At 60.9% G+C, this 113,641-nt stretch carries 106 protein-coding genes, 2 tRNA genes, 2 rRNA genes, 4 pseudogenes, 1 riboswitch and 1 other annotated feature (2 of these 116 running past the window's edge); of the genes and pseudogenes, 52 read left to right on the top strand and 62 right to left on the bottom strand.

Annotated features, from left to right (window positions below):
- Positions 1 to 667 carry the beginning of a CoA-acylating methylmalonate-semialdehyde dehydrogenase gene (locus VLL26_RS01385; RefSeq protein WP_342319355.1) on the bottom strand. The gene continues 851 nt to the left of window position 1, outside the view, so only the first 667 of its 1,518 coding nucleotides appear in the window; it begins with the start codon at positions 665 to 667; its stop codon lies beyond the left edge, outside the window.
- Between the two features lie 242 nt (positions 668 to 909).
- On the opposite strand from VLL26_RS01385, the gene VLL26_RS01380 reads away from it, so the two are divergent.
- Complete coding sequence (locus VLL26_RS01380; protein ID WP_342319354.1) at positions 910 to 3,471, top strand: GNAT family N-acetyltransferase; 2,562 nt, start codon at positions 910 to 912, stop codon at positions 3,469 to 3,471.
- A complete protein-coding gene (locus VLL26_RS01375) occupies positions 3,468 to 4,592 on the top strand; it encodes an acetoin utilization protein AcuC (RefSeq protein ID WP_342319353.1) in 1,125 nt (374 codons plus the stop codon). Before VLL26_RS01380 ends, VLL26_RS01375 begins: the two co-directional genes overlap by 4 nt.
- A 13-nt stretch (positions 4,593 to 4,605) precedes the next feature.
- On the opposite strand, the gene VLL26_RS01370 is transcribed toward VLL26_RS01375, so the two are convergent.
- Complete coding sequence (locus VLL26_RS01370) at positions 4,606 to 5,799, bottom strand: acyl-CoA dehydrogenase family protein (protein ID WP_342319352.1); 1,194 nt, start codon at positions 5,797 to 5,799, stop codon at positions 4,606 to 4,608.
- 128 nt (positions 5,800 to 5,927) lie between these two features.
- On the opposite strand from VLL26_RS01370, the gene VLL26_RS01365 reads away from it, so the two are divergent.
- From VLL26_RS01365 to VLL26_RS01355, 3 genes are all read left to right on the top strand, one after another.
- Positions 5,928 to 6,497 (top strand): TetR/AcrR family transcriptional regulator, encoded by a 570-nt coding sequence (locus VLL26_RS01365; protein ID WP_342319351.1) that lies wholly within the window; start codon positions 5,928 to 5,930, stop codon positions 6,495 to 6,497.
- Positions 6,498 to 6,642: 145 nt separating this feature from the next.
- The gene (locus VLL26_RS01360; protein WP_342319350.1) at positions 6,643 to 8,382 is read left to right on the top strand and encodes an AMP-binding protein; all 1,740 of its coding nucleotides are present in this window, start codon (positions 6,643 to 6,645) and stop codon (positions 8,380 to 8,382) included.
- A gap of 10 nt (positions 8,383 to 8,392) precedes the next feature.
- Positions 8,393 to 8,905, top strand: coding sequence for a MarR family winged helix-turn-helix transcriptional regulator (locus tag VLL26_RS01355; protein WP_342319349.1), 513 nt, complete (start codon positions 8,393 to 8,395; stop codon positions 8,903 to 8,905).
- Here the strand turns inward: VLL26_RS01355 and VLL26_RS01350 are convergent.
- The 7 genes and pseudogenes from VLL26_RS01350 to VLL26_RS01320 form a co-directional block, all read right to left on the bottom strand.
- A complete protein-coding gene (locus tag VLL26_RS01350; protein ID WP_342319348.1) occupies positions 8,902 to 9,675 on the bottom strand; it encodes an enoyl-CoA hydratase in 774 nt (257 codons plus the stop codon). The genes VLL26_RS01355 and VLL26_RS01350 overlap by 4 nt on opposite strands.
- Before the next feature lie 11 nt (positions 9,676 to 9,686).
- Positions 9,687 to 10,733 carry an enoyl-CoA hydratase/isomerase family protein gene (locus VLL26_RS01345; protein ID WP_342319347.1) on the bottom strand — a complete coding sequence of 349 codons (1,047 nt, stop codon included), beginning with the start codon at positions 10,731 to 10,733 and terminating at the stop codon, positions 9,687 to 9,689.
- Positions 10,734 to 10,739: 6 nt separating this feature from the next.
- Positions 10,740 to 11,930 carry an acetyl-CoA C-acyltransferase gene (locus tag VLL26_RS01340; protein ID WP_342319346.1) on the bottom strand — a complete coding sequence of 397 codons (1,191 nt, stop codon included), beginning with the start codon at positions 11,928 to 11,930 and terminating at the stop codon, positions 10,740 to 10,742.
- 78 nt (positions 11,931 to 12,008) lie between these two features.
- Positions 12,009 to 12,878, bottom strand: coding sequence for a patatin-like phospholipase family protein (locus VLL26_RS01335; protein WP_342319345.1), 870 nt, complete (start codon positions 12,876 to 12,878; stop codon positions 12,009 to 12,011).
- 37 nt (positions 12,879 to 12,915) lie between these two features.
- Entirely contained in the window at positions 12,916 to 13,578 is a 663-nt protein-coding gene (gene bioD, locus VLL26_RS01330) for a dethiobiotin synthase (protein ID WP_342319344.1), read from the bottom strand.
- Positions 13,575 to 14,834: pseudogene (locus VLL26_RS01325) on the bottom strand (adenosylmethionine--8-amino-7-oxononanoate transaminase). Before VLL26_RS01325 ends, bioD begins: the two are co-directional and overlap by 4 nt.
- A gap of 80 nt (positions 14,835 to 14,914) precedes the next feature.
- Positions 14,915 to 16,045 (bottom strand): YihY/virulence factor BrkB family protein, encoded by a 1,131-nt coding sequence (locus VLL26_RS01320; RefSeq protein ID WP_342319343.1) that lies wholly within the window; start codon positions 16,043 to 16,045, stop codon positions 14,915 to 14,917.
- A gap of 47 nt (positions 16,046 to 16,092) precedes the next feature.
- Between VLL26_RS01320 and VLL26_RS01315 the strand changes: the two genes are divergently transcribed.
- Genes VLL26_RS01315 through VLL26_RS01300 form a run of 4 tightly spaced genes read left to right on the top strand, consistent with a single transcriptional unit; the run spans position 16,093 to position 20,060 of the window.
- On the top strand, positions 16,093 to 16,485 hold the full coding sequence (locus VLL26_RS01315; protein ID WP_342319342.1) for a hypothetical protein: 393 nt from the start codon (positions 16,093 to 16,095) through the stop codon (positions 16,483 to 16,485).
- Between the two features lie 2 nt (positions 16,486 to 16,487).
- On the top strand, positions 16,488 to 17,615 hold the full coding sequence (locus tag VLL26_RS01310) for a D-serine ammonia-lyase (RefSeq protein WP_342319341.1): 1,128 nt from the start codon (positions 16,488 to 16,490) through the stop codon (positions 17,613 to 17,615).
- A gap of 39 nt (positions 17,616 to 17,654) precedes the next feature.
- Entirely contained in the window at positions 17,655 to 18,440 is a 786-nt protein-coding gene (locus VLL26_RS01305) for a PTS sugar transporter subunit IIA (RefSeq protein WP_342319340.1), read from the top strand.
- Positions 18,441 to 18,476: 36 nt separating this feature from the next.
- A complete protein-coding gene (locus tag VLL26_RS01300; RefSeq protein ID WP_342319339.1) occupies positions 18,477 to 20,060 on the top strand; it encodes a PTS ascorbate transporter subunit IIC in 1,584 nt (527 codons plus the stop codon).
- Here VLL26_RS01300 and VLL26_RS01295 read toward each other — a convergent pair.
- Positions 20,057 to 21,727, bottom strand: coding sequence for an FAD-binding dehydrogenase (locus VLL26_RS01295; RefSeq protein WP_342319338.1), 1,671 nt, complete (start codon positions 21,725 to 21,727; stop codon positions 20,057 to 20,059). The two genes, VLL26_RS01300 and VLL26_RS01295, sit on opposite strands and share 4 nt — an antisense overlap.
- Before the next feature lie 164 nt (positions 21,728 to 21,891).
- Between VLL26_RS01295 and VLL26_RS01290 the strand changes: the two genes are divergently transcribed.
- Positions 21,892 to 23,088, top strand: coding sequence for an NAD-dependent epimerase/dehydratase family protein (locus tag VLL26_RS01290; protein WP_342320120.1), 1,197 nt, complete (start codon positions 21,892 to 21,894; stop codon positions 23,086 to 23,088).
- On the top strand, positions 23,089 to 24,225 hold the full coding sequence (locus tag VLL26_RS01285) for a glycosyltransferase family 4 protein (protein ID WP_342319337.1): 1,137 nt from the start codon (positions 23,089 to 23,091) through the stop codon (positions 24,223 to 24,225). It abuts the gene before it with no gap.
- Positions 24,226 to 24,231: 6 nt separating this feature from the next.
- On the opposite strand, the gene VLL26_RS01280 is transcribed toward VLL26_RS01285, so the two are convergent.
- Both VLL26_RS01280 and VLL26_RS01275 read right to left on the bottom strand, forming a co-directional pair.
- Positions 24,232 to 25,692 carry a glyceraldehyde-3-phosphate dehydrogenase gene (locus VLL26_RS01280; RefSeq protein ID WP_342319336.1) on the bottom strand — a complete coding sequence of 487 codons (1,461 nt, stop codon included), beginning with the start codon at positions 25,690 to 25,692 and terminating at the stop codon, positions 24,232 to 24,234.
- Between the two features lie 77 nt (positions 25,693 to 25,769).
- A complete protein-coding gene (locus VLL26_RS01275) occupies positions 25,770 to 26,777 on the bottom strand; it encodes a 3-hydroxyisobutyryl-CoA hydrolase (protein WP_342319335.1) in 1,008 nt (335 codons plus the stop codon).
- 73 nt (positions 26,778 to 26,850) lie between these two features.
- On the opposite strand from VLL26_RS01275, the gene VLL26_RS01270 reads away from it, so the two are divergent.
- Complete coding sequence (locus VLL26_RS01270) at positions 26,851 to 27,429, top strand: DNA-3-methyladenine glycosylase (protein ID WP_342319334.1); 579 nt, start codon at positions 26,851 to 26,853, stop codon at positions 27,427 to 27,429.
- Here VLL26_RS01270 and ppk2 read toward each other — a convergent pair.
- Both ppk2 and VLL26_RS01260 read right to left on the bottom strand, forming a co-directional pair.
- Positions 27,426 to 28,271 carry a polyphosphate kinase 2 gene (ppk2, locus tag VLL26_RS01265; protein WP_342319333.1) on the bottom strand — a complete coding sequence of 282 codons (846 nt, stop codon included), beginning with the start codon at positions 28,269 to 28,271 and terminating at the stop codon, positions 27,426 to 27,428. The genes VLL26_RS01270 and ppk2 overlap by 4 nt on opposite strands.
- A 6-nt stretch (positions 28,272 to 28,277) precedes the next feature.
- Positions 28,278 to 28,601: a putative quinol monooxygenase gene (locus tag VLL26_RS01260; protein ID WP_342319332.1), complete on the bottom strand. Its 324-nt coding sequence runs from the start codon at positions 28,599 to 28,601 to the stop codon at positions 28,278 to 28,280.
- Between the two features lie 121 nt (positions 28,602 to 28,722).
- Between VLL26_RS01260 and VLL26_RS01255 the strand changes: the two genes are divergently transcribed.
- From VLL26_RS01255 to VLL26_RS01240, 4 genes are read left to right on the top strand one after another with little or no spacing between them, the layout of a single operon-like run.
- Entirely contained in the window at positions 28,723 to 29,478 is a 756-nt protein-coding gene (locus VLL26_RS01255) for a LamB/YcsF family protein (protein ID WP_342320119.1), read from the top strand.
- Positions 29,475 to 31,025, top strand: a complete 1,551-nt coding sequence (locus VLL26_RS01250; RefSeq protein WP_342319331.1) for a carboxyltransferase domain-containing protein — start codon at positions 29,475 to 29,477, stop codon at positions 31,023 to 31,025. Before VLL26_RS01255 ends, VLL26_RS01250 begins: the two co-directional genes overlap by 4 nt.
- Before the next feature lie 11 nt (positions 31,026 to 31,036).
- Complete coding sequence (locus VLL26_RS01245; protein WP_342319330.1) at positions 31,037 to 32,758, top strand: acetyl/propionyl/methylcrotonyl-CoA carboxylase subunit alpha; 1,722 nt, start codon at positions 31,037 to 31,039, stop codon at positions 32,756 to 32,758.
- Positions 32,759 to 32,765: 7 nt separating this feature from the next.
- Positions 32,766 to 33,008 (top strand): hypothetical protein, encoded by a 243-nt coding sequence (locus VLL26_RS01240; RefSeq protein WP_342319329.1) that lies wholly within the window; start codon positions 32,766 to 32,768, stop codon positions 33,006 to 33,008.
- 113 nt (positions 33,009 to 33,121) lie between these two features.
- Here the strand turns inward: VLL26_RS01240 and VLL26_RS11120 are convergent.
- The 8 genes and pseudogenes from VLL26_RS11120 to VLL26_RS01190 form a co-directional block, all read right to left on the bottom strand.
- Positions 33,122 to 33,809: pseudogene (locus VLL26_RS11120) on the bottom strand (D-glutamate cyclase family protein); the annotation flags it as partial.
- A gap of 22 nt (positions 33,810 to 33,831) precedes the next feature.
- Positions 33,832 to 35,091, bottom strand: a complete 1,260-nt coding sequence (locus VLL26_RS01220) for an NRAMP family divalent metal transporter (RefSeq protein WP_425292277.1) — start codon at positions 35,089 to 35,091, stop codon at positions 33,832 to 33,834.
- A gap of 178 nt (positions 35,092 to 35,269) precedes the next feature.
- Positions 35,270 to 37,081, bottom strand: a complete 1,812-nt coding sequence (locus VLL26_RS01215; RefSeq protein WP_342319326.1) for an ABC-F family ATP-binding cassette domain-containing protein — start codon at positions 37,079 to 37,081, stop codon at positions 35,270 to 35,272.
- A 28-nt stretch (positions 37,082 to 37,109) separates the two neighbouring features.
- Positions 37,110 to 37,772, bottom strand: coding sequence for a 3'-5' exonuclease (locus VLL26_RS01210; protein ID WP_342319325.1), 663 nt, complete (start codon positions 37,770 to 37,772; stop codon positions 37,110 to 37,112).
- A 46-nt stretch (positions 37,773 to 37,818) separates the two neighbouring features.
- Complete coding sequence (locus VLL26_RS01205) at positions 37,819 to 38,721, bottom strand: 4-(cytidine 5'-diphospho)-2-C-methyl-D-erythritol kinase (protein ID WP_342319324.1); 903 nt, start codon at positions 38,719 to 38,721, stop codon at positions 37,819 to 37,821.
- Positions 38,722 to 38,746: 25 nt separating this feature from the next.
- Positions 38,747 to 39,598: a 16S rRNA (adenine(1518)-N(6)/adenine(1519)-N(6))-dimethyltransferase RsmA gene (rsmA, locus tag VLL26_RS01200; RefSeq protein WP_342319323.1), complete on the bottom strand. Its 852-nt coding sequence runs from the start codon at positions 39,596 to 39,598 to the stop codon at positions 38,747 to 38,749.
- Positions 39,599 to 39,621: 23 nt separating this feature from the next.
- Positions 39,622 to 40,740: a transglycosylase family protein gene (locus VLL26_RS01195; RefSeq protein WP_342319322.1), complete on the bottom strand. Its 1,119-nt coding sequence runs from the start codon at positions 40,738 to 40,740 to the stop codon at positions 39,622 to 39,624.
- A gap of 174 nt (positions 40,741 to 40,914) precedes the next feature.
- Entirely contained in the window at positions 40,915 to 41,745 is an 831-nt protein-coding gene (locus tag VLL26_RS01190) for a TatD family hydrolase (RefSeq protein ID WP_342319321.1), read from the bottom strand.
- Between the two features lie 226 nt (positions 41,746 to 41,971).
- On the opposite strand from VLL26_RS01190, the gene VLL26_RS01185 reads away from it, so the two are divergent.
- Positions 41,972 to 42,442 (top strand): GyrI-like domain-containing protein, encoded by a 471-nt coding sequence (locus tag VLL26_RS01185; protein ID WP_342319320.1) that lies wholly within the window; start codon positions 41,972 to 41,974, stop codon positions 42,440 to 42,442.
- Here VLL26_RS01185 and VLL26_RS01180 read toward each other — a convergent pair.
- The 4 genes and pseudogenes from VLL26_RS01180 to rsmI form a co-directional block, all read right to left on the bottom strand.
- Entirely contained in the window at positions 42,406 to 43,578 is a 1,173-nt protein-coding gene (locus VLL26_RS01180) for an MFS transporter (protein WP_342319319.1), read from the bottom strand. The genes VLL26_RS01185 and VLL26_RS01180 overlap by 37 nt on opposite strands.
- A gap of 3 nt (positions 43,579 to 43,581) precedes the next feature.
- Positions 43,582 to 45,435, bottom strand: a complete 1,854-nt coding sequence (gene metG, locus VLL26_RS01175; RefSeq protein WP_342319318.1) for a methionine--tRNA ligase — start codon at positions 45,433 to 45,435, stop codon at positions 43,582 to 43,584.
- A 27-nt stretch (positions 45,436 to 45,462) separates the two neighbouring features.
- A pseudogene (locus VLL26_RS01170) lies at positions 45,463 to 47,181 on the bottom strand (BCCT family transporter).
- Between the two features lie 64 nt (positions 47,182 to 47,245).
- Positions 47,246 to 48,082: a 16S rRNA (cytidine(1402)-2'-O)-methyltransferase gene (gene rsmI / locus VLL26_RS01165; RefSeq protein WP_342319317.1), complete on the bottom strand. Its 837-nt coding sequence runs from the start codon at positions 48,080 to 48,082 to the stop codon at positions 47,246 to 47,248.
- A 51-nt stretch (positions 48,083 to 48,133) separates the two neighbouring features.
- On the opposite strand from rsmI, the gene VLL26_RS01160 reads away from it, so the two are divergent.
- Positions 48,134 to 49,708 (top strand): dolichyl-phosphate-mannose--protein mannosyltransferase, encoded by a 1,575-nt coding sequence (locus VLL26_RS01160; RefSeq protein WP_425292276.1) that lies wholly within the window; start codon positions 48,134 to 48,136, stop codon positions 49,706 to 49,708.
- Here VLL26_RS01160 and VLL26_RS01155 read toward each other — a convergent pair.
- Both VLL26_RS01155 and VLL26_RS01150 read right to left on the bottom strand, forming a co-directional pair.
- On the bottom strand, positions 49,695 to 50,324 hold the full coding sequence (locus VLL26_RS01155) for a zf-HC2 domain-containing protein (protein ID WP_342319316.1): 630 nt from the start codon (positions 50,322 to 50,324) through the stop codon (positions 49,695 to 49,697). The two genes, VLL26_RS01160 and VLL26_RS01155, sit on opposite strands and share 14 nt — an antisense overlap.
- Positions 50,317 to 50,724 (bottom strand): DoxX family protein, encoded by a 408-nt coding sequence (locus tag VLL26_RS01150; RefSeq protein ID WP_342319315.1) that lies wholly within the window; start codon positions 50,722 to 50,724, stop codon positions 50,317 to 50,319. Before VLL26_RS01150 ends, VLL26_RS01155 begins: the two co-directional genes overlap by 8 nt.
- 65 nt (positions 50,725 to 50,789) lie before the next feature.
- Between VLL26_RS01150 and VLL26_RS01145 the strand changes: the two genes are divergently transcribed.
- Positions 50,790 to 51,389, top strand: a complete 600-nt coding sequence (locus VLL26_RS01145; protein WP_342319314.1) for a DNA-3-methyladenine glycosylase I — start codon at positions 50,790 to 50,792, stop codon at positions 51,387 to 51,389.
- Positions 51,390 to 51,408: 19 nt separating this feature from the next.
- Here VLL26_RS01145 and VLL26_RS01140 read toward each other — a convergent pair whose 3' ends face one another.
- The gene (locus VLL26_RS01140; protein ID WP_342319313.1) at positions 51,409 to 52,464 is read right to left on the bottom strand and encodes a zinc-dependent alcohol dehydrogenase family protein; all 1,056 of its coding nucleotides are present in this window, start codon (positions 52,462 to 52,464) and stop codon (positions 51,409 to 51,411) included.
- A 1,001-nt stretch (positions 52,465 to 53,465) separates the two neighbouring features.
- Between VLL26_RS01140 and VLL26_RS01135 the strand changes: the two genes are divergently transcribed.
- Both VLL26_RS01135 and VLL26_RS01130 read left to right on the top strand, forming a co-directional pair.
- Positions 53,466 to 55,322: a phosphoenolpyruvate carboxykinase (GTP) gene (locus VLL26_RS01135; RefSeq protein ID WP_342319312.1), complete on the top strand. Its 1,857-nt coding sequence runs from the start codon at positions 53,466 to 53,468 to the stop codon at positions 55,320 to 55,322.
- A 449-nt stretch (positions 55,323 to 55,771) separates the two neighbouring features.
- Complete coding sequence (locus VLL26_RS01130) at positions 55,772 to 56,059, top strand: META domain-containing protein (RefSeq protein WP_342319311.1); 288 nt, start codon at positions 55,772 to 55,774, stop codon at positions 56,057 to 56,059.
- Positions 56,060 to 56,146: 87 nt separating this feature from the next.
- Here the strand turns inward: VLL26_RS01130 and VLL26_RS01125 are convergent.
- Both VLL26_RS01125 and VLL26_RS01120 read right to left on the bottom strand, forming a co-directional pair.
- Positions 56,147 to 57,411: pseudogene (locus VLL26_RS01125) on the bottom strand (IS3 family transposase).
- Positions 56,990 to 57,121, bottom strand: a sequence feature (AL1L pseudoknot). Its footprint overlaps the pseudogene before it by 132 nt.
- Positions 57,412 to 57,521: 110 nt before the next feature.
- Positions 57,522 to 57,761 (bottom strand): hypothetical protein, encoded by a 240-nt coding sequence (locus VLL26_RS01120; protein WP_342319310.1) that lies wholly within the window; start codon positions 57,759 to 57,761, stop codon positions 57,522 to 57,524.
- Positions 57,762 to 57,779: 18 nt separating this feature from the next.
- Between VLL26_RS01120 and VLL26_RS01115 the strand changes: the two genes are divergently transcribed.
- Positions 57,780 to 57,920, top strand: a complete 141-nt coding sequence (locus tag VLL26_RS01115) for a hypothetical protein (RefSeq protein ID WP_342319309.1) — start codon at positions 57,780 to 57,782, stop codon at positions 57,918 to 57,920.
- A 100-nt stretch (positions 57,921 to 58,020) separates the two neighbouring features.
- Here the strand turns inward: VLL26_RS01115 and VLL26_RS01110 are convergent.
- From VLL26_RS01110 to VLL26_RS01090, 5 genes are all read right to left on the bottom strand, one after another.
- Positions 58,021 to 58,096: transfer RNA gene (locus VLL26_RS01110), tRNA-Ala, on the bottom strand.
- Positions 58,097 to 58,172: 76 nt separating this feature from the next.
- On the bottom strand, positions 58,173 to 59,234 hold the full coding sequence (gene glpR / locus VLL26_RS01105; protein ID WP_342319308.1) for a gephyrin-like molybdotransferase receptor GlpR: 1,062 nt from the start codon (positions 59,232 to 59,234) through the stop codon (positions 58,173 to 58,175).
- A gap of 68 nt (positions 59,235 to 59,302) precedes the next feature.
- The gene (locus VLL26_RS01100; RefSeq protein WP_342319307.1) at positions 59,303 to 59,965 is read right to left on the bottom strand and encodes a GNAT family N-acetyltransferase; all 663 of its coding nucleotides are present in this window, start codon (positions 59,963 to 59,965) and stop codon (positions 59,303 to 59,305) included.
- A 2-nt stretch (positions 59,966 to 59,967) separates the two neighbouring features.
- Entirely contained in the window at positions 59,968 to 61,221 is a 1,254-nt protein-coding gene (gene glp / locus VLL26_RS01095; RefSeq protein WP_342319306.1) for a gephyrin-like molybdotransferase Glp, read from the bottom strand.
- A gap of 2 nt (positions 61,222 to 61,223) precedes the next feature.
- Complete coding sequence (locus VLL26_RS01090; RefSeq protein WP_342319305.1) at positions 61,224 to 62,150, bottom strand: UTP--glucose-1-phosphate uridylyltransferase; 927 nt, start codon at positions 62,148 to 62,150, stop codon at positions 61,224 to 61,226.
- 67 nt (positions 62,151 to 62,217) lie between these two features.
- Between VLL26_RS01090 and VLL26_RS01085 the strand changes: the two genes are divergently transcribed.
- Genes VLL26_RS01085 through mscL form a run of 3 tightly spaced genes read left to right on the top strand, consistent with a single transcriptional unit; the run spans position 62,218 to position 63,899 of the window.
- Positions 62,218 to 62,793 carry a 5-formyltetrahydrofolate cyclo-ligase gene (locus tag VLL26_RS01085; RefSeq protein ID WP_342319304.1) on the top strand — a complete coding sequence of 192 codons (576 nt, stop codon included), beginning with the start codon at positions 62,218 to 62,220 and terminating at the stop codon, positions 62,791 to 62,793.
- A gap of 7 nt (positions 62,794 to 62,800) precedes the next feature.
- Positions 62,801 to 63,418: an SAF domain-containing protein gene (locus tag VLL26_RS01080; protein WP_342319303.1), complete on the top strand. Its 618-nt coding sequence runs from the start codon at positions 62,801 to 62,803 to the stop codon at positions 63,416 to 63,418.
- 49 nt (positions 63,419 to 63,467) lie between these two features.
- Entirely contained in the window at positions 63,468 to 63,899 is a 432-nt protein-coding gene (gene mscL / locus VLL26_RS01075; protein ID WP_342319302.1) for a large-conductance mechanosensitive channel protein MscL, read from the top strand.
- 13 nt (positions 63,900 to 63,912) lie between these two features.
- On the opposite strand, the gene VLL26_RS01070 is transcribed toward mscL, so the two are convergent.
- From VLL26_RS01070 to VLL26_RS01045, 6 genes are all read right to left on the bottom strand, one after another.
- On the bottom strand, positions 63,913 to 64,071 hold the full coding sequence (locus VLL26_RS01070; protein WP_342319301.1) for a hypothetical protein: 159 nt from the start codon (positions 64,069 to 64,071) through the stop codon (positions 63,913 to 63,915).
- Between the two features lie 41 nt (positions 64,072 to 64,112).
- Entirely contained in the window at positions 64,113 to 64,673 is a 561-nt protein-coding gene (locus VLL26_RS01065; RefSeq protein WP_342319300.1) for a MogA/MoaB family molybdenum cofactor biosynthesis protein, read from the bottom strand.
- 42 nt (positions 64,674 to 64,715) lie between these two features.
- Entirely contained in the window at positions 64,716 to 65,828 is a 1,113-nt protein-coding gene (locus VLL26_RS01060; protein WP_342319299.1) for a S1C family serine protease, read from the bottom strand.
- A gap of 181 nt (positions 65,829 to 66,009) precedes the next feature.
- Positions 66,010 to 66,183, bottom strand: coding sequence for a 50S ribosomal protein L32 (gene rpmF / locus VLL26_RS01055; RefSeq protein ID WP_342319298.1), 174 nt, complete (start codon positions 66,181 to 66,183; stop codon positions 66,010 to 66,012).
- 28 nt (positions 66,184 to 66,211) lie between these two features.
- Complete coding sequence (locus VLL26_RS01050) at positions 66,212 to 66,484, bottom strand: type B 50S ribosomal protein L31 (RefSeq protein WP_342319297.1); 273 nt, start codon at positions 66,482 to 66,484, stop codon at positions 66,212 to 66,214.
- A 278-nt stretch (positions 66,485 to 66,762) separates the two neighbouring features.
- Positions 66,763 to 67,932, bottom strand: a complete 1,170-nt coding sequence (locus VLL26_RS01045; protein WP_342319296.1) for a DUF418 domain-containing protein — start codon at positions 67,930 to 67,932, stop codon at positions 66,763 to 66,765.
- A 199-nt stretch (positions 67,933 to 68,131) separates the two neighbouring features.
- On the opposite strand from VLL26_RS01045, the gene rpmB reads away from it, so the two are divergent.
- The 5 genes from rpmB (at position 68,132) to VLL26_RS01020 (ending at position 69,862) form a co-directional block, all read left to right on the top strand.
- Positions 68,132 to 68,368, top strand: coding sequence for a 50S ribosomal protein L28 (gene rpmB / locus VLL26_RS01040; RefSeq protein WP_342319295.1), 237 nt, complete (start codon positions 68,132 to 68,134; stop codon positions 68,366 to 68,368).
- Positions 68,368 to 68,532, top strand: coding sequence for a 50S ribosomal protein L33 (gene rpmG / locus VLL26_RS01035; RefSeq protein ID WP_342319294.1), 165 nt, complete (start codon positions 68,368 to 68,370; stop codon positions 68,530 to 68,532). Before rpmB ends, rpmG begins: the two co-directional genes overlap by 1 nt.
- A 3-nt stretch (positions 68,533 to 68,535) precedes the next feature.
- Positions 68,536 to 68,841: a 30S ribosomal protein S14 gene (gene rpsN, locus VLL26_RS01030; protein ID WP_342319293.1), complete on the top strand. Its 306-nt coding sequence runs from the start codon at positions 68,536 to 68,538 to the stop codon at positions 68,839 to 68,841.
- A 16-nt stretch (positions 68,842 to 68,857) separates the two neighbouring features.
- Positions 68,858 to 69,106, top strand: coding sequence for a 30S ribosomal protein S18 (gene rpsR, locus VLL26_RS01025; RefSeq protein ID WP_342319292.1), 249 nt, complete (start codon positions 68,858 to 68,860; stop codon positions 69,104 to 69,106).
- 99 nt (positions 69,107 to 69,205) lie between these two features.
- On the top strand, positions 69,206 to 69,862 hold the full coding sequence (locus VLL26_RS01020) for a TetR/AcrR family transcriptional regulator (RefSeq protein ID WP_342319291.1): 657 nt from the start codon (positions 69,206 to 69,208) through the stop codon (positions 69,860 to 69,862).
- Between the two features lie 69 nt (positions 69,863 to 69,931).
- Here VLL26_RS01020 and VLL26_RS01015 read toward each other — a convergent pair whose 3' ends face one another.
- From VLL26_RS01015 to VLL26_RS01000, 4 genes are read right to left on the bottom strand one after another with little or no spacing between them, the layout of a single operon-like run.
- A complete protein-coding gene (locus VLL26_RS01015; RefSeq protein WP_342319290.1) occupies positions 69,932 to 70,735 on the bottom strand; it encodes a hypothetical protein in 804 nt (267 codons plus the stop codon).
- Between the two features lie 4 nt (positions 70,736 to 70,739).
- Complete coding sequence (gene purH, locus VLL26_RS01010) at positions 70,740 to 72,266, bottom strand: bifunctional phosphoribosylaminoimidazolecarboxamide formyltransferase/IMP cyclohydrolase (protein ID WP_342319289.1); 1,527 nt, start codon at positions 72,264 to 72,266, stop codon at positions 70,740 to 70,742.
- The gene (gene purN / locus VLL26_RS01005; protein ID WP_342319288.1) at positions 72,263 to 72,853 is read right to left on the bottom strand and encodes a phosphoribosylglycinamide formyltransferase; all 591 of its coding nucleotides are present in this window, start codon (positions 72,851 to 72,853) and stop codon (positions 72,263 to 72,265) included. The genes purH and purN overlap by 4 nt, the downstream gene beginning before the upstream one ends.
- Before the next feature lie 11 nt (positions 72,854 to 72,864).
- A complete protein-coding gene (locus VLL26_RS01000) occupies positions 72,865 to 74,073 on the bottom strand; it encodes a DUF6350 family protein (protein ID WP_342319287.1) in 1,209 nt (402 codons plus the stop codon).
- A gap of 183 nt (positions 74,074 to 74,256) precedes the next feature.
- Between VLL26_RS01000 and VLL26_RS00995 the strand changes: the two genes are divergently transcribed.
- Both VLL26_RS00995 and VLL26_RS00990 read left to right on the top strand, forming a co-directional pair.
- On the top strand, positions 74,257 to 74,910 hold the full coding sequence (locus tag VLL26_RS00995) for a M23 family metallopeptidase (protein ID WP_342320116.1): 654 nt from the start codon (positions 74,257 to 74,259) through the stop codon (positions 74,908 to 74,910).
- A gap of 172 nt (positions 74,911 to 75,082) precedes the next feature.
- Positions 75,083 to 75,763 (top strand): M23 family metallopeptidase, encoded by a 681-nt coding sequence (locus tag VLL26_RS00990; protein ID WP_342319286.1) that lies wholly within the window; start codon positions 75,083 to 75,085, stop codon positions 75,761 to 75,763.
- On the opposite strand, the gene pcrA is transcribed toward VLL26_RS00990, so the two are convergent.
- Complete coding sequence (gene pcrA, locus VLL26_RS00985; protein ID WP_342319285.1) at positions 75,760 to 77,961, bottom strand: DNA helicase PcrA; 2,202 nt, start codon at positions 77,959 to 77,961, stop codon at positions 75,760 to 75,762. The genes VLL26_RS00990 and pcrA overlap by 4 nt on opposite strands.
- A gap of 31 nt (positions 77,962 to 77,992) precedes the next feature.
- On the opposite strand from pcrA, the gene VLL26_RS00980 reads away from it, so the two are divergent.
- The 4 genes from VLL26_RS00980 to VLL26_RS00965 are packed head-to-tail and all read left to right on the top strand — an operon-like array spanning position 77,993 to position 82,083.
- Positions 77,993 to 78,286 carry a chorismate mutase gene (locus tag VLL26_RS00980; RefSeq protein WP_342319284.1) on the top strand — a complete coding sequence of 98 codons (294 nt, stop codon included), beginning with the start codon at positions 77,993 to 77,995 and terminating at the stop codon, positions 78,284 to 78,286.
- Between the two features lie 17 nt (positions 78,287 to 78,303).
- Positions 78,304 to 79,917, top strand: a complete 1,614-nt coding sequence (gene pgi, locus VLL26_RS00975) for a glucose-6-phosphate isomerase (RefSeq protein WP_342319283.1) — start codon at positions 78,304 to 78,306, stop codon at positions 79,915 to 79,917.
- Complete coding sequence (locus tag VLL26_RS00970) at positions 79,918 to 81,405, top strand: glutamate-cysteine ligase family protein (RefSeq protein WP_342319282.1); 1,488 nt, start codon at positions 79,918 to 79,920, stop codon at positions 81,403 to 81,405.
- A 42-nt stretch (positions 81,406 to 81,447) separates the two neighbouring features.
- Positions 81,448 to 82,083 carry a DedA family protein gene (locus VLL26_RS00965; protein WP_342319281.1) on the top strand — a complete coding sequence of 212 codons (636 nt, stop codon included), beginning with the start codon at positions 81,448 to 81,450 and terminating at the stop codon, positions 82,081 to 82,083.
- Here VLL26_RS00965 and VLL26_RS00960 read toward each other — a convergent pair.
- Entirely contained in the window at positions 82,031 to 82,837 is an 807-nt protein-coding gene (locus VLL26_RS00960) for a DNA-formamidopyrimidine glycosylase family protein (protein ID WP_342319280.1), read from the bottom strand. The genes VLL26_RS00965 and VLL26_RS00960 overlap by 53 nt on opposite strands.
- Positions 82,838 to 83,049: 212 nt before the next feature.
- Positions 83,050 to 87,639, bottom strand: a complete 4,590-nt coding sequence (locus tag VLL26_RS00955; RefSeq protein ID WP_342319279.1) for an ATP-dependent helicase — start codon at positions 87,637 to 87,639, stop codon at positions 83,050 to 83,052.
- A gap of 29 nt (positions 87,640 to 87,668) precedes the next feature.
- Here VLL26_RS00955 and VLL26_RS00950 point away from each other — a divergent pair, with 29 nt between their 5' ends.
- From VLL26_RS00950 to VLL26_RS00930, 5 genes are all read left to right on the top strand, one after another.
- Complete coding sequence (locus tag VLL26_RS00950; protein WP_342319278.1) at positions 87,669 to 88,433, top strand: 3'(2'),5'-bisphosphate nucleotidase CysQ; 765 nt, start codon at positions 87,669 to 87,671, stop codon at positions 88,431 to 88,433.
- A 10-nt stretch (positions 88,434 to 88,443) separates the two neighbouring features.
- Positions 88,444 to 89,244, top strand: a complete 801-nt coding sequence (locus VLL26_RS00945; RefSeq protein ID WP_342319277.1) for a thymidylate synthase — start codon at positions 88,444 to 88,446, stop codon at positions 89,242 to 89,244.
- Entirely contained in the window at positions 89,241 to 89,711 is a 471-nt protein-coding gene (locus VLL26_RS00940) for a dihydrofolate reductase (protein ID WP_342319276.1), read from the top strand. Before VLL26_RS00945 ends, VLL26_RS00940 begins: the two co-directional genes overlap by 4 nt.
- Before the next feature lies 1 nt (position 89,712).
- On the top strand, positions 89,713 to 89,979 hold the full coding sequence (locus VLL26_RS00935; protein ID WP_342319275.1) for a mycoredoxin: 267 nt from the start codon (positions 89,713 to 89,715) through the stop codon (positions 89,977 to 89,979).
- A 24-nt stretch (positions 89,980 to 90,003) separates the two neighbouring features.
- Positions 90,004 to 90,076 (top strand) — tRNA-Arg (locus VLL26_RS00930).
- Between the two features lie 62 nt (positions 90,077 to 90,138).
- Here VLL26_RS00930 and trhA read toward each other — a convergent pair.
- Entirely contained in the window at positions 90,139 to 90,909 is a 771-nt protein-coding gene (trhA, locus tag VLL26_RS00925) for a PAQR family membrane homeostasis protein TrhA (protein WP_342319274.1), read from the bottom strand.
- Between the two features lie 327 nt (positions 90,910 to 91,236).
- Here trhA and VLL26_RS00920 point away from each other — a divergent pair, with 327 nt between their 5' ends.
- Positions 91,237 to 92,004, top strand: a complete 768-nt coding sequence (locus VLL26_RS00920; RefSeq protein WP_342319273.1) for a DUF1906 domain-containing protein — start codon at positions 91,237 to 91,239, stop codon at positions 92,002 to 92,004.
- Between the two features lie 44 nt (positions 92,005 to 92,048).
- Here VLL26_RS00920 and VLL26_RS00915 read toward each other — a convergent pair whose 3' ends face one another.
- The 5 genes from VLL26_RS00915 to VLL26_RS00895 form a co-directional block, all read right to left on the bottom strand.
- Complete coding sequence (locus VLL26_RS00915; protein ID WP_342319272.1) at positions 92,049 to 93,701, bottom strand: solute symporter family protein; 1,653 nt, start codon at positions 93,699 to 93,701, stop codon at positions 92,049 to 92,051.
- Between the two features lie 4 nt (positions 93,702 to 93,705).
- Positions 93,706 to 93,984 (bottom strand): DUF485 domain-containing protein, encoded by a 279-nt coding sequence (locus VLL26_RS00910; RefSeq protein ID WP_342320115.1) that lies wholly within the window; start codon positions 93,982 to 93,984, stop codon positions 93,706 to 93,708.
- A 187-nt stretch (positions 93,985 to 94,171) separates the two neighbouring features.
- Positions 94,172 to 95,026, bottom strand: a complete 855-nt coding sequence (locus VLL26_RS00905; protein WP_342319271.1) for an aldo/keto reductase — start codon at positions 95,024 to 95,026, stop codon at positions 94,172 to 94,174.
- Positions 95,027 to 95,042: 16 nt separating this feature from the next.
- Positions 95,043 to 95,402, bottom strand: a complete 360-nt coding sequence (locus VLL26_RS00900; protein WP_342319270.1) for an FKBP-type peptidyl-prolyl cis-trans isomerase — start codon at positions 95,400 to 95,402, stop codon at positions 95,043 to 95,045.
- A gap of 76 nt (positions 95,403 to 95,478) precedes the next feature.
- Positions 95,479 to 96,774: a citrate synthase gene (locus VLL26_RS00895; RefSeq protein WP_342319269.1), complete on the bottom strand. Its 1,296-nt coding sequence runs from the start codon at positions 96,772 to 96,774 to the stop codon at positions 95,479 to 95,481.
- Between the two features lie 110 nt (positions 96,775 to 96,884).
- On the opposite strand from VLL26_RS00895, the gene serC reads away from it, so the two are divergent.
- The 3 genes from serC to VLL26_RS00880 are packed head-to-tail and all read left to right on the top strand — an operon-like array spanning position 96,885 to position 99,727.
- Complete coding sequence (gene serC / locus VLL26_RS00890; protein ID WP_342319268.1) at positions 96,885 to 98,003, top strand: phosphoserine transaminase; 1,119 nt, start codon at positions 96,885 to 96,887, stop codon at positions 98,001 to 98,003.
- Between the two features lie 41 nt (positions 98,004 to 98,044).
- Positions 98,045 to 98,857, top strand: coding sequence for a septation protein SepH (gene sepH / locus VLL26_RS00885; protein ID WP_342319267.1), 813 nt, complete (start codon positions 98,045 to 98,047; stop codon positions 98,855 to 98,857).
- A gap of 24 nt (positions 98,858 to 98,881) precedes the next feature.
- Positions 98,882 to 99,727, top strand: a complete 846-nt coding sequence (locus tag VLL26_RS00880) for a DUF6928 family protein (RefSeq protein ID WP_342319266.1) — start codon at positions 98,882 to 98,884, stop codon at positions 99,725 to 99,727.
- Here the strand turns inward: VLL26_RS00880 and VLL26_RS00875 are convergent.
- The 3 genes from VLL26_RS00875 to VLL26_RS00865 are packed head-to-tail and all read right to left on the bottom strand — an operon-like array spanning position 99,724 to position 102,719.
- Positions 99,724 to 100,518 (bottom strand): TrmH family RNA methyltransferase, encoded by a 795-nt coding sequence (locus tag VLL26_RS00875; protein ID WP_342319265.1) that lies wholly within the window; start codon positions 100,516 to 100,518, stop codon positions 99,724 to 99,726. The genes VLL26_RS00880 and VLL26_RS00875 overlap by 4 nt on opposite strands.
- Positions 100,519 to 101,949 (bottom strand): NCS2 family permease, encoded by a 1,431-nt coding sequence (locus tag VLL26_RS00870; RefSeq protein WP_425292275.1) that lies wholly within the window; start codon positions 101,947 to 101,949, stop codon positions 100,519 to 100,521.
- A 47-nt stretch (positions 101,950 to 101,996) separates the two neighbouring features.
- The gene (locus VLL26_RS00865; protein WP_342319264.1) at positions 101,997 to 102,719 is read right to left on the bottom strand and encodes a DUF3027 domain-containing protein; all 723 of its coding nucleotides are present in this window, start codon (positions 102,717 to 102,719) and stop codon (positions 101,997 to 101,999) included.
- A 29-nt stretch (positions 102,720 to 102,748) separates the two neighbouring features.
- On the opposite strand from VLL26_RS00865, the gene VLL26_RS00860 reads away from it, so the two are divergent.
- Complete coding sequence (locus VLL26_RS00860; RefSeq protein WP_342319263.1) at positions 102,749 to 103,525, top strand: glutaminyl-peptide cyclotransferase; 777 nt, start codon at positions 102,749 to 102,751, stop codon at positions 103,523 to 103,525.
- A gap of 10 nt (positions 103,526 to 103,535) precedes the next feature.
- Positions 103,536 to 104,033 (top strand): DUF2771 family protein, encoded by a 498-nt coding sequence (locus VLL26_RS00855; protein WP_342319262.1) that lies wholly within the window; start codon positions 103,536 to 103,538, stop codon positions 104,031 to 104,033.
- Between the two features lie 2 nt (positions 104,034 to 104,035).
- On the opposite strand, the gene VLL26_RS00850 is transcribed toward VLL26_RS00855, so the two are convergent.
- On the bottom strand, positions 104,036 to 104,419 hold the full coding sequence (locus tag VLL26_RS00850) for a cold-shock protein (RefSeq protein WP_342319261.1): 384 nt from the start codon (positions 104,417 to 104,419) through the stop codon (positions 104,036 to 104,038).
- Between the two features lie 221 nt (positions 104,420 to 104,640).
- Positions 104,641 to 104,796: riboswitch (cyclic di-AMP (ydaO/yuaA leader) on the top strand.
- A gap of 13 nt (positions 104,797 to 104,809) precedes the next feature.
- On the opposite strand from VLL26_RS00850, the gene VLL26_RS00845 reads away from it, so the two are divergent.
- Entirely contained in the window at positions 104,810 to 105,463 is a 654-nt protein-coding gene (locus VLL26_RS00845; protein ID WP_342319260.1) for a resuscitation-promoting factor Rpf1 domain-containing protein, read from the top strand.
- Between the two features lie 729 nt (positions 105,464 to 106,192).
- Here the strand turns inward: VLL26_RS00845 and VLL26_RS00840 are convergent.
- Positions 106,193 to 106,387, bottom strand: a complete 195-nt coding sequence (locus VLL26_RS00840) for a hypothetical protein (RefSeq protein ID WP_342319259.1) — start codon at positions 106,385 to 106,387, stop codon at positions 106,193 to 106,195.
- Between the two features lie 51 nt (positions 106,388 to 106,438).
- Between VLL26_RS00840 and VLL26_RS00835 the strand changes: the two genes are divergently transcribed.
- Genes VLL26_RS00835 through VLL26_RS00820 form a run of 4 tightly spaced genes read left to right on the top strand, consistent with a single transcriptional unit; the run spans position 106,439 to position 112,974 of the window.
- Complete coding sequence (locus VLL26_RS00835) at positions 106,439 to 108,499, top strand: helicase-associated domain-containing protein (RefSeq protein ID WP_342319258.1); 2,061 nt, start codon at positions 106,439 to 106,441, stop codon at positions 108,497 to 108,499.
- A 28-nt stretch (positions 108,500 to 108,527) separates the two neighbouring features.
- Positions 108,528 to 110,168, top strand: coding sequence for a DNA repair helicase XPB (locus VLL26_RS00830; protein WP_342319257.1), 1,641 nt, complete (start codon positions 108,528 to 108,530; stop codon positions 110,166 to 110,168).
- Between the two features lie 11 nt (positions 110,169 to 110,179).
- Positions 110,180 to 110,848, top strand: coding sequence for a DUF3239 domain-containing protein (locus VLL26_RS00825; RefSeq protein WP_342319256.1), 669 nt, complete (start codon positions 110,180 to 110,182; stop codon positions 110,846 to 110,848).
- A gap of 53 nt (positions 110,849 to 110,901) precedes the next feature.
- On the top strand, positions 110,902 to 112,974 hold the full coding sequence (locus tag VLL26_RS00820; protein ID WP_342319255.1) for a YhgE/Pip domain-containing protein: 2,073 nt from the start codon (positions 110,902 to 110,904) through the stop codon (positions 112,972 to 112,974).
- A 372-nt stretch (positions 112,975 to 113,346) separates the two neighbouring features.
- Here the strand turns inward: VLL26_RS00820 and rrf are convergent.
- Positions 113,347 to 113,465: ribosomal RNA gene (rrf, locus tag VLL26_RS00815) — 5S ribosomal RNA — on the bottom strand.
- A 143-nt stretch (positions 113,466 to 113,608) separates the two neighbouring features.
- Positions 113,609 to 113,641 (bottom strand): 23S ribosomal RNA (locus tag VLL26_RS00810); it runs 3,062 nt beyond the window's last position.

Here is a 113,641-nt window from a genome sequence, read left to right as displayed (position 1 = left end):
AGCCGATGGCTTTGATCGTGTCAGAATCGAGCAACGCGTCGACCGCGTCCTTGCCGCCGTGCACGACGTTGAATACTCCGGCCGGGCCACCAGCTTCAATAAACAGCTCCGCTAGGCGAACCGGGACGGAGGGGTCACGCTCCGAAGGCTTGAGCACGAAGGCGTTGCCGCAGGCCAGGGCCGGGCCTGCCTTCCACAGCGGAATCATTGCGGGAAAATTAAAAGGGGTGATGCCAGCGACCACGCCGAGCGGCTGGCGCAGGGAGAAAGTGTCAATGCCGGTGCCAACGCCGGTGGAAAATTCTCCCTTGAGCTGGTGCGGGGCACCAAGAGAGAACTCCAGGACATCAACTCCGCGCAAGATGTCGCCTTTGGCGTCGTCGAAAGTCTTGCCGTGCTCGAGCGAGAGGGTGCGCGCGAGCTCATCCATGTTGGCGTGGATGAGCTGGATCCACTCCATGATCACGCGGATGCGCTTCTGGGGGTTAAATGCGGCCCAGGCAGGTTGCGCCGCAGCAGCGGCCGCGATGACCGTGTCGACGTCCAACTTGTCGGCGAGGACCACCTCAGCTTGGGCTTGGCCGGTCGAGGGGTTGAGTACCGGCTGGGTGGATCCGGAATTACCCGCGAAACTGCTTCCGTCAACGAAGTGCTCGATGGTGCGCATGTCTTTCTCCTTGTCAGGTATGAGAAGTGAGTGTGGCAGCGTTATCGCTTGTGTACTCAGACTAGGAAGAAGCCACGATAAACAACAGGAATTCAGTAATGCAGATCACTATTTACCCCTATAGATCAGCGCTTACCTGCACGGATGAATTGACGGCTTGGGGTAAATGTTGTTCACCGCACTACAGTGTAGGCAACGTGACCCGCGTAACTTGAGGATCAGGAATCAGGAAGGGGTGGGCCGTGTCCACCGAGGCGACTGGGGTATCCGCGGCGAGCTGGGAAGCTGACGTCATCCTCAACGATGGTTCGATCGCGACGCTACGCGCGATTGAAGAAAGGGACCGTGAGGACGTCGAAAAGTTCTTCAGCCGCGTCTCCGAACACTCGAAGTACCTACGATTCTTCGGCAGTCACCCCCGGCTCACCGACGAGGATTGGGCCCGCTGGTCAAACACCGGCAGCTACGACAAAGTCACCCTCGCGATGCTGCAGCGCGGCGAGATCATTGCGGTGGCAGGTTATTATCTCGTGCCACAGCTTCTGCCCGCCCGCGTCGGCGACGTGTCCTTTTTGGTTCAAGATGACCACCACGGCAAGGGCGCCGCCAACATTTTGCTTGAACACCTCGCGGAGATAGGTCGAGAGGGAGGCGTCGAAAGGTTCGTCGCGGAAATGCTCACCCAAAACCGCACCATGGTGCAGGTTTTTCTCCGCGCTGGCTACACCGTTTCACCCGAACTTGCCGACGGCTACATCACCGTCGACTTCCTCATCGCCCCCAATGCAACCTCGCGCGAGGTCATGCACCGCCGCGAGCTGCGCGCCGAAGCCAACTCGATTCGAGGCCTTGTGACACCTCGTTCGGTGGCGCTCATCGGCGCCCCGCATGTGCCCGCGCTTATCGACGCCCACCGGGCCACCTCCCCCGCCGAGATCACCGAACCTGTCGACCTCGTCGTCGCCGAGTACGACCACGCGGAAGTACAGGCCGTGCTGCGGGCAGCGGCTCTGGCGCGCGCACGGGCCGTGGTGATCATGTCGCGCGGCACCAACCCCGGTATCGAGGCCGATGAGGCCACCGCCATCATCGCCGCCGCCCGTGATCTCGGGCTGCGGGTGCTAGGGCCAGCTTCGCTGGGCGTGCTCAACACCGCCCACGGGCTCAACACCACCCCGGCGGCAGCGGTGCGGCCCGGCACCACCGGGCTTTTCACCCAGTCCGCGGGTGTGGCGGCGCTGACGTTGTCGCACGCCATCGACCGCGGCTGCGGGCTGAGCACCTTCGTCGCCTCCGGCGCCTTCGCTGACGTGACTGCGAACGACGTCATGCAGTTTTGGTCCGACGACGACTCCACCAAGATCTGTCTGCTGTCGCTGGACAAGGCTGGCAACCCACGCAAGTTCTTCCGGATTCTGCGCCGCCTTGCCCTGCAAAAGCACGTGGTGGTCTTTTTCCCTTCGCGCGCACTTGCCGGCGGCGACCCCGTCGCCCTCGACATGGTGATTGGCAACAGCGGCGCCATGGTGGTGAACAAACGCGACACAATGTTCGACATCGCCCAAGTTTTAGCCCGCCAACCAGTTCCTCGCGGGCCCCGGGTGCGGGTGGTGTCTAACTCTGCGGGTTTGACCGACCAGATGGAGGCTGCGGCGCGCCGCTTCGGCCTTGACCCGACCTCAACGACGGTCTTCGGCCCACCCGAAGTGGAGCTGGCCCGCGAGGTCAACGCCGCACTCGAAGATGAAAACGTGGAGGCGGTGCTGTGCGCTGTCGTAGACATCGGTGCGGACTTCGCTGATTTGGTGTACAACCAGCTAGCTGCGCTCGCTGCGGAGGAGGCCGTGAGTTATTCCACACCGCTGGTCGCTTCCTTTGTTGGTTTCAACCTGCCTGATTATAGGCGTCGCGAAGGCGCAGAAACCCTCGGCCAGCTTCCTGTGGTGGAGACTTATGCCGATGCGCTCGAAGCGTTGGGGGCCATTGTGTCCAATGAGCGCCGCCGCGCACATGCCCGCCCGACCCCCGAGGATGTCATCGGGGTGGGCGACGAGGCGCGCGCCCGCAAGGTCATCTCCGATATCCTCACCGACTGCCCCGAGGGACGCTGGGCAAACGACGAAGAAACTGCGGCGATTCTTTCCGCCTACGGCATCGATAGTGTGCCGTGGGTGCCCGTAGCCTCCCTCGACGAGGCCCTCGCTGCCGGAGCCGACCTCGGTTGGGACGTCGTGCTCAAATGCCTTAATCCTCAGGTGCGCGGGCGCGCGGAGCTTCCCACCATTATCCGCAACGTCGGCAGCGAAGCCGCGATGCAACGCGCCTGGCAGACCATCTCCACGCTCGCCGGGGAACTTGGCTTAGGAGACGACCCCGCTGTGCTGAGCCCAGTAGTCCAACGCACCGTCGCCCCCGGCGCCTCATTGTCCGCCCGCGCTGTGGAAGATCCCGTGCTCGGCCCTCTGATTTCCGTTGGCATGTCCGGTTTGCCTTCCGAGCTGCTTGGCGATGTCACCTGGGGCGCTCCTCCCCTTCGCCGCCGTGACGCCGCTGCGATGCTGGCCGAGCTTCGCGCCGCCGAACTGCTCACCGGCTACCGCGGCACCACAGCTACAGACACCGAAGAATTGGAACGTATCTTGGTGCAGCTTGCGCGACTCAACGACGACTTCGCCGCCGTTGCCGAGGTAGAACTCGGCCCGCTGATCGCTACGGCCTCGCTAACCTCGGTTGTGGGTGCGCGGCTGCGGGTTGCACCGGCCGGGGATGAGCGCGACCCGCTGGCCCGGAGGTTAGCGCTGTGAGGCCTTTGCTCTACAACACCGAGGAGATGCGCCGCTACAGTCTTGGCCCCGACCACCCCATGGGCCCGGACCGGGTGCGCCTGGCTTTCGACCTCGCTGAACATTTCGGCGTGACTGACTTGTTCGACACCGTCGTGCCTTCCTCCGCCAGCACTTCTACCCTTGAGCTGGTTCACACCCCGGACTATATTGCGGCCACCCGCGCCGAGGTGCCCGCGCGCCGCTTCGGCATCGGCACCGAGGACAACCCCATCTCCCACGGTTTGTCTACCGTTGCCGCTCGCATTGCGGGCGCGACCTGCGATGCCGTCGCAAAGGTGTGGAACGGCGAGGCACCCCGCGCCGTGAACCTCGCTGGCGGGCTCCACCACGCTTTTGCCGACAGCATGTCCGGGTTTTGTATGTATAACGACGCGGCGATCGCTATCCAGTGGCTGCTGCAAAACGGCGCTTCCCGCGTTGTCTATCTTGATCTCGATGCCCACCACGGCGACGGCGTGGAGAAAATCTTCTGGTCCGACCCCCGCGTGTTGACCATCTCGGTCCACGAATCTGGACTGTATCTTTTCCCCGGCACGGGCTACGCCCACGACATCGGCGGGCCTGGGGCGCAGGGCACCGCCGTCAACATCGCTTTGCCGAAAGAAACGTCCGACGACGACTGGCTGCAGGTCCTGCACGCCCTTGTTCCCCCGCTTCTGCGTGTCTTCCGCCCGGAGTTTCTCATCTCCCAGCACGGTGCGGACCCGCACCGCAGCGACCCACTGGCGGATTTAAACATTTCGGTCAATGCAATGGCCCGCGCCTACCGTTCGGTGGCTACGTGGGCCCAGCAGTACGCCGGCGGTAAGTGGGTGGCGCTCGGTGGCGGCGGCTACCACCTCGATTCGGTCGCCCGGGCGTGGACTCAGGTGCTCGCCGCGGTCGCCGGGGTGGAATTGGAGTCTTGCGCGACGATGCCCAAGGGCTGGGCGGGTTCCCCCACGCTCGGCGACGACGACGCTTCGCCCTGCGTGGAGGAATTCGACCCCAACCGGATCATCGCCACCCGCCCTCATACGGCACTGGTGGCGACCTCACGGGCAATTTTCCCCTACTGGGGTTTGCCGGCTTACGGTTGATCTGTGATGAGGTTTAGACGAAGGCGGACACGCCCGTGACAGCGCGACCGACAATGAGCGAGTTGATGTCATAGGTGCCTTCGTAAGTAAACAGCACCTCGGCGTCAGCCATCATCTTCGACAGACCGTATTCGGTGAGAATACCGTTGCCGCCGCCGATGGCCCGCCCGGCGGCGGCGGATTCACGCGCCAACCTAGTCGTCGTCGCCTTCGCCAGCGCGGCATAGGGCATCTCCAGTTTTCCTTCCTCCTGTAATTGCGCCACCTGCGCCATCATGGACAGCGATGCGTTGGCGTTGCCGAGGATGCGCACTAGCTGCTCCTGGATCAGTTGGAATTTCGCAATTGGGCGGCCGAACTGCTGGCGGGTGACTGCGTACTCGCGCGCCTTGTCAAAAATGCCAAGCTGCAAGCCCGCACCCTGCCAGCCGACCCACGCCCGAGAGGAACAGAGGAAGTCGTTGACGTTGGCGAAGGACTGCGCGCCCGGAATCGCGTTGCTGTGGGGTATGAGGACATTGTCGAAGCGAATGTCTGCATTTTGCATGATACGCAGACCCATTTTGCGCGAGATTTTTGCTGTGGTTACGCCCTCGCGGTCGAGCTCCACGATGAAGGCGCGGATCTGCTTGTCGGAGGTGTCACGGGCGAAGGTGATAGCGAAATCAGCGAAGGTGCCCGCGCCGATCCAGCGTTTCTCGCCGTTGATGACCCAGCCTTTGTCGGTGCGCTCGGCCGTGGTGGCCAAACCACCAGCGATGTCGGAGCCATGTTCGGGTTCGGTCAACGCGAAGCACCCGACTTTGTGGAACTGCCGCAACCCCGGCAGCCACTTTTGCTTCTGTTCCTCAGAGCCCAACTTGTCAATCACGCCGACGATGAGCTCGTTGTGAATACCCACAAGGGCCGAGAGGGAGACATCAGCCCGGGTCACTTCGGCGTAGACCAAACCGCGAAACAGCCGGGAGGAATCGCTCAGCTCGATTTCGCCGAGTCCCTTTTCCGCCATCTTGGGCAAAAGGTCGAAAGGCAGCTCCTCTCTATCCCAGTATTCGCCGACAGCAGGGGCGATCTCGGTTTGGAGGAATTCATGGATCTCTTGGAGTTTTTTCTGCTCGTTGTCGTTGAGGCGGTCCGCGACTGCGAGTAGGTCGGTGTGCGGGTAGGCGATGTCGGACAGGTGGGGGGAGTCAAGGATGGGGGGCATTGCCTCTCCTTCGAAAAAGACTGTACGGTTTTAGGAAATACTGTACTCAGAAATGTTAGGTGTGTCTCGTTTTTTCGTCGCCCTGCATTGAAAGTGCCTCCCTTGACCGCCTATAGCCGGAGCCGACCGTGACCCAGCCGCTCACTCCCCGCCAGCGTGAATTGTTCAATTCTTTGCTTCGCGATTTCCTCGCCGAAGGCTTTAAATCCTTCACCATCGACGCCGCCGCGAAGCGATATCGGTGCTCCAAATCGACCATCTACGCCCTCGGGGAAACGCGCGACGCAATTCTCCGGCGCGTTCTCGTGAGCTTCTTTCGCGAAATTGCGCGGCGCACCACCCCTCCGGCACACACAAAAACGGGATCAGCCACCCACGCCCTGGAGTCTTACTTCGAGGCCATCACGGCAGCTTTGCGGCCCGCCAGCCCTGATTTTATGCGCGATTTGACCGCGGAGACTGTCGCCCAAGAGGTCTTTAGTATCAACACCAAAGCCGCCACAGAGATAATTCACACGATCTTGGTTCGCGGCGTGGACTCGGGCGAGTTTCGCGTCAGCGACGCGCAGTTTCTCTCCCTTTTTATCTACCGCGCCATGAATGACATCCAGCGGGGAACATATAGTGAGACGATCTCTACCGCCGACGCCTACCGGGAGCTTGGAAGGCTGATCCTGCGGGGGGTGACACGCAACTAAGGCGCTTCAAACCTTCCTCCCCAAAAATTTTTTCCTTTAACCGTAGTTATTGCTTCGAATTCGAACTACAGTCGAGTGGAACGCGCGCCTGATCACATGGCTCGTGTAGACCGCCCCAATGCCAGAAGGAGCGTTTTTCCGCACTATGACTTCGCCAACACAACAATTCAAAGCGGCCCGCGACAAGCTCGTCTCGTTCCAAACCGATTACGACGCCGCCCGCGAAAACTTTGAGTGGCCCATCTTCGAGCACTTCAACTTCGCCCTCGACTGGTTCGATTACCTCGGCTCCGATCCCACTTCCCGGGACCGCGAAGCTCTAGTAATCAGCGAGACCGACGGTACAACCACGCGACGCACCTTCGCAGAGCTCTCTGCGCGTTCTTCCCAATTGGCCACCTGGTTGGTTGACCAAGGCCTCAAGCGCGGCGACCGCGTCATGCTCATGCTCAACAACCAGGTCGAACTGTGGGAGTCGATGCTCGCCTGCATCAAAGGCGGATTTGTGCTCAACCCGGCAACCACGATGCTGGGAGCGGTGGACCTAGAAGACCGCACCACCCGAGCAAATATTTCTTGGGTGATTGTTAATGACGAGGATGCCGAGAAGCTGCGCGAGGTACCCGGTGATTTCACTGTGATCCAGGTGGGCAGCGACATTGCCGCCCAAGATGCACACCCCACCTTGTTCTACGCGGACTCCTTCAAAGGTCCCGCCGCCTTCGAGCCGACGCAAAAGACCCGCGCTGATGAGCCGCTGCTGCTTTATTTCACCTCGGGCACCACTTCGAAGGCCAAGCTCGTAGAGCACACCCACACGTCCTACCCGGTAGGGCATCTGACCACTATGTACTGGATTGGATTAGAGCCAGGCGACGTGCATCTCAACGTCGCCGCACCAGGCTGGGCCAAGCACGCATGGTCGAACTTTTTCGCGCCGTGGATCGCGGGGGCGACGGTCTTTCTTTATAACTACTCACGCTTCGACGCCCCAGCGCTGATGGACACCATGGAAGCGGAGGGCGTAACCAGCTTCTGCGCACCGCCGACCGTGTGGCGCATGCTGATCCAAGCTGACCTCACCCGGATGAAAAATCCCCCGAAGAAGCTTGTTGCTGCTGGCGAACCGCTCAACCCCGAGCTCATCTCCACCATTGAAAGGGCTTGGCAGACCTCCGTGCGCGACGGATTCGGCCAGACCGAGACTACTTTGCAGATCGCCAACACCCCCGGGCAGCGGGTCAAACCCGGCTCGATGGGCCGGCCGCTGCCGGGCTGGGAAGTCGCGTTGATTGACCCGGCCACCGACGAAATCGGTGACTCGGGTGAGATCTGCCTCAAGCTGGATCCACGCCCCGTTGGCTTGACCCCAGGCTATTTCGGCGACGAGGAGAAAAACGCCGAGGTGTTTCGCAACGGTTACTACCACACGGGGGATACCGCCGAGCGAGACGAGGACGGCTACATCTTCTACATCGGCCGCGCCGACGATGTGTTTAAGGCTTCCGACTACCGTTTGTCTCCCTTCGAGTTGGAATCCGTGGTCATCGAGCACCCGGCCGTGACTGAGGTAGCGGTTGTGCCCTCCCCCGACCCAATTCGCCTGGCAGTGCCGAAGGCCTACGTCGCGCTTGCTCCTGGCTATGAGCCGACCGCCGAGGTCGCAGAGTCGATTCTGAAGCATTGCCGCGAGAACCTGGCCCCCTACAAGCGCATCCGGCGCCTCGAGTTTTATGAGCTGCCGAAGACGATCTCGGGCAAAATCCGCCGCGTCGAGCTGCGCAAGCGCGAAAATGAAATCCACTCGGCCGACGGTGGGCAAACCACGGCCTCCACCGAGTTTGCCGACACCGATTTCCCCAGCCTGAAGGGGTCGGGCGAATAAGATTTAGTTCATGCCTAAAACTCCCCCTCGGATCGACAGCCTGGCAGAGGCCCACCGCCAGTGGGCCACTCACTACTCCGAAAAGGCAGCCCGAGGGCTGAGCACCGTGTCGTCCCTCGCCCGTGCAGCACACCTCCTGCGCGCTGGCGCCGAGGATGCGCTTTCGCCCTTCCGCATCACCTTCAACCAGTTCGAGCTGTTGACCTTATTGGCGTGGACTCGTTCGGGTGGTCTGCCCATGTCAAAGATCAGCTCGCGTCTGCATGTGCCGCCCGCCTCGCTTACCCACACCGTTCACCGTCTGGAAAAGGAAGGGCTTGTCGCGCGGACGCCTTCGAAACACGACCGCCGCTCCACGTTGGTTTCCATCACCGATCAGGGCATCGCCTTAGCTGCTTCGGCCGGGCCAGTGCTGAGCCGGTACTTCGAAGAAATCGACCTGACGGAGCAGCAGCACCGTCAGGTCGTGGATACGACGGCCGCGCTGCGGCGCGCCGCCGGGGAGTTCGTGGAAGAGCCTTAGGAGTGGGTGAAGTTGGCGTCACGTTTGTCCACAAACGCCGCCATCCCCTCCTTTTGATCGTGGGAGGCGAAGATCGAGTGGAAGGTGCGGCGCTCGAACAGCAGACCCTGCGAGAGTGTGGACTCACCAACCGCGTTGATCTGCTCTTTGATCATGGTTGTGGCCACCGCAGATTTTGCGGCGATAGTCTCGGCTGTGTCGAGGGCCGTGTCCAAAAGCTCTGCTGCTGGCACAACGCGGGCGACAAGACCTGAGCGTTCGGCTTCTGCGGCGTCCATCATCCGGCCCGTAAGGCACATTTCCATGGCCTTTGCCTTGCCGACGGCGCGGGTTAGCCGCTGCGAGCCACCCATCCCCGGGGTGACGCCAAGATTAACCTCGGGCTGGCCGAACTTCGCACCGTCGCCAGCAATAATAAAGTCGCACATCATGGCGAGCTCACAGCCGCCTCCCAAGGCGTAGCCGTTGACGGCGGCGATGATCGGAGTGCGGGCGTAAGTCAGCTCATCCCATCCTGCGAACCAGTCGGAGGTGTACATCTCCGTGGCTCCCTTCGAGGACATTTCTTTGATGTCGGCGCCGGCCGCGAAGGCCTTCTCAGAGCCCGTGATGACGATTGCGCCGATGCCCTCGTCGCGGTCAAATTCGCTCACAGCGGAGGTGACTTGTTCCATGGTTTCTTTGTTCAGCGCGTTGAGCGCTTTCGGACGGTTCAAGGTGATCAGGCCGACGCGGCCACGGGTTTCGATGACAATGTTGTCAGTGCTCATGGTGGTTGCTCCTAAGAGGTTGTAAATGACGGCGGGGTTTGGCCTTCGATCGGTTCAAACATCGCAGAAACGGTGTCGGCGGGAACGTTTTCGAGACAGTCATGTTCCCACGCCGGCGAGCGGTCCTTGTCAATGATTTGCGCGCGCACACCTTCGACGAAATCCGGGAAGCGCTGCAGGTTCAGCGAAACCCAAAACTCCTGGTTCAGCGCTTCAGCCAGGTCGCGGCCCTCGTTGCGATTGAGTGCTTCTTCCGTAACTTTGATGCTGTGTGGGGAGTTGCGGCGCATGGCTTTTGCGGCTTTTTCGGCCCATTCGCCGTTCGCTTCATCGAGTCGGCGCAGGGTTTCTTCCGCGGTATCGGCGGCGTAGACCTCGACCATTTCGGCGCGGTCGGCTCCGAAACCTTGGCCTGGGTCCCCGGCAAAAGTGTGGATCTGCTCTGGGTCGCCGCTGTGGGCAAGCTTGTCGACGAGTCCTTCTAGTTGGTCTTGCGGCACATAGAAGTCAGCGAAGCCGGTGTCTATTGCTTCGGCTGCCCCGACGTGCAGGGATGTGTAGGCAAGGTGGCGTCCAAGGCGGTCAGGGGATGCCGCCAAAAGGTGGGATCCCCCGGCGTCCGGGGCGAAACCGATGCCGGTTTCTGGCATTCCGATGCGCGAATCGTCGGTGACGACGCGGTGCGAGGCGTGCGCTGAGACTCCGATGCCGCCGCCGAGGACGATGCCGGTCATCAAGGCTACGTAGGGCTTTGGGTAGGTGGAGATGAGGTGATTGAGCTCGTATTCTTCGCGCCAGAACACCGCGCCTTCGTTTCCGCCTTCGCGGGCGTCGCGGTAGAGGGAAGCGATGTCGCCTCCGGCGCACAGGGCCCTTTCCCCCGCTCCTCGCAGGATGACGAGCTGCACTGCATCATCAAAAGCCCACTTTTCCAGCACTCGGCGCATCTCACGCACCATCTCGAGGTCGAGCGCGTTGAGGGCTTGCGGGCGGTTGAGAGTGATGATCCCGGCTTTGTCGCGGATCTCGCTTAAAACAGTGGAAGTGGTGTTGGTCATGGTGCTTTATGTCTCCATCAGTAGTGCTTCGCCCTGGCCGCCGCCGCCGCAGAGGGCGACTCCGGCGGTGGTCGCATGGCCCGCGGCGATCTGGTGTGCGGCGTGGACAACGAGCCGTGCCCCCGAAGCCCCAATCGGATGCCCCATGGCGATGGCCCCGCCGTGCGGGTTGACCACATCCTCGGACACCCCCAGTTGGCGCATCGAGTGGGCGACGACTGCACCGAAAGCTTCGTTGATCTCGATGAGGTCTAGCTTGTGGGCGTCCCAACCCTGGCGCTTGAGCGCTGCCTCCAAGGCGTTGGCGGGCTGGGCCTGCAAGGAGGCGTCCGGGCCTGCCACCTGTCCGACGGCGCGCAGGGTCGCTAGCACTGTCCAGCCCTGTTGTGCGGCGTGCTGGCGGGTAGTGACAACGACGGCGGCTGCGCCGTCCGTAATTGGCGAGGAGTTACCTGCGGTGATGGTTCCGTCGCTGCTAAACGCCGGTCGCAGGTTTGCCAGGGATTCTTCCGTGACACCTTCGCGGATGCCCTCATCGGTCTCGACGGTGACCTCGCCGCGGCGGCTGCGTACCGTGACCGGGGAGATCTCGCGGGCGAGCGTGCCGTCGTGGGTGGCGGCGAGAGCGCGTTGGTGCGACAAGGCAGCAACGTGGTCTTGTTCCTCGCGGGTGGTCGGGTAGTCACTGTCGTGCTGTTCAGTCAGCACGCCCATCGAAATGCCCTGCTGCGCTTCGCGCAGCCCGTCGTACTCCATGTGGTCGAGGGCTTCAAAGCCGCCGAATTTCACTCCGGAACGGGTTTTGGGTAACAGGTGCGGAGCGTTGGTCATGGACTCCATGCCTCCCGCCACAACTACTGTGGCTTCCCCGGAGCGGACAAGGCGCGCGGCGTCAATGACGGCGGTGAGCCCTGAGAGGCACACTTTGTTGACCGTCGAAGTATGTGCGCTCCGCGCAATCCCCGCCCCCAGGGCGGCTTGCTTGGCGGGGTTTTGTCCGACCCCGGCCTGCAGGACCTGCCCCATAATGACCGCTTCCACCTCATCGGCTGGCACCCCGCCTTGGGTTAGAGCTGCCCGTATTGCGTGGCTGCCCAGTTCCGTGGCCTGCAGAGTGGCAAAGGCCCCAAGGAGCTTGCCAAATGGGGTGCGGGCCGCACCCACAATCACGACATCGTCGTTTGTGTTGCTCGTCATCGAGTTTCCACCCTTCAAAACGGTACGTATTTCCCTGCAATCGTACCGTCGTGGCGTGACGCGCGCCACTTCCTTTACCTAAGTGCTGAGGAACTCCTCCCACCGCGGCCATTCTGCCTCCACTTGGCGCGCGCCCGCCGCCCAATTCTCCTGCAGCTTGGACACATTGCGCTCCGTCGAGGAAACCTGCATATCCGTCGGGAAGAACAACTGCGCCCGACCTTGCCGCTCCAACTCCAACAGCCGCTGCTTCGAGGCGTTGTACCGGGCCGGCCGAGCAATCAAAGCGTCCGCCACCGCTGGGGTCTTCCGCAATATCCTTTTCACCACCCCGGGACGAGCAACCTCAGGGCGAACATAGTCGCGAGGTTTGGTGCCCACGAACAAAAACTTCTCCCAGCCCGCTGCCTCCGCCTGCTCAATAGCAATACCCCCGCTGGTTCCTAAGGCACCATCGACATAAGGGATGTCGTCGATAAGCCTCATCGGCATGATGAGCGGCAACGTCGACGATGCCCGAACGAAAGAGTAGATGTCTTCAGGCTGACGGATATCGCTTCGGGTGAAGTACACGGACTCTCCGGTATCAGCGCGCGTGGCGGCAATGTTCATCGCAGCCGGGTTAGCACTAAAGGCCTCGTAATCGAAGGGAAGGTCCTTTTCGGCGGCACGCTCGTAGATGAACTCAGCATTGAAGTAACCGTTGCCCCGCAGCAGAGAGGACACCCCGCCGAAACTGGGATTGTTCGCGAATTCAACGAAGCTCTCGCGGGCGCGCCACGCATCACCCGACAAAAAATTCACCGTGTGGCTAGCACCAGCCGAGACACCTCCAACCCACCCGAAACGAACGTCCTTTTCGATGAGCTTGACCACGGCGGGGGCGGTGTAAGAGTTGCGCATTCCCCCGCCTTCGAAGATCAGCGCTGTGTTCTCGGCATCGATCATGACCACAGGGTACCGCCGCGAGGCAGGAAAGGTCAGCTCAAAAGGGAAGCTCGGGCACAGCCTTTTGCGCAACCACCGCGAAGTCTTCGGGGTCAAGCACCCCGGCACCTGCCGGTAACACACCAATCAAAGGCACGCCGGTAACCACCGGCAACTCCTCGAGGTTAAGCGTGGTGGCCAGGTCCGACTCGGCCTCGAGCGCCCCACCGATGAGACCCGCAACAACTACTCCACTCCGGCGCGCAGCTTCCACCGTCAGCGTGGCGAGGTTGAGAGAGCCTAAACCGAGCGAAGTCACCACGAGCGCTGGTGCGCCGAGGAAGTGGGCAACCTCAGCGAAGGTGTAATCATCACCGATGCGCACGGCAAGACCGCCAGCTCCCTCGACAAGGACCACTCGATCGGGCCGCTCGTAGCCTTGGATCCAGTCCCGTAGCTGCGCCAGGCAAGGCGTCGGTTGCCCGGCGCGCCGCGCCGCCAGGTTGGGCGCCAGCGGCTCCGGGTAACTCCACCCAGTTACCGCCTCCACCCCGGTGAGGCGGTGCACCGTTTCAGCGTCACCACCGCCTTGAGCAGCCCCCGTCTGCACGGGTTTGAGCAACACCACATCGCGACCCGTGCGGGCCAAACGCGAAGCCACGGCTGCGGTCGCTATCGTTTTTCCCACATCCGTTCCGGTTCCGGTTACCGCCACAATCATCGCGCCGCAACCTCCGCGGCCGCCCCCAGGGCGCGACAAATTCTGGCGACTTCCTCCTCGCCGCAGATATAGGGCGGCATGGTGTAGAGCAGCCGCCCGAAGGGCCGGATCCACACCCCGTGGCCCATTGCGGCCTCAGTCGCCTCACGCAGCGGCGCGTCTTCGCGCATCTCGACGACCCCGATCGCCCCCTTAACGCGAACGTCTGCAACGCCAGGCTGATTAATCAGCGGCGCTAAACCCTCCTTGAGCCCTCGTTCAATGGTGCGAACTTGACCGCGCCATGAACCCGCCGCGATCATCGCCGTGGACTCGGCGGCTACCGCGCAGGCCAGCGGGTTAGCCATAAACGTCGGCCCGTGCAGCAAAGCGCTTGGTTGCATCGTGTGCGCCACCTTCCTCGTCGCCAACGTCGCAGCTAGAGTCATAAACCCGCCGGTGAGAGCCTTGCCGACGCACATGATGTCAGGAACCACCCCGTTGTCGAGAGTGGCAAAAAGGTGCCCAGTGCGCCCGAAACCGGTAGCAATCTCATCGGCGATCAAGACGATGCCGTGACTGTCGCAAATCTTTCGCAGCCCCCGCAGCAGTGACGGGTCGTGGAAACGCATACCGCCCGCGCCCTGCACGAGGGGCTCCACGATGATCGCAGCGACGTCCTTTCCGACGAGGCTGTCGATGAGCTCCAGGTAGTCCTCGGCTGGCGCACCGGGCAGCGGGGAGCCGGAGCAAAGACCTGCTGTGCAAGCACTGCCGACCACAGCGCGTGCATGCCGCCTTGCGGGTCGCACACGCTCATCGCCGCAAAGGTGTCGCCGTGGTAGCCGCCGCGCCAAGTCAAAAACTTGGTTCGCTCGGGGGGCGTTGATTCCGCGGGCGTACTGCAGGGCCATCTTCATAGCCACTTCCACCGACACCGAACCCGAGTCGGAATAAAACACGTGCGTAAATTCTCCGCCGGTCAGGTCGAGGAGGTTGCGGGTGAGCTCAGCGGCAGGTCGGTGTGTGAGCCCGCCGAACATCACGTGGCTAAACCTTTCGATTTGGTTTTTGGCCGCGCGCACGAGGCGGGGGTGGCCGTGGCCGTGGACGGCGGACCACCACGACGACATGGCGTCGATAAGCGTGCGGCCATCCTCAAGCTCGATGAAAGCACCGTTGGTGGCGCGCACGGGGTAGTTGAACTGTCCGGGCTCGGCGTAGGGGTGCCAGATATGCTGCGCGTCAATCTCGGCTATTTCTTGAACACCGTTCAATGCTGTCACGGACACGACGCTAGCACGCACTCAACGCAACCCAACACACAGCCTTGAAACAACCACGCGCTCCCCACACCCTAACCGCCAGGCTGCCCCTTCACCCGCGCCGCCGTCTTATCCAGCCAACGCTGGACCTGAATACGAAACTTCACCGCCTCCATCGACTTCGGCGGCGCCTGGATCAAAACATCAGAACCATATCCCAACTGCAGCTCCTTGGCGCGCAAAACCTCAGCATCGACCTTCACGCCAACAAGGAGCACCACGTTCATCAACCAAACAAGCAAAAGCACAGTCAGCACGGTGCCAAAGGCCCCGTAGGCGGAGCGCACCCCCACCAGAGAGGTATACAAACCAAAACCCAGCCAAATCACCGCACTGAGCAAAAAGGACAACAAAGCCCCAACAGTAAAAACACGGAAGCGTCCACGGCGCACATTCGGGGCGACATAAAAAAGCATCGAGACTAACCCAAGAGAAACCACAGCGATAAAGGGCATCTGCAACCAGCTCCACACTGGAAGAAAAATGGAGGTCATATACTCCAGCTCCTCCACCACACCGAGTGGTTCTGCGACCGGCCCAAGCACCTTGACTATCAACGACTCCCTCATCAAGCTCGCCACAATGATCACCAACGCGCCGGCTTCCAACACGACCGTAGCCAGACCCATAGTCAGCCACGTCAGCAAGAAATTGCGGCCCTCCACGCGCCCGTAAATCACGTTGGCGTTGCGCGAAAAGGAGCGCATATACGCGGAGGCAGACAAAAGCGACAGCAACCCGGAGACAATCAAAGCCACCTTATTTTCCGAGGGAGTGCCCACGATGGTGTCGGCAACAGCGAGCGCCTGCATCTGGAACTGGCTGGGAATGTAGCGCTCGACCAATTCAGCAAAAAGCAGCGGGATCTCACGATCATCAGCGGGCAACAACAAAAGCAAGAAAGAGTACGTGGCCACCATCGCCGGAGCAAGCGAGAGCAGCGTGTAGTAGGTAAGGCTTGCGGCACGGTCGACCATTGCATCAACCGAAAAGTCAGCAACGAGCCGCTTGAGCACCAACACCCACCCGGCGCGCGTCAACCGATTACCGGGCGTGGTCAAAGGATGCGGCCGCACCCCAGGTGGTGCGACAACCTCAACGCGGCCCACACCGTACGGCAAAACCATCTCCGCGCGATGCGCGACAACCTCGGGGTTTTCCATGCCATTTACCGTAGTCGGGGGCTTGCACACCGCGTTAAGCTACCAACATGGGATTTCTAGATCGGATGCGCGCTTTCCTCACCGGGAATGCCTCCGCCCCTCTCATCGACTATCCACAGTCGTGGCGAGAAGTCGGCGTCGACAAGCTCAACGTGCACACCGCCAACCTCTCCCCCGATAGCAATGAAATGCTCGTGATTATCACGACCTCAACTATCGATCCACTGCGCCTAATCGAATCCCCTGTGCGCCTGACCAGCCCAGGCGAACGCGATGTCACCTTCGTGCCCGTCGAAACACCTGCCGCTCCCGCCCTCGATCCGAACCTTGGGTGGATCATCCCCGTCACCGCGGACACGGCAGCGGAGCTGGCTGCGCTTCCGCCAGGACCCGGCGCACACGAACTGCTCTCGCTCCACCTCGGGATCGTGGTGGAATAACCTTGCGCATTGTCGACTCCTTGGTCGCGGCCAAACCGGTGAGCTGGCGCCGCGGGGAAACCAGTAACTACCTCAACCCGGACATCGTCGCGAAGGTACACGAGGCCGCCGCACGCTTTTCCCGCTTCGAGCCTTGGGTGGCAAAGACCTACGGCGGACATGGCGTCATCGAATCAGCCCTCCAGCGCGCGCTTGTCAACGACCGCGACGTGTGGCTCAAGCGCGACGACGCCCTTCCCATTTCGGGTTCCATCAAGGCACGCGGCGGCATCCATGAAGTTTTTCGCCTGTCCGAGCAATACCCGGTAGACAAACCGCCGCTGGTGGTGTGTTCCACCGGAAACCTCGGCCTGTCCATCGGCACGGTCGGCCCCGCCCTCGGCTTCGACACAGAGGTCCACATGTCGGCTGATGCGAAGCAGTGGAAGAAGAACCGCTTAGTTGACAAAGGGGCGCAAGTAGTCGAACACGACGCACAGTTTTCCGATGTCATCGCGGCGGCGCGCGACGCAGCCACGCAGGCCGGCGCCTTTTTCATCGACGACGAGGACTCCCTCGGCCTGCTCGCCGGCTACGCCGTGGCTGGCGAGCGCCTCAAAGCGCAGTTCGACGCGTTGGGAATGAAGTTTTCCGCCACCAATCCCTTGCACATTTATCTGCCTTGCGGGGTCGGCGGCGGGCCTGGCGGAGTCACCTTCGGCGTGAAGATGGTCTACGGCGACGCAGTGCGCTGCCACGTGGTGGAGCCGGTGACCTGCCCAGCGATGACGCTCGGCCAAATCACCGGCCGCGGCTGTGAAATCTCTTGCGCGGATATTGGTTTATCAGGAGTGACCATCGCCGACGGGCTCGCGGTGCAGCGGCCCTCTCCCCTGGTCAGCCGCGAGGTGGCGCATTTGTTTTCCGGTTTCCACACGGTGACAGATACGGAGGCACTAAGAGCTACCGCCCAGCTCGAAGAAGCAACTGGAGTGCTAGTCGAGCCTTCCGCCGCCGTAGCTACTCTCGTCGCTTCACGCGCCGAAGAAAAAGGCACCCACCTAGCTTGGCTAACAGGAGGCTCATTGATCCCGGAAGAAGACCGCACGCTTTTGCGCAGGGAGGCGAAACTGTCCGGGTTGGGAGCTTAAGGAGTTACCATGCCGCCGTGCGGCACTAAACTTTTAAGTATGCCTACCATCAACGAACTATTGGCCGATGAGTCGATCGATCTCGCCGCCACTGCCGACTCCTGGGAAGATGCAATCCGGCAAGCCGGTCGCCTCCTTAGCGCCACCGGAAACGTCGACCCTTCCTACACGGAGGCCATGGTGGAGTCCGTCAAGAACAACGGACCCTACATAGTTGTCGCCCCTGGGTTCGCTTTCGCTCACGCCCGCCCCTCCTCCGCAGTGCGGAAAACTACTGTTTCTTGGTTACACCTCACCGAAGCTGTCGAGTTCGGGCACCCCAAAAACGACCCCGTCCGAATCGTCGTCGCGCTGGCAGCGCTGGATTCGACAAGCCACCAACAGGCAATGGCCGACATTGCCACCGTTTTAAGCAAGCGCCGCGAGGAGCTGGACGCGGCTTTGACCCCCGCGCAGCTACGTCAAGTTCTTGGCGGCACCGCACCCACCCCAGCCACCACGGACACAGACACAGACACAGCCTCTTACTCCACGGAGCCTAAGAACAAGATTTTAACTGTCTGCGGAAACGGGCTCGGCACTTCACTATTTCTCAAAAACACCCTCGAAGACGTCCTCGGCACATGGGGGTGGGCGCCGTTTATCAATGTGGAGGCGACGGACACAATTTCGGCAAAAGGCAAAGCCAAGGAGGCCGACGTCATCCTCACCTCCGGCGAAATCGCCCGCACCTTGGGTGATCTCGGTGTGCCGGTTTATATCATCGAGGACTTCACATCAACCGGCGAGGTTGACTCCGCCCTCCGCGAACTCTACGACATCTAGGACATCCAGGACATCCACGGCATCTAGGACACCACTATGGACACACTTCTTTCCATCCCGCAGTTCCTCGTCAACGAGGTTCTCGCTGTTCCCGCCTTCCTCATCGGCATCATCACGGCGGTCGGCCTGATCGCTTTGCGAAAACCGGCAGGTCAAGTCGTCGGCAGCGCCATCAAAGCAACGCTCGGCTTCTTGCTCATCGGGGCGGGCGCCACCCTCGTCGTCGCCTCATTGGAACCGCTCGGAGAAATGATCCAGGGCGCAACTGGCGCGCAGGGAGTGATCCCAACGAATGAAGCGATCGCCGGCATCGCTCAGGCACAATACGGCGCGCAAGTTGCGTGGCTGATGATCCTCGGGTTTGCAGTCTCCCTCATCCTCGCCCGCTTCACGCCACTGCGCTACGTTTTTCTCACCGGCCACCACGTCTTATTCATGGCCACAATGCTCACCATCATTTTGGCCTCGGCAGGCTACAACGCATGGGTCGTCGTACTTCTCGGAGCCGCTCTACTCGGTGTCCTCATGGTGTCACTGCCGGCCATCGCTCACCCCTGGACCCGCAGGATCACCGGGAATGACTCGATTGCCATTGGTCACTTCGGCACCGCCGGGTACGTCGCCGCGGGTGCCGTCGGCAAAGCCGTCGGCGGCAAGGGGGATAAAATGTCTGACTCCACGGAGGACCTTCGTCTGCCCGAGGGGTTGCGGTTTCTGCGTGACTCGATGGTCTCCACAGCGCTTTCGATGGTTATCATGTACGTCGCTGTCGCCGCGCTCCTCCACATCCGAGTGGGCAGCGAAGCCGCGTTCGCCGCTTTCCCCGACGGTGCCGCAAATATCGGCAACTACTACATGCAGGCCGTCACCCAGGGTTTGCAGTTCGGTGTCGCGGTCGCGGTGATCCTTTTCGGTGTCCGCACGATCCTCGGTGAGCTGATTCCCGCTTTCCAAGGCATCGCCAACAAGGTCGTCCCAGGCGCTATCCCGGCGCTTGATGCCCCAATCGTTTTCCCCTACGCACAAAACGCCGTCCTCCTCGGTTTCATCTCCTCCTTCGTCGGCGGGTTGGTGGGACTGGCTGTGCTGGCGGCGTGGCTCAACCCAGCATTTGGGATCGCTTTGATTCTGCCCGGCCTCGTCCCTCACTTCTTCACGGGCGGTGCCGCTGGTGTGTACGGCAACGCCACCGGCGGCCGTCGCGGCGCCGTCCTCGGCGGGTTCACCAACGGTGTGCTCATCACGTTCTTGCCGGCGTTTCTCCTGCAAGCACTCGGAAGCTTCGGGGCGCAGAACACAACCTTTGGCGACGCCGACTTCGGCTGGTTCGGCATCCTTGTGGGCCTTGCGGCCCGCGTGGGCAACGTCGGCGGACTCGCGCTGCTTGTGCTGATCGGCGCTGCGGTCTTCGCCCTCGGCTTGTGGTCGCAAAAGAAGCTGGTCGACTCCGACTGGGATCCCACCCCACACCGGCCCTTCCCCGCCAGCGCTGCAGCGGTAACGAGCTTTGCACCGACCGCAGCAGACGCAACAGCTTCCCAGTCGAGGCAACGCCGCTACCCGAAGATCGCTCCGCCGGCGGGAGCCCCGGTTCCACCGCCCGCCCCCGCAGCGAACTAACCTCGCCCCAGCGTCTCTCCGACTCGCTTACCTGAGTGGATACATCCGCCCAGGAAGGTACCTTCCAGCGCGTTTTTGCCGTGCATTCCGCCGCCGCCGAAGCCGGCGGCTTCCCCGCAGGCGTAGAGCCCTTCGAAAACGGACCCATCGGCGGTTAAGGCACGGCCGGCAAGGTCGGTTTCGATCCCGCCGAGTGTTTTCCGCGTCAAAATGTGCAGCCGTACTGCGATCAGCGGGCCTTTCGTTTCGTCGAGGAGGCGGTGCGGCGGGTGGACGCGCACGATTTTGTCACCCAAGAAGTTTCGCGCCATGCGGATGTAATTGACTTGGATGTCTTTGGAAAAGGGGTTCATCATCTGGGCGTCGCGGTCGATAATTTGGCGGCGGACCAGTTCGGCGTCCAGTGTGACCTCGCCAAGCGCGTTCATGCCCTCGATCAGTTCGTCGAGGGTGGACGCCGTGACCCAGTCGACACCGTTGTTTTGGAAAGCTTTGATGGGCGCTGCAGTTCCCGGACCGAGTTTCCCGGCGAGCTTTTTGAGGGACTTGTCAGTCAAATCCGGGTTTTGCTCCGAGCCGGAGAAGATGAACTCTTTGTCGGCGATGGCCTGGTTGAGGATGAACCAGGAGTAACCGTAGCCGGTGCGCCCGATATGTGACAGGGCTGCGAGGTTGTCGGAACCTGGAAATAGGTGCGCAGGCAGGCGCTTTCCGCTCGCGTCGAGCCATAAGGCGCTCGGGCCGGGAATGATGCGGATACCGTGGCCCGGCCAAATCGGGTCCCAGTTAATCATTCCTTCCGGGTAGTGCCACATGCGGTCGGTGTTGACCAGGCGGGCGCCCGCTTCGGACGCAATGTCGATGCCGCGGCCGTCAACGTAGGCTGGCACGCCAGTGACCATGTTGTCCGGGCAGGGACCCCACCGATCCTCCGGCCAGCTACGGCGCACCTTCTCAAGGTTGCCGCCGATGCCGCCGGTTGCGATGACGATAGCTGCGCCGCGCAGCTCGAACGCGGCGAGCTCATCGCTTGACGACGCCTCCGCGCGCGCCCCAGTATCCTCAACAAGCTGCACACCACGTACTCCTACTGCCGCGCCATTTTCGACGATGATGTCGTCGACACGGTGCCGGAAGCGAAATTCGACGCGGCCTTCGGCCTCGAATGCACGAAGCGGATCCGCGAAGACTCGCACCACTTCCGGGCCGGTGCCCCAGGTGACGTGGAAGCGCGGCACGGAATTGCCGTGGCCGGAGGCGTCACCGGAGCCACGCTCAGCCCAACCGATGGTTGGTAGTACACGCAGACCCAAACCTTTGAGGTAATCACGCATTTCATGGGTTGCAAAGCGCACAAATTCACGCCCCCACCGACGCGGCCAGTTGTCGTGCTCCTCATCGTCGTAGTCAGCGGAGTTCAGCCAATCCACCCACGCTAGCTCCTCGCTATCTTTAACCTTCATCAAGGACTGTTCGGGGGAATCCACCAGAAAAAGCCCGCCGAGCGACCAAAAGGCCTGTCCCCCAAGATTTGCTTTGCTCTCCTGCTCAACAAAAACAACTTTTCGTCCCGCTCGTGCCGCTTCGTAGCCAGCCACCATCCCGGACAAACCGGACCCAACCACGATGACGTCCGCTTGGCCTCCCGCACGCATTGTTTCTTTCATACACGAAAATGCTACCGCAGCACGAGTAAAAGGTTGGGCGAACCCGATTTGAGTTAGTCAGCGCTTAGCGCTGTCGGGTTGTAACCTATACCGAAGGCCCGCCGGAAACCTGAGGGCGGTCCTTAAACATGCACCCAAACAATGTTTTCCAGGAAGGGCCCGAAGTGAGGATTGCTGTTCTCGGCGGAGATGGATTTTGCGGTTGGCCGGCGTCTCTGCACCTCTCCGACCTCGGCCACGATGTTGCTATCGTGGACAACTTGTCGCGCCGACGCATCGACGAGGAGCTTGGAGCGCAATCACTCACCCCGATTGCCACGATCGACGAGCGGATTGCGGCATGGAGGGAAGTCTCCGGTAAAGACATCGAATTCCGCAACCTCGACGTCGCCCATAACTTCGATGGCCTTTTCGCTTTCATCACTGAATACCGCCCCGACACGGTCATCCATTTCGCGGAACAGCGCGCCGCGCCTTATTCGATGAAAAACCACCGCACGAAGCGATACACCATCGACAATAACGTCAATGCCACACATAACCTGCTGGTAGCCATCGTGGAGTCGGGGTTGGATGTCCACGTCGTCCACTTGGGCACCATGGGCGTCTACGGCTACGGCACCGCCGGAATGAAAATCCCGGAGGGCTACCTCAACGTTACGGTCAAAACCGAAAACAACACGACCGTGGAGCAGGAAATTCTCTACCCGACGAACCCGGGCTCGGTCTACCATATGACGAAGGTGCTGGATCAAAACCTCTTCGCCTACTATGCGAAAAACGACGAGCTGCGCATCACGGACCTGCACCAAGGCATCATTTGGGGCACCCACACCCCGCAAACTGAGCGCGACGAACGCCTCATTAACCGATTCGACTACGACGGTGACTACGGCACGGTGCTCAACCGTTTTCTTATGCAGGCGGCTGTGGGCTACCCGTTGACGGTTCACGGCACGGGAGGCCAGACACGCGCCTTCATTCATATCCGTGACATGGTCAAGTGCATTGAGATCGCGCTGAACAATCCGCCAGCCCGTGGTGATCGGGTGAAAATTTTCAACCAGATGACGGAAACGCACCGCGTGCGTGACCTCGCTGAGCTCATCGGACGCATTTCCGGCGCTGAGGTTGCCCAGGTGCCCAACCCGCGCAAAGAGTCTGCGGAAAACGACCTGCACGTGTCCAACGACACCTTCCTCGATTTAGGTCTTGAGCCGACCCGCCTTGCCGAGGGCCTTTTGCTTGAGGTCGAAGACGTCGCCCGCAAGTACGCTGACCGGGCAGACCGCTCGAAGATTCCGGCGCGCTCATTGTGGACCAAAAACCAGTCTGAGGGTGTCCCCGCCGGCGAGAAGTAAATGCGCATCGCCCTGTTTACGGAGGTCTTTTTACCGAAGATCGACGGTGTGGTCACCCGCGTGACGCGCACTTTGGACCAGTTCGCCGTCATGGGCCACGAGGTGCTCATCTTCGCTCCCGGCGATCCCCCACCCACCTATGCCGGCTTTGAGGTGGTGAAGGTCCCCTCTGTTCCGTTCTGGCCGCTCTATCCCGAAATCGGGGCTGGGTTTTTCACTCCCAGGGTGTACCGCCGGCTTTTGGCGTTCAAACCAGATGTGGTTCACGCAGTCAACCCGATGTGGTTTGCGGGCTTCGCCACTTTGATCGCCAGCCGGATGGGTCTGCCCATCCTCGCTTCCTTCCACACCGACGTGCCCGAGTACACGGTGCGTTTGGGTGCAGGCTGGCTCAAAAAGCCTTCTCAGGTGGGCATCCGGCATTTCCACGCTAAAGCCCAGGTCAACTTGGTGACCTCCGCGCCGATGCTGGACAAGGCGAAAGATTATGACATTCCACGTGTGGAGATTTGGCCGAAGGCTGTCGACACGGTCGGTTTCTCTCCCGCCAAGGCCTCACCTCAAGCCAGGGCCGCACTGAGCGGCGGCAACCCTGACGCTCCCCTGGTTATCTACGTCGGTCGGATCTCCGCCGAAAAGTCGACCTCAAGGACACTCGGCATCATGGAGCAGGTGCGGCAACGTATCCCCACGGCGCGCCTAGCGCTGGTGGGCGACGGCCCGCAGGCCGAGGAGCTGGGTGCAACGATGAACCGCGACTGGATCACTTTTACCGGCTACCTCACCGGTTCCGAGTTGCAGGCAGCCTACGCCTCCGGCGATGCTTTGCTGTTTCCCTCGACGACAGAAACCCTCGGCTTCGCGGCTTTAGAGGCTTTCGCCTCCGGTGTGCCGGTTGTCGCCGCCCGCGCCGGGGGTCTGCCCTATGTTGTCGAGGACACAGTCACCGGCTTCCTGATCGACCCGGACCTGCCGGATTCCGCCTGGGCTGGACCGCTGTCGCGCCTGCTCAGCGAACCGCACTTGCGAAGCACGATGTCGCGCGCGGCGCGCGAGGAAGCACGCAAATGGTCCTGGCAGGCGTCGACGCAGCGCCTGGTCGAGCTTTACGCCGAGGCCCAGGCGCGCGTGCTCTAACGCTTCTTAGCGAATGTCTTGCGGGTCTTTGCGCACTGGGTAGATCTTGGGGCGCACGCCCCCGATCTCCTCAACAATGCGGATGACCTGGTTGGAGTAGCCGTACTCATTGTCGTACCAGACGTAGAGCACCAGGTGGTTGCCGGAGGCGATCGTCGCTAAGCCGTCGACGACACCAGCGTGAGTGGTGCCGAGCAGGTCCGTGGAGACGATGTCCGGCGAATTGATGTAGTCAATTTGTTGGCGCAGGTTCGAGTCGGTGGACACGCGACGCATATAATCGTTAACCTCATCCTTCTCCACCTCCTTTTCCAGGTCGAGGTTCAGCACAGCCATGGACACATCAGGGGTGGGAACGCGAATCGCGTTGCCGGTCAACTTGCCTTCAAACTCTGGCAGGGCCTTGGCGACGGCCTTCGCTGCACCGGTTTCGGTGAGAACCATGTTGAGGGCGGCAGCGCGACCACGGCGCGGGCCCTTGTGGTAATTGTCCGCCAAGTTTTGGTCATTGGTGTAAGCATGGACCGTTTCGACGTGGCCGTGACGCACTCCGTAGCGGTCGTTGATCACCTTCAGCACCGGGGTGATGCCGTTGGTGGTGCACGACGCCGCGGAGATCACACGATCCGAGTCTTCATTAGTAATGTCGCCGTGGTTAACTCCGTAGACGATGTTGCGCACATCGCCTTTGCCCGGCGCGGTGAGAACGACACGGTCAACACCCGTGGACTTCAAGTGCTGCGACAGGCCCTCGCGGTCACGCCAGCGGCCAGTGTTGTCCACCACGATGGCGTCGTTGATGCCGTAAGCGGAGTAATCGATGCTGGAAGGGTCATCGGAGTAGATCATTTGGATCGGGGTGCCGTTAGCCCAGATGATTTCCTTCTCCTCATCCACGGTGATCGTGCCGTTGAAAGCACCGTGGACGGAGTCGCGGCGTAGCAGGGAGGCACGTTTGACAATGTCGTCGTCGCCCTTCTTGCGCACCACAACAGCGCGCAGCCGCACACCTCCGTACATCCCCTCGCGGGCAATCAAGATCCGCGCCAGCAGGCGGCCGATGCGACCGAAGCCGTAGAGCACCACATCGCGCGGCTCAAGCTGCTGGGCCCCACCAATGACCTCGGCAAGCTCCTCCTCCAGGAAGGTGCGCAGGTCTTTTCCCTCAGTGCGGGAAAAGTTCTTTGCCAACCGACCTAAGTCAATCGACGCGCTGCCGAGGTCAAGCTCCACCAGCTCCTTGAGTATCGGCAAAGTGTCGTCCAGCGGCAACTCCCGTTCCACGATGCGGCGTGCGTAGCGGTGCGCCTTGATCACGTCAATGTCGGTCACGCCCACCAGAAGGCGACCATAGATGGAGGTGGCGACGTTATTTTCGCGGTGAAGCTGGCTGATCAACGGAACCATTTCCTGAGCCAGAGTCAGTTTGTGGTTCCAATTTAGGGGGTTCGAGGATGCCTCAGTCACAGTCGTCCTTTTAGCTTGTGCGATCTTCTCGGAAATGTGCGCCCAAAAGGTGCGCAATCAGCCCCATCTTAGCCCAATTATCGGGGGCGGCTCAGAACTTCCCGGTATTTGGCGGGGTGTGGTTCGGGGGTGAAGGAGGCGTCGTGGGTCTTGTCCACCAGCACTGCTCGTACCCCCTCCGCAAAGTCCGGTTCGCGGCACACTACCGCGCCCAAAATGCGTTCATTTTCCAAGGCTTGCGCGAGTTCTCCCGAGGCGTTGGCCTCCATGAGCTCCGCTGCCGCAACCAGTGCCGAGGGCGAAGCTTTCTCCGTCAGCTTCTTTGTGAGATCGCGCAGCTCGGGGTAGTTCTCCAGGTTCTTGCGGATTTGCGCCCACGAGCCGAGGAATGCCTCGTCCGCGTCGTCGAACCAGCGAGCCAGATCGGATGTGCCCGGCGCAAGCGCAATCTCGTCCAACACGTCTAGTCCTTCCTGTGCGATGCGCTCAGCGAGACCGTCGAGGCTTTCAACCTTGTGTGTTGCCAGGCCAGTTTCGAGCATGTCGTCGGCGGTGAGCCGGTAGCCGGTGAGCGCCAAAAAGGTACCCAGCCCTTGAGTGGGGTGCTTCGGCAAGTGTTGCAGGCGCCAGCTCATGCCAACATCAGTGATGTAGCCAATGTTCATCTCCGGCATGGAGGCAAAAGCGTCCTCGGTGACGACCATGTGAGTGCCGTGCGCGGATACCCCTAGCCCGCCGCCCATGTCCACGCCGCTGACTAGGGCGATGTAGGGCTTGGGGTAGTTGGCGATAGTGAGGTTGAGTTCGTATTCCTCGGCGAAGAACCTGTCGACGTCCCCCGCGCGGCCGTTGAGGATTCCGTCGCGGGCCTCGCGTACATCTCCGCCGGCGCAGAAATGCTTTCCGGAGGAGCGGATCACCACTTGCTCGACGCCCTCGTCGTCGCGCCACTTTTCTAGCGCCTCGGAAATAATGGTGACCATCTCGTTGTTCAGCGAGTTCAACGCTTTAGGCCGGTCGAGGGTGATCACCCCAGTTGTGTTAATTACCGTGGTTTTCACTGGTTTTTCCATGGACTCGTTCATACCGCCCAGTGTTGCACACCACACACGGGTTTTCACCGGTTTATTTTGAAGTGGAAAGGTTCGAAAGGCGGTCATGAGAACCATCGATTTCACCCAGCCTGCGAATGTCGTTGCCCCGCAGCTGCTCGGCTGTGTGCTCACCCACGGCGGGGTGAGCCTGCGCATCACCGAGGTGGAGGCCTACCTGGGTGTAGACGACCCGGCAAGCCACACCTATAACGGCAAGACCGCCCGCAATGCGGCCATGTTCGGCCCGCCGGGGCGGTTCTACGTGTACGTCTCCTACGGCATCCATTACAACAGCAACATTGTCTGCGCACCTGAAGGCGAGGGGCAGGGCTGCCTTTTGCGCGGCGGCGAGGTGCTCACGGGCGAGAAGGTGGCGAGGAAGCGCCGCCAACGTCCGGACCGGGCACCGATCGACTTCCACAACCTCGCGCGCGGCCCAGGCAACGTAGGTCAGGCCCTCGGGCTGACTCTCCAGGACAACGGCGCCCCCGTCAACCTCACTGTGCGGGAGGCGGAGCCGGAATGGGTAGCAGGCCCGCGCATCGGCATCAGCAAAAACACCGCTGTGCCGCTGCGGTTTTGGATACCCGGCGAGAAGTCAGTTTCCACTCCGAGGGGACGACCGACACGGCGTCACCTTTAGCCTTTTTTGCTTTTCTTCTTGCTTTTCTGCTTGCCGTTTTCGAGCTTGGCTGCGGCGTCGGGAACGTAGTTGAACTCCGCGCGCGGTGGGCGTTGGTAACTCTCGCCGCTGGGTCGCTTCGGAATGGAAGGCAGGTCTTGCTCGATGTGCTCGTAGGGCACGGTGGACAAAAGGTGCGAGATGACGTTGATTCGCGAACGTTTCTTATCCTCGCTTTCCACCGTGTACCAGGGCGCGGAGGGGATGTCGGTATGCACGAACATCTCGTCTTTGGCCCGCGAGTATTCTTCCCAGCGGGTGATGGACTCAAGGTCCATGGGGGAGAGCTTCCAGCGGCGCAGCGGGTCTTGGCGGCGCGACTCGAAGCGGCGGTACTGCTCCTCGTCAGACACCGAGAACCAGTATTTGCGCAGCATGATGCCATCCTCGACGAGGAGTCGTTCGAAAATTGGTGCCTGGTGCAAGAAGCGACGGTACTCCTGGGAGGTGCAAAAACCCATGACGCGCTCGACTCCGGCGCGGTTGTACCAGGAGCGGTCGAAAATCACGATCTCGCCCGCCGCCGGGAGGCGTTCAATGTAGCGCTGGAAGTACCACTGGGTTTTCTCCCGCTCGGTCGGCGCCGGTAGCGCCTCAATTCGGCAGGTGCGCGGGTTGAGGTATTGGGTGATGCGCTTAATGGCCGATCCTTTGCCGGCGGCGTCACGGCCTTCCATGACGATGACTAGGCGCGCCCCAGTTTCAACGACCCACTGCTGCATTTCAACTAGCTCTGCTTGCAGGCGCCGTAGCTCATCTTCGTAGGCTTTTTTGGCCAGTTTCACGGGTTCTTTCTCGCTCATTGTCGGTTAGTCCACCTTAAATTCGGCCATCTCGTCCCACTCGGTTTTACCTTCGATGAGGGTGTTGATGATCTCGGGGGTCTTTTGCAGGATCGTGGGGAACATTTCAGTGGCTTGCTTGAAGTGCTCGGAGTTGACGTGTGCTTCGGCGGCGTCGTCGTTGAAACCTTCGACGAGGATGTATTCGGCTGGGTTGTCGGTGCTGCGGAACCATTCGAAAAACAGGCAGCCTTCCTCGGCGCGGGTCGCCTGAGTGAAGGCGTCGACAAGTGTGCGGAAGTTCTCCACGTGCTCGGCCTTCGGCGTGAACTTAACGTTGATCAGGATCATGGTTTCTACGCTACCCGGCTGTGTATCGGCAGGCTCGGGCGGTATAAATATAGGCTCAGATGTATGTGGCTGGGAAATGTCACTGCGGAGTTGCGCGGATGAGAGGTATGTAACTGTGAGCATGACCATTGATCTCAATGCCGACCTCGGCGAATCCACCGCCGGCAACCCCGTCGCAGACGATGCCGCGATGCTAACCATGGTCTCTAGTGCCAACGTTGCCACGGGTTTTCACGCTGGCGATCCGCATTCCATTTCCCGCACGCTTGCCGACGCCGCCACAGCCAACGTCGTCGTCGGGGCGCACCCGGCTTACCACGACCCTGTCGCCTTCGGGCGCCGCTTCGTCGACTACACCCCGGGCGAACTTGCCGACGAAATCCTCTACCAGATCGGCGCTCTTGATGCTCTTGCCCGCGCCCGCGGAACTAAGGTCAGCTACGTCAAACCGCACGGCGCGCTGTATAACACCATCGTCACCCACGCCGCACACGCGCGCGCCGTAGTTGACGCCATCAAGGCTTTCAGCGGTGAGCTTCCCGTCATGCTTCTGCCGGGCAGCGTCGCCGTTGACATTGCAGAAAGGGCCGGTTTGCGCGTAATCCGCGAAGCCTTCGCCGACCGCGGATACAACCCGGACGGCACGCTCGTGCCGCGCCGCGAACCCCACGCCGTTATGCATGACCCAGCCGAGGTTGCTGCGCGTGTGGTGCAGGTCGCCACCTCCGGCTCTGTTACCGCCATTGACGGCACCACACTGAAAGTCAACGCCGAATCCGTTTGCGTGCATGGTGATTCCCCCGGCTCTGTGGAGCTGACCCGCAGCATCGTCGAGCGTCTTGGCGCCGAAGGCATCGAGATCAGGAGCTTTTTGTGAGCCATCCCGTCATCAAAAGGGTCGGTACACGCGCACTGATCGTCGACTTGCCTGACCTCGACACGGTGATGGATTGGCACGCTGCGCTTCATGGCGCGCCACTGGAGCACCAAACCGACTGCATCGCCGCGGCGCGCACGGTCCTTCTTACCTTCGATTCTCCCGTCGCGGCGACGACAGCCGCCGAAAAACTTGCCGCTTTCTCTCCCGCCCACGCCCAGCGTACGCAACCGCGCGATATCGAAATTGAGGTGCTTTACAACGGCGCCGACCTCGCTGACTTAGCCGCTTCCCTCGGTCTTTCCCGCGCGGAGCTCATCGACTGGCACACCTCTACCACGTGGGTCGCCGCTTTCGGTGGCTTCGCCCCCGGCTTTACCTACTGTGTGCCGAAAGACTGCGCATACGCCCGCGACATTCCGCGCCGCACCAACCCGCGCACAGAGGTACCTGCTGGTGCCGTGGCATTGGCAGGTGACTTCTCCGCCGTCTACCCCCGCACCTCCCCGGGAGGTTGGCAGCTCATTGGCACCACCCGAACCCCGATGTGGGATTCGCAAGCCACCCCTCCTGCCCTTGTTTCTCCTGGGGACAGGGTGCGCTACTTAGCCGTCGATAAGCTTGTTGAAAACCACTCCCCCAGCCACTTTCACCTGCAGCGGCCGCCGCGCCGCCCGGTTTTCACCGTCGACGACCCCGGCTTGCAAACGCTCTATCAGGACTTGGGCCGCCAAGGCAACGGCAACCTGGGCGTGTCTACCTCCGGCTTTGCCGACCGTGCCGCCGCTGCCACCGCCAACGCCGCGGTGGGCAATAAACGCAACGCCACATTGTTGGAGAACATAGGTGGCATGACCCTGACCGCCCTTGCCGAAACGGTTGTGTGCATCACCGGCGCGTTGACAACCGTGACCGTGGCAGGGCGCCCCGCGCCTTTGGCCACGCCGGTTATCGTGCCCTGTGGCGCCGAAGTAGTCATCGGCGCGCCGACTGTGGGCATGCGCAGCTATCTCGCCGTGCGCGGCGGGTTGATCGCTGAGACGGAACTGGGCTCCGCTGCCACGGACTTACTATCTGGTCTGGGGCCCAACCCGATCACCGCCGGCGAGACAGTCTCGATGTCTTTGGCGAAACCGCAGTCGGCGAACGCGCTGTTGACTAACCCGCTGCGCGTCGAGCGTGATGACACAGGCACCGTCGGTGTGGTGCGCTGCGTGCTGGGACCCCGCGACGACTGGTTTAGCCCAGAAACCGTCGCGCGCTTTTTGTCTGCCACCTACACCGTGACCGCGGAATCCAACCGGGTCGGCCTGCGGCTGCAAGGCGGCGAGCCGCTTGAGCGCAGCCGCCCCGGCGAGCTTGCCTCCGAGGGGATGGTGGCTGGCTCTGTGCAGATCCCGCCGTCCGGCCAGCCGGTTGTGTTTCTCCGTGACCACGCCGTCACCGGCGGCTACCCCGTTATTGCGACGGTGATCAACGAAGATGTTGACATCGCCGCCCAACTCCCACCCGGCGCTAAGATCCGCTTCGAGCTCTACGCCCTCTAAGGAATGTCTCCGTGACTGTTACAACCGTTTTGATCGCCAACCGTGGAGAGATCGCCGTGCGCATTGCCCGCACCGCCCGCGACCTCGGTATTCGCTCTATTGCCGTGTACTCCGAACCGGACACCGGCGCGCTGCACACCCAGATCGCCGACGAGGCCTACCTGCTGCCCGGCAAGACTTCCGCCGAGACCTACATGAACGTTGCCGCCCTCATCGCAGTCGCGCACCGTGCCGGCGCGGACTGCCTCCACCCGGGTTACGGTTTCCTTTCAGAAAACGCGGACTTTGCCCGCACCGTACAAGAAGCTGGTTTGACCTGGATCGGGCCTTCGCCTGAGTCGATCGAACTGCTGGGCGACAAGCTCTCCGCCCGCGCTGTCGCCGTCGAGGTCGGCGCCCCGCTTGCCCCCGGCACCTCCGCACCCCTAGCGACCTGGGAGGAGGCCCGCGACTTCGCAGATGAGCACGGCTTGCCGATCGCTATCAAGGCTGCCTTCGGCGGCGGCGGGCGCGGACTGAAAGTCGTCTTCGATGAAGATGACATCGAAGACAGCTTCAACTCGGCCAGCCGCGAGGCCCGCGAAGCCTTCGGGCGCGGCGAGTGCTACGTGGAGAAATTCCTCACTCACCCACGCCACGTCGAGGCACAGGTTGTGGCCGATTCCCACGGCAACGTCGCCGTTTTGGGTACACGTGACTGTTCCACGCAGCGCCGCTTTCAAAAACTGATCGAGGAAGCCCCAGCCCCCTTCCTCACCGAGGAGCAACGCCGCAGCATCGAGGAGGGCGCCCGAGAGATATGCAAGAAGGTCGGCTACGTCTCGGCAGGCACCGTGGAGTTTATTGTCTCCGCGGACGGCACCGTGTCCTTCTTGGAGGTCAACACGCGGGTTCAGGTGGAACACCCCGTCACTGAGGCAGTCACCGGCGTAGATATTATCGCTGAGCAGTTCCGCGTCGCCGCTGGCGAGCGGTTGTCCTTTGCTGGTCGCGACCCGCAGATCAACGGCCATGCTTTCGAGTTTCGGATCAACGCTGAGGACGTCACCAACGGTTTCGCTCCCTCTCCCGGCACGATTACCCGCTTTGAGGTGCCGACCGGCCCGGGCATCCGCGTGGACACGGGCGTGCGCTGCGGCTCAACCATCCCCGCCTACTACGACTCGCTCATGGGCAAGCTCATCGTGTGGGGCCCGGACCGCGACACTGCCCTCAACCGCTCCCGCTCGGCCCTTCAGGAGTTCCTCATTGAGGGTGTTCGCTCGGTGCTGCCGTTTCACCGAGACATGGTTGAAGCGCCGGAACTCAACGGCGAAACCCTTGATCTTTACACCGACTGGGTGGATCACCACTACTCGCCGTCGGCCGCGCACGAGACTGTGGGGATCGAGCACATCTACGATGAGCGCACCAGCGTTGTGATAGAAATTGACGGCAAGCTGCACACCATTGGTTTCCCCTCCGCCTTTTTGGGCGCCAGCGGGCCAGCGCAGCAGGCCACTGAATCGGCAGAAGGTGCTAAATCCGGCGCGGTTAGCAGCACGTACGAGGCGACCATCGTCGAGTGGTTAGTGTCCGACGGTGACGTCGTCTCCGCAGGCGATGCCATTGTCACCATCGAAGCGATGAAGATGGAGTCGGTCATTAAAGCCCCGTGCGATGGCCAGATTTCTTTGGCTGCTGAGCCGGGCGAGCGTGTCGCGGCGAACGCGAGGATTGCCACCATTTCCTGAAAGTTTCTTGTGTGTCAAGCTGGCTCAGACTGCGGCCGGCCAGCTCCGCCGGTCGATTTCGCGCGGGGTCGTGCTTGCCACTTCCTCGCCGCGCCCGCTTGACGACGTCCACCGAGCCCGCGCCACCATCGCACACGGCGCCCTCATTGTCAAAGACATCTGCCCCGCTGAGCTACCTGTCAGCGTCGAGAAGGCTCGGGCTGCCCACCTGCTGCCGCAAACAACTGCTAGCCACCTTCACGCAGGTTGACGAGCTGTCAGGCGCACGCGACCTCCTTCTCACACTGCAAAAGTCACAGATCGTTGTCCGCGCCCTACAGTCCACAAAACTTCCTCGTGGCGTCTCAGCGCACTTCTTGCCTGAGGGATTTGGTACTCACTGTCGCGCACGTTCGCGCTGTGCATCTTGCCTGGAAAGTGGCCGATCGCCAGGTCCGGCTTCGAGTTCATCACTACCGACTGCGGAGTCACACCATAGGCCCACAACTCTGGAATCCACCCTTCGGGCACGTCAACGGCTTCGCCGAAGGTCGGGAGTGCTCAGGTTCGCAATTCCGCTCGCCTGCGGGTCACCCATGCGCACCGTGGACCGCCGGGTAACGGGAGGTGATCCGCACTGCATCAAAGACCGGGGAGGCTGGGATGGGACGCATGGACACGACCATCGAGATACATGGCTACGTTGCGGCCTTGTTCGATGTGGGCGACGGGCACGGCGGCGTCGATAAGCGACCTTTCGAAGGCGAAAGAACAGCCGTGAGAAAAGCAACGGTGTCCTTCGTCCAATCCGGGGTCGCATCCGTGGTTACAGCAACCACTTTGCCTTCGCGAACAATACGTTAAGCGGGGATGTCGGTTAGAAAATCGCCGCCGGCGCGCAAATTCGAGCTGGTCTTTCCCGGCCCCCAAGCACACCAAAAACAGCGCCCGGCTTCGGGTTGCGCTGAGCGAAAAAATCAAAGGCGTACTTTTTGTCCAACGCGATCACGTTGGCCTGGGCATAGCCAAGCGAAAAGCCCGCCGTCGACCGCACATTCTGCGTGCGAAACAACGAGCGGGCCTAGACCTTCAAGCTACGCCCACAACGCGGCGAGGCCCTCCAAGGAACGCACACCCATGTAGACAGTCAGCGCCAGAACCACAACACCGATCAGCAGCAGCCACACGGGGTATTTGTAGCCGTGGAGCACATCGCGGCGCCGCCACGCGGCGTACATGACAACAGCGAAGCCGATCGGCAAAATCAAACCGTTGAAAGCACCCGCGAAAATCAGCAAGGTCTGCGGCGCCTTACCCAGGATGAGAAACAAAGCCGCACACACAGCGACGAAGACAACAGTGAGGATATTCCGGGTCCGCGCAGGAGTGTTCTGCGTGGTGACGAAAGAAATGGAGGTGTAGGACGCGCCAATGACCGAGGACAGCCCCGCCGCCCACAAGACAAGGCCGAAAGCACGCATTCCGAACTCACCTGCTGCGTGGTAGAAGGCATCTGCCGCCGTGTTATTTTCTGACAGGGCGACACCCGTAGAAACAACCCCCAGCACCGCCAGAAACAGCAGCATGCGCATGATGCCGGTGACGACGATACCCAGAATCGAGGACTGCGTGATCGACTTCAGGTTGTCAATTCCGGCGTTTCCGGAGTCAATCAAGCGGTGCACACCGGCGAAGGTGATGTAGCCGCCAACGGTGCCACCAATCAAGGTGGTCACGACAAGAAAGTCAACCTTTTCTGGCAAGACCGTCTGCTTCAAAGCCTCACCCACCGGAGGCTGGGAGACCACCGCAACGTAGAGCATGAGCAAGATCATGATGGCGCCAAGTGCGACCACGATGCGATCCAGGGCGACACCAGCGCGTTTGGACAAAAAGATGAAGATGGCGATGGCCGCAGAAACCGCACCGCCGACTTTTGGGTCGATGCCAAACATGGCGTTAATTCCCAGACCGGTGCCGGCAATGTTGCCGATGTTGAAAATCAATCCGCCGATGAACACGAGAGCTGCCAGCAACCAGCCGAGGCCAGGGACAAGACGGTTACCAAGCTCGTTGGCGCGTAGACCGGATACACCGAGGACCCGCCAGACATTCATTTGGATGGCGATGTCGACGAGGACGGACAGCAAGATGGCGAAAGCCAGCGCGGCGCCCAACTTGACGGTAAAGACGGAGGTCTGGGTGAGAAAGCCTGGTCCGATAGATGAGGTTGCCATCAAAAACACGGCGCCGAGCGCCGGGCCGATGCCGCGGGCGGCGGCGGGCGCAGGTGTGGCGGGAGCCTCGGTGGCTACCGCAGACGAACCGTTTTCAGGCGGGTTCGAGGTATTCACTGTGACGCCCCTTTCATGTTCGAAGAAGTGTGACGCGAGAAATACTAAATCATGGGATGTGCCACACCCTGCACCGCTTGCCCCACCACCCCCGGGATTGTGCAACAATCTGCCGGGCACTCGAGTACGCCACGTAGGTCTACTGGCCGTCTCAGCCCCGGCAACGGGGGTATACCAACTATCCTTCTATCTCCTCCGCCAATTCGAGCCAGTGCGCCTCCAGTTCCCCACATTCCTCGCGGGCAGCGTTCATCTCGCGGGTCTTCTCCCCGATTGCCTCAAAATCCGGGGCGTCTACAGCAGACATTGCGGCGATCTCCTCCTCCAACTGCTGTGCGCGTTGCCCCGCCCGCGACATGTTGCGCTCCACCGCCTTCAACTTCTTGCGCAACTCGCGCTCCTTTTGCGAACTCAAGCCCGAACGCTTGGCCGCGGCCTGCTTCTCTCCCGCGCTATTGCCCCCCACATCCAGCGGCGCAATATCTCCCTCCATGAGTGCGCGCTGCTCAATGTACTGGCCGATTCCGCCGGGCAGGTGGGTGAGTTTGCCATCCCCGAACAGCGCGTAGGTGGAATCGCAGATGCGCTCGATGAGGTAACGGTCGTGGGAAATCACCACGAGGGTACCGGGCCAATTGTCCAGCAGATCCTCAAGCTCCTGCAGGGTGTCAATGTCGAGGTCGTTGGTGGGTTCGTCGAGAAGCAGAAGGTTCGGCTCCCCCATGAGCACCCGCGTGAGCTGCAGTCGGCGACGCTCGCCACCGGAGAGGTCACCGACCGGAGTGCGTTGACGCTGCGGCGCAAACCCAAGGCGCTCAGCGAGCTGAGAGGCTGACATCTCCCCCTTCCCCATGTGTACATAGGTGGCCACGTCCTCCACGGCGTCGATGAGACGCCGCGTGGGGTCAAGATCATCAAGTTCCTGGCGCAGCCAACCTACCCTGGCTGTCTGTCCCTGGATGCGCTTTCCCGCCGCGAGAGGATACTCACCCGCCAAGGTGCGGAGAAGTGTTGTCTTGCCCGAGCCGTTGACGCCGACGATGCCAATGCGCTCACCCGGCGCGAGACGCCACGTCAGATGATCCACTAGCAGCCGCCCGTCGGGCGCCTCAATGCGCGCATCCTCCAGCTCGACGACGACTTTGCCCTGACGCTGACGGGAAAAAGACATCAGCTCCACCTTGTCGCGGGGCGCTGCGACATCGGCGATGAGAGCCTCCGCCGCCTCAATGCGGTAGCGCGGCTTGGAGGTACGCGCCGGCGCACCGCGGCGCAGCCAGGCGAGCTCTTTGCGGGCGAGATTTTGCCTGCGCTGCTCTATCGCATCGGCCTGACGGGCCCGCTCCGCGCGGGCAAAGGTCCAGTCGTTGTAGCCACCTTCGTAGACGTCAACCTGGCCGTCGTGGACTTCCCAGGTCAAAGTGGCTACGGTGTCGAGGAACCAACGGTCGTGGGTGACCACAACTACCGCTACCCGGCGCGCGGTGAGGTGATCGGCGAGCCACTGCACGCCCTCGACGTCTAGGTGGTTGGTTGGCTCGTCTAAAACAACCAAGTCCAGGTCCTGGACGAGCGCGGCCGCAAGGTTGACGCGGCGGCGCTCGCCACCGGAGAGTTTCCCCACCGCCGTGTCTAGCCCCAACTCATGCACACCCGTGCCTTTGAGCACCTCACGCACTTTTGCATTCGACGCCCACTCGAAGGTCTGCAAACCGAGCGGCTCGACGACGGCCTGCCCTACCGTCAAGGTGTCGTCGAGGTCGAAGCGTTGGGTCACGACCGCCATCCGCAAGTTCGAGTTGTGGGAGACGCGCCCAGCGTCCGGCTTTTCGACGCCGGTGAGCACCTCCAGAAGCGTCGTTTTGCCGCCGCCGTTGACGCCGACGATTCCGATGCGCTCGCCGGATTGAACGCCGAGCGAGACACCGTCGAGAAGCGTCTTAAGCCCCCATGTCTTCGAGACGTTTTCGAGATTGATCAAGTTAGCCATAGGAGTCCTATCTTATGCCCCGGTTGCCTCAATCGAGCAGCGCGTTAAGGGTAGAGCTGCGCTGAAACATCGTGACAATGTGCGCGCAAGCCAAAGCATCCGAATCCGCCTGATGGTGGTTGAGCCTAAAACCCGGAGCGCAATAGGCCACCACGGTGGGCAGGCGATGATTTTCAAGCTGAGGCAAAAGCCTGCGTGCGGTGCGGCACGAGCAATAAAACTCCCGCGGAAAAGTACCGGTGGAATAGTAGCGGTCTAACCCCCGCCACACTGCGGCATCAAAAGTCGCGTTGTGTGCCCACACTGGGAGGTCCCCAACAAATTCATATACCTCGTCTGCGATGTCGAACCAGCTCGGCGCTTCTTCGACATCGCCCCGATAAATGCCGTGGATGTGCGAAAACTCGAAGCGAATGTGTTCTTCCGGCGGGCGCAGGTAGGTAAGCAACTGGTCAACAACCACCCCACTGCGCACCTTCACCAGCGCCACTTGGCATGCCGACGCCCCGCCAACACGGTTCGCGGTTTCGAAATCGACGGCGACGAAGCTGCGGCTTAAAGCCGCACGGGTGGGAATGTAGATGCTTGTGCGTTTGGCCTCGCTTGAGGGCGCGGGCACTATATCGACCACGGGCATGCCATCTAAAACGTGGCGCAGGGCCCCAACGATGCTGATTGGTTGGAAACTCACCCGCTTACCGTAGAACAACCACCGGACACCACATCGAACACTAAAGCTAATCCAGTCGGGCACCTTCAGCCGGTCCGGTGGTTCTAAACGCCTCGTAGTCTGGGAAAAGCGCGCGCAACTGCGCTTCTGCCTGCTGCGCGTGCTCACCATCGCGGCACAAAACGGCGACGGTGGGCCCAGATCCCGACACAATGGCGGCTAACCCTACCCGCGAGCCCTCCTCCAGCACCGCGAGAAGTTGCGGGCGCATCCGCACCGCCGGAGCTTGCAAGTCGTTGTGGAGCGCCCCCGCCACTTGCTCCGGGTCCCCGCTCAGCAGCGCACGCGATAGCGCGGTGGTATCCAAGCGGGCGACAAGGGCCGGGTCGTTGTGGCGCAGATCGTCGAGAAGCGTAAAGGCTCTCCCCGTGGGAAGCCCGACCCGCGGGTTAACAAAGACCCAGTGGAAGGTGCCGCGCGAAATCATCGCTACAAGCTCATCGCCGCGCCCCGTGCCCTGCGCCGTTCCCCCCATCAGGCAAAAAGGCACGTCCGCACCGAGGCCTGCCGCGAGACGGTGAAGGGCATGAAAGTCCACTTCAACCCCACCGTAGTGGGCGACGAACTCGGCGGCGGCAACGAGCGCCGCGGCTGCGTCGGCGGAACCTCCCGCCATTCCCCCGGCGACAAAAACCCGCTTGTCCACGTGAATTCGCACCGCCGGGACGTCTACCCCCGCATCTTCCACGACAGCTTCGACAGCTCGCCACGCCAAGTTAGCGGCAGTGTTGATGTTTTCCTCCGGCTCGGCAACAGCAAAGGAAGTCGACATAGAGGTGACCACACCCCCACTACCGCCCCGTTCAACCTTCAACGTCACCCGCTCCCGGCGCTGCACCGCCTGGAATACCGTAAGCAGGTCGTGGTAGCCGTCCCGACGCGCGTCACCCACACCAAGGTGCAGATTCACCTTGCCCGGTGCTGTGGCGGAGAACTCACGCACCACGGGCCTGCCCCAGCCGAGCGAAATCAGCCGCGGACAGCTTCTCGCCCCTCAGCCCCGGGTCGATCCCGACAGCGCGCAGCGCCTCCTCAGCGGCCTGGGCGGAGCCGTACTGGCTGGCCAAGGTAGAGCGCAAAGTTTTGCGGCGCTGAGCGAAGGCTGCGTCGACAAGCGGAAACATCGCCTGACGCACCTCGGTGCCAAAGGGACGAGTCACGTCGATGCGCACCAACCCACTTTCGATGTTGGGCGCCGGCCAAAAAACATTCTTGCCGATCAGCCCCGCGAAGGAAACATCACCATAGAAGGAGGCCTTCACACTGGGCACACCGTAAATCTTGCTGCCCGGATCAGCCGCGAGACGGTCCGCGACTTCCTTTTGCACCATCACCAACACCCGCTGGATCGAATCGAACTCCTCCAGCAGGTGCAACAAAACGGGCACGGAGACGTTGTAAGGCAAGTTGGCCACAAGCGCGGTCGGTTCAACTGCAACATCTCCGCGAGTGACCTTGAGGGCGTCTTTGTTGATCACGGTGAGGCGATCTGCAACCCCACCTGCGCGATCTTCGATCGTGCGCGCGAGCCTGCCCGCCAACCGGGGATCAATTTCCAAAGCGACAACCCGCTTTGCCACCTCGAGCAAGCCGAGCGTGAGCGATCCTAAGCCGGGGCCAACCTCCAGCACAACATCGCTGTGCGTGAGATTAGCCTCAGCGACGATGCGCCGCACCGTGTTCGGGTCATGCACGAAGTTCTGGCCCAGCTTTTTGGTGGGCACCACGTTGAGATCCTCGGCAAGGTGGCGGATCTCTGCCGGCCCCAGCAGGCGAACGTCAGTCATGACGTTTTAGGTTAGCAGCGCCTTTAACGCAGGCCGAGCTTTGCGGTGCAGGCCGGCCACGCACCCCAACCCTGAGCGGCCTGAGTTTTCTGGGCAATGGCGATCTGCTGCTCACGGGTGGCCAAATTCGCCGTCGGCGCGTACTGGGTGCCGCCATAGGCCGCCCAGGTGCCAGGATTAAACTGCAAACCACCGTGATAGCCGTTGCCGGTATTGATAGACCAGTTGCCGCCAGATTCGCAGGCTGCGAGGGCATCCCACACGGAGCCGTTGGCCACGGCCGGCACGGCCTGTTCGTTCACGCCCCGCGCAATCTTCGCCGGACGGGCAGGGCGAGTCTCTCTCACCTCGATAACGCTGGTGGACTCAGGCTGACCACCAACAATCAACGTGCGCTCCACGATCGTGCGCTCGCCCGGCTCACCCTCGATAAGGACCTTCTCGGTGCCCTTGGCCAGCTCCGGATCGTCGACGTATTCCGCGGGGGCGTCGAAAAGCTCGGTGCGCTGGACGTCTTTTGCCTCGACGCGCTCGATTCGGATGTCCATATTGGGCTGCACCGGGGCGTCCAACGCCACGTTGACACGGTCGTTCGAGTCAACCGTGATGCCGCGGGAAGCAAGCAACTGCCCGACCGTCTTCTTCGCGGCGGAAGTGTAGACAACCTTGCCACCTTCGTGGATGGAGACGATCTTCGGAGTGGTGACATCGACGGTCATGCCGTGGCTCAGCGGCTGATCCGGATCAACGTCCGTCGCGGCGGCGGCGTCGACACCGCTTTCCCCGATCAGGTCGGCCACGGTGGAGGCGGTCGAGATGAGCTGCTGCTCAACACCGTCGACGATGAGCGCAACTGGTTTGGCGGTGCGCACTGTCACCGTCTCTCCACCTGAGACAGTCTCATCTAGCGCCGGATACACAAGATCTTGCGCGCCGAGCTCCACACCGGCAGCGGCAAGAACGGAACCGACGTCCTTAGAGGAGGTGCGTACGGAGGTGGGCTCGCCATTGACCTCCACAGTGACACTTTTCGTCGTGGCGGCGGCTGTTGCCGCGCCGCCGACGATCACAGCACCCGCGACACTGCCGGCAACAAGGCGCTTGGCGGCGGAAACGGGCTTGTTTATGCGCTGAGCGGCCATGTAATGGACCCCTAAAGTTTCGATTTCATTACGATTGGGTCAAAGATACGCTAATTGCGCATGAAGATCCAGTTCTTGGCTCGAACCTTCCGTCACACCCGGCCCACCCAGCCCATCCGGCGCGCCTTCATCACTTCTTAGCGGCGAACAGGTAAAACACCTATGTGATCTACATCACCTATCGAGGCCGAAGACCCGATCAAAGGTCTCACTGACCTCCACCGCAAGATCCGCCACCCGCATCCCGCGGGCCTGCGCCACAGCTAAAGCAGTGTGACCAATCAACGCTGGCTCATTGCGCGCCCCGCGGTAAGGCTCCGGCGTCATGTAAGGTGCATCCGTTTCAATCAGAAGCTGCCCAACCGGCGCCAACGCCGCCGCCTCCCGCAGTGCATCATTGCGCTTGAAAGTGACATTGCCCGCAAAAGACAACACATAACCACGCTCAATCGCCTCACGCGCAACCTCCACCGGCGAGGAAAAGCAGTGCAGCATCACCTCGCGGGGGGGAGGGGAATCCGCCAAAATGCGCATCAGCTCCTCATCACCCTCACGATTATGAATCATCAGCGCTTTGCCGCACTCCACCGCCAAATCAATATGCCAACGCAACGCCTCCTCCTGTACATCAAGAGGCGCAGTACTATCCGGGGCGTGGGTCAACCAGTAGGTGTCAATGCCTGTCTCCCCGATCGCCACACACCGCTCATCCGCCGCCATCTCACGCAAGCGGGCGCGGGCAGCACCATCAAGCTCACCCGCCCGCGTCGGGTGAATGGCGCACGCCGCGAAAACCCGCTCGTCATCACGGGCAGCTTGAAGTGCCAACTCCGCCTCCCGAAGCCCGTCACCGACGGTGCAAAGACGCTCCACACCGGCAGTAACGGCACGCTCAACAAGCTCACTGACAGCCTTACCTGTGGAGGCAAGGTGCGTGTGGGCGTCAACAAGCCCAGGAATCGGCTCGGCGGCAACAGGGGTAGGACGCGACTTCTTCTTCGACATGGCTGCCCAGCCTACCTCCCACCAGAACAAGAACCACTGCACATCAACGCACCCAGCCCCCTAGTCAACACACAGCACACCGCCCCCACACTTGCCGCACAACGCAGGCAGCAAGCCACCACGCTGTGCGCAAGCCTTGCCCACCCCAGAGCCGATCCAACGCGCAGCACAGACCCGCAACCCCGGGGCAGCAGCCCAAACCTCCACATCACTAGCATGGGCGGGCATGGAAAAAGTCTCCCTGCCCCCACAAATTGTGATAGGTGCACGCGACACCCTCAACTTCGACGAGATCGGTGCCTTCTTCGACCACTACTACCCCATGATGGAGAAGTTCCTTTCCTCCATCGGGGCACGCCCGCAGGCCAAGCGCTCCTTCACCCTGGCTGAGCCAACTGACGTCATCGACATGATCGCCGCCTTCCTCATCGCGGAGGAGGACCTACCAATGATCGAGCCGCTAGTCGGCGATGTCGACGACGAAAAAGTGGCCCTCCACCGCTTCGCAGCCGGCGAATTTTTAAAAACCCGCCACACCGGACCCTACGTAGAACTCTCGGTCTCCTGGGAGAAGTTCCTCGACGAAGCACGCGACGCCGGCTACACACCCGGGCCACTGTCCTTCGAGGACTACCTCGACAGCGACGCCGGGGTCGACCTTTACCTCTCGCTCGAACTCAATTCATCTTCGATGTAGATGTTGCGAGAGGCGACACTACCCAGCGCCCCCATCACAAGCGCAAGGACACTCAGCGTCACCAGAATGGGTGTAAAAGAGCCCACAGCGTCGTAGGCCACACCGACCGCCAGCGGCCCTGCAGCCGCCAACGCGTAACCGACAGGCTGGACAAAACCAGCAAGCCGCGCCGTTGTCAACGCGCTGCGAGTACGCGCCGGAATCAACGCGAGCGCCAGCGGGAAACACCAACCGCCGAAGCCAAGTACCGCACTCCACAAAATGGCGTGCCCGGGCAGAAACAGGATTCCCATGTAACCGGTGGCCGAAAGCAGACCAAAAACCACAACCAGCGGGGTTAGCGTGCGCGCCCGCGCGACCACCGTCGGCAAGGTCAAACCACCGCCGGCACCAATCAAACCAATCACAGCCAAGCCGAGCGCACCCTGCCCAGGACTTGCTCCCTGCGCCGAAAAAATCGACGGCAACCAACCCATTTGAATATAGGCATTCATCGACTGCAGCCCGAAAAACAACATCAGCGCAACCGCAGTCCGCGAACGGTACATCGGAATCTTCACGTCCGCGCCCTCCACGTCGCCGCGAGGCTTATCGACGCCCACCTGCGCAACCGCCCACCACCACACCAGCAACTGCACCGCGGCCAACATCCCCCACACACCGAGCGCAATCCGCCACGACCCCGTCATCAAAGCACTCAACGGACCGAACGCCGCCGACATTGACAGCGACACGGAGTAGACCGCCGTCAACGAGACGATATGGCGTCCGCCGTATTGCTTGATCCACGAGGGCAGCAAAACATTGCCCAAAGCAATACCACCAGCCGCCCCCACAGTGGCAAGGATAAACAAAGCCATCTCCGGCGCGAAAGGACGCAAACACAACCCGAGGGTGCACGCCCCCGCCGCCGCCGTCAGAGCGGGGGTCAAACCAACCCGCCGCGCCAGAGGCACCGCAGTAAGCCCCACGACGCAAAACATCAAGCCCGGCAGGGCAGTAACAATACCGCCCAAAGAAGCAGGCGCGCCATAAAACTCCGTGACACTGTCGAGCACAGGCCCCACAGAGGCCATCCCGGCACGCAGGTTAATCGCCGCGGAAAAAACTGCCAGGAACAAAAACAGCGGGCGCATAACTTAATTCACAGGCGCCCATTCCGGGCCTGTCTCACCCAGTTCGGGATCAAGCTTCGCCACCAGCGGCTGCGGCTTTTCCAGGGGTGTACCCGGGGCGATGTTAATGCGACCCCACCTCGCCTGCTCAGCCGAATAATCACCCACAATCACCGGGTAACTCTGGTTCTTCTCCGGCAGGCCCACCCCAACCAAATCGTAATCCTCATCATCGGTGACCTCCTCGACGCGCGGCGCCGCCGCCCACACACCGCTGCGACCCAAAGTCTCATGCACCTGCTGAGCAATGTGCGGCAAAAATGGCGTCAGCATGGCATTGCAATCGGACACCACCTGCAGGGCGGTCCACAGGACCGTCGCCAAGCGCTCACGCTGCGAGTCCTCCTTAGCCAACTTCCACGGCTCCTGCTCCGCAATATAGGCGTTGGCTTCGCCCACCACATGCATAATCTGCGTGATCGCGTTCTTAAACTTCGCACGCGACAGGTGCTCACCGGCGGTGACGAACGTCCTTTCCGCAAGCTTTAAGATCCTATCGTCACTTTCACTAAGCTGCGCCGGCACCGGGACCTGCCCAAAATTTTTGTGAGCCATAGACACCGTGCGGTTGACCAAATTACCCCAACCGTTGGCCAGCTCGTTGTTGATGCGGCGAACAAACTCATCCCAGGTGAAATCCGTGTCATTATTCTCCGGACCAGCCACAGCAATAAAGTAACGCAACGAATCCGGCCCGAACTGCGCAAGGAAATCCTTGACGTAGATGACCACACCCTTCGACGACGAAAACTTCGAACCGGACATGGTGAGAAACTCAGAGGAAACCACCTCTGTAGGCAAGTTCAGCTCACCCAACTCGTGCCCACTTCCTCCCCTGTCCCCCTTGCCGGAATAAGCCAAAAGCTCAGCAGGCCAAATCTGGGAATGGAAAGTGATATTGTCCTTGCCCATAAAATAAAAGCTTTGAGTGGCCGGATCCTGCCAAAAATCCTTCCACGCATCCGGATTACCGCTGCGCTGAGCCCACTCGATAGAAGCCGACAAATAACCGACCACCGCGTCGAACCACACGTAAAGCTTCTTCGACGGATTGTCCTGCCAACCTTCAACCGGAATCGGGATACCCCAATCAATATCGCGAGTCATGGCACGCGGACGCATGTCCTCCAACAAATTCAGGGAGAAACGCAACACGTTCGGACGCCAATCCTCACGCGTTTCAAGCCACGCCTTTAAAGCGTCGTGAAGCGCCGGCAAGTCGAGCATGAAATGCTCAGTCTCCACAAACTCAGGAGTCTCCCCATTAATTTTAGAAACGGGGTCGATCAAATCGGCCGGGTCAAGCTGATTACCGCAAGTGTCACACTGATCACCGCGCGCATCACTTGCACCGCAGATCGGGCAAGTGCCCTCAATGTAGCGGTCCGGCAAGGTGCGGCCCGTCGACGGCGAAATAGCACCCTTGGTCGTCTCCTTAACCATATAGCCGTTGTCATACAAACCCTTGAAAAGCTCCTGCACCACCGCATAATGGTTGCGAGTAGTAGTGCGAGTAAACAGGTCATAAGACAGGCCGAGCCCCGCCAAGTCATGGACAATCTGCCGGTTGTAGCGATCAGCGAGCTCCTTAACCGACACGCCTTCCTTGTCAGCCTGGACAAGCAATGGGGTGCCATGCTCGTCCGTGCCGGAGACCATGAGGACATTGTTGCCCGCCATGCGCTGGTAACGAGCGAATACATCGGAAGGCACACCGAATCCCGCTACATGGCCAATGTGCCGCGGACCGTTCGCGTACGGCCATGCGACACCGACAAAGATGTTCTGCCCCGATTGAGCTGTCACAGGAGAAGTCATGCTTTCCAGCATAAGATAACGCGCCCGCTATTTAACCTTCCGCCTTGCTTCGCGTTGCTTACGCTCCCGGTGATGGCGGCGTTCAATAGCCAGTTGGCGAGCGAAACGCTCAGTTTCCTTCTTATCAAGATAAATCACGTCGTTGGACACGTCTTTGACTATTGCGAACATGAGCGCGATCAAAATTAGTAGGAACGGAGTGGCCGCCACAATGGTCACCGACTGCAGAGAGGATAGTGCGTCCTCGCCGCCAACAACCAAAAGGGTCAGGCCGACGAAGGCGGTACCTAGACCCCAGATGCCGGCCAGCCATGGGGTGGCATCCGTTTTTCCGTTTTGAGACATCGACGCCATCACGGTGGAAGCGGAATCCGCCGATGTGATGAAAAAGGTGCCCAGCAGGACCAGCGCGAGAACGCCCACGGCGAAACCGCCTGGAAAGGTGTGCAGGAGGCTAAAGAGCTGCTCCTCAGCCACCCCAGCGCCATAAATGGACTCGCCGATCTGTTCCAGCCTGATGGCGGCGCCGCCGAAGATGGCGAACCAAACCGTTGAGACGGCTGCCGGGACAAGCAACACTCCAAGACAAAACTCGCGAATGGTGCGGCCCCGTGAAATGCGCGCCAGGAATGTGCCCACGAACGGCGACCAAGAAATCCACCATGCCCAGTAGAAAATGGTCCACGAGGACAAGAACTCACCAGCGGTACCGTCCGCGCTAGATGCTGTACGGCTCGCGATGAGGAAAAACTGATCGAGGTAGCTTCCAATCGCGGTCGGCAGCATGTTGAGCAGGCTCACGGTCGGACCAACAACGAAGACGAAAATTGCGATCACGCAAGCAAAGACCATGTTGATATTGGACAGCCACTGGATGCCGCGGCCGACGCCGGACATGGCGGATAGGAGAAATGCCAAAGTGAGCACTGAGATAATGCCGACGGTCAGGGTAGTAGAGGGAGACTCGACGAAGCCGGAGGCCTGAAGCCCCTAGGTGATCTGCAAAGCGCCCAGACCCAGGGAGCAGGCTGTGCCGAAGATTGTGGCGAAGATGGCGAAGCCGTCGATCATTTTGCCCAATGGCCCGTTGGCGGCCTTCTCCCCAAGCAGCGGAACGAAGGCGCTGGACAAAAGCTGCTTTCGGCCGCGCCGGAAAGTGGAATACGCGATGGCTAGTCCGAGGATGGCGTAAACGGCCCACGGGTGCAGGGTCCAGTGGAACATGGTCTGCGCCATGGCGGTGCCTACCTCGTGTTTATCGCGCCCCGGGACCCCGTTGCGATACATCGCCAACGGTTCTGATGCACCGTAGAACATCAGGCCGATGCCCATGCCAGCGGCGAACATCATCGAAATCCAAGAGGATGTGCGAAACTCCGGGCCCTCATCAGGCCCACCTAGGCGGATTTGTCCAAAAGGCAGGAAGGCGATCGTGATGACGAAGAACACGAAAACTGTGCCGAATAAGACGAACGCCCACCCGAGATTGGTGATGACCCAGTTAAAAGACCAGTCGGAAAATGCCGAGAAGCTCTCGGGTCCGAATAGGCCCCACAAAACGATGCCCGCGACAATCACAACCAGCGGCGCGATGATCGTCCAGTCGATCGGGGCGTCTTTGACGTCTGCCTGGGAGACAACATTTTCTTCAGGAGGCAGCGCCTTGCGCTCATCTGCCTCGATGAGTTCGGCTAGCTCGCTCGCTGCCGAAGTCTGCGGCTCGTTGCTGTTGTGAGCCAAGCGGATTCACTCCTTCTTCAATGCACCTGACAGGTAAAACTGAAGGTAGGCTAACTTACTTCACGGACATTTAGAAACCTTCCGCGTCCTTCGCCTGCTGCGCTTCTTCGTACAGCTCCCGATTTTTCACCCCATGCGCTCGGGCGATCTCCTTCACAGCATCTTTAAGGCGCACGCCAGCACGCACCTGCTCCAACACGGCATCGACTAGGTCCTCGGGTTCCGCAGAAGCTAACTCCCCACCCTCGAGAACTACGGTAATTTCCCCGCGTAATCCCGTGCTGGCCCACTCCGCTATCTCACCAAGTTGGCCGCGTTTGACCTCCTCGAAGGTTTTGGTCAGTTCACGGCATACCGCAACGCGGCGTGTCTTTCCGAGGATGTCGGCGGCGTCGCGAAGCGTGGCTTCGATGCGATGCGGGGACTCAAAGAAGCACACCGCGCGTTGCTCATTTTTCAAAGACTCAAGCCAGCTGCGCCGCGGCCCGGGTTTTCTGGGGACGAATCCGTCAAAGATGAAGCGTCCAACGTTGAGCCCGGAAAGAGCCAAAGCTGTCGTAACTGCCGACGGCCCCGGGATGCAGGTGACTGGGATGCCGGCGTCGTGTGCGGCCGCCACCAAGCTGTGACCTGGGTCGGAGACGATGGGCATGCCCGCGTCCGTCACCACCAGCACCGTGCCGCGCCGCGCCGCGGTGAGCAGCTCCTCGACGCGGCGGTCTTCGTTGTGGTCGAAGTTGGACACGACGCGACCGCTGATCTCCACGCCGAGCGCCGCTGCGAGCGCCCGCGTGCGTCGTGTGTCTTCCGCGGCGATAACATCCGCGTCCGCCAACGCTTGCTTCAGCCGCGGGGAGGCGTCGTCAATGTTGCCCAGCGGGGTAGCCGCCACCACTATTGCGCTCATGGACACCAAGCATGGCACAGCTTATTGCCGCGGGGCAGTAGTATCCCAGACGTGACTGCATCTGCATCTGCCACCGCCACCCGTCGACGCCCCGCTGGCCGTGCCCCCGCACCCAGTGCACCAGTGTGGGTGCCGTGGTCGCGGCGCGACACTTCCCACCTCGTCGTGATCACGGCTCTTACCCTGGTGACACGGTTGATCGGTTTGACCATGCCTACTGCCGGGGGCACCCCCATTTTCGACGAGAAGCACTACGCGCCGCAGGCGTGGGACATGGTGCGCTCCTACATCAACCCGGTGTTGGGCGGCGTGGAGTCGAACCCCGGCTTCGGGCTTGTCGTGCACCCGCCGTTGGGCAAGCAACTGCTGGCGCTGGGTGAGAGTCTGTTCGGCTATACCCCTTTGGGTTGGCGTTTGATGACAGCCCTGTTCGGCACTGCCGTCGTCTCCTTCGTTTTCTTGCTGTGCCGCCGGCTCACCCAGTCGACGTCGTTGGCCACACTCGCCGGGATTATCGCCGCGGCTGATGGAGTGCTGCTTGTTTCCGCGAAGTTCGGCATGCTCGACATTTTCCAGGTGCTGTTTATTGTGGCGGCGTCGTGGACGTTGGCCGGAGACATGAGACAAGTGCATCAGCGGATGCATGATGCGCATATCACCAGCGATTTTGGGCCTCGCTTGGGCTTTCGGTGGTGGCGCTTTGCAACGGGTGTCTTGCTGGGGCTGGCTCTCGCGGTGAAGTGGTCCGGCCTGTATTACATTGTGTCTTTCGGCTTATTGAGCGCGTTTTGGGACGTCTGGTTGCGTGCTCGCTACGGCGTGCGCCAGCCAGTGGCCGGTGCCCTTTTCCGCGACGTGCCTTCATCTGTGGCTTCTTTGGTCCTTCTTCCCGCGGCCATTTATGTCTGGTCGTGGCGTGCCTGGTTTGCTTCGGAAACCTCGGTTTACCGCCACGCGGCTGCCGACGGCACAATCTCGGAGAGTTCCTGGCCTCTGCTCCAGCTTCTGCCCGACACGATAGGCGCTTGGTTGTACTACCATTTCTCCGTTTTGGACTTCCACGGTTCCCTGACGTCGTCAGGCGGGCATTCCCACCCGTGGGACTCGAAGCCGTGGGCGTGGCTCGTGGCCGCCCGCCCGATCCTCTACTACTCCTCGACTGACATCGACTGCCGCGTCGGCACGTGTCGGGAGATGATCTTCTTGTTTGGCACCCCCGTGATTTGGTGGCTGACCATCCCGGTGCTTTTGTGGGCTGTGTATTCCTGGATCGTGCGCCGCGACACTCGCGTGATTATCCCTTTGGTCGCCTTCGCGGCGGGTTTTGTGCCGTGGTTGGTGGCCTTTGATCGCCAGATGTATTTCTTTTACGCCACGGCGCTCGTTCCCTTCACCGCGGTACTTTTGGCCCTTGCGCTTGGCTCGGTAGCCAGCCGGGGCAGGCCAGTGAACAGCCCCGTGCTGCGCAAACTTGCCGGCATACAACTCTCGACGGGCCAAGTCGCAGTCATCATCTACATGTCCGCGGTGGTGGCGGCCTTCCTCTACTGGTCGCCGATCTTCTACGGTATGCGCGTGCCGGAGGGCTACTACCAGTCCCTGATGTGGCTGCCTAGCTGGACGTAGGTTCAGCGCTGAGCATGCGCCAGGCGCGGCGCAAATCCGCGCCGCGGTCAACGACCCAGGTGGCCAGCAGGGCGAGGAGTGTCGCCAAAAGGACCATTACGTGCCCGCCGAGACCTGCCGGCGAGTAAAGCAACCAATCACGCACGGCGAAGCCGATGGTGAAGGTGAACATGGACCCGATGATCAGCAATATGCCGGGGATCTGGTCGGTTTTCCAAGCGGCGAAGGCCAACGCGCTGGCTACCCCGAGGCGCAGCGCGGCGGGATCCGGAGATGCCTCAGGAGCCGCCACCAAAAAACGCACTGCCCACGCCGCCCACACCAACGCCATGGTGGCCAACGCCACGCGACCCAAAGAGAGGGCGACAGCCCGACGCTGCGCGAAGCGGTACCACTTCGCCTCGACACTAGCGAGGATGACTTCGGACAGGTCCGCAGGTGGCGCCAAGCACTCACCTAAGTCAAGGTTGTCACTTAAGGTCAGCAGGCGCTCCCAAAATGCTCGGCACTGGTCGCAATGTTCGAGGTGGGCGTCGACGATGGCGTCGTCAAGCGGTGCTTCTTCCCCGTCGAGACGAGCCGAAAGCGCCGCCTGGACTTCGCTGTGGCTAAGCACGGGTCAAAACCTTATCCAGGCTGACGCGCCCCGGGCCGAAAACGACGACCATAAAAAGAGCAGCGGCAAGCACCATCGGATACTCAACGCCACCAGCCTCGACGAAAAATCCGTGGTTGAGATGCACAAAGTAGGCCGCGGCGACAACCAGTAGCGCCACAATGCTCGCCACCAGAGTGCTTAGCAACCCAATGATCAACAGCGCCCCTCCGATGAGCTCGACGGTGCTGGCCAGGTAGGCCGAGAGTTTCGGCTGCGGCACCCCAGATTCGCTTAAACGTGTGGCGGTGCCGGCGATTCCCACCTCGAACCAGCCGCGGTAGCCGCGGGCGACGAAAACAGCTCCGGTGATGATACGCACGACAAGGAGCGCGAAGTCTCGAACCGCAGGCCTGTTCATGGCTGTAAGACTACAGAATGGTGACCAAGGGGAACCACACAGGCGCGAGGAGAGTCTAAGAAGATATGTCCGAATATTGCGGCCCCGTGGTGGGCGATGACGGTCTGGCGCGGCCGCCGTGGGCGGCGCACGATGAGATGCTGCGCGAATACTACGACACTGAATGGGGCTTGCCGGTTCGCGATGAGCGCGGGATGTTCGAGAGGATCTGTTTGGAGGGTTTCCAGGTCGGTTTGTCCTGGAAGTTGATTTTGCAGAAACGGCAGGCCCTGCGGGAAGCGTTTTTCCACTTCGACCCAGACGCTGTTGCCGCGATGTCCAGCACGCAGCATTTGCTTGACGACGCCACCTTGATCCGCAACCCTAAAAAACTCAACGCGGTGCTCACCAACGCCCGCGCCACCATCGCCCTGCGTAGCCAGGGAACCGACCTGGCGCGGCTCGTCTGGTCTTTCCAACCCGAACGCACCCCGGAACCAGAAACCGCCGAGGACGTTGCATCGCAATCCCCAGAGTCCGAGGCGCTAGCCAAAGAGCTAAAGCGGCGCGGGTTTACCTTCGTCGGCCCGGTGACGATGTATGCGCTGATGGAATCCACAGGCATCATCGACACCAACTTGGTGGGCACCTGGCGCCGTGGCGCTTCCGGGGTGTGGCCGCTTTAGTCCTTCACGGACCTGTGTTTTAGGCGTTGATGATGACTTTGAGAGCCTTGGTTTCAGCAGCGTTGCTGAACACCTCATAGGCCTTTTCAAACTCATTGAACTCGAAACGGTGGCTGATGAAGCCAGACACGTCGATCCTGCGCTGCGCGAGCAGCTTGGTCAGCATCGGAGCTGTGTCAGTGTTGACCAGACCCGTGGTGATCGTGAGGTTTTCGATCCACAGATCCTGCAGCGGAAACTCCACCGCTGTCCCGTGCACACCGACGTTGGCAACGGTTCCACCAGCGCGGACGACTTCAAGGCACATATCCCATGTTGCAGGAATCCCCACGGCCTCAATGGCGACATCGACGCCGAGGCCGTCCGTCATGGCCATGATCTGCTCCTTCCAATCATCGTCGGAGGACAGCACCCCGTCAGTTGCACCAAATCTCTTGGCCTGCTCGATCCGGTTAGCGTCCAAGTCCACGGCGATGACGCGGCTGGGCCCGTAGAGCTGGGATGTTGTGATGGCCGCCAGACCCACCGGGCCGGCACCGATGACGACAACGACGTCACCTGCTTTGACACGCCCGTAGAGGATTCCGAGTTCATGGCCTGTGGGCAGGATGTCGCTGATCATCGTCGCTTCTTCCGGGGAGACTCCCTCAGGAAGTTTCTGGACTGAGCTTTCAGCAAACGGGATACGCACGTACTCCGCCTGGGTGCCGTCGATGAGATGCCCGAAAATCCAGCCGATCCCGGATGCTCCTTCATCAGCAAGGCAGTGGCTTTGCAGATTCTTGCGGCAATTCGAGCACTTCCCGCAGGACGTCACAGCCGAAATGATGACTTTGTCGCCCACCTTCAACTCCGTGACCGCTTCTCCCACCTCAGTGATCTCAGCGACACCTTCGTGGCCGAGAATCCGGCCGTCTTCAACCGCCGGCACATCGCCTTTGAGGATGTGGAGGTCAGTTCCGCAAATCGTGGTGGTGAGCACCTTCGCAATCACGTCGGTAGGGTGTTTCAGCTCCGGTTTTGGTACATCTTCCCAACTGGGTTTTCCTGGGCCACGGTAGACCATTGCCTTCATTGTTTGACTCCTTGGCGGTCACGTTCAAGCAGCGAATGACGAGTTGTTTGAGTCGACTCATTCACTACCCTATCGGGGTACAACCCGGCCCACAAGGCGGTATTTTTCAGCACAAAAGTTTCAGTCCCGCCGTGGGTTTGCCCGCGCCCCACAAAGGCGTGCCTGAGGGCCCATCAACTGCCGAATAGGCCAACCGACCTGGTCGCTGCGAGCCAAAAATGGGGGCCGATCGGACTCCACCATCGCGTTGATTGCATACCCCTTGGCCACGCATCTTGTTTTTCGTCCCGCAGCCTGCACGTCCCGCGCACAAACCGTCCGCGGCCCGCAGACTTACGTGGGGCGCTAAAGGAACTGCAAAGACGGCCTCGTCGAGCTGAGATAAATAGCAACAGCTCTGGCTGACCTGGATTAGCGACGATCCAACTGGCACAGATCACCCGTTTCTCCTCCTCGCCGGACGCGTGACGACACAATGCGCCGATTAACGAGGGCTTTCGCGGTACGCTCCCCGCCACAACCTACCGCCTAACTCTTGGGAACCTCACACGTTGTAGAGCGAAGGATGATGGGGTTGTTGGTACCCCACTTCGGGGTTATTTCATTGGCTTGTTACACGGGAGACGGCCATTGTCCTTTTTTGAATGACTGTTAATGCATCTTCGGCATATCCCATGTCCTTTCACAACAGCCAGGACAAAACCCGGGAGAGTGCAATGGGCGATGAAGCTGGAAGCTTGCGAGTTCGACCGTTCCACACACGAAAATTTCAAATCCGCGAACTTTTTTGTTCGGTATGCCATAGTGAAAGAACTGAAGGAGGGTTTCACACTTCCGCGAATGGCATTGACGAAGGCTCAAAGGGGGCTGATAATCCTCCGAAGCGTCGATAGTGCTTACTCAGATGGCTGTGAAACCTGTCAACCGCAGGTCACCCACCGCCTTGGTGCAACAACAGATAAAACTGCCTGTGTGCGGCAGTGAATTTGGGAAGGAACTATATGAAAGACATTCCCGGCATCCTTCGGGCCTCAGGACTGCGCAACCCAGCCGTTGAAGAATACGTCGAGTACTGGGCGAACATCACCGAGCCCGACAACATCGAAGTCATTGATGCATCCGACGATGAACGCATCGTCAACGAAGCTTTAGCTGCTGGCGAGATTTTCCCAGCCGGTAAAGACCGCTACTACTCTCGTTCCTACTACAAAGACACCGCACGCTCTGAGGAGCGCACAGTCGTCGCCACCCACCGCCCCAGCGATGCTGGCGTGTACAACAACTGGCGTGACGCCGCCGAAGTAACCGAGGTTCAGCTGCAAAACATGCGTGGCGCCTCACGGGGTAAAACCATGTACGTAGTTCCCTACCTCATGGCTCCCGTCGGCTCACCACTTGAAAAGTACGCGCGCGGCGTGGAGTTGACCGATAACCGCACTGTGGCTATCCACATGATTCGTATGGCTCGTGTGGGCGTGCAGTACATGAATGACCTTGCCGATCCGGCAATGTTTGTACGAGCTGTCCACGTCACAGGGGACTTGGAAAACCTTGGCCAAGGCACTGATGAGGATAAGCGCTTATTCGCCACCGTTGCTGATAAACGCACCATTTTGCACTTTGGTTCCTCTTACGGCGGAAATGCACTGTTGGGCAAAATTGCCCACGGACTGCGTCAAGGATCCTTCGACGGGTGGTTCTCCGGCGAGTTCCTCGGCGAACAGTTCATGCTCATCGGCATCAAAGACAAACAGAAAGACCGCACTTACTACATGTGCGGTGGATTTCCTTCGGCTTCAGGCAAGACAAACCTTGCGATGATGCTCCCGCCCGAAGGTTTAGGTGACCGCTACGAGGTCCATTTCTACGGAGACGACATCGTGTGGCTACGCGTCGACCCCAAGGACGGCAAACTGTACGGAATGAACCCCGAATTTGGTGCCTTCGGCGTCGCCAAAGACACGAACTGGGACACAAACCCCACCGCGATGGAGTCACTGGCTCCCGGCACTGGCACCCTATTCACAAACGTCGCCTACAACCCGGAGCTACAAGAACTGTGGTGGGAAGGTAAAACACCGGACTATCCCGAAGATGTCAGCGGTTGGTTGGACTGGAAAGGTGAGCTGATCTCAGCTCGCCCGGCTCAACGTCAACGCTCGAAGGCAAAGGGCGATGAATGGGCCCATCCGAACTCACGGTTCACCACAACCCTCGCGAACATTCCCAATGTTGGCCCCGACTATGACGAGCCTGCCGGTGTGCCGATCGACGCGATCATTTTCGGTGGCCGAGTGGCAAACCGTGAACCTTTGATCCGCGCGATTTCTGACATTGCCGAGGGCGTCTATGACGGCTTGACGCTCGGCGCGCAAGCGACATTCGCCGCCGAAGGCAAGGAAGGAGTGCTGCGATACGACCCCATGTCCATGCGCCCATTCATGTCCTACCCCGAAGGCGAATACGCTCAGCACTGGTTGAAAATCATCGGTGAAGCTACCCACACACCAATCTTTGCCCACGTCAACTGGTTCCAACGCGACCCGGAGGACGGACATTACCGCTGGCCAGGCTACCGCGAAAACCTGCGCGCACTACTGTGGCTTCTCGATCTCAAAGAAGGGCGCGTCACAGGCAAACAGACCCCGGTGGGTACTGTGCCGCTGATTGAAGAACTCAACCTCACCGGATTCAAAGGCAGTCGCGCAGATCTCGAAGAAATCCTCCGAATCGACAAGGACCTGTGGGTCAAAGAAATGCAGGCGCGCCGCGAACACCTCGAACAGTTTGAAAACCTCCCGGAGGAGATCTGGGAAGCTCACGAACGAGTCGCAGCAGCAGTAGAAAACGCCGAATAACCCAACTTCTGTTTCCTCCCCGAAACACGCGTGTAAGCGGCGCCGTGGCGTTTATGGCGCACCTTACACGCGTCGAAGCTTGAAAACTGATTTACCGTAGCTGGGGTAGCCCCCAAAACACCTCAACTACTCTGACGAGCCGAAAGCCAAACAACGCCTCCGCATGCTGGGACCTAACCCATCGGCCACCCCGGCACTCCCGACATCGTTTAGCTGACCGCTCTGATACCCGCAAGGGCTCAGCGCCAGCAACCCCCGCGCGCCTGAGCGAGTCTTGGGCCAAGGGGAGCTTTCCTCGGATACCGCAGCGTTGCCGGCGCTAAGATCAAGCCATGTCACGAGTTTTTCGTTTGGGCCAACATTTATCAGTTCGAGATGGCGTATCTGCGCTTTTCCTTATCGCCGCAGCTTTGCTCAGTCTAAGCGCATGCAGCACCACCGATTCATCAGTGTCCGACACCACTTGGGGCAGTGAACCTGGAACAGACGGCAAACCCTCAATCACTTTCGGAAGAAATGGCCATTTATCGGGTTCAGACGGCTGCAATCTCCTCACCGGTCGCTGGAAGGAAAACGCCCGCACCGTTGCGCTTGATATGGCCACAACCTTGAAATACTGCGAGGGCATCGATACGTGGCTCAGCACTGCTGCGACGGCGAAACTCTCGAACTCCGAACTCGTCTTCTTCGACACAGACGGCAAAGAGGTAGGCAAACTCACCCAGTTCAACGGCTAACAGGCCCCGAACCAACAAACACTTTTTAGGCGGGAGCCTTTACTTTCTGAATCGGCCTGAGTTTTTCGGTGACTACGGGTAAAAGCCTTACTGGGCTTTTCGAGTGGTGTTGAATTCCTCGTAGTCCTGCTCGTATTCGATCGGGGGAACGTCACCGATCGACGAGTGCAGACGCTGGTGATTGTACCAGTAGACCCACGAGGCCGTTTCCGTTTCGACCTTCCGGGCATCCCTTTATGTGCGTGCGGGATCGACGTCGATGAGCTCAGTCTTGTACAGCCCGATCGTCGACTCCATCATCGCGTTGTCCAGAGCATCACCGACCGAGCCGATCGAGCCCTGGAGTCCGGCGTCTGCCAGCGCGTCGGTGAACGCCAGCGAGGTGTATTGCGCCCCGGCGTCCGAGTGATAGACGATGCCGGTGGCGGTGAAATCCATGCGGGTGCGTCTGCGGCTGAATAACGCGTGTTCCAGGGCCATGAGCACCATCGTGGTGTCCATCACCGTGGTGAGGACCCAGCCGAGGACCTGCCGCAAGTAGGCGTCGACGATGAAGGCGACGTAGCAGAATCCCTCCCGCGTCCAGGCGTAGGTGAAGTCCGCGATCCACCACTGATCCGGATGCGACGGATACCTCCACCGACGGCCTATTCGGTCCGGGTGCCGACGGTGCGCAGGATTGGCCACGGTCGTCTTCTTGCGGTGCATTCCGCGGGACACACCGCGGATGCCGGTGATCTTCATCAGCCGTTCCACCTGGTCACGACCAATAAGCATGCCGTCACGGATGGCTGCTTTCCAGAGCTTGCGCCGGCCATAGACCTTGCGGTTTTCCTCCCACAGTCGGTAGATGCGGTAGGCGGCGTACGCTTCGTCGAGTTCGGCTCCGGTGGGGCCGAAGCCGCGGGACTGGTGGGCGTAGAAGGTGCTCGGGGCAATCGCAATGCCGTGGGCAGTCAAGGTTTCGCAGATTGGCTCGACCCCGAAACGGTTCCGGTAGGTGCAGATGAAATCCACGACTACCGAAGTTTGCGGTCGAGCTCCGCTTGGGCGAAAAAAGCTGACGCCGTCTTGAGGATCTCATTGGCTCGTCGCAGTTTGGCGACTTCCTTGGCCTGCTCCTCGTAGACAGCCTGGAGCTGCTCGTAGGACAGGGAGCCGGGCTGGGGTGCTTGTTCCTGCTTTTCCTGTTTTCGGATCCAGTTGCGCAGAGTGGATTCCTTTACGCCGAGCAGTTCGCCGATCTCTCGGCGGGCGGCTGCCTTGGAGATGTCGCCGTCTTCGAGACGTTCGAAGTACATACGTACCGCGCGTTCTTGGGTAGCGGTGTCGTACTTGCTGGGCCGTGCCATGATGCTGATCGTCCTCCTCGGGTAAAACCTAGTCTCCGACCAACCCAGGCCGCCTCAATTTTGGCTACGTTTTTGCGGAACCATGATTCCGAGCCTTCCCACCCGACGCGCTAAGCGATGACTTTCGCGTTCAACCGGGGTGAGTCGGCCAACAACGTGCGCACTGCCGGCTCGTAAGCGTCGAAACTCGTTGACCTAACCGGGCGCGGCGAGTACTTCGGGGGAGAGTCAGACGCCAGCGCGCGTTCAACGGTTTTCTTCGCGCAACCGACTTCCTCAGCGATCTTCCTGATTGACAGTCCCTGCCCACGCGGGAACCGAATTTGAGCCCATTGATCCAAAGAAATCACCCATCCAATCTTTTTCGGATGGGCTATTTTTCGAAAAGCGTTTTGGGCTACTTTTCAAAGAGCGCTGACAAGGCCCCGATCAGCCGCACTGACAAGGGCGACCGCGGCACTTTCCTCGTCACAGACCACCACCAGCACCGCTCCCACCCGGCCCCGTAAAAAAGAAAACCCCTCAAACCCCCGCGAAATACCAGGTAAAACGCGGAACCCAAGGGACACAGAAAAGGACGCCCACTATGTATCACAATGGGCGTCCTAGTGGTGGAGCTAAGGGGAATTGAACCCCTGACCTTCGCATTGCGAACGCGACGCTCTACCAACTGAGCTATAGCCCCAATGCCGATGAGGTTACTCCTGCCCGGCGGTAGAGACGAAACCGTGCAGGCAGGGATGTGTTTTGGCGCTTGGGTTTTAGCTGGCGCGCGCTGGGGTTTCGGGGGTGGGTATTGCCTCGTCAAGCTGGTGGTAGGGCAACTGGGTGAAGTCGGGGCTTTCGTCGTCCATCTCGACGATGACGGCGCCTGGTCGGCGGCGGTAGTGCGGAATAGGTGCGTCCTTGTCGCCGGAGATCGCTCCCATGCGGGCGCGCCGCAGTTGGCGTACTCGGCGGGCGTGCAAGGCGCGCTCTTGGCGGACGACTCCGCGTAGCACCACCATAAACCACATGGTCAGGCCGACGGTGACTGCTGGCAGGGCCCAGACCCATCCTCCGGCTACGAAAGCTGCAACGAAGGTGATTACGTCGGCGATGATCAGGCCGAGGAGGGTGCGCTGCCGGCGCTTGAACTTGTCTGCCTTGGAGCGCTTTTCGCGCTCGGGGTCCCACCCGCCGCGGCCACGGCGGGCGCGGGCGAACTCGATGTCTTCTTCTGTGGGCTCGGAGTCCTCCCCGGCTTGGGTTTGCTGCTGTGGCTCCGTTTCCGCGCTGGAGGCGTTTTCTGCTTCCGACGCGTCTTGCGGAGCCGACGCAGTGTCGTAACCATAGTCGCCGGGAGACAGGTAGGAGTCCTCGAGTGGGTAAGGCTCACCCGCATCTTCGGCGACTACGGCGTCTACGGTGTCTTCGGCGTCTACGGTGTCTTCAGCTTCCTCCTGCACTTCTTCTTGCTGCAGAAGGGGCAGCTCGGTCGAATCGCCTGTTTCGGGTGTGATGACTTCGCCGTCGATTGTCGTGTTTTCGTCGGGGGTGTCCGGGGCGGTGCTGGGGACGTCGATAAGCACGGAGTGCTCTCCAGGCTCCACGATTTCGTAGTCCTGGTCATCTTGCTCGTCGAAGCGGTGGATGTCTGCTTTGGTCAAGCGGGGCCGGGGACGTCCGGCGAAAGGTTCTCCGTCGCCGGTGTGCAGCACGCGCGTTTCCTCATAGCCCTCGCCGGAGCGGCGGATGGGCTTGTTATTGCCCAGCACCATCGGTGCGAGCACGATTACCCACACGACAACGATCAAGACGATGATCAGGCTGAGGCTGCCCATGAGGCGGTCACCTTTCTTCGAGTGAACTGGCGAGCTTGCGAGTCTCTAAGGCTATCTTCCGTCGGGCTCTATCCTGTTGAGCCACGCCGGAGGGGGCGAACCTTGCCTGCGTCGATGAGGCGGTTGACTGCGGTTGTTGAAAAGTCCTCCCTGTTGATGGCCACGAGATGGTGGTCGCGCCACTTCCCGTCGATGTGTAGGTTTCGCCGCAGATAGCCTTCCTTGCGGTACCCGTTGGCCGCTAACACCCGACCTGAGGCCGGGTTGTCCGGCAGAAAGGTCGCCGTCACGCGGTGCAGGCCGACGCGCGTGAGAGCGTGATCGGTGCCCAATCCGCACGCCGCCGTGGCGATCCCGCGCCCCATAAACGCGGAGTGAACCCAGTAGCCGATCCAACATTCGCTCACTGCGCCGTGCTGAATGTTTCCTAGGGTGACTTGCCCCACGAAGGAACCGTCAAGTTCGATGGCAAGCGGAACGACGATTCCCTGCACCGCCATAGCGCGTAGTTGTGACCAGTTTTTTCGCCACGCGGCAAGGCTGTGAGCGTCTTTCCAGCTCCCTTCGACTGTTGGTTCTACAGGCCGGAGCCATTGCTCGTCGACAGTGCGCATCCGGGTGCAATCTTTGCCGTCGGCGCGCCGCAGGGGACGCAGGCGCACGTGTGAGTGATCCGGCAGCAGGAGCGTTGGAGATGCTTCCGGCCACCCCGGTGCGGTGGAACCGAACATGGCTACCTTTGTTGCAGGAAAATCACGTCGACGATGTCGCCGGGGCGGACCTCGCTGACCTCCTCGGGCAGCTCAATTATCGCGTTCGCGTCGGCAAAGCCGGCCAGAAGGTGGGCGGGTGGACCTTGCGGGCCCCCAAGCGCTTGAACGAGGTAGTCCCCCGTTTCCATATCGCGCATGAGGCGGGCGCGGATGAAGCCGCGACGGCCCGGGATCGATTGGATTGGGCCCAGGGAGCGTGCTTGGACTGCTCGGCGCTTCGGTTCTTGTTTGCCCAGCGAGCGGCGGATCGCTGGGCGGATGATCGTTTCGAAGATCACCAGTGCGGCTGCCGGGTTTGAGGGTAGAAGGAAAGCTGGGGTGCGCTCTGTGCCCATGAGTCCGAAGCCTTGGACTGAGCCGGGGTGCATGGCTACGCGAGTGGTGTCCACCTCGCCAAGTTCCGCGAGCACCTGCTGGACAGCCATTGCCCCGCTGCCTCCGACGGCACCAGCGATGACCACCATTTCGCTGCGGGCGAGCTGGGTGGCAATGGTTTCTTTCAGCTTGCGGGGTTCAGCGTTGATGATGCCGACGCGCTGCGCGTCTGCGCCAGCTTCACGCGCGGCGGCGGTGAGGGCATAAGAGGTAACGTCGTAGACGTTGCCTAGTCCGGGGTCGCGATCAATGTCTACCAGTTCAAGTCCGAAGGACATCACGGCTACCCGTGGGCGTGGGGAGACAAGCACCTTGTCTCGCCCCGCCGCCGCCAACAGCCCGATTTGGGCGGGCCCGAGCACCGTCCCGGCTCGCACAACCAAATCTCCTGGCTGTACGTCGTCGCCTTCTCGACGCACGAAGTCGCCGGAGCGTACAGCGCGGGTGGCGGTGACGCGTTTGCGGCCGCGGTCGGTCCACTCGAGGGGCAAGACGGCGTCGGCAAGCGTCGGCAATGGCGCCCCCGTGGCCACGCGCACCGCTTGGCGGGGCTGCAAACGCAGCGGTTTGCGCGAGCCTGCTTCAACTTCACCGACAACCGGCAACGAAGGTGCGTGTTGCGCATCCATTTTCGCCCCCAGCGCAACTCCCCCGCCGACGTCGACTGCGCGCACCGCGTAGCCATCGACCACAGCCTGGGCAAAGCCCGGTTGGGAGCGCGATGAAGTGACCTCCTCTGCGCACATCAAACCCAACGCGTCCGCAATACTGACGCGGATCGGCTCCGGTGTCGGCGCGGCGTCGAGCACTATCGCCAACTGATCGTTCACACTGCGCATCGCTACTGCAGGTTCTCCGCTTCGAACTCGCTGATGATCTTCTTCAGCGCCGAGTACAGCGCCGGGCCGTACTTTTCATGCCGCAAACCGAAATCAACATTCGCCGGAATGTAGCCGCCCGGATTCCCCAAATCGTGGCGCTTGCCCTCATGGACCACGATGTGTACGGGGTGCCCCTGACTAATCATCAACTCGATCGCATCCGTAAGCTGCAGCTCCCCACCTTTGCCCGGGGTGATCTGACGCAACGCAGCGAAAATGCCGCGGTCCAACAAGTAGCGTCCTGTTGCCACCAGTGTCGACGGGGCTTCTGCCGGTGCTGGTTTTTCCACCATTCCGCGTACCCGCTTGACTTCGAAACCCGCGAAGGACTCCCCCGCATCTTCCACGTCGAACACCCCGTAGTTGAACACTTCCTCACGAGTGACGTTAAAGGCACATAACACTGAACCGCCGAGCCGGGCGCGTACCTCGACCATCTTCTGCATCACGCCAAACGGCAACACCAAATCATCCGGCAACATGACAGCCACGACGTCCTCGTCTTGGCCCAACATGGACTCAGCGCATCCCACGGCGTGACCAAGGCCCAGCGGCTTTTCTTGTTCCACCGCAACTGCGTTGATTAGGTCCGCTGCTTTGGCCACCTTCTGCGCCTGTTCATCCTTGCCGCGTTCCCGCAAGGTTTCGCACAATTGCTCAAAGGTGCCGAAGTGACGCATGATTTCCTGTTTGTCAGGGGCGGTGACCACCACCATTTGTTGCGCACCGAGCTGCGCCGCTTCCTCAGCGATCAGCTCGATGCCCGGGGTATCCACCACCGGCAACAGCTCCTTAGGAACCGTTTTCGTCGCGGGCAAAAACCTCGTCCCCATGCCAGCTGCTGGGACAACGACGGTTTTGACCGGATTCTGCGTGGAATTCTGCATAATGGGTGAGCTTACAGCCCTTTCCCACCCTTTAGCGCCTTTGACCCGTGCGTGTAAGGATGTGTGTGTGCCCACTAAACAGCAGGTCCGTAAAGAACGCCTCGCTTCTCGACGCTTCCTGGCAGCCGACCCGGCCACCAAGCGCCGCCTCGACGAGCAGCTTGTGGCCAATACCGTTTCTTACTTGTGCGATTCCGGCTTGACGGGCAATGTTGCCGCCTACAACCCTTTGCCTTCTGAGCCGGGCGGGGACTTCCTTGTCCCTCGCCTCGCGGGTGTTTGCAGAAGGCTATTTTTGCCTATCTCGTTGACACAAGGCGTCCTTGCCTGGGCTTCCTATTCCCCTTCCTTCAGCATCGATGCCTTCGGCGTCTCCTACCCGAACGGTGCCCGCTTCAACTCTCATGTGCTGCGCTCGTGCGATGTGGTGTTGGTTCCGGCGTTGGCCGTCGATAAGCACGGTATGCGCTTGGGTAAGGGCGCGGGCTATTACGACCGGGCGTTGAGGGGGATCGACGTGCCGCTTGCCGCCTTGCTTTACGACGACGACCTCGTCGCCGAAGTCCCCCATGATCAATTCGATGTTCCGGTAGGGGTGATTATTACCCCGGGCGGGAACCGGACGGTGCTTGGCGCAGTCTAAAGGGGGTATGAAACTGTTGGATCTTCTGCGCACCCCTGGCCACCGTCGGGCTACGTTGGTTCGCCGTGCGGCCGCCGCGGCCCTGCTGTTCGCAGCAGCCTTAAGCGGAGTCACCTCACGCACCGCTGCGCCCGAAGTCACGGTCTTCGCCCGCGACGTTGACGCCGGAGCCGTCATTGAAACGGGGGACGTGACGCGCAAAAGACTGCCCAGCAGCGTCGTTCCCGAGCGAGCTGTTTTCTCTCCCGCTGAGGCCGAGGGCAAGATCCTCGCGGCTGAAGCGGCGGCCGGTGAAGTTGTCACGACGACGCGCTTGGTGGGCCCAGATCTCACCGCCGGTCTTGTCCCACAGGGCGCGGAGGGCAGCTCCTATACGCTAGTTCCGGTGGTGTTGGCGGAGCCTGACATCATTCCTATGCTGCACCACGGCGCGGGTGTGAGCGTAATCTCCCTGCAAGAAAAATCGGGGGCACCTCTCATCGTTGCCGAGGGTGGAAAAGTAGTTGTTGCAGGTCAGCACGACTCCACAGTGTTGTTGCTCCTGCCCGATTCGCAGGCTAAGGCAGTGGCTGCGGCCTCGCTGGGAACTCCATTGACCGTAGTTTTGGACGGCCGCACGCTATAGTCACTGTTAAACGCCCAAAACTTTATTAACAGGTTCATCAAGGAGAAAAATGCTCAACGGCTTCAAAGAGTTTATTTTGCGTGGCAACGTCATCGACTTGGCTGTCGGTGTCGTCATCGGTGCCGCATTCACCGCGGTTGTCACGGCGTTTTCCGACGCCATCATCAACCCCTTGCTCAATATCTTCGGTGGCGCCGAAGTCGGCGGCCTTAAGGTTCCGGTCATCCCGGGCCGCCCCGACACCGCGCTCGACTTCGGCATGCTGCTGACCGCGATCATCAACTTCCTGCTGATCGCCGCAGTTGTCTACTTCTGCATCGTCGCCCCGATGAATAAGCTGGACCAGATGCAGAAGCGCCGCCGCGGTATTTCCGAGGACGAGCCGGCCCCGACTGATACCGAGCTGCTCACCGAGATCCGCGATCTTCTCGCTGGCCAGTCCCCGGCTCAAGCGGGTACCACCCCACCCAAGGATGCCTAGCTTCTAGGTAGCCCTACTCGCCCCCGTAATGCGGGGGCTTTTCGTTTTCCCAGTATTGAAGCTGATCAAGCGCTGGTGGTTCGTCCTCGTCGAGGATCACCCGACGTTGTTCGTCTGCTGAGGGCCGCTCAGCCGGACTATCGGCCAGGCGGTCATAATCAACGTCCGACACCCTGCGGGCCCTTCTCCTTTGCCGCGGCCCCGAATACTTGCTCACGCCAGCGAGTACCTGTTTAAGTCGCTGATCAAATGAGTAACCAAAGGCGCGAAGGTGGATACACCGTCGCGGATCGCTTGACGCGACGGCGCCAAGTTAACGACCACGGTGGAACCGGACACACCGCAGATACCGCGGGAAGTGCAGGCATCCACGGCACCGCAGGCTTGGCCCGAGGAGCGGATCGCTTGTCCCACACCCGGCACCAGGGTGTCGATGACCGCGCGCGTCGCCTCTGGGGTCTTATCGCGCGGTCCGACGCCGGTGCCCCCGAGGGTAAGCACAAGGTCGACACCGCCGACCACACCCGTCTCAATCGCTTTCCGGATCGCCGCCTTTTTCGACTTCACACGCACAACCGCGTCGACGGTGAAATTATATTCCTGGAGAAGTTCGCAGATGAGACGGTCAGTGTCGTCATCCTTCGCCTCGAAGCGGTGATCGGACACGAGCACTACCAAGGCACGCGGGGTCAGTGGCTGCGCCTCAAGCTCGGCTGCCAGGAGGACTGATTCGTCTGGCTCGTTGAGGTCAAGCGTATCGAGCGAGTTCGGCATGGCGATCTCCTTGTATAAAGTGCGCGCGTTTCCGATATGAATTTACTCGGAACTAAGCGTTACATCTACCGGTCTGGCGTCTTCACCTTCGCCGGAGCGGACCATAAGCGTCACCTGCTCCCCGAAGTCGCGGGAGCGGGTCGCGGCGATCAGCGCGTCCGCCGAATCGATGCGACGTTCATTTAACTGCGTAATTACGTCTCCCGGCCGCAGCCCCGCCTGCTCGCCCGGGCTGCCTGGCTCCACCGCTACGACGAGAGCTCCCCCACCGGAGCGGATATCTACCTGAACACCAAGCATGGGCTGAGTAGCTTTACCTGAGTCAATTAACTGCTGTGCGACTCGTTTCGCAAAATTCGAGGGAATAGCAAAGCCCAGACCGATCGAACCGGCGGCGCCTTCTGCCCCGCCCCTGCCCGGCGACAGGGAGGCGATCACGGAGTTCATGCCGATCAAGTTTCCGTTCATGTCCACCAGGGGGCCGCCGGAGTTGCCAGGGTTGATGGCGGCATCGGTTTGGATGCCGTCCATCAGGGAACTATCGCTGCCGCCCTGAGACGCTCTCACAGGGCGGTTCAAAGCAGAAACGATACCGCTGGTCACTGTCGCCGAAAGCCCCAGCGGGGAGCCGACTGCCACAACGTCTTGACCCACCTTCAACTGATCGGAATCACCGAAGGAGATCACCGGCAGACCTTCTACTCCCTCAATTTTGAGCACTCCGACATCGGTGTTGACGTCGGAGGCGATAAACCGGGCCGCATGGCGGGTGCCGTCGTTGAGCGTGACGTCAATCTTTGCCCCTCCCGCGGCCGCATCGGCGATGACGTGGTGGTTGGTCAGCACGTAGCCGTCCGAGGAAATGATAGAGCCGGAGCCCTCCGACATGCCCCTCAAAGACTCGACACCGATGGAGACGACAGCAGGCAGGACCTGGTCAGCGACAGCTTCCACGGAACCCTCTCCCACCGGGAGCGCTTCCGTTTTGTTTTCATTGGGCTGCTCAAGGGCGGAAACTTGCTGCGGCGGGTTCGCGGCACTTCCCGCCAGGTAACCGGCACCGCCGCCGGCCGCCAGGGCGGTAACCAGCGCTACAGCGAGAACTGGGGCCGAACTGGGGCGCTTCGGTTGCGCAACGTCGTATTCGGTGGTCATGGCGGGTAATTGTGCTCTCTCGTGCTGAAGGCGTACTTGAATACGGGAAAACCTTAGCGCAACATTAGCTGGGCACTAGCTGTGAGAGTCGCACCGGGTTCGGCTGGGGCGGTACAAACTCGCCGTCAAGCACGAAAAACCGGGCACCTCTTTCGAGGTGCCCGGTAATAAGCAGTTGTGTTTAGAACTGCTCGACGTCGATCAGGCCCGCCTGGGCTGCCTTGATCAGGCGGCGCGGGATGCGCACTTCCTGGCCGTCAATCTTGACGGTCTGCAGCTCGGCGTTGTCGGCCTTCCACTGCGAACGGCGCGAGCGCGTGTTTGCGCGGGACTTGCGGAACTTGGGGGTTGCCATAGTCTAGTTCTCCTCCTTCGACCTGTAGTTAGTTTGCGGACTTCTTCTTGCGGCGAGCCATGCCACCAAAGCGCTTGTTGAACTTCTCAACGCGGCCTGCGGTGTCCATGAGACGCTGTGCGCCGGTCCAAAACGGGTGCGACTCGGAGGTCACATCGACGACGATAAGCGGGTACTCGTTGCCGTCTTCCCAGGTGTCCTTGCGGTCGGAGGTCATGGTGGAACGGGTCAGGAACTTGTGTCCAGTGTTACCGTCCTGGATGATCACCGGGTGGTAATCCGGGTGAATATCATTTTTCATAGGTTGATTCGTCTCCCTCAGGATTGAACTTCAGGTCGGTTCCCTTTTTTTTGACAAAGACCGTGCCTGAGTTGGGTGCGAAAGTTACGTCAGGTGATCAGCCTGAGCTGAACAACCTGCAAGATAATACCCGCTGGCACCGCCTTTTCCTAATTCCACCATTTCAGGCTGACTTTCGGTCCGCTTGTGCGCACACCTGAAAACCGTTGCGCTGCAAAGCTAGCGCTTGGCGGAGACCACCCGCACCCCATTTCTCCTGTTGCCCTCCGCCCGCCTTTTCATACGTATAGACGGTGCATAACTGCTTCGATGGGTCCGCGCTGGAAGCGCCGCAGCCACATTGCGCTCAATGCGATCATCACTGCGCAGATCAACAAGTACACGGCGATCACCCCGAGCCTGCCGTCAATGCGGCGCGCTAAGCCCAGCCCAAAATCGTAAAACAGCACAGACGCGATGAGGTTTTGCAGGATATAGCACGTCAGCGCCATCCTTCCCACCGCAGTCAAAGCAGCACCTACCGTCCCGAGTTGGTTGTCGCGCCGGACGTAATACTCCGCAATCAGCGCGAGCACACCGAAGGCGACCAATGCGGAGGTAACGTAGCGCGTCGTCATCCCTGTGGCTGAGGTGGCAAAGAAGCGAAGCCCCCAGTCCAGCGGCAAGCCGATGGCAAGCCCGACGAAAAGGACTCGGCGCCGCAGCAGTGTGCGGCGGGCTTCAAACAGCCCGGCGCGGTACAGCCGGGCACCAATGAGGAACATGGCCAGTCCCATCGTGAAGAGGATCGGGATTTCTACGCGGCCTTGCGCAAAGTTGGTCACGCGGGTGTAAACCATGTCGGTGTAGCTGGAGGTGGAGTCGTAGAACTGAAGTGTCCCCGCCATTTCCGCTCGTTCCTCCTCGGTGGCAGTTTTCATGGCGTAGGCAACCGCGACGTCCAGAAGTCCGATAATCGCGATGTGTCCCAGCAGTGCGACCCACATGAGAACTTTTTGCACCTTTTCACTCCGCGCGAGGATGGGCGCTACGGCGAGTGCGGTAAGTCCGTACCCCAGCAAGACGTCGAACTCGAAAACGAAGATGTAGTTGAGTAACCCCTCGACCGCCAGCAAGGCCGCGCGCCAGTAGTATGCTCCGGGCCACCTTTTCCCCTTGCGCAGCGCCGACTGTCGCTGGATTTCCATTCCGATGCCAAACATGATGGTGAGCAAGCCGAGGAACTTCCCGTCGGTGACGAGGTGAAGGGCGGCGTCGACAATCGCCCCTTCTTCTCCCGCAGAAATGCTGCGCGCCAGGGTGTATTCACTGGAGCCGAACAACTCTTTCATAGCCGAAGACGACCCCGCGTAGATCCAAATATTGGTGGCTAAGGTTCCTAAGATGGCTATGCCTCGGGCAACGTCGAGCGCGACGATGCGCGTGCTTGCAGGAGCTGAGGTTTTCACTACAGGAACTCTACTGGACCCAGATTAGGAAATCGGCTGCTAACCCTGTAGTGTTTACTCTCGCTGTTGTCGAAGTACACGTATACGCCTGCGTCAACCGATTGCTTTCGGCACCCCCGGCCCCCTCACATGCCGGGCGCGGTGCCACCTTTCACCGGCAATCTGAAGCGTGGGCGGCAGAAGAGAAAGAAGCTAACCCATGTCGGCACATTGCCAGGTCACGGGACGTAAGCCGCAGTTTGGCAAAACCGTCTCGCACTCGCACCGCCGCCACTCGCGCCGTTGGAACCCCAACGTGCAGAAGCGCCGGTTTTACCTGCCCTCCGAGGGTCGCACCATTACCCTGAGGGTTTCCACCAAGGGCCTCAAGATCATCGACCGCGACGGCATCGAGTCCGTTGTCGCTGCTATCCGCGCACGAGGTGAGAAGATCTAATGGCACGTAACGATATCCGCCCGATCATCAAGCTGAAAAGCACTGCGGGCACTGGTTACACCTACGTAACCCGTAAGAACAAGCGCAACAACCCGGATCGTCTTTCCATGAAGAAGTACGACCCGGTTGTCCGCAAGCACGTCGAATTCCGCGAGGAGCGATAATTTATGGCTAAGAAGTCAAAGATCGCCAAGAACGAGAAGCGCAAGGAGATCGTCGCTCGCTACGCGGAGCGTCGCGCTGAGCTCAAGGCAATCATCCGCAACCCCGAGACGTCCGACGAGGACCGTCTCGAGGCCCAGTTCGAACTGAACCGCCAGCCGCGCGATGCCTCCCCGGCTCGCGTGCGCAACCGCGATGCACATGATGGTCGCCCCCGCGGCTACCTCCGCAAGTTCGGTCTGTCCCGTGTCCGTATGCGCGAGATGGCTCACCGTGGTGAGCTGCCGGGCGTTCGTAAGTCTTCGTGGTAAGGAGGAGCCTGAAACTATGAAGCGTAACAATCACCGTAAGGCGCGCATGGAGCAGTCCCGCCGCCCGAAGAAGAACCCGCTGAAGGCCAAAGGGATCGAGCAGGTCGATTACAAAGACATTGAGACTTTGCGTCTTTTCATCTCTGATCGCCACAAGATCCGTTCCCGTCGCGTTACCGGTTTGACGCCGCAGCAGCAGCGTCAGGTCGCCACCGCGGTCAAGAATGCCCGCGAAATGGCTCTTTTGCCGTTCACCAGCCGCTAGAAGCCGGTTGACGATAACAGCGTAGAGTCTTCCGACGCACCCGCCCCGAGCAATCGAGGCGGGTGTATTTTTGTGTAAGAACCTAAGAAAGGATGAGGAATGGCTGGCCGACCGCGCAAGAACAGCCCCCGTCGCGTGGGGAGAACTGCCCGCGAGGAAATTCTCGATGCCTCCTCTGAACTCTTCACCACCCAGGGTTTCGCCACGACCTCTACGCACCAGATCGCGGAGGCTGTTGGGATCCGTCAGGCGTCGCTGTACTACCACTTCCCTTCGAAGGCGGATATTTTCCTTACCTTGTTGATGGAGACGGTGCAGCCAGCCTTGGATCTCGCTTCCGAGCTCGCGGATTCCGATGAGTCGCCGTCGCTGAAGTTGTGGGCGCTTGTGGCGGCGGAGACACGGATTTTGCTGTCTTCTGGGTGGAACATCGGTCGGCTTTACCAGCTACCGACGGCTCTGTCTGAGGAATTCAAGGACTACCACGCGGCGCGCACGGAGCTTGAGGGCATTTTCCGCACCTTGGCGGCGCGCATTGTGGGTGATGACGATCCGCGTATCGAGTTGCCTTTTCACATGACTTTGTCGGCAGTAGAGATGCGCGACAATACCGGTAGCGCACCTTATCCGCTTGTCGACGACGCCTTGCCCGCCCCTTCCGTCATGATCGCCGATGCAGTACTTGACGTGTTGCACGCCGAGTTGCCCGCTAACCGCGGTATGCGCACGCTCAGTCTGGTTTCGCGGGAGAAGTAGGTCGGTGAGGTCTGACTACCCAGAAACGGCTGAGGTTGGCGGCGCCGCGAAGGGTATGAAGCTTAGTGCTTATCGACGATAACCGCACACGACCTTGGGCAGGTTCGCGCTCAACTCCTCCAACGTTTCCGCGATCTCATCGGCCATTTCCTGCGCTTCTTCGTAGCTGCCGGAGTCAGGCTGCACGATGAGGGAGACAGCAATCTCGCCGCCTGTGGGGTGCGGGATGAGCCCCATTTGGCGCACGAGGTAGTTGCCATCTTCGTCGTCGCCCCACCCACCTTTGAACTTCGCTTCATCGATGCGGCCCAGGCCGTAAGACTGCTCATCGACGACTTTAGCCATCAACTTCAAGACGGGCTGCGCGTTATCCATGCACGGCAAGCGGGAGGCGAGGGCCGCCTCTTGGCTGGGGGTTAATTCCACCTCGCCCAGCGGTTCACGGACTTTCGTTTTCATTGCGACACCGGCTTTTTTGAACACGTTATCCACAGCGCCTTCACTCAAGCCAGACCACAATTGCCACGCCGCATCATTGTCGGAATAGGTCATAGCTGCCGGCGCGAGCATGTTCGCAAGGTCGGCGTTTTCTTCGAAAGCCGCTACAGCGATGGGCACTTTGATGGTGGACCAGGCAAATTGGGCCTCGTTGCTGCCCCACACCCTCACCGCGTCGGGGCCGGCGACGGCAATTCCCACCACGCCGCCGTGGTTTTCTTCCAGCGAAGCGACGAGGTCGTGGAGGCTTGCTATAGTCGCCTCGTCCCAGACCGATGTGGCCACCACCGGCGGGCGCGCAGGTGGTTCATCTTCGGGTGCAGCCGCGCAGGCGGTGAGCAGCAGCACCGCGAGAACACTGAGGATCTTTCGCACTGGTTTAGTGGCTGAAGTGGCGCGTTCCGGTCAGGTACATGGTCACGCCAGCTTCCTTGGCGGCGGCGATGACTTCCTCGTCACGAATCGAACCGCCCGGCTGGACGACCGCGCGCACTCCGGCGTCGCTAAGCACCTGGAAGCCGTCAGCGAAGGGGAAGAAGGCATCCGAGGCGGCCACTGCCCCATTGGTGCGGTTGCGCCCCTCATCGAGGGTGTTGGCACGCTCCACCGCCAGCTTCGCCGAGTCAACGCGGTTGACCTGTCCCATGCCGATTCCCACCGAGGCGTTGTCAGACGCAATGAGGATGGCGTTGGACTTCACGCAACGCACGGCACGCCAGGCGAACTCAAGCTCCGCGAGCATTTCTTCGGAGGCCGCCTCACCCGCCACCAATTTCCAGTTCTGCGGGTCGTCGCCCTCTGCCTGGTAGGCGTCGCGGTCTTGAATGAGCATACCACCGAAAATGGGGCGAAACTCCAGGTCGATCTGCCGCGGCTCCACTTCGAGGATGCGCAGGTTCGGCTTCTCCTGCAACACCTTAAGCGCATCCGGAGCGTACGACGGGGCAACAATGACCTCAGTGAAAATGGGCTTGACCTGTTGAGCCATTTCGAGTGTGACTTCGCGGTTCGCCGCGATGACCCCACCGTAGGCGGAGACGGGGTCGCACGCGTGGGCTTTTTGATGGGCCTGCGCGATGGATTCGTCGGATACTGCCACGCCGCAGGGGTTGGCGTGCTTGATGATGGCCACGCACGGGCGCTCGTGGTCCCAGGCGGCGCGCCAAGCGGCATCAGCGTCTTGGTAGTTGTTGTAGCTCATTTCTTTGCCGCCGTGTTGGGTGGCGTTTGCAAGCCCCCAGCCCTCGCTGGCGAGGCAGGCAGACTGGTGCGGGTTCTCGCCGTAGCGCAGTTCGACGGAGGCCTTGCCTCCAAGCTGGCTTTCCATCCAGTCGGCGACTTCCGCGTCGTAGCTCGCGGTGTGGGCAAAGGCGGCAGCGGCCAGCGAACGACGCTCACCTTCCGTAAAGCCGCCCTTGTCGAGGGCCTCGATGAGGTCGCCGTACTGGTTGGGGGAGGTCACGACGGCAACCGACGGGTGGTTTTTCGCTGCGGCGCGCACCATGGAAGGCCCCCCGATGTCGATCTGTTCGACACACTCGTCGAAGCTGGCGCCGGACTTCACCGTCTCCTCGAAGGGGTACAGGTTGGCTACGACAAGCTGGAAAGGCTCAATTTCGAGATCTTTGAGCTGCTGCACATGGTCGTCTTTGCGCAGATCAGCGAGGATACCAGCGTGGACACGCGGGTGGAGGGTCTTCACGCGACCCTCAAGTACCTCTGGGAAACCGGTCAGCTGCGCCACCTCGGTCACTGCGACACCAGCGTCGGCGATGCGCTTGGCCGTAGAGCCTGTGGAGATGATTTCCACCCCGGCTTTGCCGAGGGCGGCGGCGATTTCTTCCAGCTCAGTTTTATCGTAGACGCTGATGAGGGCGCGCCTGATCGGGGTGCGGTTATCCGTCATGGGAACGTGACCTTTCCGTTTTCTTCGTTGGTGTGTGTGCGGCGCAAAACATCGACGATCAGCGCCCGCTCTTGTTGTTTGATCCGTTCGTGGAGTTCATCTTCGGATTCCCCGTCGAGGACCGTGACTGCCTTTTGCGCAATGATTTTGCCGGTGTCGACACCCTCATCAATAAAGTGCACAGTGGTGCCGGTGACTTTGACTCCGTAGGCGAGAGCGTCGCGCACCGCGTGCGCCCCCGGAAAGGCCGGGAGAAGCGCTGGGTGGGTGTTGATAAGTTTGCCCTCGAAGCGGTCGAGGAACTCCCGCCCCAGAATCTTCATAAAGCCAGCCGAGACAACCACATCCGGCGCGGCCGCGGCAACCGTCTCCCGCATCCTGATGTTCCACGTGCTGCGGTCCTCCCCCAAAGAGACGACCTTCGTGTCTACCCCTGCAGATTCCGCCCGCGCCAGCGCCGGGCAGTCCTGGTCTGCTACAACCAAGTTGACACGGTAGTCCTCCCCCTGATTGTCCAGGATAGCTTGGAGCAGCGTCCCCGACCCGGAGACGAGCACGACAACGGATACGGCGGAGCTCTCAGTCACGTTGTCCAATCTTAGCTCTCAGACTTCGGGGAGCGCAGACGAGCCACGAGATGAGCCAGCACCCCGACGAGAAGCGCCCAGACGAACGCAAGACCCGCGTAGATCAGCGGGTTGACCCCGACATAGCCGTAGGCTCCCACTGCCCCTCCAGCGCAAAAGGACAAGACCAAACACGCCAGCGCTGTCCAGGCTGCGGTCACGGTGGCGTCGATAAGCGAAGGCGTGTGACGCAGCACATAAGCGAAAATGACAGCCGGCACAATCATCAACACTGGGGCCCACGCGGCAACCTGACCCGGCAGCGCCGCCAACAACGGAAGCGGTGGCACCGCAACGGCGTCGATGACGAACAAAGAAACAGACCCTCCCGCCATGCCCATGGCGCCACCCAACATCAGCCCAAGCATTTCGACGGCCGCATTCGGGACGTACGCGAGAGACAAAAGCAAAAGATTGATGAGCCCGGGCGTCGAAAGCACCGGAAACTCAGCTAAAAGCTCCCTCAACCGCTCAACCGACGCGATCAGCAGCCCGGCGTAGACCACAGTGGCGCCCCCAAGCGCGAAAACCACCGCCCGCAAAGCGACAACAGCATCATCGACGACAAACTCCGCAACCCCGTAGCGGCGCGCCACAGCACGCCACAGAGTCGGCCCCATCCCCAACACCATGCCCAGAAAAGACATGAGCAGGGGCATGAGAAACACTGCCGCAACCGGAGGCACGCCGAGAGCGAAGACGGTCGCCGCGTCCGCCACCATGAACAAGGCCACGCCGGAGCCGACAAGGGAAAAACCGGCGAGAAGGCCCCCGATAGTAACGAGGTCGGCGACACTGACACGCTTTTTTGTAGCTGCCCGGACGCGGGCGGCGATCAACAGCACAACTGCCACCGGCAGAAGAAGCGGAACGATGCCGATGGTGATGCCGTCAAAGCGCGCCGGGACGCCCGAGAGGATAAGCCACGAAACGCCGATAGTGCCGGGAAGGTAGCTCATCCGAGAGCCGGTCAGAAGGATGGTGGCTAAACACACCAGAACCACTAACAGAGCGATAATAGCGTGCGGCACGCCCGCGACCGGCAGGTAATGCCGGATTCGCTGACCCCATGTTTCGGGGGTGCGCGGCTCCTCTTTGCGTCGAGCCGTCGCACTTACGCGACCTCGGACGGGACGGGTCTTCGAGGTCTTTGGGGGCCGGTGATTAGAGTTGCTGCTCATTGTTACTTAACTCTGCCACAAAGAAAGTTTTGGGTTTGGCTTGCCTCTACGAAACCGATTCGTTACAGTTACGCTTCGTAGATAACGGTCCGGTTACAATCCCACTGCGTAAAGAGGCTTAAATTGAGCGTATTCACTTCCACGGCGCGCAAGGGCGGCAAGCACCGCAAGCAGTCCCCCAATATGGGGCGCGTCGCAGTCGTCGCGGTTGCCACCGGCGCAGTCTCCACCGCGGGAGTCTCTGGCGCTGCGGCAGCCAAGTCCTCCGAGCCGACAGTGAATTACGAGCTCGCCTCCGACACCAGCGTCTTAGAGGCAGTCAGGGCAGAGGCGACCCCTCAGATTCTTGCCATCTCTGAGTACAAGCCGATCGAAAACTTGGCCGAGCAGCTCAACAAGGCAGTCGAGCACTCTGATGTGCTGGCCAAGCTCGACGAGGCCGCCCGCGGCCCGCTCAACATCAAACCCGCCGAGGGCGTGTTCACCTCCGGCTTCGGCGCCCGCTGGGGCGCGATGCACAACGGTGTCGACATCGCCAACGCCATTGGCACCCCGATCCGCGCCGTCGGAGATGGAGTGGTCATTGACGCCGGCCCCGCCCAGGGATTCGGCAACTGGGTTCGCATTAAGCACCCTGACGGCGCAGTGTCGGTCTACGGCCACATGTCCGCCGTTGGGGTGTCTGTGGGCCAGCAGGTCAAGGCGGGCGATCAGATCGCCAGCATGGGCAATGAGGGGTTTTCCACTGGCTCCCATCTGCACTTTGAGATCCACCCGGATGGCACCACCCCGGTCGACCCTGTGCCGTGGCTCGCGGCCCGTGGCATCACGCTCTAAAGCTCCAAATAAGGCCTTTTCTCCTCACCGCAGCGGGTGGGGAGTTTTTCTTTTTCCGCTCCCCTTTTCAACCAATTTCCACTTTGTCACATTTTTCACTTGCGTAACACAAGTATCTGGCATAGGTTTTAACGGGATAAACGGCCACTGACATGAAAAGGCTCACACACCAATGAAGCACCCCCTCATTACCATTGCTGCGGCAGCGGCCGTCACACTCGGCTGCGTTGCTGTCCCGGCAACCGCCCTCACCGTCACCTTCGGCGGCCAACCGATCACCGCTGACGTGCAGACCATCGAGTCACTGATGAAGGCCGCAGCGAACATCAGCGTCAAAGGCGCCACCCTCAAGGCAGGCGACTACACCGTGGCCTTCGACCCCCGCATCCTCGACCAGGAACATGGAGTAAGTTCTCCCCCACCAGGCAACTTCGTTCCCCCACAGCGCGGCCAGACCGCCGATGGGCGCACCGTCGTCCTCCCTGCCTCCGGGCGCGTCAGCTCCGGCTTCGGTATGCGCTGGGGCGCGATGCACCAAGGCGTAGACATTGCCAACCAGATGGGCACGCCGATCTACGCCGCCATGGACGGCACAGTGACCACCGTTGGCCCAGCCCGCGGCTTCGGCAACTGGGTCGTTATCAAACACGACAACGGCGAGGAGACTGTCTACGGACACATGCGCACCTACAGCGTCTCCGTGGGCCAGCGTGTCACTGCCGGCGATCAAATCGCCGAGATGGGCAGCGAGGGCCACTCCACCGGCCCCCACCTCCACTTCGAGATTAAACCGGATGGAGTCACCCCGGTCGACCCGCAGCAGTGGCTGCGGCAGCAGGGCATCAACATCTAGAGCTTTTCCATGGGCAGGCCGCCGATAAGCATGAGGCGCACCGTGCCCGAGGAGCCGAAATCGATCGTCGCAGTCTCGCGCACCCCCGAGCCCTCCACGGTCAAAACGGTACCGAGCCCGTATTTTGCGTGTTCGACCCGATCACCCGCCCGCAGGTGCAGATTCTTGTTCACCTTCCGCGCCGCGCGGCGCGGGCTAGTCCACGAGGACGTCTGCTCACCACGACGCCAGTCGATCAGCTCATCAGGCACCTCGTTTAAAAAGCGGCTGGCCGGGTTGGTCACCGGGCTGCCCCACGATGAACGCAGGGACGCCCGCGTAAGGTAAAGCCTCTTTTTCGCGCGGGTGATGCCGACATACGCCAGGCGGCGCTCCTCCGCCAGCTCCTCCGGGTCACCCAACGCACGCAAATGCGGAAACTGCCCATCCTCCCAACCGGTAACAAACACGTAGGGAAACTCCAACCCCTTCGCGGTGTGCAAGGTCATCAGGGTGACCACACCGAGTTCATTGTCCGGTAGCTGGTCCGCGTCCGCGACCAAAGAAACCTTTTCCAAAAAAGCTTCAAGGCCGCCGGGATCCGGCTCGCCTTCATCCCTTTCGTCCATAGTAAGCTGCGCCTCGGAGCTGAACTCGCGGGCCACCGAGACAAGTTCGTTGAGGTTATCCAGGCGCGCCCCATCCTGCGGGTCCTTAGACGCTTCCAGCTCCGCGCGGTAGCCGGTGAGATCTAGCACGCCGGCAATCAACTCCCCCAAATCCCCGTCGTGGCTGCGCAGCGTCTCCATCATCTCGACGAACTTCGCGATGGAATTGCGTGCCCGCGGGGCCACCCCGGTGACCTCTCCACGCGCTGCCGCCTCCAGGGCCGCGCCGAAACTGATGCCATGGTTTTCTGCATGCAACGCCACCATCGCCTGAGCCTTGTCCCCGATCGCGCGCCTCGGCACGTTGACAATGCGCCGCAGCGCCACCGTGTCATCGGGGTTAAGCACAGCTTTGAGGTAGGCCACCACGTCGCGCACTTCCCGACGCTCATAAAAGCGCGTCCCACCCACCACCTTGTATGGGATGCCGGAACGGATAAAAACCTCCTCCAGGGCGCGAGAGGCGTTGTTGGTCCGGTACATCACCGCAATATCGGAGTAGTCAACCCCGAGAGCGTCAATCTCCGAGGCAATGAAGCGGGCCTCGTCATGTTCGTTGTCCGCGACATAGCCGACAATCTTGTCCCCCGCGCCGAGGTCAGTCCACAGGTTCTTCGGTCGCCGTCCTTCGTTTTGGGAAATCACCGCGTTCGCCGCGCTCAAGATGGTCTGCGTGGAGCGGTAGTTTTGCTCCAGCATGATCGTGGTGGCCTCCGGGTAATCGCGCTCAAATTCCTCGATGTTGCGGATAGTGGCGCCACGGAAAGCGTAGATGGACTGGTCAGAATCACCCACCACCGCAAGCTCCGGGGCGTCGGCCCCGTCACCTACCAGGGTGCGCACGAGCACGTACTGGGCGTGGTTGGTGTCTTGATACTCGTCGACCAACACATGACGGAAGCGACGACGGTAGTAATCGGTGATCTGGGGGTGCTCCTTGAAAACTCGCACGACCTCACCGATCAAGTCGTCGAAGTCCAACGCATTCGATTGACGTAAGCGACGCTGGTATTCGCCGTAGACCTGGGCGACAGTGGTGTCGAAGGGGTTTCGTGTTCGGGTGGCGCCCGCAAGCGCTTCCTGCGGCTCGACCAGCTCGTTTTTATGGTTCGAGATCGCGTTCGACAGGGTGCGCGCAGAAAACTTCTTTAGGTCAAGGTTGAAGTCCTTGGCAATCATCGTGAGCAAACGGCGCGAGTCGTCCGCGTCGTAGATAGTGAAATTGGTGTTGAGCCCAGGCACGAGGTGCGCCTGCTGGCGAAGGATGCGCACGCAGACCGAGTGGAAGGTAGCCACCCACATGCGCTCAGCTTCCGGGCCGACAAGGTGGGAAACACGCTCGCGCATTTCGCTGGCAGCTTTGTTAGTGAAGGTGATGGCGAGGATTTGCCAGGGTGGAACACCCCGGTTTTGGATCAGGTACGCCACGCGCCGAGTCAGCACTGCGGTCTTGCCTGAACCAGCGCCGGCGACGATCAGCAGCGGCGAGCCGGTGTGCTTTACGGCGGCTTCTTGTTGCGGGTTGAGCCCCAAAACGAGATCTGAATTCATGATGTGTTCCATGGTGGCATAATCACCGGACATGAGCGATTTTGAGGTCCGCATGCCCTCGGGAACAGATGACCCCCTCTCCGACGCGGAGATTCAGCAGTACCGCAAGGAAATCGACCGCCTTGACCGGGTGATTCTTGACGCGGTCAAGCGCCGTTCCGAGGTTTCCGCGGCGATCGGCAAAACCCGCATGGGCTCCGGGGGAACGAAACTGGTGCATACGCGCGAGGTAGCTATCATCAACCAGTTCCGCGACGAACTGGGAGAGGAAGGGCCAGCGCTGGCGGCGATTTTGCTGCGTCTCGGGCGCGGAAAGCTAGGTTAGCCACTAGCGTTGAAGCTATGACTTCACCACAGCACACCTCCGCCTGGACTCACCTCGCACAACTTTTCGCCGACAAGCAGTCCATGACGTTACGCGAGCTTTTCGCTGCCTCTCCGTCTCGCGCCCGGGACCTCACCTTCGACGCAGCCGGCCTCCACGTCGACCTGTCGAAGAACCTCGTCGACTCCGAGGTCCTTTCCGCCCTGGTCGATCTCGCCGAAGAAACTGGTCTGCGCGGGCGCATCGACGCGATGTTTCAGGGCGAGAAGATCAACTCCACTGAGGCCCGCTCAGTGCTGCACACCGCCTTACGCCTGCCGGTGGACAAAGACCTCACTGTCGACGGGCAAGACGTCGCCGCCGACGTTCACGAAGTTTTAGGGCGCATGCGCGATTTCACCGCCGCGCTGCGCTCGGGCGAGTGGCTGGGGGCGACGGGGCACACCATTAAGAAGGTTGTCAACATCGGCATCGGCGGTTCAGACCTCGGCCCCGCCATGGCCGCCCGCGCCCTGCGCGCTTATGCCACCGCCGGCATCACCGCTGAGTTCGTCTCCAACGTCGACCCAGCCGACTTGAGCGCCGTCCTTGACGGCCTCAACCCCGAAGAAACCCTCTTTGTTGTGTCCTCGAAGACTTTCACCACGCAAGAAACGCTCGCCAACGCCAACGCCGCAAAGCAGTGGCTGATCAGCGCTCTCGGGGCCGACGCCGTGGCCAAGCATTTCGTAGCCGTGTCTACGAACGAGGAAAAGGTGGCCGCCTTCGGCATCGACACCGCGAACATGTTTCCTTTCTGGGACTGGGTCGGCGGGCGCTACTCCGTCGATTCTGCGATTGGCCTGTCGCTGATGGCCGTGATCGGCCCGATGGACTTCATGCGTTTCCTCGCAGGCTTCCACGCGATGGACACCCACTTCGCGCAGGCTGATTTCTCCGCAAACATCCCCGTTCTCATGGCACTGGTTAACATTTGGTACCGCAACTTCCACAAGGCGCAAAGCCACGCGGTGTTGCCTTACTCGGAGGACCTTGCCCGCTTCCCCGCCTACCTGCAGCAGCTCACCATGGAGTCAAACGGCAAGTCGGTGACCATCGACGGCACTGCCGTCGACTACGACACCGGCGAGATCTTCTGGGGTGAGCCGGGCACCAACGGCCAGCACGCTTTTTTCCAGCTCCTGCACCAGGGAACCACACTGGTACCCGCCGACTTCATCGGTTTTGCCGAACCCCACGAGGACTTCGCCCCCATGCATGATCTGCTGATGGGCAACTTCTTCGCCCAAACGAAGGTGCTGGCTTTCGGCAAAAGCCTTGACGAGCTGGAACGGGAGGGCGTCGACAAGCAACTTGCGCCGCACAAGGTGATGCCCGGCAATCGGCCGTCGACCACAATCCTCGCCGACAAGCTCACACCTTTTAGCCTCGGCGCTCTCATCGCACTCTACGAACACATCGTGTTTACGCAGGCCGCCATCTGGGGCATAAACGCTTTCGACCAATGGGGCGTGGAACTAGGCAAACAGCAGGCCAACGACCTTTTCGCGGCCGTGACCGGCGAGGTCGAGCCGAATTCCGGCGACAGTTCCACCGACGCGCTGATCGCCTGGTACAGGAGCAAGAGATAAATGGGCGACTCAATTTCTACCGACACGTACACCCCGCGGCAACGCACGGTCTACCGCAAACGCCTCGAAGACGAACTGGAGGTCTTTGACCGGCATCTGCAGGGCGCCCGCTTCATCAGCAAAGGCACCATCGGGCTTGAGCTCGAACTCAACCTTGTCGACGACACCATGCAGCCCGCCCCGAAGAACAAACAAGTGCTGTCCCACCTTTCGGACGACTACCAGTCTGAAATCGGCTCCTACAACGTCGAGCTAAACCTGCCTCCCCAAAGCATCGAGGGCGATGGGCTCGTCTCCTTAGAAAAAGAGTTGAGCGAGCGGCTCCGGAAAGTCCATGAAGCCGCCAAGAAGGAGGGCACGCACCTGGCGATGATCGGCACCTTGCCGACAATGACCACCGAATTCCTCTCCGACCCGGCCTGGATGACGCAGGAAAACCGCTACCACGGGCTGAACAACTCCATCATGGAGTCGCGCGGCGAGCTGGTTCACATGGATTTATCGCGGGTGGAAAGCTACTCCCACCAATTTGAAGACATCGCCACTGAATCGACCTGCACGTCGATGCAGCTTCACCTCCAGGTTGCCCCCGACCGCTTCCCCCACGCGTGGAACGCCTCTCAGGCGATTGCGGGCGTCCAGGCGGCGTTGAGCGCGAATTCCCCGCTGTTTATGGGACACCGCCTCTGGCACGAGTCGCGCATCCCGGTGTTTAAACAAGCCATAGACACACGCACCAAGGAACTGATCAACCAAGGGGTGCGTCCCCGCGTTTGGTTTGGGGAGCGCTGGATCACCTCCGTATTCGACCTTTTTGAGGAAAACGTCAAATACTTCTCCCCTCTCATCCCCGAAGGTCGCATCAGCGCACGCAAGCCGATCATGCTCGGCGACAGCCCTGGTTTGCACTACCTCAACCTGCACAATGGCACGGTGTGGCGGTGGAACCGCCCGATCTACGATCCCAGCGGTGAACTTTCGCACATCCGGGTGGAAAACCGCCTTTTGCCCGCCGGGCCGACGGTTAAAGACATCATGGCCGATGCCGCGTTTTACTACGGGATGGTGAAATACCTCGGGGAGCAGACGCGCCCGGTGTGGTCGCGGTTGACCTTCGAGCAAGCGGAGCAGAACTTCATCAATGGTGCGCGCGACGGAATGACTGCACGCATGCAGTGGCCGACGTTAGGCACCATTGAGGTTTCCAGGTTAGTCACCTCCCACCTCCTCGACCAGGCGCGTGAAGGGCTGCGCATACTCGGTGTCGATAGCAACCTCATCGATGATTACATGGGCATCATCGAGGGCCGTGCTTCTCGACGCCAAAACGGCGCCCAGTGGCAACTTGCTGCCCTCATGGAGGCCGGCCCCGGCACCCGCCCCGGTACCCCGGAGCGCGCCGCAGCACTTGCCCGTGTTCTGCGCCAGTACCTGAAAAATCAGGCGGGCGGCGCGCCGGTTCATACTTGGTCGACCGAGGTCGAGTGAGGCAGACTGGAGTGCTGCTGAGACATCGACAAGGAGATTTACATGCAAGCGATCATCGACTGGGTCGTAGAACTGATGGAACTACTCGGCGCCCCTGGCGTCGGCATCGCCATCTTGTTGGAAAACCTCTTTCCTCCGATTCCGTCTGAAGTGGTGCTGCCCTTAGCGGGGTTCACCGTGGCCCAGGGCTCGCTCAACTTCGTGTCCGTATTCATCTGGTCTGTGATCGGATCTGTCGTCGGCGCCTACGTTCTCTACGGCCTCGGCGCCTGGCTGGGTGCCGAGCGTCTGCGCCGCATCGCGGACTGGATGTGGCTGGTGAAGGCCTCCGACGTGGACGAAACCCTGGCATTTTTCAGCAAATACGGCAAGGTTTCGGTCTTTTTCGGACGCCTCGTGCCAGGCATCCGCTCCCTTATTTCCATCCCCGCGGGCCTCGACCGGATGAACCTGGTGACCTTCGGCCTGTGGACTTCTTTCGGCTCCGCCATCTGGAACGCCTTCCTCATCACCCTCGGCTTCTACCTCGGTGAGAACTGGAAAGTCGTCGAGGACTACATCAACACTTACTCCAACATTGTCTACGCCATCCTGATTCTGATAATCCTGGGTTTCTTCTTTTACTTCATTCGCCGGGCAACGAAGGAGAAGGCTGGCACGCCGGACACCACCAAATAACGCGTTCGAGGTCTCCCTCCCCGCCGAGCATGCCCTTGCGGATCAGGGTTCGGCAGCGACGACACGGCTTATTGTTGCGGCCAAAGACGTAGCTTGTCTCCCCGGCCCGCTTCACCCCTGTGGTGACGCGGACTGGGGAGTCTTTATTTGCCCACATCAATGCTCGCGCGATGCGCACATGCTTTTCCACATCCACCTCCCCGACCAGCCGCGCCGGATGGGTCCCCGCCAAAAAGTTGATCTCCGCCCGGTACTCGTTGCCGATACCGGCCGCGTTGCGTTGATTCAATAGCGCGCGCCCAATTTCCAGTTCAGGCTGCAACTTAATCCTCCGGACGACCTCCTCTTGATCGAATTCTTCTGCGAGCATATCGGGGCCGAGATATGCCATGCGCTGCTCATATTCGCGCACCGGAAAAACTTCGACCAACCCCAAGTCATGGCCGACTATTTCGATGTCGCCTTCCGCGTCCGCAAGTTGCAGCACCACCCGCGCTGTGTGGCCCGGCTTGCGCCACTTGCTGCCCACACGGTGGAAGGCCCACACCCCTTCCATCTTCAGGTGAGTGTGCAGGATTTCGGTTCCGAACTGCATGAATAGGTGTTTGCCGTAAGGCCACACCCTCTCGCAGGTCAAGCCGGTGAAGTTCACCGTCGCATACCGGGGCACGCGCAGGCTGCAGGAGCACACCTCGCGGCCCTGCATAAATGACAGGCGCTTGGCCAGTTGATAAACGCTATCGCCTTCGGGCATGTCAGGATTTTAGCGCACCCATCCCAGACAAGGCCCTCGCGTTCAAATATGCGTTCTATACATGGGTGGGTGGCGAACCCACAAAAGGGGATCACCACGGAGCAAAGATTCTCACCCGCAACCCACCTGCCAGCAACAACCTCGACGCAGTTTTTTAATCGGCGCTTGAGAAAAACCTACACCCCCGCCAAAGACTGAACTGACCTCCCGAGTTAGTCGTTGAAGCTCAATTCCTCCAGGGCTTCACTTACTGAGCGCCCGTAGCGCTTCGGCGCAGCCTTGGCCTTAGCACCGATCCTTGCCCCCTTGTGAGTCACAGCAGCACCATAGTTGCGCAGCGAGAACGCAGGCTCACCGTTGAGCTTTTCCACGTTGAGCGGGCGCATCCGACCCAAGGACACAGCCTCGTCAAGTGCGGAAACCACCATGTGGAGGGGGTCTTTGACTTCGGCCGGAAAGGAGTCGAAAAATGTGGTCATGGTTTTGCCGCCGCGGGTGATGTGGGCGGCGAGGAGGCCGTCGATAAGCACAACAATCGCCCCGGCGCTGCGGGTCGGTCCCTGCGCAGGCCAAGGCAGCCCCGCTCCATAGGGGTTGGCGGGATCAGTCGCGGCCATGACGTAAACGTGAGGGTCGCGGGTGCCCGAAGGCCAGCCCACCACATCGTCGCTATCTTGCTGCCCACGCAACCGGTCGATGGTCGCAGGTGTGGAAAACTGTGCCGCACCCAGCCCCTCGATTAAGTAGCCGCGCATCGCCTGGCCGGACTCCTCAAAACCGCTGAGCACCTTATAAGCAAGCCCAAAACCACCCACCACATCCTCAGCAACCACCGCTCCGCGTGAGACCACACCGTAGCGGTCCAACCATGCCTCACCAAAAGCTACGAAACGGCGGGTCACGTCAGTGTCTGCAGCAGGTGTAGCCGCCCACCGCCCCACCATGTCCGGCGGTGTCATCGACGCAAAGGCAGTGCGCCCCGAACGCACCCGGGAACGCGACGGCCGCCGCTTCGCCCGGTGCGCGGTTTTACCCCCGGCGAGGCGAGCGCGGATCGGCGCGAAAGAATCAGGCGAGATACACCCGGATTCGACGAGGTCCCACAGGCTCTCACGCAACTCCTCGGTGGTAGTGCTGGGGCTCAGCAAATCGCTAAAGAGGAACCCGCCGCCGGCGCGCACCTTCTCCATGATCTGGGCCTGGGTAAGCGAGTACACCGGCTGTTGTGATTGCGGCAGAAGTTGGGCGGCGTAGTCGGCGGGCAACAGCATGATCCAAGGGTCGCGCGCGCCTGCTTTGCCAGCGCCGACGATGAGAATCTCCCCGCCGCCGGTCAGCTCATCAAGCATCTGGGGGTTGTAATCACCAACACGCGAGGGAAGAATCCACGACTCCCAGGCGGATGCGGGCAGGCGCACCCCGGCGAGCTGTTCCAGGACGGTGAAAACCCCGTCCACACCACGCAATGGTGGTGTGGCCCCGGCGGGGGCGACGTTGAGCCAGGCGGGCAGGAAACGCCCGTAGGCGGATTGGGAGACAGGTCGGGTTTGCGCGCGGGCGGCAGCCAGCGAGCGAGTTCGGATGATGCGCAACACCTCGGCGGCCACGTACTCCTGCTCATCAACGCCTTGCCGGTAGCGTCCTTCGATGACCTTGGTGGCGTCGACAAGCGGCTGCAGGGCGGAGTAGGCGGCGCCGATGGCAAGCCCGAAGGCGTGGGCAAGATCGCGCAGTGTGAAGGGGCCTCGGGTGCGCACCCACCGGCTGACAAGCTGAGACAAGGCATCGGGAATTGTGGCGACCTGGGCTGCGATGCCGGGCGGAACGGGCACCCCGAGGGCGTCTCGCAGCACAGCGGCATCGTGAGCCTGAGCGATGTGTTCTTCTCCCCCGATGCGCACGCGCATCACGCGCGGGCCAAGCGAAGATTCGAGGGCGGACAAAGGCACCGCGGTGAAATCTTCCAGGTTGGCGATCGGCACCGGGCCGACCATGCGCAACGTATCGGCGAATTGCTCTGAGGTTGTCGCGCGCCCAAGACGGCGCAAAGAGGCGTCGACCTCGGCGATGATGTCGGGATCCAAAAGCTCGCGCAGCTCCACGGTGCCCAACAGTTTCGCCAGAAGTGAAGGGTCGAGCGCTAAAGCTGCGGCGCGCTTTTCCGCCAGCGGGGTGTCACCCTCGTACATGAAAGCGCTCGTGTAGTTAAACAGCAGCGATGAAGCGAAAGGGCTCGGCTGGTCCGTGGTAACTTCCGCGATGCGGATGCGCCGCGTACCTAGATCCCGCATCACCTCTTGCAGGGCCGGCAGGTCATAGACGTCCTGGAGACACTCACGGACGGTTTCGAGGATGATTGGGAAAGAAGGGTAGTTGCGGGCGACGTCGAGAAGCTGCTCGGCGCGCTGGCGTTGTTGCCACAGTGGCGCGCGTTTGCCCGGGTTGCGGCGCGGCAGAAGCAGAGCACGGGCGGCACATTCGCGGAAGCGGGAGGCAAACAGGGCGGAGTTTCCCACCTGCTGCGTAACAATGTCGGCGATTTCATCGGCGTTGAAGCTGAAAAGTGAACCTTCAGGTTCCTTCTCACCTTGGGGCAGGCGCAGGACAATGCCGTCATCACCGGCGACTGCCTGGGCGTCCATTCCCGTTTCCTGGGCGATGCGCCAGCCGGTAGCCAGCGCCCACGCGGAATTGACGGGTTTGCCGAAAGGCGTGTGCAGTACCACGCGCCAATCCCCCAGCTCGTCGGTGAAGCGTTCGAGCACAAGCGTGGTGTCGTCGGGCAGGATGCCGGTGGCTTCTTCCTGTTCCTCAAGGTATTGCAGCAGGTTGCGGCGCGCGTAGTTGTCGAGGGAGGCGTCGAGGTTCTCGCGCGCTTGACGACGAAACTTCCCCAACGCCACACCCAGCTCGAAGGGCCTTCCCGGCCCGTCGCCGCTCCAAAAAGGAAGCCGCCCGGTGTGCCCGGGCGTCGGGCTGACCTGCACCTGGTCGCGGGTAATGTTTTCGATGCGCCAGCTTGATGCTCCGAGGGTGAACACGTCGCCGACGCGGGACTCGTAGACCATCTCCTCGTCGAGCTCTCCGACTCGGCGCGGAGCGGAGTCCTCTCCCCCAACCAAAAACACGCCGAACATGCCACGGTCCGGGATGGTTCCGCCGTTGGTGACGGCTACACGTTGGGCGCCGGGGCGGGCGCGCAAGGTGTCGCCGTGGACAATTGCGCGGGGCCGCAGCTCAGAGAAGTCGGTCGAAGGGTACACACCGACGATCAGGTCGATGACCGCGTCATAGACTTCCCGGCTCAATTCGCGGTACGGCCAGGCGCGGCGTACGGTGTCGTACCACTCGTTGATGTCCAGGTCCTCCATGCTGACCGCGGCGATGGTTTGCTGGGTCAACACGTCCAAGGGCGAGTTCGGTGTGTGCAGCTCCTCGATGAGCCCTTGGCGCATCCTCGGCACGGTCACCGCTGTTTGGACCAAGTCAGAGCGGTGCTTTGGGTAGAAGGCCCCCTTTGACACCGCACCCACGGTGTGCCCGGCGCGGCCCACCCGTTGTAGGCCGGAGGCGACTGACGGCGGCGACTCCACCTGCAGCACCAGGTCAACTGCGCCCATGTCGATGCCCAGTTCCAGCGAGGAAGTTGCCACGACAGCTTTGAGGCTGCCCTCCTTAAGCAGGTTTTCAGTGGTCAACCGCTCGTCTTTGGAGACGCTGCCGTGGTGGGCCCGCGCGATCACGGCAGCGGCGTGGCTTGCGGTGTCAACGGACTTCATCAGTTGCGCGGGCGGGCGACGGCCGGTGTGCGACAGGGCCTGCGGGTCGTGTTCTTTCGCCCACAGCTCATTGATCTGACTGGTAAGGCGTTCGGCGGAACGCCTGGAGTTGACAAAGACAATGGTGGAGCGGTGCGCCATCACCTGCTCGTAGACGGCACGTTCAATGTGCGGCCACATCGAATGGTTTGTGGGGGCGGGCGCGTTTAATTGGTCGTCGATAATCGCCTCGCCGATGGTGGAGGCGTCCTGCATCACGGGCAGATCACTCATGTCCTCCACCGGCACGATGACATCTAGCTGCCACTTCTTCTCGCCGGGCGGGGCAATGATCGTGGTGCGGGGGCCGAGGAAATTGGCTACCGCACTCAAAGGCCGCACCGTCGCCGACAAACCGATGCGCTGAAAGTCCCCGGCCAGACGTGCGAGGCGCTCCAAAGATAGCGCCAGGTGTACGCCGCGTTTCGTGCCGGCTAATGCGTGGATCTCATCAACGATGACGGTGTCGACGGTTTTGAGGATCGCAGCCGCCTTCGAGGTGAGCATGAGGTAGAGGGATTCCGGTGTGGTGATGAGGATGTCCGGGGGTTTTCGCACCTGCCGGTTACGTTCTGCCTGCGGCGTGTCCCCGGAGCGCACTGCCACGGAAATGTCGGGCATGTCGCGGCCTAAGCGCTGGGCGACGCGGGCAATGCCGCTTAAGGGCGCGCGCAGGTTGTTCTCCACGTCCACGCCAAGCGCTTTAAGGGGTGAGATGTATAGGACGCGGACCCCTCCGTGGGTTGAGGTCTGCGAGGCGCCGATCGGCAAAGCCTGCTGACCGGCACGCTCGACCAGGCTGTTTAAAGACCACAAGAAGGCGGCGAGGGTTTTGCCTGCGCCGGTGGGTGCCACCACCAGCGAGTTCTCCCCGTGAGAGATTGACTCCCAGGCTTCGCGCTGCACCCGGGTGGGCGCGGCGAAGACTTCACGGAACCACGTAGCCACCTGGGGGTGGAAGCGTTCCAAAATCTCCTCGGGCATGGCTGATACTCTACGGTAGGGTTCTTTGTATGACCGCTACCTATTCAGACTCCCGCCTGACTAACCTGATTGCCCAGGGCACGGGCGAGATTCTCAAAGGGATCCGTGGCGTCGGCCTTCTACGGGGACGCGAACTGGGTGAGGCGGGCGACGACCTCGCCCAAAACTGGATTGCGCGCGTGCTTGCCCAGCACCGACCTGACGACGGTGTTCTTTCTGAGGAGGCTGCCGACAGCCGGGAGCGCCTTGGCAAAGACCGCGTCTGGATCGTCGATCCCCTCGATGGCACAAAGGAGTTCGCCACCGGCCGCCAGGATTGGGCGGTGCACGTCGCCTTGGTGGAAAATGGGGTGCCCACCCATGCCGCCGTTGGCTTGCCGGATCTGGGTGTCGTGTTTAAGTCTTCTGACGTTCGCCACGTCACAGGCCCATACGCGCGCAAGGTGGCCCTGTCGCGCAACCGCCCACCTGCGGTGGCGAGGCAGGTGGCGGCTCATCTCGGGTTTGAGGCGGTCGGCGTTGGTTCGGCGGGCGCGAAGGCCATGCACGTGTTGCTGGGTGATTACGATGCCTACGTTCACGCTGGCGGCCAATATGAGTGGGACCAGGCAGCCCCGGTGGGTGTGTCGCTGGCGGCCGGTCTGCATTGCTCGCGTTTGGATGGCTCGCCGCTGCGCTATAACAACGAGGACACCTACATCCCTGACCTGGTTATCTGCCGTCCTGAGCTGGCGGACTCCATTTTGGAGGTGTGCGCGAAGTACCATGCGCAGCATGGCAATTACGAGGGGTAGAATCGGTGGCATGTTTGTGGCCACCCCCTATGAAGATCTGCTTCGCGACGTTTACGAGAACGGAACCTCCAAAGGCGACCGCACCGGCACCGGCACCCGAAGTGTGTTCGGCCGCCAACTGCGCTACGACCTATCTGAGTCCTTTCCCTTGCTGACCACCAAGAAGGTGTATTTCAAGGGTGTCGTCGGTGAGCTTTTGTGGTTTCTCAAAGGTTCCTCGAATGTTGCCTGGCTACAGGAAAACGACGTGCGTATCTGGAACGAGTGGGCTGATGAAAACGGAGAGTTAGGCCCGGTTTACGGAGTGCAGTGGCGCTCATGGCCAACCCCGGACGGCCGCCACGTCGACCAGATCCAGGAGGCTGTAGACACATTGGTGGCGAACCCGGATTCGCGCCGCAACTTGGTTTCCGCCTGGAACGTCTCTGAGCTAGACCAGATGGCGTTGATGCCCTGCCACCTGCTTTTCCAGCTTTATGTCGCCGAAGGAAAGCTTTCGTTGCAGGTCTACCAGCGCTCCGCCGACATGTTTCTGGGTGTGCCCTTCAACATCGCCTCTTACGCCCTGTTGGCCCACATGTTTGCCCAGCAAGCGGGTTTGGAGGTCGGGGAGTTGGTGTGGACGGGCGGCGACTGCCACATTTACAACGATCACATCGCCCAGGTAGAAGAACAGCTTTCGCGCACGGCGCGGCCCTACCCCCAATTGAAGTTGAACAAGGCGGCGTCGATTTTCGACTACGACTTCGACGACATTTCGGTGGAGGGCTACAACCCCCACCCGACAATTAAGGCGCAGGTTTCTGTATGATCGGCGCGATTTGGGCCCAATCTCTCAACGAGGTCATCGGCACCGGCGAGGGCATGCCGTGGCATCTTCCCGAGGATCTCAAGCACTTTCAGCGCGTGACGATGGGCCAACCAATCATCATGGGCCGCAAAACGTGGGAGTCACTGCCAGCAAAGCCGTTGCCTGGGCGCACAAACCACGTGATCTCCTCCCGCCAGCCCGGCGAGTGGTCCGCGGGCGCCTACGTGTCGAAGGACCTGCCCGACTTGCAAACGGACGCTTGGATCATCGGCGGCGCGGAGCTTTTCGAGGCCACGCTCGACGGCGTCGACATCATCGAACGCACGCTTATCGACGCCACCTACGACCTCCCCAGCCCCGTCTACGCCCCCCACATCGACGACTCTTTCACCCTCGTCAGCGACGGCGCCTGGGAAACCTCGGCCAGTGGGCTGCGTTACAAGTTTCAACGCTTCGAAAGGATCTGAGGTGTCCGCTGCCGTCACTGTATTCGCCACCAGTTGGTGCCCCTTTTGTCGCAGCCTGCTTGCCGGGTTGAAGCGCACCAACGTTGTCTACGACGTCATTGATGTCGACGACCCCGCAAACAAGGAGCACTCGGACTGGGTAGCCTCCGTCAACGACGGCAATCGCATCGTACCCACCGTGCGCTTTTCCGACGGCACGCACGCCACGAACCCCGGTGCCAAAGAGGTCGCAGCGAAGTACCGCGAACTCATGCAAAGGCACTTTTAAGCGTGCGGTACCCTAATCTTTACTGCCCCAGTAGCTCAGTGGATAGAGCACGGCTCTCCTAAAGCCGGTGTCGGAGGTTCGATTCCTCTCTGGGGCGCGTATGTCATCAGTCGCGACATGGTGGACAAACCGGTGCTTTTGGGAGTGTCGCTGGCTTTTCTAAAGTGCCACGCTCATCCAGATAGCTATGTGGTGTAATGCTGCGGCGACGATCGTCGTAGCGTGGAATACCTCATGGAAGCCGAAGAAGCGTAGCGACGGGTTGGGCCACTTCAAGGCGTAGACCAGCGCTCCGAAGGTGTAGACCAGACCGCCTGCGCCTAGCAGGAGGGTCACTGCGGGGCCGAGGCCGGTCCACAGACTGGGCACTTCCCAAATGACTAACCACCCGAGTATCAGGTACACGGAAACGCCCATCCATCTGGGGTGGTTGACCCAACATAGGTTGAGGAGCACAGCGAGCAAGGCGCCTGTCCAGCACAGACTGAGCAAGAGTATTGCGCGATCCGGCTGTAGCGCCACGACTGCCACGGGCCCGTAGGTTCCGGCGATGAACACGGCGATCATGGCGTGGTCGGCGCGGCGCCACTTCAGCACTGCGGACTCAGTGCGCCAGGCCCCTAGGTGGTACAGCGCCGAGACGCTCATTGACCCGATGAGGCACAAGGCGTAGAGAGTTGTCATCCAGGTGACTACGCCCGTTGCGTGTATGCGTGCAGTCACGACGACGAGTGGGATGCTTGAACCGATAAAGGCCCAGACTGATCTTTCGTGGAGGATGCCGCGCAGTAGTGGGCGGGGTCCTCGGTCGAAGCGGGGGCGTTGCGGTGCTGCTGCTGTTTCGGCGTCGGCTGGCAAACTGTGGTGCGCTTCGTCGTCGCTGCTGGATTCCGCGCGTGCGTGGGAGGTGTCGGGGCTGCTTGGTCTCATGGGCGCATGGTACATCCACGTGTATTGCTTGGCTGTGGTTGAGAAGAATCGCTCTAGGGAGGTTCTGGTGTCCCTTTTGTTGGGAGGGGGATTGTGTGTCGTTGTTCTTGTCGTGGTTGGCCCTGGTTTTGCGGCAGGTTTTCGCTGAATGATATGTCTTTATGCGGGGATTGCGCGAGTGGTTGGAAGCGAGTTTCGTGAGATGGATTACATTTTGTGCTCCCCTGCCTGGGCTGTTGCGACACTGTGGAGCGCTACAGCTTGAACTATGGTTACAGGACTACACTGTTGTTGCGTATGTGCTCTAAGTGATTTAGGAGTTTTTTAATGCTGAACCGTCGCTTGTTCCTCAAATCCGCCACGGCTGCCGCAGCGGCCGCGGCATTTGCCCCGCGCGCCGCAGCACAGAACAGAGTTCTCGGCACAGTCCTCGACTACTCTGCGGGGGTGCCGTCGGCAGCCTCCATCAAAAACGCAGGCCACCTCGGCGCCGTCCGCTACGTCTCACGGCCACGTGCCTCGTGGATGCGCGGCAAGCCCCTCCAAATCGCAGAAACCCGAGACTTCCAGGCGCACGGTATCTCCACCGCTTCCGTCTACCAGTACGGAAAAGCAGACACCGCCGACTGGCTCGGCGGTGCTGGTGCAGCGGCGATACACGCACCCCAGGCCATCGCCCTGCACAGGGCTGCAGGCGGCCCAACCGGGCGCCCCATTTATATCGCCATCGACGACAACCCCACCCGCGCTCAGTACGAGAACCAAATCCGGCCCTATTTGCACGCCTTTAGCCTCGCGTTGAGTGCCGCTGGTTACCGCACCGGGGTCTACGGCAATTACAACGTCATCCAGTGGTGCAGCGATGACGGCATCGGCACGTTCTTCTGGATGCACGACTGGGGTTCCGGCGGGCGCATCCATCCGCGCGCCAACATTCACCAAGTAGCGCGCCGCTTCACCACCATCGACGGTGTCCAATGCGACGTCAACGACGTCTACTCCCCGGATTGGGGCCAGTGGAGCCCCACGGCACTTGCACCGCAGCTATCCAGCGAGCTTTCCTCCGCCATCCCCTGGGATAAACTCCTGAGATAGCACAAAGGCGAGACCCGAAGGTCTCGCCTTTTCCTTCCGCTGGACTAATGGTCCACGGGGGCTTCCACACCCACCCCGGTCAGGGAGCGGACTTCCATTTCTGCTTGCAGCTTGTCCAAGTTGTCGGGTTTGCCGATAAAGCTGCCAATCGCGCCGGCGATAAACGCCAACGGGATGGAGACGATGCCCGGGCTAGATAGCGGGAAGATCGCCCAATCCGCGTTCGGGAACATCGACGAAGGAGAACCGGAGACTGCTGGCGACAAGAAGATCAAAAGCAGCGCCGCGATCAAACCCGTGTACATGGAGGCAACAGCACCCGCGGTGTTGAAGCGCTTCCAGTACAGGGAGTAAAGGATCGTCGGCAGGTTCGCGGAGGCCGCGATAGCAAAGGCCAGCGAGACAAGAAACGCCACGTTCTGCTTCATCGCCAAGATGCCCAGCACGATAGCGATAACACCAATGACAACTACCGTGATGCGGGAGACACGCACCTGCTCAGCCTCGGTAGCTTGACCGTCTCGAAGCACAGCGTTGTAAATGTCGTGTGCGATGGAGGCAGATGCGGTAATCGCCAGACCAGCGACCACTGCAAGAACCGTGGCGAAGGCGACTGCGGAGATCAAGGCCATGAAAATGGAGCCGCCAAGTTCGAAGGCAAGCAACGGGGCCGCAGCATTTGCACCACCCGGTGCGGCAAGGATGCGGTCCGGGCCAACCAGGGCGGCAGCACCATAGCCGAGGACCAAGGTGAGCAGGTAGAACGATCCAATAAGGACGATTGCCCAGGTCACAGATTTACGTGCTTCCTTGGCGGTGGGGACCGTGTAGAAGCGCATCAAAACGTGCGGCAGGCCAGCCGTACCGAGAACCAAGGCCAGACCAAGCGAAATGAAGTCAATTTGTGTGGTCAGGCTCTTGCCATACTTCAAACCTGGGGCCATAATGTCGGAAGCTTCGTAGCCTTGCTTCTTGATGTATTCGGAAGCGCCGTGCATGTTCACCGCGTCAGTAAACAAGGTGTTGAAGCCGCCCTTGACGGCGACGAACACGAGCACGCTCATAATGACGACACCGCCGATAAGCAAAACAGCCTTGATCATCTGCACGTAGGTGGTGCCCTTCATACCGCCAATCAAAACGTAGGCGATCATCACGATGCCAACTACGGTCACGCACAGCGCCTGCGCGCTAAAGGTGTGCAGGTTCAGCAGTACCGACACCAGCGAACCAGCACCGGCCATTTGGGCGATGAGGTAAAACAGCGAAACAAACAGAGTGCCGAAGGCGGCCGCGACACGGACCGGCTTTTGCCGCAAGCGGAACGACAACACATCCGCCATGGTGAAGCGGCCCACGTTGCGCAGCGGTTCCGCCACCAGAAGAAGTGCGACAAGCCACGCGACGAAAAACCCGATCGAGTACAAAAACCCGTCGTAGCCCGTCAACGCGATGGAGCCGACGATGCCGAGGAAGGATGCCGCAGAAAGGTAGTCACCGGCAATGGCCAGGCCGTTCTGGGTGCCGGAGAAGGACGCGCCGCCGGTGTAGAAGTCAGCGGATTCACTGGTGGTTTTGCCGGCGCGGGTCACGATGTAGAGCGTGACCACGATGAACACCACGAAGATCGCGATGTTGAGAATCGGGTTGCCCACGCCCTGCGGCTGGGCTTCCTGTGCGAGGTAGGAAACATTCATCGGACTATCCCTCCATCACTTCGCGGATATGAGCCGCTCGGGGTTCGATGTTTTTATTTGCGTACTTCACGTACACCCAGGTGATCACGAAGGTGGTCACGAACTGGAGAAGGCCCATCCAGATACCGACGTTGAGCCCAAGGAAGGGCTTCGCCATGGTGTCAGCGAAGAAGGTGGCGACGAGCACGTAAAAGACGTACCAGACGAAAAAGAGAATGGAAACGGGAAAAGTGAAGCCTCGGTAGGCTTTGCGCAGCTCCTGGAACTCGGGGCTGGCCTGCATAGCCACAAAGTCGTCCGGGGTTGGTTCCCGGCGGCTTGGGACTGTGGTCGATCCTTGGGACACGCCCTCATCCTTTCTGGGTTGGTCACAACTAGACCCACAAAGTGTAACAGATCACACACAGAAACCCAGGAAAGAATCTCCAGCACTTCTTAAGTTTTCCGGACACTCACCCCCGCCGCGCCCTTTAACTGGAAGTTTCGCCCTGCCCAACTACCCCCGGAAATTCGAGCGGGTCACCCGACAAACGCCCACCGCCAAGGGAGTCAAGGGTGCGCACGTCTTCGTCGTCAAGCGAAAGCTCGACCGCGCCAAGATTCTCCTTCAACCTCTCAAAGCTGGCCGTCTTCGGAATAACAGAGCAGCCCATTTCCATCAAGTACGCGAGAACAACCTGAGCCGGCGTCGCACCGTGTTTCTCCGCCACACCCGCGATCTCAGAAGATTCGAAGTTCTGGCCGCGCGCCAAAGGCATCCACGCTTCGGTAAGGATATTCTTCTCGCGATGGTAAGAGCGCAGCTCAGGCTGGGTGAACCCCGCGTGCAATTCAACCTGGTTAAGGGCGGGAATCACTCCCGTTTTGCTGATCACCTCGTCCAGGATGGACTCATAGAAGTTCGCCACACCAACCGACTGCAACTGCCCCATCCCCTGAAGTTGGGTAATCTCCTCGAAAGCCCGGACATAGAGGCCGCGCTGCGGCCACGGCCAGTGCACAAGGTAAAGATCGATGAAATCAAGGTTGAGGCGCTTGAGCGATTCCTGGTAAGCCTCGGAGGCGCGATGCTGGTCGTCATTCCACAACTTCGTGGTGACAAACAGCTCCTCGCGCGTCACATCCCCCGCCGCAATCGCATCGTTGATCGCCTTGCCCACTTCAACCTCGTTTCCGTAGAGGGAAGCAGTGTCGATGTGGCGGTAGCCGAGCTCAATCGCGGCACGCACGACCCGCTGCGCGTCTGGGCCAGTCAGCTTGTAGGTGCCAAGGCCGAGAAGCGGCAGGTCGTAGCCGTCGTTGAGGGTGGTAACTGGGATACGCATACCACCTATTGTGCCACTACTTCGCGTCGAGCAAGTCGATCACGAACACGAGGGTGCGGCCGGACAGCGGGTGGCCGCCACCAGCCGGACCATAGGCTTTTTCGGGGGGAATGGTCAGCTCACGCCGGCCACCAACCTTCATGCCTGGGATGCCCTCCTGCCAGCCCTCGATAAGGCCCGCCAAGGGAAACTCCGCGGCCTCGCCGCGGTCCCACGACGAGTCGAATTCCTCGCCGGTTTCGTAGTCGACACCGAGGTAATGCACTTTGAGGTACCCACCGGGAACAGCCTCAGCGCCGTCGCCGACGTGGATGTCTTCAATAACCAAGTCCACCGGTGCGGGTTCCTGCGAGACCTCAAAAGTGGGCTTATCCATAAAACTTACTCCTTGGGAATTGAAAAACCGCCGAGATTGGTTTCCCAATTATAGTCTCGGCGGTTGATCCGCAGAATTAGCGCTGGTCGCGGGGCACAAACTCGCGCTGCGCTTGGCCGGTGTAGACCTGACGCGGGCGGTTGATCTTCGTGTTGAACTGCAGTTGCTCCCGGTAGTGGGCGATCCAGCCCGGCAAACGGCCGATGGCGAAAAGGACAGTGAAGAAGTCCGTCGGGAAGCCCATGGCGCGGTAGATCAGGCCAGTGTAGAAGTCCACGTTCGGGTAGAGCTTGCGGGAGACGAAGTAGTCGTCCTTCAGCGCAATATCCTCCAGCTTCATCGCGAGGTCCAGCAGCTCATCGCCGCCCAGGTGCTCAAGAACCTCGTGCGCAGTCTCTTTCACGATGGCGGCGCGCGGGTCGTAGTTCTTGTACACCCGGTGGCCAAAGCCCATCAAGCGCACACCCTTTTCCTTATTCTTCACGCGGTTCATGAAGTCGGTTGCGTCGCCGTCGTGGTTGTTCTTGATGTCCTCAAGCATTTCCAGGACAGCCTGGTTTGCACCACCATGCAGCGGTCCAGCCAAGGCGTTAATTCCACCAGCGATGGAGACGAACATGTTCGCCTGCGCAGAACCGATCATCCGGACGGTGGAGGTGGAGCAATTCTGCTCATGGTCCGCGTGCAAGATGAGCAGCTTATCCAAGGCCTTCACCAGGATCGGATCGACTTCGTAGGGCTCGGTTGGGTAGCCGAACATCATCCGCAGGAAGTTCTCGCGCGCGTTGAGCGAATTGTCCGGGTACATGTACGGCTTGCCCAGGGATGCACGGTAGGCGTAGGCCGCCAGCATCGGAACCTTCGCCATTAGGCGGACGGTTGCTTTGTCCAACTGCGCCTCGTCGAGGGGGTTGAGCTGGTCCTGGTAGTAGGCGGACAGGATGTTTACAGAGGACGCAAGGACTGCCATCGGGTGCGCGTTGCGCGGGAAGACGTTGAAGGCGGCCTTAAAGTCCTCGTCAAGGAGGGTGTGATGGCGAATCTCTTTGTTGAACGCCTCGAGCTCGTCCTCAGTGGGCAGCTCACCGTTGATCAACAGGTATGACACCTCGTTGAAGGTGGCATTGTTTGCCAGATCCGCGATGTCATAGCCGCGGTAGCGCAAGATGCCCTCGGCGCCGTCAATGTAGGTGATTTTCGACTCGGTCGAGCCGGTGGAGACGTAGCCGGGATCGAAGGTAACTAGGCCCGTTTCTCCGAGGAAGTTGCCCAGTACGATGCCGCTGTCACCTTCGGTGGCGGGCATGATATCCATCTCATACTCGCCGCCGGGGTAGTGAAGTACGGCTTTCTCATTATTTTCAGATGCCACTTTGTGCCTTTCGACGAAGCATTAAATACGACACCCAATCGTATCAAAACTTGCGTCACGGATGACCGCCAAGGCACGAGCAAAACCCTGCCACAGTTACTATTGGCTGCATGACCATAACTCTGCCTTCCAAATTCATCCCCAGCGACGGCCGCTTCGGCTGCGGCCCCTCCAAGGTTCGCCCCGCCCAGATTGATTTGATCAAATCCGAAAACGTCATGGGCACGTCACACCGCCAGAAGGCAGTGAAAGACATCGTCGGTGCCATCCGTGAGGGCCTGAGCGAGTTCTTCGCCCTTCCTGATGGCTACGAGATCGTCCTTTCCCTTGGCGGGGCGACGGCTTTTTGGGATGCCGCCACCTTCGGAGTGATCGAAAACAAGTCGGCGCACCTGTCTTTCGGTGAGTTCTCCGCTAAGTTCGCCACGGCTGTCGCCAAAGCGCCGTGGCTGCAGGACCCGCATGTTGTTGAGTCCGAGGCGGGCACTGCCCCTTTAGCGTCGGCTCTGGCTGACACTGATGCGGATGTTGTCGCCTGGGCGCACAACGAGACGTCGACAGGCGTGATGACTGAGATCACCCGCCCGAACGATTCCTCGCTCGTGCTTATCGACGCCACCTCTGGCGCCGGCGGACTTCCCGTTGATATCTCTCAAACCGATATCTATTACTTCTCGCCGCAGAAGTGCTTTGGTTCCGACGGCGGACTGTGGCTGGCGGCGATGAGCCCGGCGGCAATCGAGCGCATCAGCAAAATCTCAAGTTCGGATCGTTTCGTTCCGGCGTTTCTCGACCTGCAGAATGCCGTGTCGAACTCCCGCAAAAACCAGACGTACAACACTCCGGCTGTGGCGACGCTGCTCATGCTCGTTGAACAGGTGAATTGGATGAACAACAACGGGGGCCTGAAATCGATGGTCGCGAAAACTACTATGTCCTCCAACATCCTCTACAACTGGGCGGAAAACCACGAGCTGGCCACCCCTTTTGTCAGCGACACCGCCGCGCGTTCCTTGGTGGTGGGCACCATCGACTTCGACGAGCAGGTCGATGCCGCAGCGATCGCCGCCGCGCTGCGCGACAACGGCATTGTAGATACCGAGCCTTACCGCAAGTTGGGCCGCAACCAGCTTCGCATCGGCATGTTCCCGTCGATTGACCCGGACGATGTTGAAACACTGACAGGTGCGATTGATTACCTCCTCGAACATGGTGTGGGCGTCCGTTAAGGTAAAGGCCATTGACCCTGAGCTGTCCAGAAGGAGTTTCGATGCGCGAGCTGTACCTCATAGAGGAGGAATCGACTGAGACGTTCTTTGTCCTGCGGGACAAAGATGATGTCCGCTACCAGCTTGCACGCGCTGAGCTCGAAGTCGCAGCCGAAACCGAAACTGAGCCGGAACCCGAGCCAGAGCCGACGGTTGCGACCGTTTTGACAATGCGTCCCAATGAGATTCAGGCCCGGATCCGCGCTGGCGCCACGGTTGAGGAACTGGCCGAGGAAATGGGAGTTTCCCCTGCCCGCATCGAGGCCTACGCTCACCCGGTGCTGCTTGAGCGCAGCCAGATCGCTGAAGCCGCCAAGCAATCGCACCCCGTGCGCGCGGACGGACCAGCGAAGCTTAACCTCTTTGAGATTCTTGCCACCGCCTTCGCGGCTCGCGGTCACTCAATTTCAGAAGCCTCCTGGGACGCGACCCGCGAACCGGGAGATTCTTGGGTGGTGCACGTGCGCTGGCAGGCAGGCCTGTCGGACAACGATGCCACCTGGACTTTCACGCGCTCCATGAGTTCACCTCCTATTACTGAGGCCCGCAACGCCATTGCCGCCGATCTCACCGACCCTGACTTCGTTCAGCCGGTTCGCTCCCTCACTGCGATCGGCGTTACCGGGGAGGAAGCACAGTCTCAGCCGCAGGCTGCTGAGCAGGCAGAAGAATCAGATGAGATCATCGAGGGTGATCTTTTGCTCCACCCGAGTCCGGAGACCCAACCGCAGAAGCGAGGCCGCCGCGCGGTTACTCCGCATTGGGAGGATGTGCTGCTGGGCGTGCGTACCAACACGAAACGCCCGCGCCGCTAGAAACACGTGAGGTGGACAAACCCGATGGATTTTCCTTCCGTAGTCACGTTCTGGTTCGTCGACACCGCCTCCCCTTCTGAGGTTATTACGAATGAGCCGAAACCTAACCGCGGCTTCGGACGTAAGTTGCTTGCCCAACTGAATCCGGCGTGGCCGATCACCCCGATCGGGGAGTTTCCCCTCAACCGTTCCTCCCACCCGGGACCCTCGGAGTTCTACATTGCTGGCTTCCCGGGAATCGCGGTTGTGCAAACCTATGTTGAAAAAGTCGGTGCGCTTTCCAACGCCTTGCTTCAGCTGCGCCAGTGCCTGCCTGCGAAGCATGTTTACGTCACTGCGGTTGGCACCAACAGTGACTTCGCGGCGTTTGCACACTTCTGCGGCACTGAAACGTTGCGCGCCTTCGCGGCGACTCGGGAAACTGTCATTGAGGACATGGGGCTGCCGGAGTCTTTTGAACTGCCTTTCTGGTCCGGTGAGAAGGCGAAGCAAGTCGGCGGTATTGCGTTGCCTTTCGTGCCGAAGGATCTCGCCCACGCCGCTCAGGAATCCTGGCTGGGCACGGAGATCTCCCCGGATGGACCCGATATTCACGTTGTTGGCTACGCCGTGGATGGACGCGCGGAACCGAAAATTGAGCCGAGCAAACGCCCGACGAAGTCTGTGGCGGAAGTCGCCGCGAAGTTCGCGGAGAAAGATAAGGGTTACGACGACTATGAGGTCGCCGCGGAAGAACCGGACGGAGGTGAGTTCGCCCAGTTCGCCGATGCCTCGGTGGCTGTGGTGAAACGCTGGGCTAAGTCACTCAAACGCAAAGCTGGCAGCATGCGCGACAGTGTCGTAGAGCGGATCCGGCACTCGGATCGCTAACGCATCCGTTCGTAGAACGCGATGGCGGCGGATGTTGCCACGTTCAGCGAGTCTGTGCCGGGCGACATCGGGATTTTTGCGCGGACATCTGTTGCGCGCATTGCGTGCTCGGTCAGCCCTGGCCCTTCACCACCGACGAGGAATGCGACCTTCTCTTTGCCGGCGATGGCCTCCTTGAGGTGGAGAGCATCGTCGGAGGGGGTCAAAGCGACAAGCCACCAGCCGGCGTTGCGGAGTTTGTCCAGGGAACGCTGCCATGTGGTGTTCGTTCCTTCGAGGTGCGCGAACGGGGTGCGGAGGGCATGCCCCATGGACACGCGGATGCTGCGGCGGTACAGCGGGTCTGCGGTAGACGCCCCGAAAAGCAGCCCGTCGACACCCATGCCTGCGGCGTTGCGAAACAGCGAGCCGATGTTTTCGTGGTCACCGACGCCCTCAAGCACCACGAGGGTGCGCGCCCCGTCCATGACTTGTTCGACGGACAGAGGTTCGGCGCGCTCCCCTACGGCCAAAAGGCCTCGGTGCATGTCGTAGCCTGCTACTTCACCCAGGATCTCACGGGTGACTTCGTAGACTGGGCAGGTCACATGCTTTCCGTAGTCGGCGAGGAAGGTGTCCAGGCGCCCACCGAAGCCGATAATGCTGCGCACCTTGAAGCGCGACTCGACAAGCCGTGCACACACCAGCGGGCCTTCCCCGTAGACCAAGTCTTTGCGGGCGTCGGAGTGCTTCAGGTTGCGGATATCATCAAGGCGCGCGTCTTGTGGGTCCGTGATGACGGTGCGCTGCATTTAGGCTAGGGCCTCCATGATCGGGCCATGCGCGAAGAAGATGACAAACAAAATGGAGATAGCCCACATTAACCCGTGGATCTGCTTGGCCTTGCCAGCAAAAGCTGCCATGAGGGTGAAGGTGATGAAGCCGACGCCGATGCCGTGGGCGATTGAGTAGGTAAACGGCATGGTCACGATCGTGAGGAAGGCTGGCAGCGCAATATAGAACTGCGACCAGTCAATTTTGGTTACTTGCATCATCATCAGCGCTCCCACGACGACCAGGACCGGGGCGGCTGCCTCAATGGGAACGATCTCGTAGAGGGGTGTGAAAAACATCGCGAGGAGAAACAAGATGCCGGTGACTACGTTGGCCAGGCCGGTGCGGGCACCGTCAGCGATGCCGGCGGAGGAATCGACGTAGACCGTGTTCGAGGATACCGAGGCGCCGCCGCCGACGACGGCGCCGAATCCTTCGACGATGAGGGCGCGCTTCATGCCGGGCAGGGAGCCGGACTCATCGTTGAGGCCAGCTTGGTTTCCTAGCGCCGTCATCGTGCCCATGGCGTCGAAGAAGTTGGCCAACACCAGGGTGAAAACCAGCAAAGAGGTGGCAATGACTCCGCCGTGGATGAAGGCTCCGACCGGGTCGATCTTTCCCACAATGGACAAATCAGGTGCGCCGCCGAAAGAGTCCGGCAGGCGCGGCACGGCAAGCGACCATCCCGTCGGGCGTTCGGCGGAGGACCCGGCACCCACGAAGGATTCCACGACCAGGGAGATGATGGTGGTGATCACGATGCCGAGGAAAAGCCCACCGGGGACGTTGCGGGTGACCATGTAGCCGCAGATGATGAGGCCGATGATGAATACGAAGGTCGGCCAGGAGGCGATTGAGCCGCCGATGCCCAGTTGAACGGGCACGGTGGTTAGGGCGGCGTCGGGGATGCGGCGGACAAAGCCGGCGTCGACAAGCCCGATCATGGCGATAAACATGCCGATGCCCACTGACATCGCGGCTTTCATGGAGTCCGGAATCGCCCGGAATACTGCGGTGCGAAAGCCGGAGACCGCCAGGATGCAGATGATAATGCCGTCGATTACCACCAAACCCATCGCTTCCGGCCAGGTCAGGCCTTGTTGGCCCACCAAGGTCACCGCAACTAGGGAATTGAGCCCTAAGCCTGTGGCGATGCCGAAGGGGTATTTGGCCACCACGCCGAAGAGGATGCTCATGACTCCGGCGACCAGTGCGGTAGCGGCAGCAACCTGGGGGATGCCTAAGACGGTGCCTTCCCTGTCGGCGCCTGTGCCGATGATTAGGGGGTTGAGAAGCACGATGTAGGCCATCGCGAAGAAGGTGACGATGCCGCCGCGGATTTCAGTTCCGACCGTCGAGCCTCGCTCCGAAATATGAAAAAACTTGTCTACCGCTGTTGCTGTCGCCACCAGGGTCCCCTTATGCAAAGTTGTGCGCGTTCGATTCGCACCAAACTTTAATACAGGGGCAGCTCATCGTCGTAAGCCTGCTCCGTTTCGGCTTCTTCCGGCAGCTTCGTGTCGGAGTGCGCGCCGCAGCCGTAGCTGGCGGCGACGACAGTGCCGTCTGCGGAGAACTCGTTGACGCATACGCCGAATGTTTCGCCGACGGGTTCACACAAAGGCAGCCAGAAGGCGCAGGAACGGCAGTACAGCGTGGCTTTTTCGGCAAATTCACTCGTGGGGCCGTAGTCGCCGGAGCGCCAGCGTTTCTTCGCATCTTGCAGGCCTTCGGTGGTGAGGTAGTGCTTGGTGTCGCGCCCTGGGAAGGTCACGGCGTTGCGGGCGAAGGAGTCGGGGGTCAGGCGAAAGTCATCAGCTGGCGGCTCCATGAGATCGCCCGGCCCCAGATCGCCTGGTCTGACGCGCTCGGAGTACGGCACCCAATCGGGGGCTTCGAGGGCTTCGCCGCTTGGCGACGGCACCAGGGCGACCTCATTGACTGTGATCCATTTCGACCCGGTCGCGCATGCCAGCACGGCGTTCCATTCCCACCCGGGGTAGCCCGGCACGTCGGCGGCGAAACGGTGGGTGGCCACGTTCTTGGTCACACCGGCGACGCCGATATGCTCGCCGATCTCCCCCATTTCTGACAATGCTTCGTGTGCGACAGCGACGGCACGCGCGCTGAGAAGCGGGTTGGTATGTAGCGATCGTGACGAGTTAGACACATCCCCCATTATGCGGCAGAACGTGCACAATAGGTTGCATGGGTCTAAATGTTCGCCTTCTAAGTGTTCCTTGTGTGTTGCTTCTCCTAAGCGCCTGCAGCGGGCAACCCGTTGCCGATGTGGAACAGCTCAGGGCCGAGGTTCAGCAGCGCTACGACTTCAACGAGGGCAGTTTCACGCAGGGCCTTGAGCTTGCCGACGACTCCTCGCTCTACGTCGCCACGGGCCAGGTGGGCCAGTCCCGCCTGTACCGCGTTAACCTTGAGGGCGAGGAGCTGCAGTCTGTTGATCTGGACCCGGAGTTTTTCGGTGAGGGCATTACGCGGGTGGGCGATCACCTGTGGCAGTTGACGTGGAAAGACGGGGTGGCTCTCAAGCGTGACGCCGCTACCCTTGAGGAGCTAGACCGCGTCGATATTGAGGGGGAGGGTTGGGGGATCTGTTCGCGCGGCGATGAGGTGATCTACTCTGATGGCACTTCCAAGCTGCGCCGCATGGACCCGGACTCTCTGGCGGAGCGTGAGCGTTTCGAGGTCACGTTGGAGGGCTCCCCGGTAGCGGGGCTCAACGAGCTTGAGTGCGTAGGCTCCGATGTCTACGCCAATATTTTCTTAACCACTGACATCGTGCGTATCGACGCCGCGACCGGGGAGGTCACTGCTGTCATCGATGCTTCGGGGCTGGAAAACAACGCGGTGGCTGACCCGAACAATGTTCTTAACGGTATTGCGCACATCCCTGGCAGCAAGGAGTTCTACTTGAGCGGAAAGCGCTGGCCCGACCTTTACAGGGTGCGCTTGGTGCCTGCGGGTTAGACTTTCGCCCATGGCTTCATCTGCGAAAACTCCGGTGTGGAAACTTCTTCCGACACTCATTGTGGCGGTGGTGGTTCTCGCCGCCAGCATGTATTTCTTCTGGGAGTGGCAGAAAAACCGCCCCTTGACGCCGGTGCGGGAGCTGAGTGTAGCAGTGGAAAATGGTGCTGCGACGCAGCTAATTGGCCCCTATACCGTCTGTGAGCTGGACGAGCAATGTGTTGGCGGGCAGCCCCCGTCGATGACTTTGGATGAGTCGGCTGTGGTGAAGTTCACGGTGCCGCGCGAAATTGCGAGTTCTAGCTGGAAGTTGCTGAGCATTTACGACGACCCGGAGGCCAACGGCGAGCAGTTGTTCCAGTCCGGCGAGGCTTCGGAGGCGGTTGTCGACGCGCGCGTTAACGGGGCAAGGCTTGTGGTGGCCGAGGTGTCCTTCCTTGCTGTGGATACGAAAAACGACGGGGAGGAAGTCCCCGTCGTTGCTACTTGGTCTGTGTCTTTCGACTGAGTTTAGGCGTCGAGCTCTTTTGCCACTGCCCGCAGAATCTCCGCTACCTGGCGGCCCTCCTTGCGCTCTGGGTATCGGCCCCTGGTCAGGGCGGGTTGAACTTGGGTTTCGATCAGCGTCATGACGTCGGCAAGCATGCTGCCTAGTTCCTCCGGTTTGCGGCGGTGGACCGGGCGCCGCTTCGGCGTGTCCAGGATTTCTACGCGCAGCGCCTGCGGGCCGCGGCGGCCGGCGGCGAAATCGAAGTCGATTCTTTGACCTGCGACGAGTTCCTCGACACCTGCGGGTAGGACCGATTTGCTGATGAATACGTCCTCGTCGCCCGGGTTGGAGGCGAAGCCGAAGCCCTTCTCGGCGTCGAACCATTTGACCTTACCGATCGGCATGAGATCTCCCTTGCTTTTAAAAAATATCGCTTAAAGTTCGCCATTCTACCCGGGGCTCAACCCCGCGCCAATGACCGAAAACCGAGCATGTGACATAGTTCACAAATTACATGCAGGTTAGCATGACCTGCATGAACATTGGCTGACAAGGCAACAATTTCCAAACCGCCCAGTCGCCACGTGACTCAATCGTTATAAACCGATAGAGTAGCGCCCAGTCCAATAAGGCTACGCCGAATTCCGCCCGACCTAACACTTCAAAAACAAAGGGCGGAAGCGGGGGACCCAAACTTCATTGGGGTGAAGCCACAACCGTGGCCTGGCACCTCCAGCCAGAACCCGACAGCTAACCCCGCAGGCGGACAACAAGAGAGGATTTCACAAGAAAGTATGGGACGCCACAGCAAGCAGACCGCATCCTTCGCCTCCAAGGCGCTAGCGGGCACCGCAGCAGCGGCTGCCCTCTCCGGCATTGTCGCGCCGAGCGCCTCCGCCGCACCGGATTCCGATTGGGACCGCCTGGCACAGTGCGAGGCCGGCGGCAACTGGTCCATCAACACCGGCAACGGCTACTACGGCGGCCTGCAGTTCAGCCGCAGCACCTGGCTGGCCTACGGTGGCGGCCAGTACGCCCCCACCGCCGACAAAGCGACCCGCGAGCAGCAGATCGCCATCGCTGAGCGCACCCTCGCCGGTCAGGGCTGGGGCGCATGGCCGTCTTGCTCCGCCCGCCTCGGCCTGAGATCCGCCCCGACGCAGCGCGACGTGCCGGCCACCCCGCCCCACACTCCCGCTCCGGCCCCGGAGCAGCCTGCCTACACGCAGGCTGCCGCACCCATCGAGCAGGCCACCCCCGAGGTCGACGCCATCTACAACCAGCTCAGCTCCACCCTTGCGCGGTACAACATTGCGCTGCCGGAGCACGTGAAGGCCTCCTACGCCGCAAACCGCCACAGCTACAACGGCTTCTACTTGGCCAACAAGCCGCTCATTGACGCCGCCTTAGCCGGAAACGCCCACGCAATTATCGCGGCGCTGCGCTAGAGCCCCCATAGCCCGCCCCCCCAGCGCTGCACTCCTTTAAGCTTCCCGGCGCTTCGGGGGTTAGCTGTATGTGGCGGCTCTCAGAAGCTTGCGGGCCTTTTTGGTGGCGCTGCTCTTTTCTGCCACGTTGCTTTTTCTCCCGCATTCGCGCGAGCTTGCCGCCAACTGTTTAACACTCGTGGGCGGATGCGACGAGGAAACCGGCGCCGCAAGGCATACAGAGTTGTCTCAAGCTTTGCACAACACCTCACTTGCATACCCGGATCAACCCCGTGTACTCACCTAGTGCTTTTCGCTCTCTGCCGCAAAAGGCCAATCGGGATACTTCGACGCCCACGCGTTTTTCTGCAAAACGCGCAACCAGTCAGTTAGTGCGGCCGCGCCCTTACGGCGCGTAGGTGGCGCTGAGCTGGGTTTTTCCGCTTCACAATCGGCTGTCGTGGTAGATGCCCTCTTTCGCAGCTTCACTAACCGACGGCGGCTTTTTAGCACGGTAACTTTCCCGCCTGCGCTGCGGTTTTGCCCGAAACGGTCGATGCCGTGTTCACTGTCGCCTCGCCCACCGCAGGATTGCTGCGGTGGCCTAAGCGCAATCGAACTCGATAATGAGCTTTTCGCTGTCGTCGAGTTCGGCTACTGCTGTTTGTGCCAAAACCTGAGTCAAGGGGGACCAAACTGCATAAAAAGAACCCTCGCGCCGAAGCGTGAGGGTAAAGAATCTACTGCGCCCTAACGGTTGATGCGCGTGGTCGGGTGAACGTAACCAGTTTCCTCATAAGGCCTGGGCAGCACTACGTCGTTTCCGAACGGGCTACTAGCACCCGCAAGAGTGGAAGTGATCTCCGTGACGGGGTGAAGGTCCGCTGGGGTGTGCTCCGGCCACGCTGGGTTCGCGCGACCAATCTTCTCAACATCTTTAGCCATGCCCTCATTCTTTCATGTGCGCGGCCAAAACGCACGTAAACTTACCCCCGTATGTCTGATTTCCTCACCGCACTCGCGGAAATGACGCAAGACGAGCTCCGCGAGCTTGTCCGCGCCCGCCCCGACGCGACCTTCCCAATCCCGCCCTCCTTAAGTTCCCTGGCGACCCGTCTCGCGCTACCAGCCTCACTGGCGCGAGCGCTGCGGGATCTCAACGCGGCCGATCTCGCTGTACTGGAAACAGCCGGTGACCTGGGCGCCGAACTCGAACCAGTCCCGGCGGACTCGCTCGGCGGTCATGGGCTCGACGTAGCAGGGTGCGTCGACAAGCTGCGCAGGCGCGGCCTGATGTACGGGCCCAACGACGCGCTGCGCATCGTGCCCGGCGCGCTTAGCAGCCTGCCTGCCGGGTGGCGGATCCTCGACCGCATCCCAGACAACCTCGAAGAAAAACTCGCCGCACTTTCGGACAGGCAGCGCAAGGTCATCGAAACCCTCGCCGCCGCCGGAGGCGTTGGGTTAAGCACCGCGCCCACCGGGCCTGCCGCCGAACTCACCGACTTAGGCCTTCTTGTCCGCGTGGACGATTCCACAGTGCGCCTGCCGCGGCCCGTGCGGGAGGCACTGCGCGGGCTCAGCCCCCGCATTTTCCCCTTCAGGCCCGCCGCGTCTGCAGATTGTTCGGGAGCTGATGCACAAGCCGCCGCCGCGGGGCTACAAGCGGTGCGCGAAGTGCGCCAAGTGCTCATGCATCTCCTGTCATCTCCTGTGGCGCTGAACAAAGACGGCTCCCTCGGCGTGCGGGCCAGCGCCACGTTGGAGAAGTCCCTGGGCTTTTCCCCCGCTGTTGCGCTGACCACCGCTGAAGCGGCCGGGCTGATCGGGCGCGGCGACGACGAGGGCACCGACGTTTTAGCTGCCACCCGCGACGGCCTGAAGTGGATGGAATTAACTCGGTCGGACCAGTGGGCGGTTCTCCTTGCCGGATGGGTTGCCTCCCCGTGGCGCGCCGACCGCGCCGATGAAGTGCGGCTGTTCGCCGATGAAATGCGGGTGCCCTCCATTCGCGCCGCGCGCCTTGCGCTGTTGCGCTCCGCCGGCGGCGATATTCACCACAACCTGCTGTTTTCTTCCCCAGTGGTGGCTTCAGGGATGTCGCCAAAGCTGATCGGCGCCCTCATCGCCGAAGCGCAGCACCTCGGCGCCCTGGTCGGGCCGTGCGCCTCCTCGCCTGCCCGCGCCCTTCTCACCCACGCCGATGTCGCTGCCGCCGCCAAAGATCTGGTGCCTGCCGAAGCCACCTACGTCATCGCCCAAGCCGATATGACGGTGCTCGCGCCTGGGCCTTTACCCCCGGAGATGGCCACGGTGTTGGAGTCCTTCGCTACTCTCGAGTCGCCGGGGTTGGCCAGTGTGTACCGCGTCACTGAGGAATCAATACGCTCCGCGCTCAACGCGGGGCGCACCGCCGCAGAGCTCATCGAGTGGCTGAAAGATCATGCCGCCGGCGAAGTGCCGCAGGCGCTGACTTTTCTCATCGCGGACGTCGCCCGTCACCACGGCTCGCTGCGCGTCGGCCAGGCGGTGAGCTATGTGCGTTGCGCTGACCCTGCCCTTATCGCCGAGGCGGCCAGGAAGGTTGCCTCCCTGCGGGTGCTCGCCCCGACGGTGGCGGTGGGCCACCAGCCGCTGCCCCGCCTGCTCGCCGAGTTGCGGGAGGCGGGGCTGCAGCCTAGCGCGGAGGATTCCACGGGTGCCACTCTCAACGTCGCTCCCGAGCCGGTTCTGGTGCGTCCGACGCCTTCGACTTTGCCGCGGGAGCGCCACTTAGATGAGCACCACGTAGACAGGGTGCTCGCCGCGTTGCGCGAGAAAAGCACCGAGGACTCCCCGGATAGCCCGGATAACCCGGACACGGTGACTACTCTGAAGGCCGCGGTTCGGGCGCGCCGGCATGTGCTTTTGGGCTACGTCGACAAAAATGGCCGCGGCCGCACCCTGACCGCCCTTCCGTTGTCGGTTACCGCGGGCCAGGCAGATCTTGTCGATGCGGCTTCTGGCAAGGTAGTGCGCATTGCATTGCCGCGCGTTACCAAGGCAGTGCTCGCTTAGATGATTTGCTCGAAAACTGGAGGCTGCATTGCTATTGCCCGACGGTCCTTTGATCGTCCAGTCGGATAAGACGGTTCTTTTGGAAACCGCGCACCCGCAGGCCACGCTCGCCCGGGCGGCGCTTGCTCCTTTCGCCGAGCTTGAGCGCGCCCCGGAGCACGTCCACACGTACCGCATCACCCCGCTGGCGCTGTGGAATGCGCGTGCCGCCGGCTTCGACGCGGAAACTGCGGTGGATGTTTTGGAGCGCTACTCCCGCTTTCCTGTCCCCCAGGCTGTGCTTGTCGACGTCGCCGAAACCATGGCCCGCTACGGCCGGATTCGTTTGATTAAAAGCCCCGCCCACGGCCTTACTTTGGAGGCCGACGAGGCTGTGCTGCTGACGGAGGTCACCCGCCACGCCAAAATCGCCCCGTTTGTGGGCACGCTTGTCGACGCCACCACCGCCACCGTCCACCCCTCCGAGCGCGGCCGCCTCAAACAGGAGCTGACCAAAATTGGGTGGCCAGTCGATGACCGCGCCGGCTATGTCGACGGCGAATCCCACCCGATCTCCCTCGACACAACTAACTGGCGGCTGCGCGATTACCAGCAATACGCCACCGAGGCTTTTTGGGCGGGCGGCTCGGGCGTGGTGGTCCTGCCCTGCGGCGCCGGCAAGACGATCGTTGGTGCGGCATCAATGGCGCAGGCCCAAACCACCACGCTGATCCTGGTGACCAACACAGTCGCCGGCCGGCAATGGCGCGACGAGCTCCTGCGTCGCACCACCTTGACACCGGCGGAAATCGGCGAGTACTCAGGGGAGAAAAAGGAAATTCGCCCAGTCACCATCGCCACCTACCAGGTGGTTACCCGCAAAACGAAAGGCGAGTACCGCGCCTTGGAGCTTTTCGATTCCCGCGACTGGGGTCTCATCATCTACGACGAGGTTCATCTTTTGCCCGCCCCAGTGTTTCGCATGGCAGCGGACCTGCAGTCGCGTCGGCGGCTGGGGCTGACCGCCACCCTCGTGCGCGAAGACGGCCGCGAAGACGATGTCTTTTCCCTCATCGGCCCGAAACGCTACGACGCTCCGTGGAAAGAACTTGAGATGGCCGGCTACATTGCCACCGCCGAATGTGTGGAGGTGCGCACCACCATGTCAAGCGAGGAACGGCTTGTCTACGCCACCGCGCAAACCCGCGAACGCTACAGGGTCGCTGCGTGTTCGGAAGCGAAGTTGGGGGTCGTCGACAAGCTTTTGCGCGCGTATGAAGGCCAGCAGGTGCTCATCATTGGGGCTTACCTTGAACAGCTTGAAATAATTGCACATAAAACCGGCGCCGCGCTGATCGATGGAAAGACAAGCACCCGCAAACGCGAGGAAGCTTTTGGTGATTTCCGGGCCGGGAAAATCTCCACCCTGGTTGTGTCCAAGGTGGCGAACTTCTCCATCGACCTGCCAGAAGCGGCGGTGGGCATCCAAGTCTCCGGGACCTTCGGTTCCCGGCAAGAGGAAGCGCAGCGCCTCGGGCGGCTGTTGCGCCCCAAGAACGACGGGGCGGAGGCCGTGTTCTACACCGTGGTTACCCGCGACACCCTCGACGCGGAGTATGCGATGCACCGCCAGCGTTTCCTCGCGGAGCAGGGCTACGCCTACCGTCTCGTCGACGCCGAGGATCTCTAGGATTAGTACGTATGAGCAATATGAAGGTGTTCCGCTTTGAGGTTGATGAACAATACGCCAAGGAACACAACGAAATGCTGCGCGATACCCGAAGTTTGAAGCTGTCCGGGATCAGCCTGTTTATCATTTCGTTGATCGCAGGCGTGATCATCTGGTTGCAGGTTGCACCTGACTCCCCTTGGCGTTTACTCGGCTCTCTTGGTCTGGTGCTTTTCGGTGTGACCATGCTCATCGTCGGCATTCTTATCCCGAAATCTGTCGGCTCGGCACAAAAACTCTACGACACCCACCCGATCGCTCCCGCCGTCGTGGCCAAGCGCAACGGCACCGACTACGTCCTTTTGGCCCTCGTCAACACCAACGTCGATCCGGCGCTTCCTCCGAGGTGGGCGGTGACAGCGCGCAACATCCGCTTCCTTCCTCAAGAGGATGCCCACGAGGGTGCTCATGTGCCTGTTGTCGCGATCGGCGGGCAACGCAGCGTGCACAGCAAAGACCAGTGGCAAACCATCACCCCCATGCCGATTGCTTGGGGCACCCCCGACTATTCCGTCGTTTCCACTGCCCGCAAATCCATCCCCCGCAACCAGTGGGAAGTGCTGGAAAAGGCCGCTCAGGCACTCAAAGATGTACGGGACGCAAAAAACACTCTTATTTTTGTTGGAGAATTGCTTTCCTAACACTACGGATTAGATTACTTTAGTTTCCTAAGCAAAAAGCGAAAGGAAACTACATGGCCTCCACGCGCTTTGGATTATCCAAGGTCCTCGATTGGCGACCGGTCAGTCGCCTAGCCCGAACCCTCATCGTCCTCACCCTCGTCGTCCCCTTGCTCATTTCCGCCACATACATGTGGGCAATGTGGGACCCGAGCAAATCCCTCCCCAATGTTCCGCTAGCTATCGTCAACGAAGACAAGGGCGCCGAATCCAAAGGCGAGTTCCGTGTTGTGGGCGATGAAATTGTCAAGGGTTTGCTTGACACCGATTACCTGAACTTTCACGAGACAAACGCTGAAGAAGCGCGGTTGGGTTTGACCCGCGGCGACTACCTGTTTGTGGTCACCATTCCGGAAGACTTTTCAGCCGATACCGTCTCGTTGATCTCGGAGAATCCGCAGCAATCTCAGATCCAGGTTGACTACAACGACTACGGAGGCACCAACGGTGCAGTGCTCACCGCGGGCCTGATCCCGCAGCTGCAAGCGGAGATCTCTCACACCATCTCCGAAACTTATGCCACCGAAACCCTGACGGGCATGAACCAGCTCGGCGACGGCATCAGGAGAGCCGCGGACGGCTCGAAGAAGATCGACGACGGTCTCCTCCGACTGCAAGACGGCACCGGCCGTGCCGTCAACGGCATCGGCCAGCTCGACGACGGCGCCGCCCGCCTCGACGCTGGCGTGACCGAACTTGGATCGGGCGCAGTCCAGCTCAACGACGGCGCGAAGCGCCTGGAAAGCGGCGCCCGCGAACTGAGCAACGGCCTGTCCACCTTGAAGGATGGCACACGCCAACTTGGTGACGGCGCGGCACAGATCGACGGCGGCGTGCAGCAACTCACCGGCACCCTGATTCCGCTGCTGGAGCAGGTCCAGGGCGTGGTGGGCCAGGTCCGCCCGGTTGTAGACACTTTGCACTCCATTGGTATGACCGCTGAGGCGGACAGACTTAACGCTTCAATATCCAGGTTGGATCCGGGCAACCCAGAAAACATGGTTTCCCAACTCAACCGCCTGCGCGCCGGTACACGAGAGATGAGCTACAACCTCAACGACCCGAATGCGCCTTATCTCAACGGCGTCAACAGGCTTGTCGACGGCTCCCAGCAGCTCGCTAACGGCTCCACGGAGCTGCGCAGCGGCACCGACCGCCTTGTCAACGGCACCGTTCAGCTCAAAGACGGCACGGTGCGTTTGAAGGACGGAACTACCCAGCTGCGCAGCGGTGGCGGGCAGCTTGCGGAAGGCGTCGGCAAGCTTAAAGACGGTTCCGGAGAGCTGACCGAGAAGTTGGAGGAAGGCGCGAAGAACGCGCCGGTGGTGACGAAGGTATCCGACTCCGCTCGCCAGATGGCTGTGCCGATCATCTTCAACGAAACCAACATGCACCCAACGCAGGGCCTTGTTGATGCCTCCAACCCCACCGTCAAGACCATCGAAAGCGGTTTCTCGCTCATCGTCATGCTGATCTTTGGCTACCTGATCATGTCGGTGCTTTCCGCACTGCTGCCCCACGTTGTGGGTCGGCGCGCAGACAGCCGCACCCCGATGGGCCCGATTCTGCGCGCCTTCGGTCTGATGTTCCTGATCAACCTTGGCATCATGGGCGTCTTTACCGCCATTTCGGTGATCACCGGTTGGAGGCCCGACAACTGGTTCGCCATGGCCGTCGTCGTCGCGTCCATTGCTGCCAACGGCGCGGCATTGTTCCAATTCTTCCGCGTCATGTTCGGCCGGCTTGTCGGCGGGCTGTTCTCCGTCGGCTTCTTCGCCCTCGGGCTGTTCGTCTTCGGTGGTGTGTGGCCGCTGCCCACCATCCCCGGCCCGCTACAGTTCTTCCACGCCATTCACCCCATGAGCTACGCCCGCGACATCTTCATGAGGGCAACGGATGGTCTATACGACGGCACCTTCTGGGTCGGACTGCTTGTTCTTACGATCTTCACGGTTGTCGCATTGGTCGGCAGCTCGATGATCTACAACGCGCGCCGCGCCGGCGCCGCTAACGAGATCGAAGAAGACCGCCGCGAAGGCCGCGAGATGCGCCTGGGTGAGGAACCTTTCACCTCTATCACCTACTAATCAACACAGGCCCACACGCCCGCAATGTGTCTCTGACATTTTGCGGGCGTTTTGTGGTTTTCAGTCAACAACGACGAGGTTGTACCTGCTCCTGAGGGCACTACAAGCCAAGGCGCAAGAAACACTCCGGCATAAACCTTGGATCATCACAAATGCTTGAGGTCTCAGCAGCAGCAAGAAGCAAACAACAAAGAGAGATCGCTGTCAACCAAGCGGGCTGCTGCCAACCCGAAAACACGGACTGTGCAAGTCCCTCCTGCTCTGTGCAAACGATTGGTTTTTGCTCATTGCGGTTGCCTAAAAAGTCATGCCTTAAAATGCCTCAACCCCCCTTTTGGTGTGAAGGGGGGTTGGGGTGTTGTGAAGTTGTTGGGTCGGCGGTAACTTACTCTCCCACATCCTTCCGGATGCAGTACCATCAGCGCGGGCGGGCTTAGCTTCCGGGTTCGGAATGGTGTCCGGGCGTTTCCCCGCCGCCATCAACCACCGACACATTTTGGGGATGTGTCCGTGCCTTTGTCGGGCAGTGGACCTTAATTGATTTATTGTGGCTTATGTAGCAGACGTGGTGTGTCAGATACTGCATAGTGGACGCGTTTGGTGCATACAGAACTCTTCTTCGGTTGTGTTGTTGAGTTTTGCGTTGTTGGTGTATTAGTACCAGTCA

The sequence above is a fragment of the Corynebacterium sp. BD556 genome, from assembly GCF_038452275.1.
In the GTDB taxonomy this organism is placed as follows: domain Bacteria; phylum Actinomycetota; class Actinomycetes; order Mycobacteriales; family Mycobacteriaceae; genus Corynebacterium; species Corynebacterium mayonis.
This window is presented reverse-complemented; position numbering and strand designations above follow the sequence as displayed.

Excerpts from the sequence above, each read along its gene's own strand:
- VLL26_RS01370 (WP_342319352.1), bottom strand. The coding sequence starts at position 5,799 with ATGCCCCCCATCCTTGACTCCCCCCACCTGTCCGACATCGCCTACCCG.
- VLL26_RS01360 (WP_342319350.1), top strand. The coding sequence starts at position 6,643 with ATGACTTCGCCAACACAACAATTCAAAGCGGCCCGCGACAAGCTCGTC.
- VLL26_RS01355 (WP_342319349.1), top strand. The coding sequence starts at position 8,393 with ATGCCTAAAACTCCCCCTCGGATCGACAGCCTGGCAGAGGCCCACCGC.
- VLL26_RS01350 (WP_342319348.1), bottom strand. The coding sequence starts at position 9,675 with ATGAGCACTGACAACATTGTCATCGAAACCCGTGGCCGCGTCGGCCTG.
- VLL26_RS01345 (WP_342319347.1), bottom strand. The coding sequence starts at position 10,733 with ATGACCAACACCACTTCCACTGTTTTAAGCGAGATCCGCGACAAAGCC.
- VLL26_RS01340 (WP_342319346.1), bottom strand. The coding sequence starts at position 11,930 with ATGACGAGCAACACAAACGACGATGTCGTGATTGTGGGTGCGGCCCGC.
- VLL26_RS01335 (WP_342319345.1), bottom strand. The coding sequence starts at position 12,878 with ATGATCGATGCCGAGAACACAGCGCTGATCTTCGAAGGCGGGGGAATG.
- bioD (WP_342319344.1), bottom strand. The coding sequence starts at position 13,578 with ATGATTGTGGCGGTAACCGGAACCGGAACGGATGTGGGAAAAACGATA.
- VLL26_RS01320 (WP_342319343.1), bottom strand. The coding sequence starts at position 16,045 with ATGGAAAACCCCGAGGTTGTCGCGCATCGCGCGGAGATGGTTTTGCCG.
- VLL26_RS01315 (WP_342319342.1), top strand. The coding sequence starts at position 16,093 with ATGGGATTTCTAGATCGGATGCGCGCTTTCCTCACCGGGAATGCCTCC.
- VLL26_RS01305 (WP_342319340.1), top strand. The coding sequence starts at position 17,655 with ATGCCTACCATCAACGAACTATTGGCCGATGAGTCGATCGATCTCGCC.
- VLL26_RS01300 (WP_342319339.1), top strand. The coding sequence starts at position 18,477 with ATGGACACACTTCTTTCCATCCCGCAGTTCCTCGTCAACGAGGTTCTC.
- VLL26_RS01295 (WP_342319338.1), bottom strand. The coding sequence starts at position 21,727 with ATGAAAGAAACAATGCGTGCGGGAGGCCAAGCGGACGTCATCGTGGTT.
- VLL26_RS01285 (WP_342319337.1), top strand. The coding sequence starts at position 23,089 with ATGCGCATCGCCCTGTTTACGGAGGTCTTTTTACCGAAGATCGACGGT.
- VLL26_RS01275 (WP_342319335.1), bottom strand. The coding sequence starts at position 26,777 with ATGAACGAGTCCATGGAAAAACCAGTGAAAACCACGGTAATTAACACA.
- VLL26_RS01270 (WP_342319334.1), top strand. The coding sequence starts at position 26,851 with ATGAGAACCATCGATTTCACCCAGCCTGCGAATGTCGTTGCCCCGCAG.
- ppk2 (WP_342319333.1), bottom strand. The coding sequence starts at position 28,271 with ATGAGCGAGAAAGAACCCGTGAAACTGGCCAAAAAAGCCTACGAAGAT.
- VLL26_RS01260 (WP_342319332.1), bottom strand. The coding sequence starts at position 28,601 with ATGATCCTGATCAACGTTAAGTTCACGCCGAAGGCCGAGCACGTGGAG.
- VLL26_RS01255 (WP_342320119.1), top strand. The coding sequence starts at position 28,723 with ATGACCATTGATCTCAATGCCGACCTCGGCGAATCCACCGCCGGCAAC.
- VLL26_RS01215 (WP_342319326.1), bottom strand. The coding sequence starts at position 37,081 with ATGGCTAACTTGATCAATCTCGAAAACGTCTCGAAGACATGGGGGCTT.
- rsmA (WP_342319323.1), bottom strand. The coding sequence starts at position 39,598 with ATGACTGACGTTCGCCTGCTGGGGCCGGCAGAGATCCGCCACCTTGCC.
- VLL26_RS01195 (WP_342319322.1), bottom strand. The coding sequence starts at position 40,740 with ATGGCCGCTCAGCGCATAAACAAGCCCGTTTCCGCCGCCAAGCGCCTT.
- VLL26_RS01190 (WP_342319321.1), bottom strand. The coding sequence starts at position 41,745 with ATGTCGAAGAAGAAGTCGCGTCCTACCCCTGTTGCCGCCGAGCCGATT.
- VLL26_RS01185 (WP_342319320.1), top strand. The coding sequence starts at position 41,972 with ATGGAAAAAGTCTCCCTGCCCCCACAAATTGTGATAGGTGCACGCGAC.
- VLL26_RS01180 (WP_342319319.1), bottom strand. The coding sequence starts at position 43,578 with ATGCGCCCGCTGTTTTTGTTCCTGGCAGTTTTTTCCGCGGCGATTAAC.
- metG (WP_342319318.1), bottom strand. The coding sequence starts at position 45,435 with ATGACTTCTCCTGTGACAGCTCAATCGGGGCAGAACATCTTTGTCGGT.
- rsmI (WP_342319317.1), bottom strand. The coding sequence starts at position 48,082 with ATGAGCGCAATAGTGGTGGCGGCTACCCCGCTGGGCAACATTGACGAC.
- VLL26_RS01150 (WP_342319315.1), bottom strand. The coding sequence starts at position 50,724 with ATGAACAGGCCTGCGGTTCGAGACTTCGCGCTCCTTGTCGTGCGTATC.
- VLL26_RS01145 (WP_342319314.1), top strand. The coding sequence starts at position 50,790 with ATGTCCGAATATTGCGGCCCCGTGGTGGGCGATGACGGTCTGGCGCGG.
- VLL26_RS01140 (WP_342319313.1), bottom strand. The coding sequence starts at position 52,464 with ATGAAGGCAATGGTCTACCGTGGCCCAGGAAAACCCAGTTGGGAAGAT.
- VLL26_RS01135 (WP_342319312.1), top strand. The coding sequence starts at position 53,466 with ATGAAAGACATTCCCGGCATCCTTCGGGCCTCAGGACTGCGCAACCCA.
- VLL26_RS01115 (WP_342319309.1), top strand. The coding sequence starts at position 57,780 with ATGGGCTATTTTTCGAAAAGCGTTTTGGGCTACTTTTCAAAGAGCGCT.
- glpR (WP_342319308.1), bottom strand. The coding sequence starts at position 59,234 with ATGGGCAGCCTCAGCCTGATCATCGTCTTGATCGTTGTCGTGTGGGTA.
- VLL26_RS01100 (WP_342319307.1), bottom strand. The coding sequence starts at position 59,965 with ATGTTCGGTTCCACCGCACCGGGGTGGCCGGAAGCATCTCCAACGCTC.
- glp (WP_342319306.1), bottom strand. The coding sequence starts at position 61,221 with ATGCGCAGTGTGAACGATCAGTTGGCGATAGTGCTCGACGCCGCGCCG.
- VLL26_RS01090 (WP_342319305.1), bottom strand. The coding sequence starts at position 62,150 with ATGCAGAATTCCACGCAGAATCCGGTCAAAACCGTCGTTGTCCCAGCA.
- VLL26_RS01080 (WP_342319303.1), top strand. The coding sequence starts at position 62,801 with ATGAAACTGTTGGATCTTCTGCGCACCCCTGGCCACCGTCGGGCTACG.
- mscL (WP_342319302.1), top strand. The coding sequence starts at position 63,468 with ATGCTCAACGGCTTCAAAGAGTTTATTTTGCGTGGCAACGTCATCGAC.
- VLL26_RS01065 (WP_342319300.1), bottom strand. The coding sequence starts at position 64,673 with ATGCCGAACTCGCTCGATACGCTTGACCTCAACGAGCCAGACGAATCA.
- VLL26_RS01060 (WP_342319299.1), bottom strand. The coding sequence starts at position 65,828 with ATGACCACCGAATACGACGTTGCGCAACCGAAGCGCCCCAGTTCGGCC.
- rpmF (WP_342319298.1), bottom strand. The coding sequence starts at position 66,183 with ATGGCAACCCCCAAGTTCCGCAAGTCCCGCGCAAACACGCGCTCGCGC.
- VLL26_RS01050 (WP_342319297.1), bottom strand. The coding sequence starts at position 66,484 with ATGAAAAATGATATTCACCCGGATTACCACCCGGTGATCATCCAGGAC.
- rpmB (WP_342319295.1), top strand. The coding sequence starts at position 68,132 with ATGTCGGCACATTGCCAGGTCACGGGACGTAAGCCGCAGTTTGGCAAA.
- rpmG (WP_342319294.1), top strand. The coding sequence starts at position 68,368 with ATGGCACGTAACGATATCCGCCCGATCATCAAGCTGAAAAGCACTGCG.
- rpsN (WP_342319293.1), top strand. The coding sequence starts at position 68,536 with ATGGCTAAGAAGTCAAAGATCGCCAAGAACGAGAAGCGCAAGGAGATC.
- rpsR (WP_342319292.1), top strand. The coding sequence starts at position 68,858 with ATGAAGCGTAACAATCACCGTAAGGCGCGCATGGAGCAGTCCCGCCGC.
- VLL26_RS01020 (WP_342319291.1), top strand. The coding sequence starts at position 69,206 with ATGGCTGGCCGACCGCGCAAGAACAGCCCCCGTCGCGTGGGGAGAACT.
- purH (WP_342319289.1), bottom strand. The coding sequence starts at position 72,266 with ATGACGGATAACCGCACCCCGATCAGGCGCGCCCTCATCAGCGTCTAC.
- VLL26_RS01000 (WP_342319287.1), bottom strand. The coding sequence starts at position 74,073 with ATGAGCAGCAACTCTAATCACCGGCCCCCAAAGACCTCGAAGACCCGT.
- VLL26_RS00995 (WP_342320116.1), top strand. The coding sequence starts at position 74,257 with ATGGGGCGCGTCGCAGTCGTCGCGGTTGCCACCGGCGCAGTCTCCACC.
- VLL26_RS00990 (WP_342319286.1), top strand. The coding sequence starts at position 75,083 with ATGAAGCACCCCCTCATTACCATTGCTGCGGCAGCGGCCGTCACACTC.
- pcrA (WP_342319285.1), bottom strand. The coding sequence starts at position 77,961 with ATGAATTCAGATCTCGTTTTGGGGCTCAACCCGCAACAAGAAGCCGCC.
- VLL26_RS00980 (WP_342319284.1), top strand. The coding sequence starts at position 77,993 with ATGAGCGATTTTGAGGTCCGCATGCCCTCGGGAACAGATGACCCCCTC.
- pgi (WP_342319283.1), top strand. The coding sequence starts at position 78,304 with ATGACTTCACCACAGCACACCTCCGCCTGGACTCACCTCGCACAACTT.
- VLL26_RS00970 (WP_342319282.1), top strand. The coding sequence starts at position 79,918 with ATGGGCGACTCAATTTCTACCGACACGTACACCCCGCGGCAACGCACG.
- VLL26_RS00965 (WP_342319281.1), top strand. The coding sequence starts at position 81,448 with ATGCAAGCGATCATCGACTGGGTCGTAGAACTGATGGAACTACTCGGC.
- VLL26_RS00960 (WP_342319280.1), bottom strand. The coding sequence starts at position 82,837 with ATGCCCGAAGGCGATAGCGTTTATCAACTGGCCAAGCGCCTGTCATTT.
- VLL26_RS00955 (WP_342319279.1), bottom strand. The coding sequence starts at position 87,639 with ATGCCCGAGGAGATTTTGGAACGCTTCCACCCCCAGGTGGCTACGTGG.
- VLL26_RS00950 (WP_342319278.1), top strand. The coding sequence starts at position 87,669 with ATGACCGCTACCTATTCAGACTCCCGCCTGACTAACCTGATTGCCCAG.
- VLL26_RS00945 (WP_342319277.1), top strand. The coding sequence starts at position 88,444 with ATGTTTGTGGCCACCCCCTATGAAGATCTGCTTCGCGACGTTTACGAG.
- VLL26_RS00940 (WP_342319276.1), top strand. The coding sequence starts at position 89,241 with ATGATCGGCGCGATTTGGGCCCAATCTCTCAACGAGGTCATCGGCACC.
- trhA (WP_342319274.1), bottom strand. The coding sequence starts at position 90,909 with ATGAGACCAAGCAGCCCCGACACCTCCCACGCACGCGCGGAATCCAGC.
- VLL26_RS00920 (WP_342319273.1), top strand. The coding sequence starts at position 91,237 with ATGCTGAACCGTCGCTTGTTCCTCAAATCCGCCACGGCTGCCGCAGCG.
- VLL26_RS00915 (WP_342319272.1), bottom strand. The coding sequence starts at position 93,701 with ATGAATGTTTCCTACCTCGCACAGGAAGCCCAGCCGCAGGGCGTGGGC.
- VLL26_RS00910 (WP_342320115.1), bottom strand. The coding sequence starts at position 93,984 with ATGCAGGCCAGCCCCGAGTTCCAGGAGCTGCGCAAAGCCTACCGAGGC.
- VLL26_RS00905 (WP_342319271.1), bottom strand. The coding sequence starts at position 95,026 with ATGCGTATCCCAGTTACCACCCTCAACGACGGCTACGACCTGCCGCTT.
- VLL26_RS00900 (WP_342319270.1), bottom strand. The coding sequence starts at position 95,402 with ATGGATAAGCCCACTTTTGAGGTCTCGCAGGAACCCGCACCGGTGGAC.
- serC (WP_342319268.1), top strand. The coding sequence starts at position 96,885 with ATGACCATAACTCTGCCTTCCAAATTCATCCCCAGCGACGGCCGCTTC.
- sepH (WP_342319267.1), top strand. The coding sequence starts at position 98,045 with ATGCGCGAGCTGTACCTCATAGAGGAGGAATCGACTGAGACGTTCTTT.
- VLL26_RS00880 (WP_342319266.1), top strand. The coding sequence starts at position 98,882 with ATGGATTTTCCTTCCGTAGTCACGTTCTGGTTCGTCGACACCGCCTCC.
- VLL26_RS00875 (WP_342319265.1), bottom strand. The coding sequence starts at position 100,518 with ATGCAGCGCACCGTCATCACGGACCCACAAGACGCGCGCCTTGATGAT.
- VLL26_RS00865 (WP_342319264.1), bottom strand. The coding sequence starts at position 102,719 with ATGGGGGATGTGTCTAACTCGTCACGATCGCTACATACCAACCCGCTT.
- VLL26_RS00860 (WP_342319263.1), top strand. The coding sequence starts at position 102,749 with ATGGGTCTAAATGTTCGCCTTCTAAGTGTTCCTTGTGTGTTGCTTCTC.
- VLL26_RS00855 (WP_342319262.1), top strand. The coding sequence starts at position 103,536 with ATGGCTTCATCTGCGAAAACTCCGGTGTGGAAACTTCTTCCGACACTC.
- VLL26_RS00850 (WP_342319261.1), bottom strand. The coding sequence starts at position 104,419 with ATGCCGATCGGTAAGGTCAAATGGTTCGACGCCGAGAAGGGCTTCGGC.
- VLL26_RS00845 (WP_342319260.1), top strand. The coding sequence starts at position 104,810 with ATGGGACGCCACAGCAAGCAGACCGCATCCTTCGCCTCCAAGGCGCTA.
- VLL26_RS00840 (WP_342319259.1), bottom strand. The coding sequence starts at position 106,387 with ATGGCTAAAGATGTTGAGAAGATTGGTCGCGCGAACCCAGCGTGGCCG.
- VLL26_RS00835 (WP_342319258.1), top strand. The coding sequence starts at position 106,439 with ATGTCTGATTTCCTCACCGCACTCGCGGAAATGACGCAAGACGAGCTC.
- VLL26_RS00825 (WP_342319256.1), top strand. The coding sequence starts at position 110,180 with ATGAGCAATATGAAGGTGTTCCGCTTTGAGGTTGATGAACAATACGCC.
- VLL26_RS00820 (WP_342319255.1), top strand. The coding sequence starts at position 110,902 with ATGGCCTCCACGCGCTTTGGATTATCCAAGGTCCTCGATTGGCGACCG.